At 36.4% G+C, this 115,343-nt stretch carries 107 protein-coding genes, 3 tRNA genes, 1 rRNA gene and 1 riboswitch (1 of these 112 running past the window's edge); of the genes, 81 read left to right on the forward strand and 30 right to left on the reverse strand.

All coding sequences use genetic code 11. The annotated features are described in order from the left end of the window. The first annotated feature begins 69 nt into the window (after positions 1–69). From rrf to EJN67_RS04000, 3 genes are all read left to right on the forward strand, one after another. Positions 70–186, forward strand: a 5S ribosomal RNA gene (gene rrf / locus EJN67_RS03990). A gap of 9 nt (positions 187–195) precedes the next feature. Then, positions 196–270: transfer RNA gene (locus EJN67_RS03995), tRNA-Asn, on the forward strand. 163 nt (positions 271–433) lie between these two features. Continuing rightward, positions 434–724 carry a hypothetical protein gene (locus EJN67_RS04000; RefSeq protein WP_129722752.1) on the forward strand — a complete coding sequence of 97 codons (291 nt, stop codon included), beginning with the start codon at positions 434–436 and terminating at the stop codon, positions 722–724. A 30-nt stretch (positions 725–754) separates the two neighbouring features. Here the strand turns inward: EJN67_RS04000 and EJN67_RS04005 are convergent, their stop codons facing one another. After that, on the reverse strand, positions 755–1,966 hold the full coding sequence (locus EJN67_RS04005; protein WP_129722755.1) for an isocitrate/isopropylmalate family dehydrogenase: 1,212 nt from the start codon (positions 1,964–1,966) through the stop codon (positions 755–757). Positions 1,967–2,124: 158 nt separating this feature from the next. Here EJN67_RS04005 and EJN67_RS04010 point away from each other — a divergent pair, with 158 nt between their 5' ends. Further along, a complete protein-coding gene (locus tag EJN67_RS04010) occupies positions 2,125–2,886 on the forward strand; it encodes a sugar phosphate isomerase/epimerase family protein (RefSeq protein WP_129722758.1) in 762 nt (253 codons plus the stop codon). Continuing rightward, positions 2,883–3,512 (forward strand): YigZ family protein, encoded by a 630-nt coding sequence (locus EJN67_RS04015; protein ID WP_207207961.1) that lies wholly within the window; start codon positions 2,883–2,885, stop codon positions 3,510–3,512. The genes EJN67_RS04010 and EJN67_RS04015 overlap by 4 nt, the downstream gene beginning before the upstream one ends. 10 nt (positions 3,513–3,522) lie before the next feature. On the opposite strand, the gene EJN67_RS04020 is transcribed toward EJN67_RS04015, so the two are convergent. Continuing rightward, positions 3,523–4,236, reverse strand: coding sequence for a M15 family metallopeptidase (locus tag EJN67_RS04020; protein WP_129722764.1), 714 nt, complete (start codon positions 4,234–4,236; stop codon positions 3,523–3,525). A gap of 225 nt (positions 4,237–4,461) precedes the next feature. On the opposite strand from EJN67_RS04020, the gene EJN67_RS04025 reads away from it, so the two are divergent. From EJN67_RS04025 to EJN67_RS04045, 5 genes are read left to right on the forward strand one after another with little or no spacing between them, the layout of a single operon-like run. Next, positions 4,462–5,136 carry a P-loop NTPase family protein gene (locus EJN67_RS04025; protein ID WP_129722767.1) on the forward strand — a complete coding sequence of 225 codons (675 nt, stop codon included), beginning with the start codon at positions 4,462–4,464 and terminating at the stop codon, positions 5,134–5,136. Between the two features lie 39 nt (positions 5,137–5,175). Further along, positions 5,176–5,382: a 4Fe-4S binding protein gene (locus EJN67_RS04030; RefSeq protein ID WP_129722769.1), complete on the forward strand. Its 207-nt coding sequence runs from the start codon at positions 5,176–5,178 to the stop codon at positions 5,380–5,382. A gap of 18 nt (positions 5,383–5,400) precedes the next feature. Beyond that, on the forward strand, positions 5,401–6,465 hold the full coding sequence (locus EJN67_RS04035; protein ID WP_129722772.1) for a 3-methyl-2-oxobutanoate dehydrogenase subunit VorB: 1,065 nt from the start codon (positions 5,401–5,403) through the stop codon (positions 6,463–6,465). Further along, positions 6,466–7,200: a thiamine pyrophosphate-dependent enzyme gene (locus tag EJN67_RS04040; protein WP_129722775.1), complete on the forward strand. Its 735-nt coding sequence runs from the start codon at positions 6,466–6,468 to the stop codon at positions 7,198–7,200. Positions 7,201–7,203: 3 nt separating this feature from the next. Continuing rightward, positions 7,204–7,749 carry a 2-oxoacid:acceptor oxidoreductase family protein gene (locus EJN67_RS04045; RefSeq protein WP_129722778.1) on the forward strand — a complete coding sequence of 182 codons (546 nt, stop codon included), beginning with the start codon at positions 7,204–7,206 and terminating at the stop codon, positions 7,747–7,749. A 45-nt stretch (positions 7,750–7,794) separates the two neighbouring features. On the opposite strand, the gene EJN67_RS04050 is transcribed toward EJN67_RS04045, so the two are convergent. Then, positions 7,795–9,537, reverse strand: coding sequence for a C39 family peptidase (locus EJN67_RS04050; RefSeq protein WP_129722781.1), 1,743 nt, complete (start codon positions 9,535–9,537; stop codon positions 7,795–7,797). Between the two features lie 286 nt (positions 9,538–9,823). On the opposite strand from EJN67_RS04050, the gene EJN67_RS04055 reads away from it, so the two are divergent. From EJN67_RS04055 to EJN67_RS04090, 8 genes are all read left to right on the forward strand, one after another. Continuing rightward, positions 9,824–10,591: an alpha/beta hydrolase gene (locus tag EJN67_RS04055; protein WP_129722784.1), complete on the forward strand. Its 768-nt coding sequence runs from the start codon at positions 9,824–9,826 to the stop codon at positions 10,589–10,591. Positions 10,592–10,647: 56 nt separating this feature from the next. Beyond that, on the forward strand, positions 10,648–12,006 hold the full coding sequence (locus tag EJN67_RS04060; RefSeq protein WP_129722787.1) for a Mur ligase family protein: 1,359 nt from the start codon (positions 10,648–10,650) through the stop codon (positions 12,004–12,006). A gap of 79 nt (positions 12,007–12,085) precedes the next feature. After that, complete coding sequence (locus EJN67_RS04065) at positions 12,086–13,138, forward strand: M42 family metallopeptidase (protein ID WP_129722790.1); 1,053 nt, start codon at positions 12,086–12,088, stop codon at positions 13,136–13,138. Beyond that, the gene (locus tag EJN67_RS04070; RefSeq protein WP_129722793.1) at positions 13,123–14,139 is read left to right on the forward strand and encodes a M42 family metallopeptidase; all 1,017 of its coding nucleotides are present in this window, start codon (positions 13,123–13,125) and stop codon (positions 14,137–14,139) included. The genes EJN67_RS04065 and EJN67_RS04070 overlap by 16 nt, the downstream gene beginning before the upstream one ends. A 1-nt stretch (position 14,140) precedes the next feature. Next, positions 14,141–15,133 carry a M42 family metallopeptidase gene (locus EJN67_RS04075; RefSeq protein WP_129722796.1) on the forward strand — a complete coding sequence of 331 codons (993 nt, stop codon included), beginning with the start codon at positions 14,141–14,143 and terminating at the stop codon, positions 15,131–15,133. Between the two features lie 128 nt (positions 15,134–15,261). Next, complete coding sequence (locus EJN67_RS04080) at positions 15,262–15,519, forward strand: phasin family protein (protein WP_129722799.1); 258 nt, start codon at positions 15,262–15,264, stop codon at positions 15,517–15,519. Positions 15,520–15,559: 40 nt separating this feature from the next. Continuing rightward, positions 15,560–17,128 (forward strand): ABC1 kinase family protein, encoded by a 1,569-nt coding sequence (locus EJN67_RS04085; protein WP_129722802.1) that lies wholly within the window; start codon positions 15,560–15,562, stop codon positions 17,126–17,128. A gap of 37 nt (positions 17,129–17,165) precedes the next feature. Then, entirely contained in the window at positions 17,166–17,675 is a 510-nt protein-coding gene (locus EJN67_RS04090) for an ECF transporter S component (protein WP_129722805.1), read from the forward strand. Between the two features lie 53 nt (positions 17,676–17,728). On the opposite strand, the gene EJN67_RS04095 is transcribed toward EJN67_RS04090, so the two are convergent. Further along, on the reverse strand, positions 17,729–18,598 hold the full coding sequence (locus tag EJN67_RS04095) for a cation diffusion facilitator family transporter (RefSeq protein ID WP_129722808.1): 870 nt from the start codon (positions 18,596–18,598) through the stop codon (positions 17,729–17,731). A 145-nt stretch (positions 18,599–18,743) separates the two neighbouring features. Between EJN67_RS04095 and EJN67_RS04100 the strand changes: the two genes are divergently transcribed. Then, positions 18,744–19,391, forward strand: coding sequence for a peroxiredoxin (locus EJN67_RS04100; protein WP_129722811.1), 648 nt, complete (start codon positions 18,744–18,746; stop codon positions 19,389–19,391). A 24-nt stretch (positions 19,392–19,415) separates the two neighbouring features. On the opposite strand, the gene EJN67_RS04105 is transcribed toward EJN67_RS04100, so the two are convergent. Together EJN67_RS04105 and EJN67_RS04110 are read right to left on the reverse strand one after the other, a co-directional pair. Next, positions 19,416–21,017 (reverse strand): response regulator transcription factor, encoded by a 1,602-nt coding sequence (locus EJN67_RS04105; protein WP_129722814.1) that lies wholly within the window; start codon positions 21,015–21,017, stop codon positions 19,416–19,418. Beyond that, on the reverse strand, positions 21,010–22,713 hold the full coding sequence (locus tag EJN67_RS04110; RefSeq protein ID WP_165000719.1) for a sensor histidine kinase: 1,704 nt from the start codon (positions 22,711–22,713) through the stop codon (positions 21,010–21,012). Before EJN67_RS04110 ends, EJN67_RS04105 begins: the two co-directional genes overlap by 8 nt. Positions 22,714–23,086: 373 nt before the next feature. Between EJN67_RS04110 and EJN67_RS04115 the strand changes: the two genes are divergently transcribed. The 11 genes from EJN67_RS04115 to EJN67_RS04165 all read left to right on the forward strand — a co-directional run bounded on the left by EJN67_RS04115 (position 23,087) and on the right by EJN67_RS04165 (position 32,881). After that, positions 23,087–23,431: a family 4 glycosyl hydrolase gene (locus EJN67_RS04115; RefSeq protein ID WP_165000720.1), complete on the forward strand. Its 345-nt coding sequence runs from the start codon at positions 23,087–23,089 to the stop codon at positions 23,429–23,431. 87 nt (positions 23,432–23,518) lie between these two features. Then, on the forward strand, positions 23,519–23,941 hold the full coding sequence (locus EJN67_RS04120) for a carbohydrate kinase family protein (RefSeq protein ID WP_129722819.1): 423 nt from the start codon (positions 23,519–23,521) through the stop codon (positions 23,939–23,941). Between the two features lie 75 nt (positions 23,942–24,016). Further along, positions 24,017–24,946 (forward strand): ABC transporter permease, encoded by a 930-nt coding sequence (locus EJN67_RS04125; protein WP_129722822.1) that lies wholly within the window; start codon positions 24,017–24,019, stop codon positions 24,944–24,946. Between the two features lie 117 nt (positions 24,947–25,063). Further along, positions 25,064–25,531 carry a type 2 periplasmic-binding domain-containing protein gene (locus tag EJN67_RS04130; RefSeq protein ID WP_129722825.1) on the forward strand — a complete coding sequence of 156 codons (468 nt, stop codon included), beginning with the start codon at positions 25,064–25,066 and terminating at the stop codon, positions 25,529–25,531. 23 nt (positions 25,532–25,554) lie between these two features. Next, positions 25,555–26,802, forward strand: a complete 1,248-nt coding sequence (locus tag EJN67_RS04135; RefSeq protein WP_129722828.1) for an extracellular solute-binding protein — start codon at positions 25,555–25,557, stop codon at positions 26,800–26,802. Between the two features lie 70 nt (positions 26,803–26,872). Further along, positions 26,873–27,790 carry a carbohydrate ABC transporter permease gene (locus tag EJN67_RS04140; protein WP_129722832.1) on the forward strand — a complete coding sequence of 306 codons (918 nt, stop codon included), beginning with the start codon at positions 26,873–26,875 and terminating at the stop codon, positions 27,788–27,790. Positions 27,791–27,841: 51 nt separating this feature from the next. Then, the gene (locus tag EJN67_RS04145; protein ID WP_165000722.1) at positions 27,842–28,774 is read left to right on the forward strand and encodes a metallophosphoesterase family protein; all 933 of its coding nucleotides are present in this window, start codon (positions 27,842–27,844) and stop codon (positions 28,772–28,774) included. A gap of 33 nt (positions 28,775–28,807) precedes the next feature. Next, positions 28,808–30,064: an MFS transporter gene (locus EJN67_RS04150; RefSeq protein WP_165000723.1), complete on the forward strand. Its 1,257-nt coding sequence runs from the start codon at positions 28,808–28,810 to the stop codon at positions 30,062–30,064. A gap of 17 nt (positions 30,065–30,081) precedes the next feature. Beyond that, positions 30,082–31,380 carry a PHP domain-containing protein gene (locus EJN67_RS04155; protein WP_129722841.1) on the forward strand — a complete coding sequence of 433 codons (1,299 nt, stop codon included), beginning with the start codon at positions 30,082–30,084 and terminating at the stop codon, positions 31,378–31,380. 27 nt (positions 31,381–31,407) lie between these two features. Continuing rightward, positions 31,408–31,884 carry a hypothetical protein gene (locus tag EJN67_RS04160; RefSeq protein WP_129722844.1) on the forward strand — a complete coding sequence of 159 codons (477 nt, stop codon included), beginning with the start codon at positions 31,408–31,410 and terminating at the stop codon, positions 31,882–31,884. After that, positions 31,877–32,881, forward strand: coding sequence for a CehA/McbA family metallohydrolase (locus EJN67_RS04165; protein ID WP_165000724.1), 1,005 nt, complete (start codon positions 31,877–31,879; stop codon positions 32,879–32,881). The genes EJN67_RS04160 and EJN67_RS04165 overlap by 8 nt, the downstream gene beginning before the upstream one ends. Positions 32,882–32,960: 79 nt before the next feature. Here the strand turns inward: EJN67_RS04165 and EJN67_RS04170 are convergent, their stop codons facing one another. Beyond that, positions 32,961–34,562, reverse strand: coding sequence for a L,D-transpeptidase (locus EJN67_RS04170; RefSeq protein ID WP_129722849.1), 1,602 nt, complete (start codon positions 34,560–34,562; stop codon positions 32,961–32,963). A gap of 204 nt (positions 34,563–34,766) precedes the next feature. Here EJN67_RS04170 and EJN67_RS04175 point away from each other — a divergent pair, with 204 nt between their 5' ends. From EJN67_RS04175 to EJN67_RS04240, 14 genes are all read left to right on the forward strand, one after another. Further along, positions 34,767–37,217 (forward strand): hypothetical protein, encoded by a 2,451-nt coding sequence (locus tag EJN67_RS04175; RefSeq protein WP_129722852.1) that lies wholly within the window; start codon positions 34,767–34,769, stop codon positions 37,215–37,217. Then, positions 37,217–38,149 (forward strand): ABC transporter ATP-binding protein, encoded by a 933-nt coding sequence (locus tag EJN67_RS04180; protein WP_129722855.1) that lies wholly within the window; start codon positions 37,217–37,219, stop codon positions 38,147–38,149. The genes EJN67_RS04175 and EJN67_RS04180 overlap by 1 nt, the downstream gene beginning before the upstream one ends. Continuing rightward, positions 38,130–39,074 (forward strand): ABC transporter permease, encoded by a 945-nt coding sequence (locus EJN67_RS04185; protein ID WP_129722858.1) that lies wholly within the window; start codon positions 38,130–38,132, stop codon positions 39,072–39,074. The genes EJN67_RS04180 and EJN67_RS04185 overlap by 20 nt, the downstream gene beginning before the upstream one ends. Beyond that, positions 39,071–40,609 carry a hypothetical protein gene (locus EJN67_RS04190; protein WP_129722861.1) on the forward strand — a complete coding sequence of 513 codons (1,539 nt, stop codon included), beginning with the start codon at positions 39,071–39,073 and terminating at the stop codon, positions 40,607–40,609. Before EJN67_RS04185 ends, EJN67_RS04190 begins: the two co-directional genes overlap by 4 nt. 11 nt (positions 40,610–40,620) lie before the next feature. Further along, complete coding sequence (locus tag EJN67_RS04195) at positions 40,621–41,592, forward strand: AAA family ATPase (RefSeq protein WP_129722864.1); 972 nt, start codon at positions 40,621–40,623, stop codon at positions 41,590–41,592. 9 nt (positions 41,593–41,601) lie between these two features. Further along, on the forward strand, positions 41,602–42,474 hold the full coding sequence (locus EJN67_RS04200; RefSeq protein ID WP_129722867.1) for a DUF58 domain-containing protein: 873 nt from the start codon (positions 41,602–41,604) through the stop codon (positions 42,472–42,474). 13 nt (positions 42,475–42,487) lie between these two features. Continuing rightward, a complete protein-coding gene (locus EJN67_RS04205; protein WP_129722870.1) occupies positions 42,488–44,299 on the forward strand; it encodes a vWA domain-containing protein in 1,812 nt (603 codons plus the stop codon). Further along, positions 44,289–46,823 carry a VWA domain-containing protein gene (locus EJN67_RS04210; RefSeq protein ID WP_129722874.1) on the forward strand — a complete coding sequence of 845 codons (2,535 nt, stop codon included), beginning with the start codon at positions 44,289–44,291 and terminating at the stop codon, positions 46,821–46,823. Before EJN67_RS04205 ends, EJN67_RS04210 begins: the two co-directional genes overlap by 11 nt. A 237-nt stretch (positions 46,824–47,060) precedes the next feature. Beyond that, positions 47,061–48,008 carry a glycosyltransferase family 2 protein gene (locus tag EJN67_RS04215; RefSeq protein ID WP_129722877.1) on the forward strand — a complete coding sequence of 316 codons (948 nt, stop codon included), beginning with the start codon at positions 47,061–47,063 and terminating at the stop codon, positions 48,006–48,008. Then, complete coding sequence (locus EJN67_RS04220) at positions 47,995–48,858, forward strand: ABC transporter transmembrane domain-containing protein (protein ID WP_165000725.1); 864 nt, start codon at positions 47,995–47,997, stop codon at positions 48,856–48,858. Before EJN67_RS04215 ends, EJN67_RS04220 begins: the two co-directional genes overlap by 14 nt. 7 nt (positions 48,859–48,865) lie before the next feature. Beyond that, positions 48,866–49,603 (forward strand): ABC transporter ATP-binding protein, encoded by a 738-nt coding sequence (locus tag EJN67_RS04225; RefSeq protein ID WP_129722883.1) that lies wholly within the window; start codon positions 48,866–48,868, stop codon positions 49,601–49,603. Between the two features lie 16 nt (positions 49,604–49,619). Beyond that, on the forward strand, positions 49,620–51,368 hold the full coding sequence (locus EJN67_RS04230; protein ID WP_129722885.1) for an ABC transporter ATP-binding protein: 1,749 nt from the start codon (positions 49,620–49,622) through the stop codon (positions 51,366–51,368). 408 nt (positions 51,369–51,776) lie between these two features. Beyond that, positions 51,777–53,687: a GTP-binding protein gene (locus tag EJN67_RS04235; RefSeq protein ID WP_129722888.1), complete on the forward strand. Its 1,911-nt coding sequence runs from the start codon at positions 51,777–51,779 to the stop codon at positions 53,685–53,687. 76 nt (positions 53,688–53,763) lie between these two features. Then, complete coding sequence (locus EJN67_RS04240) at positions 53,764–55,956, forward strand: DNA topoisomerase III (RefSeq protein ID WP_129722891.1); 2,193 nt, start codon at positions 53,764–53,766, stop codon at positions 55,954–55,956. A 60-nt stretch (positions 55,957–56,016) separates the two neighbouring features. Here EJN67_RS04240 and mscL read toward each other — a convergent pair whose 3' ends face one another. The 3 genes from mscL to EJN67_RS04255 form a co-directional block, all read right to left on the reverse strand. Continuing rightward, positions 56,017–56,406, reverse strand: a complete 390-nt coding sequence (gene mscL / locus EJN67_RS04245) for a large conductance mechanosensitive channel protein MscL (protein ID WP_129723039.1) — start codon at positions 56,404–56,406, stop codon at positions 56,017–56,019. A gap of 96 nt (positions 56,407–56,502) precedes the next feature. Further along, complete coding sequence (locus EJN67_RS04250) at positions 56,503–57,174, reverse strand: hypothetical protein (protein WP_129722894.1); 672 nt, start codon at positions 57,172–57,174, stop codon at positions 56,503–56,505. Positions 57,175–57,176: 2 nt separating this feature from the next. Then, on the reverse strand, positions 57,177–57,614 hold the full coding sequence (locus tag EJN67_RS04255) for a MarR family winged helix-turn-helix transcriptional regulator (protein WP_129722897.1): 438 nt from the start codon (positions 57,612–57,614) through the stop codon (positions 57,177–57,179). Between the two features lie 227 nt (positions 57,615–57,841). On the opposite strand from EJN67_RS04255, the gene EJN67_RS04260 reads away from it, so the two are divergent. The 6 genes from EJN67_RS04260 (at position 57,842) to EJN67_RS04285 (ending at position 62,277) form a co-directional block, all read left to right on the forward strand. Further along, positions 57,842–59,221 carry an MFS transporter gene (locus EJN67_RS04260; RefSeq protein ID WP_129722900.1) on the forward strand — a complete coding sequence of 460 codons (1,380 nt, stop codon included), beginning with the start codon at positions 57,842–57,844 and terminating at the stop codon, positions 59,219–59,221. A 154-nt stretch (positions 59,222–59,375) separates the two neighbouring features. Beyond that, on the forward strand, positions 59,376–60,752 hold the full coding sequence (locus EJN67_RS04265) for a radical SAM protein (RefSeq protein WP_129722902.1): 1,377 nt from the start codon (positions 59,376–59,378) through the stop codon (positions 60,750–60,752). Positions 60,753–60,837: 85 nt separating this feature from the next. Further along, complete coding sequence (locus EJN67_RS04270) at positions 60,838–61,431, forward strand: TetR/AcrR family transcriptional regulator (protein WP_165000726.1); 594 nt, start codon at positions 60,838–60,840, stop codon at positions 61,429–61,431. 123 nt (positions 61,432–61,554) lie between these two features. Next, positions 61,555–61,631: transfer RNA gene (locus tag EJN67_RS04275), tRNA-Arg, on the forward strand. A gap of 47 nt (positions 61,632–61,678) precedes the next feature. After that, entirely contained in the window at positions 61,679–62,137 is a 459-nt protein-coding gene (gene tadA, locus EJN67_RS04280; RefSeq protein ID WP_129722906.1) for a tRNA adenosine(34) deaminase TadA, read from the forward strand. A gap of 49 nt (positions 62,138–62,186) precedes the next feature. Further along, positions 62,187–62,277 (forward strand) — tRNA-Ser (locus EJN67_RS04285). Between the two features lie 35 nt (positions 62,278–62,312). On the opposite strand, the gene EJN67_RS04290 is transcribed toward EJN67_RS04285, so the two are convergent. Beyond that, positions 62,313–63,047 carry a DUF3298 and DUF4163 domain-containing protein gene (locus EJN67_RS04290; protein WP_165000727.1) on the reverse strand — a complete coding sequence of 245 codons (735 nt, stop codon included), beginning with the start codon at positions 63,045–63,047 and terminating at the stop codon, positions 62,313–62,315. 185 nt (positions 63,048–63,232) lie between these two features. On the opposite strand from EJN67_RS04290, the gene EJN67_RS04295 reads away from it, so the two are divergent. After that, complete coding sequence (locus EJN67_RS04295) at positions 63,233–63,559, forward strand: hypothetical protein (RefSeq protein ID WP_129722910.1); 327 nt, start codon at positions 63,233–63,235, stop codon at positions 63,557–63,559. A 52-nt stretch (positions 63,560–63,611) separates the two neighbouring features. Here EJN67_RS04295 and EJN67_RS04300 read toward each other — a convergent pair whose 3' ends face one another. After that, entirely contained in the window at positions 63,612–64,787 is a 1,176-nt protein-coding gene (locus tag EJN67_RS04300) for a cation diffusion facilitator family transporter (RefSeq protein WP_129722911.1), read from the reverse strand. 259 nt (positions 64,788–65,046) lie between these two features. Here EJN67_RS04300 and nagZ point away from each other — a divergent pair, with 259 nt between their 5' ends. Beyond that, positions 65,047–66,306, forward strand: coding sequence for a beta-N-acetylhexosaminidase (gene nagZ / locus EJN67_RS04305; protein WP_129722913.1), 1,260 nt, complete (start codon positions 65,047–65,049; stop codon positions 66,304–66,306). A 131-nt stretch (positions 66,307–66,437) separates the two neighbouring features. On the opposite strand, the gene EJN67_RS04310 is transcribed toward nagZ, so the two are convergent. From EJN67_RS04310 to aroF, 4 genes are read right to left on the reverse strand one after another with little or no spacing between them, the layout of a single operon-like run. Beyond that, the gene (locus EJN67_RS04310) at positions 66,438–67,295 is read right to left on the reverse strand and encodes a prephenate dehydratase (protein WP_165000728.1); all 858 of its coding nucleotides are present in this window, start codon (positions 67,293–67,295) and stop codon (positions 66,438–66,440) included. Then, complete coding sequence (gene aroA, locus EJN67_RS04315) at positions 67,288–68,559, reverse strand: 3-phosphoshikimate 1-carboxyvinyltransferase (RefSeq protein ID WP_129722917.1); 1,272 nt, start codon at positions 68,557–68,559, stop codon at positions 67,288–67,290. Before aroA ends, EJN67_RS04310 begins: the two co-directional genes overlap by 8 nt. 28 nt (positions 68,560–68,587) lie before the next feature. Continuing rightward, positions 68,588–69,655, reverse strand: a complete 1,068-nt coding sequence (gene aroB / locus EJN67_RS04320; protein ID WP_129722919.1) for a 3-dehydroquinate synthase — start codon at positions 69,653–69,655, stop codon at positions 68,588–68,590. A gap of 26 nt (positions 69,656–69,681) precedes the next feature. Further along, positions 69,682–70,695, reverse strand: a complete 1,014-nt coding sequence (aroF, locus tag EJN67_RS04325; protein WP_129722921.1) for a 3-deoxy-7-phosphoheptulonate synthase — start codon at positions 70,693–70,695, stop codon at positions 69,682–69,684. Positions 70,696–71,744: 1,049 nt separating this feature from the next. On the opposite strand from aroF, the gene EJN67_RS04330 reads away from it, so the two are divergent. After that, a complete protein-coding gene (locus EJN67_RS04330; RefSeq protein WP_129722923.1) occupies positions 71,745–72,203 on the forward strand; it encodes a hypothetical protein in 459 nt (152 codons plus the stop codon). A gap of 196 nt (positions 72,204–72,399) precedes the next feature. Here the strand turns inward: EJN67_RS04330 and EJN67_RS04335 are convergent, their stop codons facing one another. From EJN67_RS04335 to argC, 6 genes are all read right to left on the reverse strand, one after another. After that, positions 72,400–72,744, reverse strand: coding sequence for a HEAT repeat domain-containing protein (locus EJN67_RS04335; RefSeq protein ID WP_129722925.1), 345 nt, complete (start codon positions 72,742–72,744; stop codon positions 72,400–72,402). A 56-nt stretch (positions 72,745–72,800) separates the two neighbouring features. Continuing rightward, the gene (locus EJN67_RS04340; RefSeq protein WP_129722927.1) at positions 72,801–73,235 is read right to left on the reverse strand and encodes a MarR family winged helix-turn-helix transcriptional regulator; all 435 of its coding nucleotides are present in this window, start codon (positions 73,233–73,235) and stop codon (positions 72,801–72,803) included. A gap of 120 nt (positions 73,236–73,355) precedes the next feature. Then, a complete protein-coding gene (locus EJN67_RS04345; RefSeq protein WP_129722929.1) occupies positions 73,356–73,955 on the reverse strand; it encodes a 50S ribosomal protein L25 in 600 nt (199 codons plus the stop codon). Positions 73,956–74,102: 147 nt separating this feature from the next. Further along, positions 74,103–74,750, reverse strand: a complete 648-nt coding sequence (locus EJN67_RS04350; protein WP_129722931.1) for an endonuclease III domain-containing protein — start codon at positions 74,748–74,750, stop codon at positions 74,103–74,105. Between the two features lie 77 nt (positions 74,751–74,827). Next, a complete protein-coding gene (gene argB / locus EJN67_RS04355; RefSeq protein ID WP_129722933.1) occupies positions 74,828–75,691 on the reverse strand; it encodes an acetylglutamate kinase in 864 nt (287 codons plus the stop codon). Between the two features lie 14 nt (positions 75,692–75,705). Next, positions 75,706–76,746 (reverse strand): N-acetyl-gamma-glutamyl-phosphate reductase, encoded by a 1,041-nt coding sequence (gene argC / locus EJN67_RS04360; protein ID WP_129722935.1) that lies wholly within the window; start codon positions 76,744–76,746, stop codon positions 75,706–75,708. Between the two features lie 191 nt (positions 76,747–76,937). Between argC and EJN67_RS04365 the strand changes: the two genes are divergently transcribed. Both EJN67_RS04365 and EJN67_RS04370 read left to right on the forward strand, forming a co-directional pair. Beyond that, positions 76,938–77,630: a DUF1538 domain-containing protein gene (locus EJN67_RS04365; RefSeq protein WP_243641228.1), complete on the forward strand. Its 693-nt coding sequence runs from the start codon at positions 76,938–76,940 to the stop codon at positions 77,628–77,630. Between the two features lie 15 nt (positions 77,631–77,645). Continuing rightward, on the forward strand, positions 77,646–77,957 hold the full coding sequence (locus tag EJN67_RS04370) for a P-II family nitrogen regulator (protein ID WP_129722939.1): 312 nt from the start codon (positions 77,646–77,648) through the stop codon (positions 77,955–77,957). Positions 77,958–77,989: 32 nt separating this feature from the next. On the opposite strand, the gene feoB is transcribed toward EJN67_RS04370, so the two are convergent. Both feoB and EJN67_RS04380 read right to left on the reverse strand, forming a co-directional pair. Further along, complete coding sequence (feoB, locus tag EJN67_RS04375; RefSeq protein WP_129722941.1) at positions 77,990–80,146, reverse strand: ferrous iron transport protein B; 2,157 nt, start codon at positions 80,144–80,146, stop codon at positions 77,990–77,992. A 12-nt stretch (positions 80,147–80,158) separates the two neighbouring features. Continuing rightward, a complete protein-coding gene (locus EJN67_RS04380) occupies positions 80,159–80,404 on the reverse strand; it encodes a FeoA family protein (protein ID WP_129722943.1) in 246 nt (81 codons plus the stop codon). 142 nt (positions 80,405–80,546) lie between these two features. On the opposite strand from EJN67_RS04380, the gene EJN67_RS04385 reads away from it, so the two are divergent. From EJN67_RS04385 to EJN67_RS04395, 3 genes are all read left to right on the forward strand, one after another. After that, a complete protein-coding gene (locus EJN67_RS04385) occupies positions 80,547–81,053 on the forward strand; it encodes a metal-dependent transcriptional regulator (protein ID WP_207207963.1) in 507 nt (168 codons plus the stop codon). Positions 81,054–81,177: 124 nt separating this feature from the next. Further along, positions 81,178–81,678: a hypothetical protein gene (locus tag EJN67_RS04390; RefSeq protein ID WP_129722945.1), complete on the forward strand. Its 501-nt coding sequence runs from the start codon at positions 81,178–81,180 to the stop codon at positions 81,676–81,678. A gap of 662 nt (positions 81,679–82,340) precedes the next feature. Further along, positions 82,341–82,706: a DUF5362 family protein gene (locus EJN67_RS04395; protein WP_129722947.1), complete on the forward strand. Its 366-nt coding sequence runs from the start codon at positions 82,341–82,343 to the stop codon at positions 82,704–82,706. Between the two features lie 45 nt (positions 82,707–82,751). Here the strand turns inward: EJN67_RS04395 and EJN67_RS04400 are convergent, their stop codons facing one another. Then, the gene (locus tag EJN67_RS04400; protein ID WP_129723043.1) at positions 82,752–83,126 is read right to left on the reverse strand and encodes a class II SORL domain-containing protein; all 375 of its coding nucleotides are present in this window, start codon (positions 83,124–83,126) and stop codon (positions 82,752–82,754) included. A 132-nt stretch (positions 83,127–83,258) separates the two neighbouring features. Between EJN67_RS04400 and EJN67_RS04405 the strand changes: the two genes are divergently transcribed. The 10 genes from EJN67_RS04405 (at position 83,259) to EJN67_RS04450 (ending at position 96,865) form a co-directional block, all read left to right on the forward strand. Then, a complete protein-coding gene (locus tag EJN67_RS04405) occupies positions 83,259–84,425 on the forward strand; it encodes an amidohydrolase (protein ID WP_129722949.1) in 1,167 nt (388 codons plus the stop codon). A 180-nt stretch (positions 84,426–84,605) separates the two neighbouring features. Next, positions 84,606–85,832 (forward strand): tyrosine--tRNA ligase, encoded by a 1,227-nt coding sequence (tyrS, locus tag EJN67_RS04410; protein ID WP_129722951.1) that lies wholly within the window; start codon positions 84,606–84,608, stop codon positions 85,830–85,832. 9 nt (positions 85,833–85,841) lie between these two features. Further along, positions 85,842–86,987, forward strand: a complete 1,146-nt coding sequence (locus EJN67_RS04415) for a glycerate kinase family protein (protein ID WP_129722953.1) — start codon at positions 85,842–85,844, stop codon at positions 86,985–86,987. A 158-nt stretch (positions 86,988–87,145) separates the two neighbouring features. Beyond that, positions 87,146–87,418, forward strand: coding sequence for an NAD(P)H-dependent oxidoreductase subunit E (locus EJN67_RS04420; RefSeq protein WP_129722955.1), 273 nt, complete (start codon positions 87,146–87,148; stop codon positions 87,416–87,418). Beyond that, positions 87,415–89,145 (forward strand): [Fe-Fe] hydrogenase large subunit C-terminal domain-containing protein, encoded by a 1,731-nt coding sequence (locus tag EJN67_RS04425; RefSeq protein ID WP_129722957.1) that lies wholly within the window; start codon positions 87,415–87,417, stop codon positions 89,143–89,145. The genes EJN67_RS04420 and EJN67_RS04425 overlap by 4 nt, the downstream gene beginning before the upstream one ends. Continuing rightward, positions 89,145–90,317, forward strand: coding sequence for a SpoIIE family protein phosphatase (locus EJN67_RS04430; protein ID WP_129722959.1), 1,173 nt, complete (start codon positions 89,145–89,147; stop codon positions 90,315–90,317). The genes EJN67_RS04425 and EJN67_RS04430 overlap by 1 nt, the downstream gene beginning before the upstream one ends. A gap of 9 nt (positions 90,318–90,326) precedes the next feature. Next, positions 90,327–91,796 carry a 4Fe-4S dicluster domain-containing protein gene (locus EJN67_RS04435; RefSeq protein ID WP_394347507.1) on the forward strand — a complete coding sequence of 490 codons (1,470 nt, stop codon included), beginning with the start codon at positions 90,327–90,329 and terminating at the stop codon, positions 91,794–91,796. A gap of 290 nt (positions 91,797–92,086) precedes the next feature. Beyond that, positions 92,087–94,687: a bifunctional acetaldehyde-CoA/alcohol dehydrogenase gene (adhE, locus tag EJN67_RS04440; protein WP_129722963.1), complete on the forward strand. Its 2,601-nt coding sequence runs from the start codon at positions 92,087–92,089 to the stop codon at positions 94,685–94,687. Positions 94,688–94,958: 271 nt separating this feature from the next. Continuing rightward, entirely contained in the window at positions 94,959–95,684 is a 726-nt protein-coding gene (locus EJN67_RS04445) for an ABC transporter ATP-binding protein (RefSeq protein ID WP_129722965.1), read from the forward strand. Beyond that, on the forward strand, positions 95,681–96,865 hold the full coding sequence (locus EJN67_RS04450) for an ABC transporter permease (RefSeq protein WP_243641225.1): 1,185 nt from the start codon (positions 95,681–95,683) through the stop codon (positions 96,863–96,865). The genes EJN67_RS04445 and EJN67_RS04450 overlap by 4 nt, the downstream gene beginning before the upstream one ends. A gap of 55 nt (positions 96,866–96,920) precedes the next feature. On the opposite strand, the gene EJN67_RS04455 is transcribed toward EJN67_RS04450, so the two are convergent. Next, positions 96,921–97,625, reverse strand: coding sequence for a zinc metallopeptidase (locus tag EJN67_RS04455; RefSeq protein WP_129722967.1), 705 nt, complete (start codon positions 97,623–97,625; stop codon positions 96,921–96,923). A gap of 262 nt (positions 97,626–97,887) precedes the next feature. On the opposite strand from EJN67_RS04455, the gene EJN67_RS04460 reads away from it, so the two are divergent. Then, positions 97,888–99,702, forward strand: a complete 1,815-nt coding sequence (locus EJN67_RS04460; RefSeq protein ID WP_129722969.1) for a COG1361 family protein — start codon at positions 97,888–97,890, stop codon at positions 99,700–99,702. On the opposite strand, the gene EJN67_RS04465 is transcribed toward EJN67_RS04460, so the two are convergent. Genes EJN67_RS04465 through EJN67_RS04475 form a run of 3 tightly spaced genes read right to left on the reverse strand, consistent with a single transcriptional unit; the run spans position 99,699 to position 102,173 of the window. Then, positions 99,699–100,259 (reverse strand): YkoP family protein, encoded by a 561-nt coding sequence (locus tag EJN67_RS04465; RefSeq protein ID WP_129722971.1) that lies wholly within the window; start codon positions 100,257–100,259, stop codon positions 99,699–99,701. The two genes, EJN67_RS04460 and EJN67_RS04465, sit on opposite strands and share 4 nt — an antisense overlap. Continuing rightward, positions 100,231–100,977 carry a polysaccharide deacetylase family protein gene (locus EJN67_RS04470; RefSeq protein WP_165000729.1) on the reverse strand — a complete coding sequence of 249 codons (747 nt, stop codon included), beginning with the start codon at positions 100,975–100,977 and terminating at the stop codon, positions 100,231–100,233. The genes EJN67_RS04465 and EJN67_RS04470 overlap by 29 nt, the downstream gene beginning before the upstream one ends. 35 nt (positions 100,978–101,012) lie before the next feature. Continuing rightward, positions 101,013–102,173, reverse strand: coding sequence for an MGDG synthase family glycosyltransferase (locus tag EJN67_RS04475; protein WP_129722975.1), 1,161 nt, complete (start codon positions 102,171–102,173; stop codon positions 101,013–101,015). 195 nt (positions 102,174–102,368) lie between these two features. Between EJN67_RS04475 and EJN67_RS04480 the strand changes: the two genes are divergently transcribed. From EJN67_RS04480 to EJN67_RS04490, 3 genes are all read left to right on the forward strand, one after another. Next, complete coding sequence (locus EJN67_RS04480; RefSeq protein WP_129722977.1) at positions 102,369–103,556, forward strand: DNA double-strand break repair nuclease NurA; 1,188 nt, start codon at positions 102,369–102,371, stop codon at positions 103,554–103,556. Positions 103,557–103,560: 4 nt separating this feature from the next. After that, entirely contained in the window at positions 103,561–104,490 is a 930-nt protein-coding gene (locus EJN67_RS04485; protein WP_129722979.1) for a TIGR01212 family radical SAM protein, read from the forward strand. 80 nt (positions 104,491–104,570) lie between these two features. Continuing rightward, positions 104,571–104,717, forward strand: a complete 147-nt coding sequence (locus EJN67_RS04490) for a polynucleotide phosphorylase (RefSeq protein WP_129722981.1) — start codon at positions 104,571–104,573, stop codon at positions 104,715–104,717. Between the two features lie 63 nt (positions 104,718–104,780). On the opposite strand, the gene EJN67_RS04495 is transcribed toward EJN67_RS04490, so the two are convergent. Then, a complete protein-coding gene (locus EJN67_RS04495) occupies positions 104,781–105,038 on the reverse strand; it encodes a YkuS family protein (protein WP_129722983.1) in 258 nt (85 codons plus the stop codon). Between the two features lie 147 nt (positions 105,039–105,185). Between EJN67_RS04495 and EJN67_RS04500 the strand changes: the two genes are divergently transcribed. The 9 genes from EJN67_RS04500 to EJN67_RS04540 form a co-directional block, all read left to right on the forward strand. Continuing rightward, positions 105,186–105,755, forward strand: a complete 570-nt coding sequence (locus EJN67_RS04500; RefSeq protein WP_165000730.1) for an HAS-barrel domain-containing protein — start codon at positions 105,186–105,188, stop codon at positions 105,753–105,755. Further along, positions 105,752–107,449: an ATP-binding protein gene (locus tag EJN67_RS04505; RefSeq protein ID WP_129722987.1), complete on the forward strand. Its 1,698-nt coding sequence runs from the start codon at positions 105,752–105,754 to the stop codon at positions 107,447–107,449. The genes EJN67_RS04500 and EJN67_RS04505 overlap by 4 nt, the downstream gene beginning before the upstream one ends. After that, the gene (locus EJN67_RS04510) at positions 107,446–108,672 is read left to right on the forward strand and encodes a metallophosphoesterase family protein (RefSeq protein WP_129722989.1); all 1,227 of its coding nucleotides are present in this window, start codon (positions 107,446–107,448) and stop codon (positions 108,670–108,672) included. Before EJN67_RS04505 ends, EJN67_RS04510 begins: the two co-directional genes overlap by 4 nt. Beyond that, positions 108,669–111,233, forward strand: a complete 2,565-nt coding sequence (locus EJN67_RS04515; RefSeq protein ID WP_129722991.1) for an AAA family ATPase — start codon at positions 108,669–108,671, stop codon at positions 111,231–111,233. Before EJN67_RS04510 ends, EJN67_RS04515 begins: the two co-directional genes overlap by 4 nt. A gap of 381 nt (positions 111,234–111,614) precedes the next feature. Continuing rightward, positions 111,615–112,166, forward strand: a complete 552-nt coding sequence (locus EJN67_RS04520) for an RNA polymerase sigma factor (RefSeq protein ID WP_129722993.1) — start codon at positions 111,615–111,617, stop codon at positions 112,164–112,166. 15 nt (positions 112,167–112,181) lie between these two features. Next, positions 112,182–113,018 (forward strand): anti-sigma factor family protein, encoded by an 837-nt coding sequence (locus EJN67_RS04525; protein WP_129722995.1) that lies wholly within the window; start codon positions 112,182–112,184, stop codon positions 113,016–113,018. Between the two features lie 27 nt (positions 113,019–113,045). Then, positions 113,046–113,450, forward strand: coding sequence for a hypothetical protein (locus EJN67_RS04530; RefSeq protein ID WP_129722997.1), 405 nt, complete (start codon positions 113,046–113,048; stop codon positions 113,448–113,450). A gap of 135 nt (positions 113,451–113,585) precedes the next feature. Next, entirely contained in the window at positions 113,586–114,458 is an 873-nt protein-coding gene (locus tag EJN67_RS04535) for a hypothetical protein (protein ID WP_129722999.1), read from the forward strand. A 54-nt stretch (positions 114,459–114,512) separates the two neighbouring features. Beyond that, a riboswitch (cobalamin riboswitch) is annotated at positions 114,513–114,699 on the forward strand. Positions 114,700–114,802: 103 nt separating this feature from the next. Continuing rightward, on the forward strand, positions 114,803–115,343 hold the 5' portion of the coding sequence (locus tag EJN67_RS04540; RefSeq protein WP_165000731.1) for an ABC transporter substrate-binding protein. The gene runs 434 nt beyond the window's last position; only the first 541 of its 975 coding nucleotides appear in the window; its start codon is at positions 114,803–114,805; its stop codon lies beyond the right edge, outside the window.

Genomic DNA, 115,343 nt, shown 5'->3' on the forward strand with positions numbered 1-115,343 from the left:
CAAGGAAAAAGGAAAAGGCATTGTGTAGTTTTGAGGGTGTAAGAACCTGAGTAAAAAAGTTAATAAATTTTCGGTGGCGATGGCGAAGGGGAAACACCTGTACCCATTCCGAACACAGCAGTTAAGCCCTTCAGCGCCGATGGTACTTGGGAGGAGACTCCCTGGGAGAGTAGGACGCTGCCGGATTCTATATATTCCTCAGTAGCTCAACGGTGGAGCACTCGGCTGTTAACCGAGGGGTTGTTGGTTCGAATCCAACCTGAGGAGCCATTTATTTTTGGTAAAAGTCATGCATATTTATATATGTATGACTTTTTATTTTTGGGAATTTGTATAACAACTGATAATGGAGCAGGATTTTGACCATATCTCTAGAATATAAAAGTGGCTAGTACTATATAATAAAATAAGTACCATAAAAGGGGGAAACTTTATGAAATCAAATAGTAGGTATGTACTCTTTATATTGATGTTATTAACTGTTTCTATTATACTTTCTGGATGTATTCCTGGAGATGGACATAATACTAAGGAGAAACCTGCAGGCTTTTTTTGGGGGATATGGCATGGTTGGCTTGCACCATTATCCCTTATAATAGGGATATTTGATAAAAATATTCGTATCTATGAGATATTCAATAATGGCTGGTGGTATGATTTTGGATTCTATATAGCTATTATAAGTGGGTTTGGTGGTATATCCCTTTTTCGTAAAAAGAGATAAAAACATCCCCCAAATAGTTGGGGGATGTTTTTATCTACAGCATTTTTTCACATATGAATTCCATTTACTTTCTAGATTAGGATCATTTAAGGTATCCATTATATAGTCTGCAAATTCTTCACTAGTAGCACCGGTATTACGACCTGTTATCACCAGTTTCTTTTCATATTGTCCACATATATCGAGGGCCATTTGGAGTCTTTTTGCTTCGCCCATATATCCTATATGCTCGAGTAGCATGGCGGCTCCTTTTATAATACTGCTAGGATCTGCATATTGTGCCCTGTTTTCTTCTACCATACGAGGTGCAGAACCATGTATGGCTTCAAACATTGCATATCTTTTGCCAATATTTGCGCTGCCTGCAGTACCTACTCCACCTTGAAATTCAGCAGCTTCATCTGTTAAGATATCACCATAAAGATTGGGTAGTACCATAACTTTGAATTGGGTTCTTCGATTTGGATCAATAAGTTTTGCTGTCATTATATCTATATACCAGTCATCCCATTCTACCTCAGGGTAGTCTTTGGCTACTTTTCTGGCTATATCCAAGAATTTACCATCAGTAGTCTTTACTACATTTGCCTTTGTAACCACTGTTACCTTATTCATACCGCTTTTTTTAGCATAATCAAATGCTGCCTTTATGATTCTATAGGATCCTTCATAGGTGGCAACGGTAAAGTCTACAGCGATATCATTATTTACATGTATGCCGTCACTGCCAAGCGCATATGCACCTTCAGTATTTTCCCTATAAAAAACCCAGTCAATGCCTTCTTCAGGTACTTTTACAGGTCGTACATTTGCAAATAGATCAAGTTCTTTTCGCATAGCCACATTTGCACTTTCAATGTTTGGCCATGGATCCCCCGCCCTTGGTGTAGTTGTAGGACCTTTCAGTATTACATGGCATTTTTTCAGTTCAGCCAGTACATCATCTGGAATGGGTTTCATTTGTTTTACCCGATTTTCTATAGTTAGACCATCTATCTCTTTGAACTGTATCTTGCCCTTCTCAAAATCGTCTTTCAATAAAAATTTAAGTATACGTTCGGCTTGTGCTGTTATGTAAGGACCTATGCCATCTCCGCCTACTATGCCTATTATTATAGTATCTAGCTTGCTATAGTCTAAAAATTCGGACTGCTTTTTCATCATCTCTACACGATCAAATTGCGCTTCCAAAAGCTTACCAAAATGCTCTTTTGCCTTCTCTATAGTCTCTTGTTTGGTCATTCTCCTTTGCCTCCTTCATATTGTATACATGTATTTTATTATATAGTATTTTTCATATTTATACAATACAGAGGATTTTCAAAACTCATCTTCTTGAAGAATTATGATATAATAGTTATATGTACTGATATTTGATATTTTAAAAAGGAGTGGATAATATGGCTGTTAAATTACCGGTTGCCTTGCAATTGTATACTGTACGTGAGGATACAAGCAAGGATTTTGTTGGTACATTAAAAGAGGTATCCAAAATTGGATATCATGGTGTAGAACTTGCAGGTTTAGGTACATATACGGCAAAAGAGCTGAGAAAAGTATTAGATGATCTAAATCTCAGGGCAATAAGTGCCCATGTACCGTTGGAGAATATGGAAAAGGATCTTCAAAAGGAAATAGATGATGCAAAAACTTTGGGCTTAGACTATATAGTTGTACCTTATTTGCAGGAAGATAGAAGAAAAGCTGCTGAAGACTATATAAAATTGGCTGAACAATTAGATATAATATCGGAAAAATGTACAGAGAATGATCTACAGTTATGTTATCATAATCATGACTTTGAATTTCAGAAGTTTAATGATAAATATGCACTGAATATATTATTTGAAAACATTCCGGAAGAAAAACTGAAATGGGAGATAGATACATTTTGGGTTAAATATGCAGGACTTAATCCTGTTGACTATTTAAGAAATTATGGTAGTAAAATTCCCATAGTACATCTAAAGGATATGATAAAGGATGAAAAACCGGTGTTTGCAGAAGTAGGGGAAGGCATTATGGATATGGAGAATATAATAGAGACGTCCAATGATATTGGTGCCAAGTGGCTTGTAGTAGAGCAAGATATATGTAAACGGCCGGCGCTTGAGAGTGCTCGTATAAGCTTCGAAAATATAAAAAAATGGGTGGTTGTTTGAAGGATAGATATTATACCATAAAGGAAGATGCTCAAATAGAGATAATTATAAACAAATCCCGATTTATTGGTACCGCTATTTTTGTAGAAAATGAAGAAAAAGCTATTGAGTCTCTGCAGACTATGCGGAATAAATACCCTGATGCTACTCATAACTGCTATGGATATGTGACGGGCTTGGATGTAGAGACAAAGCGCTTTAGCGATGATGGAGAACCTGGTGGTACTGCAGGTATGCCCATATTGCAGGTAATAGAGCAAAGGGATATTAAAAATGTATTAGTGGTGGTAACCAGGTATTTTGGTGGTATAAAGCTAGGTGCAGGGGGGTTAGTCAGGGCATATACAAGGGCTACAGCAGAAGCCTTGGATAAGGCGGGAGTAGTCTGCATGCAGCTTTGCCACAAAGGTATATTGTCTATGGATTATTCTAATTTGGGTATAATAGAATATTATCTCAATACCCATGGTATTCCAGTGCTTGATAAGGACTATAAGGAAAAAGTGAGCTTTACCGTAATAACTAATGATGCATGGGATGATTTTAAATCTACTATGACAGATCTATGCAGTGGTAATATTAAGTGCCATTACTTGGAAGATACATTTTATCCATGGGATCTATAATTGGGAGAATTTATTTAGCACCTGAGATGAATTCTTCCAATGTTATATCTTTTTTAAATATTTTAGTAGCTGATTTTACACCTACATATCTTATATGCCATGGTTCATAGTTATAGCCTGTAATATCTTCTTTGCCCTGTGGATATCGGATGATAAATCCATATTTATGGGCATTTTCTTTGAGCCATTGGTATTCTGGTGTTTTCCCAAACCCTTCTTTAAGTAGATTCTTGGCACCTTTTTCACTAGTTATATCCATGGCTAATCCTGTTTGGTGCTCACTTTGCCCAGGGAGGGCTACATATTTCATAGCTTCTGCTTCTCCTGTGGCTAGTGCTTTTTGGTCAAATATCTGTTTCTGCCTTTCATAGGGCCGGTAGCCCGACACACCATATAGTTTCATACCATTTTTTTTAGCTTCAGCAAATAATGCCTCAATTGCCTCTGCAGCTTCTTTCCTCATTTGTTTTTTAGGTAGATCTTCCTTAAAGGTAAATTGTATATTTGGTGTTACTAAATCTTTTGGCACATAACCATTGGGTAAATTATTATTCCTATTTACCAAAACTAATATACTATCTGGGCTTGTTACTATCTGATTTTGCTGTTTAGGTGAAAAATGATTATGTAAGAAAGGAAATGAGATAGCTAGAATCAACAATAGGCAAAAGATTTTAAACCTTCTTTTTATAATATAGCGCCGTCTAATCTTTTTTCTTTTCATATCAAAATATCCCTCCTGATTTTTGGTCATATGATAAGTTTACTCCATTATTCTTAAGAAAATATTAATTTATTATTATGATTTAATAGTTATATGCCTATATATGTTTTATATTATCATATTTCATATTGCAAATTGCAGGTTGTAAAATTAGTACGTGCACTATGCATAATTATGTGGTATAATCTTGGAAATATATTTATACGTAGGGCGAGGGGATCATGTATGAAAGATACAACCAGAGTAACACTGTTTACCGGGCACTTTGGCAGCGGTAAAACGGAGCTTGCCATAAATTACAGTATAAAATTATCAAAACAAGGTCATAAAGTCACATTGGTTGATTTGGATATTGTAAATCCATTTTTCCGTTCAAATGAAGCAAAAGATATTCTAAACGCCCATGGCATAAAGGTGTTAGCTCCTAATTTTGCTGATACTACTTTAGATATACCATCCCTTCCTCCAGATATATATGGAGTTTTTTGTGATGAATCATCCAAGGTAGTGTTTGATGTAGGAGGAGATGAAGTAGGCGCTACTGTTCTCGGGAGATTTTATCCTCAGTTTAGGGAAGAGCCCTATACCATGTTTTATGTTATAAATACACTAAGACCCCTATCTAGTAATAAGGACGATATAGTAGATATGTTAATGGCGGTACAAAAACATTCTAGGCTCAATGTGAGTTATCTTATAAATAATTCTAATCTATCATATGAAACAGATATCAATCATATATTAGATGGTCAATGCATAGTGGAAGATGTATCCAGAGAGACCAACATACCTATTGCATTTGTATCAGCAAGGAAGGACTTATTAGGCAAATTGCCGGATATGCATAGGACTGGTATATTTTCATTGGATAAATTGTACATGCAGCCTCCCTGGATATAATATATTAAAAATATTAAGTATGATTGGAGGTTCGGTTATATGGCGAAGGTACTATTTGATGAGGAGCGGTGTAAGGGTTGTGAATTATGTACCGTGGTATGCCCCAAAGGTATAATAACGCTTAACAAGGATCATATAAATTCCAAGGGTTATCATCCAGCCACGGTTGTTGACATGGACAAATGCATAGGCTGTGCTTTTTGTGCCCGTATATGTCCAGATGTAGCAATAACAGTAGAAAAGTAGATAAGGAGGGTTTGACGTATGGCAAAGGTTTTGATGAAAGGAAATGAGGCTATAGCCGAATCAGCTATACAGGCAGGATGTAGATATTTTTTTGGTTATCCCATAACACCTCAAAATGAGATACCTGAATATATGGCAAAGAGATTGCCCAAGGTGAATGGGTGCTTTATACAGGCTGAAAGTGAGGTATCAGCCATAAATATGGTATATGGTGCTGCCGGTGCTGGCGCCAGGGTTATGACATCGTCGTCCAGCCCAGGTATTAGTTTAAAGCAGGAAGGTATTTCATATATAGCAGGGGCAGAACTTCCATGTGTGATAGTAAACATGGTACGTGGAGGCCCGGGACTTGGAGGAATACAGCCTGCACAGTCCGATTATTTTCAATCTACAAAGGGCGGTGGCCATGGGGACTATCATTTAGTGGTATTTGCTCCATCTACTGTACAGGAGGCAGTAGACCTTGTGGCTGAAGGTTTTGATATAGCGGATCAATATAGAAATCCAGTTATGATATTAGGCGATGGTATGATAGGGCAGATGATGGAACCTGTGGAGTTTGAAGGGATTAAAAGGCGGGAACTACCTGAAAAGACGTGGGCTACTACTGGTTGGGATGGTAAAAGGGAGAGAAGTATTATAAATTCGTTATATATAGATCCTAAAGAATTGGAGGATCATGTGCTCCATATATATGATAAGTATGAAGCTATAAAGAGGAATGAAGCCAGGGTGGAGTGTTATAACTGTAAAGGGGCGGAAGTAATAGTAGCTGCATATGGAACTACAGCCAGGATTATAAAGAAGGTTATACAGCTTGCAAAGGCTCAAGGTATAAATATTGGACTTATAAGGCCCATTACCGTTTGGCCATTTCCATATGCTGCATTTAGTGACTGGGCAAATAAAGACCATGTAAAGGCATTTTTGACGGTAGAGATGAGTATGGGACAGATGATTGAGGATGTTCGTTTAGGAGTAAATGGTGAAAAGTCTGTATATTTTTATGGCAGAACCGGTGGCATGGTCCCAACCCCCGAAGCCATATTATCAGAGATAAACAAGATAAAGGAGGGGATGTAGATGTCAGTAGTATTTGAAAAGCCCCAGGCACTTACAGACAAGCCATTTCACTATTGCCCTGGATGTACCCATGGGATTGTCCATAGGCTGGTAGCGGAAGCAATAGATGAGTTGGGAGTACAGGAGCGGACGATAGGTGTGGCACCCGTTGGGTGTGCAGTATTTGCCTATGAATATTTTAATTGCGATATGCAGGAGGCTTCACACGGCAGGGCGCCGGCGGTAGCAACCGGAATAAAAAGGGTTCTTCCCGATAGGGTAGTTTTTACCTATCAAGGAGATGGAGATTTGGCTTCTATAGGTACTGCTGAGATAGTACATGCTGCTGCCAGGGGTGAGAAGATCACCACTATATTTATAAATAATGCTATTTATGGTATGACTGGAGGGCAGATGGCACCTACTACCCTTATAGGTCAGGTAACGACCACATCGCCATATGGCAGGGAGGTAGAGAGGGCAGGTTATCCAGTGCGCATGAGTGAGATGCTCTCTACTTTGGATGGGTCTGCCTATATAGCCAGGGTATCAGTTCACGATGTAAAACATATAATAGAGGCTAAAAAGGCTATAAAAAAGGCATTTGAGATGCAACTATCTGGCAAGGGTTTTGCACTTGTTGAGGTACTGTCTACTTGTCCTACAAATTGGGGTATGACGCCTATTGAAGCCCTTAAATGGGTACAAGATAGTATGATCCCATATTACCCTTTAGGGGTTTATAAGGAGGTTTAGGGAATGACGCAAGAAATAATAATATCAGGGTTTGGCGGTCAAGGAGTTATGTTAATGGGTCAGCTCCTTGCATATAGTGGTATGTTAGAGGAAAAACATGTATCCTGGTTACCATCTTATGGTCCGGAAATGAGGGGCGGTACGGCCAATTGTAATGTCATAGTATCTGATGATCCTGTTGCATCTCCGATAGTAAATAGGGCGAACTGCGTAATAGCTATGAATGCTCCATCACTTGATAAGTTTGAGGGAGCAGTGCTCCCAGGTGGAATGCTTTTTATAAATAGTTCATTGATAGATAAAAAGTCATCAAGGGAGGATATAGATATATACTATATTCCTGCAAATGAAATTGCGGATCAGCTCGGTAACAGCAGGGTAGCAAATATGGTAATGGTAGGTTCATATATAAAGAAGACGGGGATTGTATCTCCAGAATCGGTTTTAGAATCATTGAGAAAAGTATTGGGACCTTCTAAGGAACGTTTTATCCCCATAAATAAAAAGGCGTTAAGGATGGGTGCAGATTGTATAGAAAGAAACAAATAATAAAAAGGCTTTCTCTTAGTTAATAAGGGAAGGCTTTTTTATTATTTAGGCTGTTGCAGGTGGTATTACTATGTACCAGGAAGAATGGCGTTCCATCTCCCATAGAAGCTCTTTGGCTTCCATCTCCCGCCCTATGCCGTCGGGACGTCCGTATTTGCCAACGGGTTCAAATGTAGACGGATCATTGCAAATTACCCATACTCCGGCAGGTATCTTGCGGTAACCTTTAACTACCACGGCATGCCCACTAAAATCAACACCATCATTGTACATAACTATTAGTATATTTCCTGAATCCAGATGGGACAGCATTGTTTCTAATGAAAAATCCCATTCCAATGTATATGGCACCTTATGCCGTTCCAATTCGTTTATAAGTCCTGTATCATACCAGCCTCCGCCATCGCAGAGATATTCTTTTCGTAGCTGTTCTGTAGTTATTGTATTATCTGGATCACGCCATTTTAGCACCATCTCCATAGATGCGGGCATGCAGTTTACTTGGCCATATTCCCCAGTCTCATATTGGTTTACATACCAATCATATGGACGCTCATTTACTACTACTTTTTCTTCATACGGTTTAGGCTGTGCAAGTTGATAAAATACCATGGTTATTATATTAATAATTTCTTTGTATGATAATGGTTTTTCCATTTCATTTTCATCTACTAGTACATATGACCTGTTTATTATATTTAATAATGGAGGATATACCTCCCGAAATTGGACCATCTTTTGGGGATAAAACGTATTATTATTATTATACCGCATTAGAATTCCAGTAATATCGGCCTTGTTTGCGTATGGATCATCTGTATCGACCATGTCTACCCAACCCTGATATTTATAAATTATTTCTTCATCAAGGCGCATCTCCTCTATAGTTACAAGCACTTTTGCAAGATCTAAGCGAGTTAATGGTTGGCTTGCGTCTAGCAATCCATCTATTTGTTCCTTGACTTTTTCATTGGCAAAATCCATGTTGGTTATTTTGCTAAATATGGATAATAAATTCCATGTATCATCTAAAGTAGCTTGTTGGGAAGCTAGGCCATATATATCCCGTTCTATTCTTTCATGCCATTTAAGGATGCGCTCTATGGAATTTTCCAGAGTTGCTTGCACACTGAGTATGGAGTTTTCATTGTCGGTTATATTGCTGACGTTTAAAAGATCGATTGCAAGGGCTTTACGTTGTACTAACGTACCTACGTTTATTATGTCTTTAGTATCTATCTCATGTCCAGCTATGGCTTCATATGCATTGGTTAGCAATTCTGCTAAAGAGCCTATAGTAACAGTTTGCTTATAGGAATCAAGGGGGATGTTGATTCCCTTCATGTTAAGATATAATGCATTATATATGAATGCACTATCTTTTAGTGTATCTTCAATTTTAGGTTGTTCGAGTTTTACATCTCCCGTATCTACATTGATTGAAAAAATAAGTTCTTCTATTGAATGTCCATCTGGTCTACTGATGTCTACCTCAAGGGAAAATGAAGGTTTATCTCCTGTTAATGTATAGGATAAGATCGGAGCGTCTATATTATTTTTCTCTAGATTTGAGATGGCGGTATAAAGATGTTTTAAAAATTCTGACAAATTCTTATTAGCATTATCTATATTATCTCCAGGTCCGGTAAGGAGTGGGGTTGGAGGATAGGTTTCTTGTATAACAAGTTCTACCTTGTGCAAAAAAGGTAGTTTTATACTTTGACAGGCTACTGTTGAAAAAATTAGTATTATTGCTATTATACCGATTGTAATACGCGATCTTTTCATTTTTTCACTCCTAGCATATTTGTATATAAGTTTTACAAAAGGCGCTCGATTATTTTCTATTGCATGTTTTATAGATAATAATTATAGATGTTAAAGTTTAATATTACAAGTACAATAAATAATCTATTCAATTTGTAATATGGATTGTATTGGTATAAAACTTATATCCGCTATATTGCACTATTTTAAAATTACGAATTGAAGAATGGCGTTATAGTTGTTAATCAAAGTTTATTATGTTAAAATTAAAATAACAAAGATGATAGTATTATGGGAGGGAACGGATTTGCAAAAAGCGGTTGAAATTGAACGAAATGGTATGACTCTAAGGGGCATGCTCCATGTGCCGGATAATAAAAAGGGTAAGTTGCCTTTGACTATTATGTTTCATGGTTTTACTGGTAATAAGTTAGAATCCCATTTTATATTTGTAAAGCAGTCACGCGCCCTTGAAAAAGCAGGGATAGCAAGCTTGAGGTTTGATTTTCTAGGTAGTGGTGAAAGCGATGGGGATTTTGAGAATATGACATTATCAGGAGAACTTGAGGATGCTGAGGCTATTTTAGAATATGCTAAATCCCTGGATTTTGTTGACCAAGAAAAGATTTTTGTTTTAGGACTTAGCATGGGTGGCGCAGTAGCTAGCATGTTGGCAGGGCTTCACAATGACGATATAGCAGCCCTATGCCTTTGGGCACCTGCTGGTAATATGCCTGATATAATAAGGCAGAGACTTTGTGAGCTAAAGTTTTCAGTTGAGGATATTGATATAGAATATTATGACTTGGATGGATTCCTTTTAGGCAGAGGATTTATAGAGGATATATGCAAAATAGATATATATGCCAAAGCCTCGGGATATAAGAAAGATGTATTTATTTTGCATGGAAACAAGGATATGACTGTATCTTTATCTGCATCCCATAGATATTTAGATGTATATGGGGATAGGGGCAGACTGCATGTAGTGGACGGTGCAGATCATACCTTTAATAAGAAGGAGTGGGAAGAAGAAGTTATTAGTAAAACCACTCTATATTTAACAAGCTATTAGAATTTAAGATAGAAGATTGTGTTATTTTATATACTGAAGATTAGAAGGGTGAAGAGATGATTCTAAAAGAGTTATTGGGCAGTACTCCCGTATATGAGATATACGGTCGAACAAAAAAGAATATAGAAGGACTTTGTATACGTACAGAGGATGTACGTCCCAACTATTTATATATATATATTGATGATGGTGATTATAAGACATCTGTATATGAAGCGGTGGAACGGGGTGCTGCTGCCATATGCATAGGCAAGGATAAAGAGGTATTGCCTTGTGATGCGACATTTGTAAGAAGCTATAATATAAAAAGATTTTTATCAGCAATTGCGAAAAATTTTTATAACAATCCTTCCCAATATATAAATTTAGTAGGTATTACCGGTACACATGGCAAGTCTACTATAGCTTGGATGGTTAGGTCTATACTCCAATCAGCGGGTATCAGTACTCTTATAGTAGGGGATTCATACTATAATGTAGATGACGAACAGGCTGTATCCGGTGGTGATATATTTAATCCCCTTACTTTTACCTCGATTTTGCGTGAAGCTGTTGATGATCGGATAAAAAATGGTGTGGTAGAGTGTTCATATACTACAATTGTTCAGGAACGATTTAGGCATATATGGTTTGACAGTCTCATTTATACGGATCTTTACACATACTTTAAAAATCAGGATATGGATTGCCATTATATCGAGATGCGCAAGACCTTAATAGATCATCTAAAACTTTCCCACAGCCCTATAATTGTGAATATGGATGATTACCATGCCCAACAATTAGAAGGGAATAATATAATAAAGTATGGTTTATATGGTGATTTTGATATAGGTGGAAGTGATATAGAGCTAAATAGTGAAGGAAGTAGGTTTATTTTAAAAACGCCAAAGGGGGATGTACCCATAGAGCTTAAATGTACCGGTATACACAATATATACAATGCAATGGCTGCAGCTGCTTGGGGAATGGCGCATGATATAGCTTTTGAGCACATACAAAAAGGTATTCAAGGCTTTTGCGCTGCTAGGGAGATAGATGGTCATTTAGATATAAAGGATAATATAAAATTTTGCATAAAGGATTTACATTTTATAGATAGAGTTAATGATATATGTGATGAGTTGGCTGTTAGCGAAGAGGGTAAGGTAGTTACTGTATTTTGTGCAGGGGCACATAGGGATTTTGATTCTACTAATAGCATATTAAAAAAGATAAAGGACTTTAGCCATTGCCTTATATTAACTTCCGATTATTCTGACAGGCATACTTTTTTGAAGGCTGCTTCTCAAATAAAAGATGGTATGGGAAATATTGAAACATATTGTGAAATTGATAACTATAAAGCATTACGAAAGGCTGTATCCTTAACAGAGGCGGGAGATACCATATTGATTTTATCAAATAATGCGTAAAAATATATAAAGACTATCGGGTGTACCGCCATTTGAGTACACCCGATAATTATGATTTTAATGAAAGGAGTGTACATATATGGATAGTAAGGATTTTTTAGCTGAAGTAATCCAGATACCAGGGATCTCAGGCTATGAAGATGCTGTAGCCGATAGGGTGTCTGGCATATTTAAAGACTACTGTGACGATGTAAAAATAGACCGTTTTTTCAATGTATACGGCAAAAAGAGCAGTGGAACAGGGGAGAATAGACCTAAGATAATGCTGGCTGCACACATGGATGAGATAGGTCTTATGGTAAAGGATATAGATGATGATGGTTTTATTACATTTACCAATATAGGGGGTGTAGATCAGCGTATATTGCTGTCTCAAGAGGTTATCGTTCATGGCAAAGAAACGCTTTTAGGGGTAATAGGCGCAAAACCACCACATCTTCAACAGGGTGGCGAAGCAGATGATGCTGTGAAGATGAAGGATATGGCAATAGATGTGGCTATGCCCGCCGAAAAGGTAAAAGAATTGGTTACCATAGGCGATGTTATAACATTTAAAAGCCCCCTTGTTAGTATGCAGGGGTCGTTTGTAAATGGCAAGTCACTAGATGACAGGGCGGGAGTTGCTGTTATGCTAGAGACTATGAAAGAACTTGATAGGCTTAATTTTTGTGCTGATGTATATTTTGTAGCTACTGTCCAGGAGGAAGTAGGTACAAAAGGTGCAATAATAAGCGCATATAATATTACTCCGGATGTAGGGATAGCAATAGATGTTACGCATGGAGATACTCCGGATGCCTCAAAGGATGATACAGTGTCTATGACCAAGGGACCTGCAATTGCTATGGGGCCTAATATGCACCAAAGGCTTACCAATAGGATGATAGAAATAGCAAAGGAATATAATATAGATTATCAGGTTGAGGTAGAGCCTGGTCCGACCGGTACTGATGCCAGATCCATACAGATATCAAAAAGCGGTGTACCAACTCTCCTTATGGAAATACCTCTAAGATATATGCATACCACAGTTGAGACATTGAATATGGATACTGTAAAAGATGCTGCCAGGATATTGGCACTTTTTATAGCTTCTCTAAAGGAGGGATGGCAAGAATGGTTGACTTATTAAAAAAACTTACCGAGGCAAATGGCGTATCAGGCGATGAGGGTCAGGTACGGGATATAATAAAGAAAGAGATTTTGCCATACGTGGATAAGGTTTATATAGATGGTATAGGCAACCTTATTGCATATAAAAAGGGTACTAGCGATAATGCAAAGAAATTGATGCTATGTGCCCATATGGATGAAGTAGGATTTATAATAAGTGGTTTTAGCGATGATGGTATGTTGAAGTTTAAGACAGTAGGGGGTATAGATCCTAGGGTGATGGTGTCAAAAAGGGTAGTTATAGGTGAGGACAGACACCCTGGAGTATTGGGCATAAAAGCTATACATCTTCAGGAAGCGGGGGAGAGGAACAAGGCAGTTAAGGTTAAACAGATGTACATAGATGTAGGTGCAACATCTGTAGAAGAGGCAAAAAAGATAGTGAAATTAGGGGATTATGCCACATTTGATACTACGTTTTCTCCTATAGGTGAAAACAGGGTAAAGGCAAAGGCTTTAGATGATAGAGTAGGTTGCGCAGTACTTATGGAAATACTTAAGGAGACATATGCGTGTGATATATATGCTTGTTTTACTGTTCAGGAAGAGGTCGGCCTTCGTGGGGCAGGTGTAGCTGCTTATCATGTGGCCCCAGATATGGCATTGGTGATAGAAGGCACAACATGCTCAGATGTGTCAGGAGTGGATGGGCATATGTATTCTACTATAATGGGTGAGGGACCGGCCATATCAATGATGGACGGAACATCAATAATAAAAAGTGATATGGTAAACAGACTTATTGAGTTGGCCAAAGACAATAATATATCGTTTCAGATTAAAAAGGGTGCAACTGGTGGGAATGACGCGGGCAGGATACATTTATCAAGGGAAGGTGTAAAAACGGCAGTAATCTCAGTGCCATGTAGGTATATCCATTCACCTGTATCTGTGCTTGATTTGGATGACCTTAATAATACCGTTAGATTAGTAAAACAATTTGCAAAGGGGTGTGAATAATATGAAGGAATTGCTTAAAAAACTTGTTACTACATATGGACCTTCAGGTAATGAGGATAAAATAAGAACTGTTATAGCAGATGAAATAAGGGATTATGTAGATAAGATAACAGTTGATGTGATGGGCAATCTTATAGCCCATAAAAAAGGTAATGGACCTAGGATAATGCTAGCTGCCCATATGGATCAAATAGGACTTATGGTTACCTATATAGATGAAAATGGGTTTTTACGTTTTTCCAGTGTAGGTGGAGTATCGGTTGTCAATACCATACATAGCAAGGTAATATTTAAAAATGGATTAGTTGGTGTAGTAAGCTATGAAAATGAAATAAGCGATATAAAAAAGGTGAATTTGAACAAGATGTATATAGATATAGGTGCTTCAAATAGGGAAGAAGCAGAATCCATGGTTGCAATTGGTGATATGGCGGTATACTACACACCTTTTGCTGAAGCAGGAAATAATTTTACCTGTGGTGCCATGGATAATAGATCCGGCTGTGCAGTACTTATAGAGACTATAAAACATCTCAAAAATTGTGCTAATGATGCATACTTTGTATTTACTGTGCAGGAAGAAGTGGGGCTCCGTGGTGCGAGAACCTCTGCTTTTGCTATAGAACCAGATATTGCCATAGCTGTAGATGTAACAGGTACAGGGGATACACCAAAGAGCATGCCTATGGCGGTAAAACTAGGATCAGGTCCTGCTATAAAGGTAAAGGACGGTTCGGTTATTGTTCATCCTAAGGTAAAAACGCTCATGGTCGACACGGCAAAAGGGATGAATATGCCATATCAAATGGAGATATTAGAATATGGTGGTACTGATTCGGGAGCTATTAGCTTGAGCAGAGAGGGCGTGCCATCAGGAGTATTGTCCATACCCTGCAGATATGTCCATAGTGCAAGTGAAATGGTATCCAAATCGGATATGGAAAATGGCATAAAGTTACTGACTGCCATATTGGAAAAACAAATAGAACTATAAAAAGGAAGGCTATTGGCCTTCCTTTGATGTATTTATGATTTTATGCTATTTATAGGCAGGGCGTTGTGATATATATAACACTTTGTGGTATAATATAGATATAAAATAACCTTTAAGGAGATGAGATCATGGATACTTTAAAGACTATTATGTTAGCTGGTTTGGGAGCCATGTCATACACCTATGAAAAAGCGGTAGCCATGTTAGATGATCTTGTAAAACGGGGCGATATTACAGTAAATCAGGCAAAGGAAATAAATGAAGAACTGAAAAAGATGAATGAAAAGCAAAAGAATGCTGGTGACAATCCAGCGGAACAGGTAGATGAATTAAAGCAAGAGATTGAACAGTTAAAACAGCGTATTAATGAATTGGAAAATAAATAACATGGATTGTTTTTTAATATGTTTTTTTGGATGAGATGCTATGGGTAGAAGCAAGGAACGAAAGAGAATAAAAAAGATAGTAGCCACTTTTTTGAAACATGGATTTAATGATCCGGCAGAAGTGAGGGGGGCGCTGGAAGAACTTGGTCCTACGTTTGTTAAGATAGGGCAAATTCTATCGACGCGCCCTGATATCATTCCTGAATCATATATTTTGGAGTTTCAAAAGCTTCAGGATGATGTAAAGCCGGAACCTTTCGATGCTATAAAAGGCATTATAGAGCATGAATTAAACGGGTCTATAGATGAATTGTTTTTGGAATTTGATGATAAACCTATGGCCAGTGCTTCTATTGCACAGGTACATACTGCCATGCTCAAAGGCGGGAGTCATGTAGTGGTAAAAGTACAAAGACCTTTTGTTAAACAAACTATGATGGAAGATCTTGTACTACTTAAAAAGGCCAGCCGTATACTAAAATTTAGATCCCAGATGTCTGTAATAGATCCAGTTCAGGTAGTGGAAGAACTTGAATATACATTTAAAGAAGAGATGGATTTTTTAAATGAAGCTAATAATATAAAAGAATTCTACGAAAACAACAAGGATATAAAATATATAACATGTCCCCAAGTTTTTGATCAATATACCACATCCAATCTACTAGTTATGGAATATATAGATGGTATAAAGATAGATAGGGTAGATGAACTTGTAGATGAAGGTTATGATATAGATGATATAGCTACAAAGCTTACCCAAAATTATTTAAAACAGATTTTTGAAGATGGCTTTTTTCACGGGGATCCCCATCCAGGAAATATACTCATAAGTGATAAAAAAATTGCCTATATAGATTTTGGCATGATGGGGGAGTTAAGTAGGACAAATCGGGATAAATTCAATGAGTTTTTATATGGTGTAGCTACAAGAAATATGAATCTTATAACGCAATCAGTTCTAAAGATTGGCATAAAGAAAGGCAGGGTAGATACTAGAAAATTTTATTCGGATATAGAGCAGATATACAACAACTATATAGATATGTCTTTGTATAGTATAAATATACCTGAAATGCTTGATGAAGTGATGAAGGCATGCAGAAATAATAATATAGCTCTTCCGCGGGATATAACCATGATGGTAAAGGGAATATTGACCATCGAAGGTGTCATTTCAAAACTGTCACCAGATACGGACGTAATGAGTATTATAGCTCCATATATAAAGACTCAAATGTCAAAGGATAAGGATTACAGACAGGAAATATTAGATTATTTTGAAGCACTTTATAATTTCAATAAAAGTGGTCTTAAGATGCCTAAAAAGCTTTTGGAACTCATAAATGGCATCTTGGCAGGAAAATTAAAGATTCAGATGGAACATGTAAATTTAGAGAAAAATATAAATGATCTTAATAAGATGGCCAATAGGGTGGTGTTTGGCATGATCGTTTCTTCCCTTGTGATAGGTTCATCTATTGTTATAAATGCCAATGCCGGGCCTAAAATATATGGCATGCCTGCTATTGGACTTATAGGATATCTAGGTGCTGCTGTAATGGGCATATGGCTGCTTATATCCATCATTCGATCGGGAAGAATGTAAAAAAAGGATCCAACATTGTTGGGAGGGTACGGGCAAAATGAAGTCATTTACTACTAAAAAATTGATATTAACAGGTATCCTAGCAGGATTGGTCTTTGCCATTACTAGTTTTACTAGGATACCTTCACCCTTCGTAAAAGGAGGGTATTATCATGGTGGGGATGGAATAATTTATTTATCAGCATTTTTACTAGGACCTGGTGTAGGAGCCCTTGTATCGGGAATAGGCTCATTTTTAGCGGATTTATATTTAGGTGCTCCCGCCTATATGTTTGCTACTTTTATAATCAAAGGCATAATGGGATACATAGCCGGTAAGTTTCTGTATAAAAAAGATGGGGAACCATCTAAGGGAAGAAAGGTATTGGGCCTAATTATTGCAGGCTTGTGGATGGTACTTGGATATTACATATATGAGATTACTTTTTTACAAATAGAGTGGCGTACCGGTCTTATAGATGCAGCTGCCAACATAGGTCAGGCAGTGGTAGGGGCTGTTATTTTTATACCCCTTTCATATTCGGTGGCTAGGATAAAGAAAATGTAAGTAAAAATGGACTATAGGCAAATGCTTATGGTCCATTTTTACTCAGTTATTGTTCATTCTCCTTTATAAGGATCAACATGTACCATGCAATGTTTTATGTCTTTTATTTCCATTTCTATATTATCATGTACTCTTTGTGCTATATCATGTCCTTTTTTTACCGATAGATCTCCATCTACCGATATCTCTATATCAACATAGAGTTTATTCCCAAATATTCGGGTTTTTAGATCATTTATCTCATGTACTCCATTAATGGAGAGGGTTATTTCACGTATTTTATCTATTACTTCATCATCAGCAGAATAATCAACTAGTTCTTTGCTTGATTTTAGCCAAAAATCAATGCCTACTTTTATTATAAATATGCTGACTACTATCCCGGCTATTGGATCTAATGCCTTTATGCCCATTCGGGCACCTAATATACCTGCAAAGGTGCCAATTGATGAAAATGCATCTGATCTATGATGCCAGGCATCAGCTTCCATAGATATGCTTTTTAATTTTTTTGCTATTTTGATGGTATACCAATACATGCCCTCCTTTATTATTATTGAAACAAATGCAGCTATAAGGGCTATTTGTCCTGGAGTATGCATATCTTTTTTTATTAAAGCTTTTGCACCCTCATAACCAATAAAAAATCCAGTTAAGATAAGTATCACGCTTATTATTTTTGCGAATATAGGTTCATATTTTTCATGGCCATAAGGATGGTCGTGATCAGCATCTTTAGAAGATACTTTGAGTCCTATTATTACTATAACAGTAGCTAGTACATCTGATAGGGTATGAACTCCATCGGCTAACATGGCGCTACTTTTCCCTATTATACCTGCTAGTATTTTAAAAATGCATAAGAGTACATTAACTATTATGGTGTTACGTGCTGTAAAAACCCCCAGATTGTTATTATCCATCTCATATTACCTCCAAAATAAATTCGGTGTTTATAGCCATTATATGTGTATAACAGGTATTAGGTTATATATAATATTAACAATGGCAATATCATTTTCATATACTATATAGTGATAAAAAAATGTAGTATATGAGGTGAAAGAGATGGATAATAATACATGCGGTGTGCGCATTGGCATGCAGGCACCAGATTTTCAAGCAATTACTACCTTTGGACCACTAAAATTATCCAATTGGAAGGGCAGCTGGATAGTGTTCTTTTCACATCCTGGAGATTTTACACCGGTTTGTACTACTGAATTTATTGAGTTTGCAAAGGCATATCCTGCTTTTGTAAAACGAAATACAAAGCTATTAGGGCTTAGTATAGACAGTAACCCTTCCCATTTGGCATGGGTGCATAATATATATATGAACACCGGTATTGCCATACCGTTTCCAATAGTAGCAGATAGGGATATGAGCATTGCGAAAAAATATGGCATGATATCGCCTGAAGCAAGTTCTACTGAAACGGTAAGAAGTGTATTCATAATAGATGACAGGCAGATTATAAGGGCTATTCTGTCTTATCCCCTTACAAATGGCAGATGTATACCGGAGATAATAAGGCTATTGGATGCCCTTCAGACATCTGATAGAGAAAAAGTAGTAACTCCCGCCAATTGGTGTCCAGGGCAACCGGTAATGGTACCACCCCCTAAGACATATGAAGAGCTGTTGGAGCGAGAAGGAGATCCTGAGGGACTAAGGTGTATAGACTGGTATTGGTGCTATAGAGATAAGGTATGAAGAACCATACAACAGTATGGTTCTTCATATCTTATCAAAATGCTTCTCCCTATATTCCAACGGGGTCATACCAATATTTTTTTTGAATACTCTGAAGAAATATTGTGGATCGTTATATCCTATGCTTTTTGAAATATCTGTTACCCTAGCTTTAGTTTTTGACAATAGCATACATGCATTTTTCATGCGTGTAGCAGTTATATAATCTATCACAGTTTTGCCTGTTTCCTCCTTAAAAATTGTAGATAGATAATTTGGATTTATGGCAAAGGAATAGGCTATGTCATTTACGCTCAAATCGTCTTGAAAGTGATTTTCAATATATTCTTGGATAAGTATTATTCGATCTTTACAGTTTGTATCTAATGGTTTTTGTATATCCATTATATCTGCTATAGTTGTATATAAATAGCTTATGATTTCGTCTATATTATCAAATTTATCCAGTATTTCTCTGCTCATGAGTGAAATATCGATGTTTTTATTAATGGTATTTATGGAATCAGGGAATACTTTTATAATCATATTAATAATTTCCACCCATAAAAAATATATAAACTCTGCACTTTTCCCTTGTATATTTTCTTTGGAAAAAATTTGTTTTAATAATGGCAAGGTGTTGTCTATATCAAAATTTCCTATGCAGTTTTTCAGGAGATTTAATTGGTTATAAGGTAGGGAAATGTTTTCCATTGTCGGTATACTGCCATATTGATATATCTTATCATTTCCGTATATTATTCTCATATCCAATGCTTGCTTTGCTTGAGTGTATAGATTATTAGATACAGACTCAGAAGGTTGGCTAATTCCGATAGTAATACTTATCTCGAGATAACATTTCAAAACATGATGAATTTTTGATAATAGATTATTTATTTCAGCATTTGATACATCTTTTGCAGGGTATATTATTAGCATAAATAGTTGGTTTTTATTTTTGTTATTATTTGCTATTATCTTTTTATACTGATCCATATATTCATCTAATATATTAATTATAGCAAATTTCATAAGTTCAGTATCCCGTTCATTGAACAGAGATGTTGTATAGCTTGCATGGTCAATATGGATAATGGAGAGAAAACAGTCAAATCCTTTAGGGATAGCTATTATCTTTTCATCAGGTATACTGCTTTTTGTTACTTTTATTTGATGAAAGATCTGATTGAGTTTTTGTTCATATTCTATAGTTTGACAGTATTTTTTAAGTTTACTGTTTCGGCTACTTATCTCCAATAGATTATTTTCTTTATCCAGCTGGTATATGGCTTTGTTTAACATGTCTACCAGTTCATTATCTCCTATGGGTTTCAAAATATATCCTATAGCCCCCATGTTTATAGCCTGTTTAGCATATTCAAACTCTGCATACCCACTTATAATAATAAATTTGATTTCAGGTTTTATCGTTTTAGCTAGTTTAATCATCTCGAGTCCATTTAATCCAGGCATTCTTATATCTGCTATAATTATATCTATATGGTTATTTTTGATTTTTCCCACTGCATCTATCCCATCATGGGATTGTAATATTTCATCAAATGAGAATTTATGATATTTTATTTTAGATATAATGCCATTTCTTATAAGTTTTTCATCATCTACTACCAGTATTTTATACATAGGTATTGGCCTCCTTGATCCTTTGCGCAGGCAATGTTATAGTTACCTGGGTACCCATATCTATCTGACTTTTTATGGTAAGCCCATACTCTTTTCCGAATGCCAGCTTTATGCGCATATTGACATTACGTATGCCTATACTCTTTTCATATCCTTTGAGAATATTACTATCCTTGTTTATATATTTAACCAGTTGTTCTAACTGATTCCTATCCATGCCTTTCCCATCATCTTTTATTGTTATAATTAGATTTTCCTCTTTTAAATTAGCCGATAGTTCAATACATCCTGGTAGATTGCTATCTTCAAACCCATGGATTACAGAATTTTCTATTATAGGCTGAAGCATAAATTTTAGTACTTTGTAATTAAAAATATCATCGTTAATACTGTGGAAAACTTCAAATCTGCCGCCAAATCGTACATTCTGTATATACATATAGTTTTCTATATGATCTATCTCATTTTTTAAAGTGGTAAATTCATGATAATTTTCATCTATACTATACCTAAACATTTTTCCTAATCTATCAGTTATCTCACATATATCGTGGCAGTTATTTATGGCTGCTATGGAATTTATGGATTCCAATGTATTGTATAAAAAGTGGGGATTGATTTGTAGCTGCAGTGCGTTTAGCTCTGCATCTCTTTTTTCAAGCTGTTGAACATAATTCGTATTTATAAGCTGATTGAGTTTATCAACCATTTTATTAAAGTAACTATCTAGTATGCCTATTTCATCATTTCCTTCTATGGTGGAGGTTATTTTCATGTCCCCCATCTCGATTTTTTTCATTTTATCTATTAGAACACCTATTCTTTTTGAAAAGGCCTTGGAAAATAAAGCAGATACAAGGCAAAGTGTCAAAGTTGCCACTAGGGTAAAATACAGTATCATTTTTCTTATTGCCTTCACTTTTCTGTCTATGTCTCCATAATTAAATACAAAAAGCGCCTTCCAATTGTAATTATTTATATCCTTATATATAAGAGCGGCTTTTTCTCCATCTATTTCTACATGCGTTGTTCCATAGGGTTGTTCTAAAATTGTTTTCATATTTGAACTTGTAATATTGGGAAGTGACATGTTGTCTATATTAAATAACATATTTCCATTAGAATCCAGTATATACATGTAGGCATTGGGGTTGTTACTAAGATTACGTTTAAAGGAAAAAAATGCAGCGGCATCTATATCAAATTTGACTATTCCTAACCTTTCGCCATATTTTTCCACCGTTGTATCGATTATAGGTTTTACAAATGAAAGCTTTATTGTGTTTTGAGTTTTGTTTTCAAAGAAGTATCCTTTTTTGAAAGTGTCAGTATCTAGCAATTGAAACCATGATTCCATCTGTGCCTGTTTTATATTGCTTATCTTAAATCCATATATAGGGTTATTAGGGTTATATGAATAGATCATCATATTTTTAAGCTCGCTTATATTTTGTGCGCCTAATAATTGATTTATATCCTTTGATATTTTTCTTGTCATATCATATCCTCTGTCAGGATCTGTACATTCCTGGTTTACCAAAAGGTCATGTATATTATTATTTGAACAAATATTTTGCATGAGAGTACTATATACGTCTATTTTATAGTTTATACTAGCTACATATTGATTTACTGTTTGTTCATATGACGCAGCTAATTCATCCTTTATAATATTTCCCATATTATGATTAAGCACTATTCCCACAAGCAAAAGAGGAATTGTACTTATAAATATTATAAAAAATGTAAGCTTAAAAAATATTCTAGAATTAAGTATCATAAATTTTATTTTTGAGAAAAGTTTTTTAAGCATATTGATACACAAAGTGCTCCTTTTATAGACAAATTATTTACATTGATATTATAACATAGCTTAAATATATATATCAATGTCTTAAATTTATCTACTAATATTCAAAGTTTAATCCATTGATAAAATCGGATCAAAAAAATATAATCGTAAACAAGACAATGCTGTAAGTATCATGATATTGGCTATTTATGTATTTTTAAGGAGGTTTTATATATGAAGCTGACAGTTTTGGGCGGGGGTGGAGTAAGATCCCCAGTTGCTGGCAAAATCCATATTGAACAGGGCTAAAAGGTTAAGTATAGATAATGTAGTGTTTATGGACAATGATGCAGAAAAGCTTAGAATATACGGGGGATTAGCGCAGGAAATTGCCCATTTAATTGATAATGGTGTAAATTTTGAACTGACTACAGATGCTGTTTATGCATTAAAGGATGCAGACTTTATAATTACAACCCTTAGGGTAGGTGAGGATAGGGGAAGAACTCTTGATGAAGTAATAGCATTGAATCATGGAGTATTGGGGCAGGAAACAACTGGTGCAGGTAGTTTTGACATGGCTATGAGATCTATTGAAGTCCCCAAAAAATTATGCCAATAATAAATATAGCCAAAGAGTATGGATATACCTTATCAGTGGATACTGCATGGGATGAAAGTATAAAATTAGATGCTATAAAAAAATATAATGGAAAATTGCGATATATTTATGAGCAATGAATTGGAATCCTGCAGTATAACGGGCGTGAGTACTCCAGAGCAGGCACTGGGCATTATAAGCCAATACACAGATACTGCGGTAGTTAAGCTTGGTGGAAACGGCAGTATAGCAAAAAGAGACAATAATATTGTCAAGGTTGGGGTGCCTAAAGGAGTAAATGTACTTGATACTACTGGGGCGAGAGATCTTTATGGTGCTGGGTTTATATACGGATATTTAAAAGGATGGAGCATGGAGAAAACATTAAAGTTCGCCAGTGCCTCCGGTAGTCTGGCAGTTACTTTTTATGGTGGTATGGACGAAAGCTATAGCTTAGACAAGGTGATGGAATATTACCGCATGTATGACAGCACAAATACCTTTTGTGATAAAAGTCCACTGATGAAATGAGAATAGTCTATTGTTTGAATAAAATATAAGACCTATAATTTAAGTGTAAAATATAAAAACGGAAGGTTTAATGATATGAGTAATAAAATAAAACAACAAAATCCTACTTTAAAAAATATTAAAAAGAATTGGCAACTTTATACGATGCTTTTGCCATGTATTGCGTTTTTTATAATATTCTCGTATATTCCTATGGGCGGTCTGATGCTGGCTTTCAAGGAATATAAATTTAATAAGGGTATTTTAGGCAGTCCATGGGTAGGGTTTCAATATTTTAAAACGTTTTTTTCTAACTATCAAGCGCCTCAGTTGATACGGAATACATTGATTATTGGTTTTTTAAAAACCATGGTAGAATTTCCGTTTCCTATTATTTTAGCATTACTTTTAAATGAAATACAGAATGAAAAGTTCAAAAAGACAGTACAAACCATTTCCTATCTTCCATATTTTTTATCATGGGTAATAGTGATAACTATGATGCAAAGAATTTTTGCACCTCAAACAGGGCTTGTAAATGAGGTTAAAGCCATGTTAGGAAAAGATCCTAGTACATATTATATGATGGAAGAGAAGAGTTTTTATCCAATGGTGTTTTTCAGTGATTTATGGAAGAATATTGGATGGAATTCTATTATTTATTTAGCAGCAATAACAGGTGTAGACCCACAGCTATACGAGGCGGCAAGAATAGATGGCTCAAATAAGTGGCAGGAAATATGGCATGTAACATTACCTTGTATAAGAACTACCATAGGCATCCTCTTTATAATGGGTGTGGGAAGTATATTTTCATCAGGTTTTGACCAAATATATCTTTTGAGGACACCGGGAAATATGAGCTTGGCAGATACGCTTGATGTATATGTGGTGAGAATGGGTCTGGTGGGAGGACAATATGGATATGCTACTGCTGTAGGGTTGATCCAAAGTATAGTAGGCTTGGTTATGGTGTTAATATCTAATAAGCTATCTGACTATTATACAGAAGTAGCCATATGGTAACGTCGAATCCCTTAGATTTGCTAGTTAATATATGGTCATTTATATCATGGTATAAATGACCATATTTCAGAACTAGGTATATAAAATATATAAAAAGGAAATTGGAGGTAAGGTTTTATGAAAAAACGTTTATCAAATGTTTTAGCCGTTTTACTTATTGTTGCCTTGATGTTTAGCATAGTAGCGTGCGGGGATAAAAAAGACGATGCTAGAAATAATGAAAACAATGAGAAAGTTGCCAGTAGTGACAATAAAGATAAACCGGATACATGGATTGCTGATCGTCATATAGTAGGCAGAGCATTTATTGACGATTTAGGTGTATCATTACCAGAAGATCAACTTAATAATGAAGTTGCAAAGGAGTTAAAGAAACGCACAGGTATTTCTCTTGAGTGGCAATATACTTCTGGGACCAGTGATCTTGAGGTGATGACTACTGCACTGGCAGCTGGAGATTTACCAGATATTATTTGTTACTATTTAAACGATTCTTCACGTCCAGAGTTTCCTGTTTTATTAAAGGCCGCTAGGGAAGAGATGTTTACCGACTTAGCACCTATTATGAAAGACACGAAAGTATAAAAAAATATTTTGAAGATGGTTTCTTGCCTAATGATAGTAAGAATAATATAATGTTCAGACCAGAATTTGATGGGGCTTGTTACTTTGTTCATATGAATATACCAAGAAGTGAAGGGTCTAATGATTACCCATATAGGGGTGGTATGTATATTCAAAAGGCTATTGCCGATCAGATCGGGATCGACCCTAAGACCGTTGAAACACAGGATGATTTTTATGAGATGCTAAAAAAAATAAAGGAAGGCGGTTTTAAAGATATAAATGGGAATCCTGTTTATCCATTAGGACCACGGTATTGGGGTGGTAGTCTTGCTTCTACTGATCAATATGTAGTAGCAAATTATAAATTTGGTCTTAGTGCCGATTTTAATGTGGATGAAAATGGTAAAGTAAAACATGAAGCGGAGACGGATTATATATTCAAACAAATTGATTTCTTTAAGAAACTATTAGCAGAGGATCTCATTCATCCAGAGTATTTTACTATTGATTCAACTAGGGCCGAAGAACTTAGCCGTAATAATTCATCGGCTGTAATCGCAGATATACACAACTACATTGATCTGTTTAAAACGAATGAATATCTACCTGTTGGCCCATTAAAGAACTATAAAGGTGAAGTAGTTAATTTGAAAAAATCAAAAGCGGGTTATGCTGGATGGGCTATTCCAAGTACCACTAAGAATCCTGAAGAGGTAGTTAAATTTTGTGATTATCTTGCTACTGAAGAAGGCAAACTGTTATGGATGTATGGTATAGAAGGTAAGCACTATAAGATGGTAGATGGTAAACCTATAGTAGAACAGTCAATGCTAGATCTCATGGAAGAGGATCATAAGGCTGCGGTAGATACGGGTATATTTATGGATGGTGCAGGTTCATATTGGCTTACATTTATAGGTTCTACCGATGTAGATAATGTAGAAGACTTTGGTGAGATGTCCTATGGTGAAAATACTGATCCACATCAATATGATTTTGCTAAAAAATTATATGAGTATAAAGATATACCGATAAAATATATTGATGGATTTGGAGCATTTGCATATTTGCAGGATAATCCTGAATTAGAGCCGCAACTTAAGCCCTTGCTAGAGCAACAAAATTATGATGACATTCGAGTAAAGGCGATATTTGCAAAATCTGATGAGGAAAGTAGAAAGATTATTGAAAATTATAGGGAACAATTAAAAAAAGCTGATATAGAGAAATTTGAAGAATTCTTAGAAAAAAAATATAAGGAAGATCCAGAGAGTATAAATTTCTATTAATACTAAAATATTAGCATTGTCAGGTGGGTAGTTATCTACCCACCATGACCAATAGAATAAGGTGGTAAGCATGAAAAAAGGTGTAACTAATAATAAAATACAACAGAGAACGCCCTTGGAAAAGTTTTTCCATGTTTTGAATGTCATAATATTACTAGGCATATCACTTACTATAATACTTCCATTTTTAAACATAATAGCTCTTTCATTTAATGGTGGGCGTGATGCTGCTTCAGGTGGAGTATATTTTTGGCCTAGGGCATTTACTTGGAACAATTATAAAGAGGTATTTACCGACAATAGGATATTAAATGGTTACAAGATAACCATATCCAGAACCATAATAGGGGTTATACTAGGAGTTTTATGCAATTCAATGGCAGCCTTTGCTTTGAAGAAAAAGGATTTGCCGGGTAGGACTGCTTTTACATTTATAATATTTTTTACTATGTTATTTGGTGGTGGTGTAGTACCTTATTATATGCTTCTTAAAGCCTTGAATCTAAGAAATTCATATTGGGTATATATAATTCCAAACCTCTATAGTGCCTGGAATATCATAATGATACGTACATTCTTTGAATCTATAAGTATAAGCTTAGAAGAATCGGCCAAGCTTGACGGCTGCAGTGATTTTAGGGTATTCTTTCAAATAATAATGCCACTTAGTAAACCCGTTATTGCAGTAATTGCACTATTTACTGGTGTGGCTCATTGGAATGATTGGTTTACTGGTGCTTTTTATGTGAACAACAAAGATCTTTATCCTGTGCAGACTATATTGCAAGAGATGCTTACAAATCAGCAAAAGCTTAAAAATATAATTAGTAACTCCCACTACTCTGCTAATTTGGCAAAGAACCTAGTTACGGGAGATTCTCTCAAAATGGCTACTGTTATGGTGTCGACGGTACCCATAATGTGTGTATATCCTTTTATCCAAAAATATTTTACTAAGGGTGTAATGATAGGTGCCGTAAAGGGTTAATTTATGCTACTATGGAATAGGTATATATATTGTGAGAAAGGGGATATTGCTATGGAGGATAAATTAAAGTGTAGGCCAGATGGAAGTTTTAATATATTACAGTTTACAGATATACATTTTGTAGATGGTATAAGTAAGGAAGATATAAAGACCTGCAATGTTATAAAAAATGTAATGCAAAATGAAGATCCAGATCTTATTGTATTGACTGGCGATACAGTATATGGTGAAAAAAACAAGGAAATGCTTGAAAAAGTAATTAGACTTATGGACTCTTTTGATATTCCATGGACATTTGTATTTGGAAATCATGATACTGAATGGGGCAGTTCAAAGGGTGAATTATTTGAAGCAGTTCAGAAAAGTAAAAATTGCCTATTCCAAAAAGGTGAACCCGATATATGGGGTATGGGAAATTATTATCTAAATGTACATGGGTCAAATGGCGATAAACCTGTATGGAATCTTTTCTTTTTTGATTCGGGATGTTTAAATGCTGATAATAATGTAGAAGGATATGACTTTATAAAGAGGGATCAGATCAATTGGTATATAAAAGAATCTGAAGATATTAAATCTCATTATGGTATTTTACCTGCGCTGGCATTTTTCCACATACCTTTACAGGAGTATCTATATGTATGGTACAAAGGTGATTGTTATGGGGAGAAAAACGAAGAGGTATGCTGTGCAAATCAGAATTCTGGACTTTTTTCAGCCATGCTAGAGATGGAAAATGTAAAGGGTGTATTTGTAGGACATGACCACATAAATGACTATTATGGCGATATGTTTGGGATAAAGCTTTGCTATGGAAGGGCCACAGGCTACAATACCTATGGAGATGAGAACTTTAAAAAAGGTGCACGGATGATAAGATTAGTGCAAAATAAGGATTCATTTGATACATGGATAAGGTTAGAAGATGGACAGAAGATTATACAGAATAAGAAAACTAACAGTCATAATTTAGAAATTATATAAGGCGTATGCTTTTGTGAATAGAGGAATATGACTATGGACAAGAGACAAAAAAAGATTTTTATGTTGTGCTGGTGTGCGTATGCCAGCGCATATTTATGCAGGACTAATTTATCTATTGCAATGCCTAAGATGATTAGTGATTTTGGATGGGATAAGACAAGCGGCGGTCTTGTAGGCAGCGTGTTTTTTTGGGCCTATGCAATAGGCCAACTTATAAATGGATATATAGGTGACAAGGTAAAGAGTCGTCCATTTATATTTATAGCCTTGGCTGCTGCTTCTATAATAAATATAATGGTAGGTTTTTTATCTAGTAAGGCACTTCTTATAACGCTATGGGGTATAAACGGATTCTTGTTATCTATGTTATGGGGGCCTATAGTAAAAATCCTGTCCCGCTGGTTTCCACCAGAGAAGAATAATGATGTAGCGGTAGGCATATCTACTTCTATGATTGGTGGATATCTCATATCATGGGGACTTGTAGGACAGATAATGAATCTTACTACCTGGCAATGGGCATTTTGGATACCGGGTATTATAGTGCTCATATTTTCATTTGTATGGCTGATCGGGATGTCAGATGATACAGAAAAAGCACAGTTATCTGTTTTGAGTAAAGATGATTATAAAAGTAATCCAATGAATACACAAGAGAATGTACAATTTAGCGAGACTATGTCTTTAAAAGACATAATATTTGGATCTAAGTTATGGCTTATAGCCCTTGCCTGTATTGCCCAAGGGGTTATAAAGGATGGCATAACCCTATGGGGACCTACTTTTTTGGGAGAGATAAAGACCTTAAATCCTCAGATGGTGGCTGCTTTTTCTTTATTTATACCTATTATGAGCCTATTTGGTATATTCTTTGCAGGATGGCTAAATAAAAAAATGCAGTTTCAAGAAAAAAAGGCCATAATATTGCTACTTGCAGGGACGGCTATAAGCTGTTTTGCTCTTTATTTTTCTTTAAAAATGAACATATATATATCTACGTTATTTTTAAGCATAGCGTCGGCTCTGGCATATGGGGCGAACACACTTCTTTTGACAATAATACCACTCAATTTTGCAAAATATAATAAGGCTTCAGCTGTGGCAGGTTTTTTGGATTTTTGTTCTTATATGGGGGCTGCCTTGGCGGGGGTGCTTACAGGTTATATAGCTGACAATCTTGGATGGGGTATGGTTGTAGTTATGTGGGTGATACTAGCGCTAGTTGGTGCTGTTGGTTTATTCATAACAGGGTCTAGAAACAATGCTGAGAAACATCAGAAAGTGGTATAAAAAGGAGGAATATCTATATGGCAAAATCGGATAATGGGTTTAAAGTTTATCCTAAGATAGTACCTGCTGACAAAGAAACGGTCATACATATAGTTCCATTATATGATCATTCTAGGTTTTATGATGATGTAGAGTATAGGGCAGTTTGCTATCCAGTTGATTATTCTACAAAGGTATATGATAAATCTCAAAGACCCTTTGTGCAGCATATAAAGTCTAAAGATGGTTCATTCTGTATAAGGCAGTATTTTGAAGGCGAGCAGGAACATATTATATACATATATGCAGGAGAAGAGATTATACACACGTTTAATGTCTATTCCTTATATGAAGATCTCTATAAACTCAGACCCTACAAAGGAGATATTCATATGCACAGCTATCGTTCCGATGGACGGGAATGTCCTGCTTACGTAGCTGCCAGTTGTAGAAAAGTAGGGCTAGATTTTATGGCTGTTACCGATCATGAAAAATATTATCCTTCTATAGAAGCCCAGGAGGCCTTTGAAGGGTTGGATATAGATCTTAAAATTTTTAGGGGAGAGGAAATTCATCCACCGAACAACTGGGTACATATGGTAAACTTTGGCGGCAAGTTTAGTATAAATGAGATGTTCACTACACATAAGGAGCAGTACCAAAAAGAAGTGGCAGAGATAGAGAAGGATATAGAATCATATGTGTCTCAGGCATTTGAACGACATTTCCTGGCTTCTTGTATGTGGTGTTTTGATAGGATAAGGGAGGCGGGAGGACTGGGGGTTTTTTGTCATCCCTATTGGAGAAATAGAACTGGCTATGATACATCTACCCTTCTTACAAAATATATGCTAGATAAGCAGCCGTTTGATACATTAGAGGTTATAAGTGGGTTTACCTATGAGGAATTGGAATCCAACAGTTTGCAGGTAGAGTTTTATCATGAGCAACAGGCTAAAGGCAAACGTATACCCATAGTAGGGGTTACCGATGCTCATGGTTGTGATACTGGAGAACTGTTTGGATGGTATTATACGATTGTATTTTCTTCTGATGATACTTTGGAAGGTCTTATATCAAGTATAAAGGGGCTTCGAAGTGTAGCTGTAGAAGCGGTACCCGGTGAACATGAGCATGTATATGGTTCATTTAGGCTAGTAAAATACGCCCACTTTTTGATACGAGAGGTATTTCCTCTTCATGATGAATTGTGCTACGATGAGGGTAACATGATGCTTAGATATATTACAGGGGATCAAGGTGCAAAAGATTTATTATCTTGGGTAAAAGGGCAAACAGATACATTTTATAATTATATATTTTATGAGGATATATAGGAGTATTGAATTTCGCTGTTAAGGGAAGTGATTAAAATAGGGGGTATAATAAGAGCCCAGGGTATACTATACCCTTGTTGTTCTAAGACTCATGTAATATATAGATTTAATATAGATCATCCGTTAGAGCAGCTAAATATAGCTTTTAGCTATTATCCCAAGGTATGTGAAGATAAGGAAAAAGCAAAAGATATGATAATAGATGCTTTATATAAATTTACAGAAGAAGGGGATAGGCGGGAGATAGTAGAGAAATGGGAAGAATATATGCCCATCAAAAACCTATTAACCATATCTATAGATGATCCAAAAGGATTTAGGGGGTGTGCTCACCGTCATTTATCAGAGCAGCATCTATTTTTATCAGAACATTCTGCATCTCCTGGTTTTACACTAGGGCCTATTTTCAAAGGTGAGTGGCAGATCACAATAAGTGTTCATGCGGTGGTAACTGATGAGTGCTATTATACCCTTTATGTATGGGAGGGAGAAGATTATGAATGATAAATGGATAGCATGTGAGCTACATACCCATACCATACATAGTGATGGCCAGCTTACTTTGACGGAGTTGGCTAAAAAGGCGAAGGTATTCGGGCTTCGTTGCATAGCATTGACCGATCACAACACCATATCTGGCCATAGTGAGATACAAAAGGCTCAGGAAATTTCAGGTATAGATATAGTACATGGTCTTGAGTGGACTACCTTTTATGGTCATATGGTAGCTATGGGAATTACTGAATATGTAGACTGGAGGGATAAGGGGCCAGGAGATATACATAAGGGTATAGAGGAAGTGCATGGAAAAGGTGGTTTGGTGGGAATAGCGCATCCATACAGGTTTGGAAGTCCTATGTGTACAGGATGTCATTGGCAGTTTGATATACAAGATTGGGAAGATGTGGATTATATTGAAGTATGGTCTGAATATTTTCCACCTATAGATCCGGTAAATAAGCGGGCATTTAAATTATGGACTGATCTTTTGAATGCAGGATATAAAATTACAGCAGTAAGCGGTAGGGATTGGCATGGGGATGATGGAGGAAAAGTAGCTGTAACCTATTTATATAATTCATATAGCTCACATGATTTCTTTGATAACAGAGTAGTAGATGCTCTATCTCATCATAGGGCGAGTGTAACCATGGGTCCATTTCTAGACATTAAAGCCGGTATGGCTGGATCTTCTTTTATGATTGGTGACACTATATCCATATATAATGATACATTATCCATATATATAGATATGGACTTTAGTGTCCGTCAAGGTAAATGGGCACTGGATAAGCGCCCGATTACTATAACTTTAAATAGTAATATGGGAGTATTATATAGCTATAGTTTTGATAAAACCGAGCAATGTATGAAGATTGAAGCCCATATTGCCACCAAGGGTGTAAAGTGGGTAAGGGGAGAGTTGTATGGTAGCATGTATGATATGCATACCATGTTAGCTTTTACTAATCCACTGTTTTTTGACCTTAAGAGTAATTAGCAAAGTGGGAGTTTAGCATATCTGAGCCAAATATGGATAAAAAACTAGACTGCAATTTTGCAGCCTAGTTTTTTATCCTTTATTCTGTTTTATCTTCAACATTATTTTCTTCAGGTGGAGTTTGTTCCTGGGGTTTAACGGTTATAGTTATGCTATTACTACTCTTTACTCCATTATATATTACAGATAGTTGTACTTGACCTTCTTTTTTAGCCTCTATCTCTGTATTACTTACCCCTATTATTTCAACATTGTCAGATTCAAGGCTAAATCCAGATTCAACGCTTTCTTCAGTATTGTTATCATATACTGCCGTTATCTTTATACTAGGTGTATATTTTTTCCCTATTATCATCTCTATGGATTTTGGGGATGATATTTTTATTTCCTTTAACTTCGGTGGTTGGGGTTTGGCTTTTATATTTACGGTAGCCTTGGCGGTTAGACCATTAAATGTTGCAGATATTTCGGTGGTCCCTGCATTAAGTCCCTTAATTGTGCCATTAGCTTTATCTATTGAGACGATATCGGGATTACTATTCCAGCTTGCCTTATTAGCTACGTTTTGTTGCGCACCATCATTATATATAAGCTGAAGTTTGGCAGATTGTCCTTCTTCAATGGATATATTCGCCAATGTCAAAGTAGGTGCAGGTTTGGCAGGTTTTATGCTGACAGGAGCGCTGGCTGCTACTTCCCCAAATGTGGCTATTACTTTTGTGCTCCCGCCTGCCAGCCCTTTTATATTGCCATTGTTTATTTTGGCTATTTTATCGTTTTCTACTGACCATTTCACAGTAGATGGTGCGCTTCTCGTAGTACCATCATCATATATTGCTTTTACTGATAGTGGTGCCTCTTGCCCTGCTTCTAATTCTATTGGTCCTTGAAATACCAACTTAGTAACCTTATTGCCAGGTACTTGTGCCTTTAATCTCTGTGTAAGTTCAGTATTCTTTTTACCCTTTATAACCTCTACTTCAGTACCTTTTTGGCAGTGCTCATATACAAATTTTGCGTCGGGTACGGTAAGGCGTATACAGCCATGAGATACTGGTCTTCCTAAGTTTCTTACTGAGGTATGGGATAGGGTGGATTCATCTGTAGTTTTAAATAGTACTGAGTGAAAAAGGATACCGCCTTTTATTCGAACCCAGTATTGGGCATATACATCAAATTTTTGAAAGTATCCCCAACGGCCTTTTTGTCCAGGTATTACAAATGTACCAAGGGGGGTCGGAGTACCAGGTGCACCAGTAGAAGCTATCATCTGCCTAAGTACCTTATCGTATTTTCCCGATTTGCTTCTTCCAAATACTGTTACTACTTGGTTTGTAACATCGATTTGGATTTTATAGGGCAGGGGTTTTTTCTCCGCTGCTTTTGCCTTTTTTTCCTCTTCTTTTTTCTCCTGTTCAGTTATTTTATTGTTATCTTCTAGTATTTCCACGTCTTTTGATGGCCCTTCTTCGGGTTTGTTTTTATCGATTAGTTCACAAGATATGTTATCCTCTAGTTCATCTTCATCTGTTTTTGCTTGTTCATCTAAGTCTATTATATCGGTGCTGTTGGTACCATCGTTCTCAGCTTGTTGATTTTTTCCCGCTTTTGAGCAGCCTGATACCGATAATACAAATATACAAGCAAGCATAATTATAAATATTCTTTTACCAGCCTTCATACCAATTAGCCTCCTATTTTAAATGAATATGTAGTGCTAAATCAATGATAGCTTTAAAAAAAGGCAGTGTCAATTAAAATACCCACAAATTAATATTTGTAACATTAATTTAATGTATGCAGAAAAAGTGTAAAGATTACCTTATAGAAATGCAGTAGTAAAACCTATATAATAGAGTAAAGTAGAAGAAAGAGAGGCAAATACATGGGAAAAAAATTCAAATCTTTTATGTGTGTTTTCATAATTCTTTATCTATTGGTTCCATTGACGGTTCATGCTAAGAATGAAGATGTTTCCATAAAGGCTTCAATTGGGTTTGAAGGTTATTTTAAGATGGGGGAATGGGTACCTATAAACATTGAGGTGCAAAACAAAGGTGAGGATATAAAGGGCAGTATAGAGATCTCGGCAAATCAGGATGAGGCCTCTGCAATATTGTATACTACTCCCGCCATAGTGCCTAAAGGTGCTACAAAGCAATTTACAATGTATATAAAGACCAATATACTTCAAAGACGGTTTAATGTAAACCTTATGCAAGGTGGAGAATTGGTACAAAGCTTTAGAATAGACGATGCAAAGCCAATATCCAACAATAACTATTTAATGGGAATCCTGACTGAAGATAAAAATGCCATGAGCTATTGGTGGCAGGGATTAGGTGGCAATAATAGCCTTTTTTCAAACTATCAAGCGGTGGCACTGTCTTTGGGCGATATTCCGGATAAAAATCAGGTTATGGATAATTTTCATATAATCATACTGAACGATATGGATACTAGTGAATTGTCCGATGGGCAGTTAGATACCCTTAAAAGCTGGGTAGATAGGGGTGGCATATTAATAATAGGAACTGGAGCAAGGGGAGAGAAGACATTAAAGGGAATTAAAGAGTTTTTGCCACCATTTGAAATATTGGGTAGCAAGCTTGTATCAGGGTTATCGGAGTTTGAGAATATTTCAAATACCAAGTTTGACAGCGCTGCTTCTGTGGAGATAATGCAAATTAGAGGTCTTTCTGATAATACTATATTAAATCAAGGCGAAGACGAAATAGTCTATAGAGTGAAGAGTGGAGAAGGGGATATATTTATATCGTCCTTTGATTTAGGACTGAAGCCTATGACAGATTGGCAGGGTAGCAAGGCATTTTGGAATGGACTTTTTATAAAACATTTAGATACAGTCAAACAGGAACAGCTACAAATGCCAAATATCAGGAATAACTATAAATATGATCTTATCCGAGGGATAAAAGTAGCTCTAGGTGGCATAGAGGCCATGGATCTGCCGTCAATAGGCAAGATATCCATAATACTTGTTATCTATCTCTTGATAGTAGGCCCCATTCATTATCTAGTGTTAAAGAAACTTGATAAGAGGGAATGGGCTTGGGGAAGCATACCTGTCCTTGTGCTCATATTTTCCCTTATCATATATCAAATGGCCTACAATACAAAGGGCAATGAGCGTATAATAAACAATGTCTCATTGATAGATATGAAATCAGGCGATGTCTCAATTGCCGATAGGTATATAGGTGTATTCATACCTAAAAGGGGTAGGTATGAGGTAACTTTAGATAAAAATGTATTATTATCTACTGACATAGGTGATACAGATCCAAGGGATAATGAAATAAAAAGGGAGAACGTTGTAGCAAGGGTGATGGAAGGCAATCCATCGGGGGTAGAGATATTAAATGCCAATGTATGGACCATGCAAACTATAAATGTTAAGGAGACAAGCAACAAATTAGGTGGCATGGTTGCTGAACTATACTACCAGGATGGAAGGATAAATGGCACGATAACAAACAACACGCCATTTCCATTGGAGGACGGAGTATTAATATCATATTATGGATATGAAAAACTGGGCAATATAGCGGCAGGTGAAACAAAGGATGTAGATATGAGCATTATGTCAAATGTTCAAGGGGATATGATATATAATATGATAAATACACTTTATCCCGATCAATCCAATCAAAACTTTAAGACGTTTCGTGCATTAAGTGATGATGAGAGAAAGTATTTTATAAAGCGGAGAATGTTGGAAGGTATCCTTAGAAAAGATAGTTCCATGAAACACGAAGGGGGACACATGAGTAAAGCACTATATTTTATTGGATTTAGTGATCAAAAGGTATGGGACGATCCAATGGTAAATGGTAAAGCTTCTGATGAGTCATACTATTTTAATGCGATAACATCTGAGATTGAATTTAAAAAAGAGCATGATGATAATGTAGGTATTCCCCCAGGGGTTTTAAATGGTATATTGGATACCAAGGCATCGCAGGGACTGCATGCAGAGGGGAAGACTATATATATACCAAGCAATACGGAGGCTAGAATAGCCTTTGATATGAGAGATTTTAAGGATGTGGATATATCCAAGTTTGATATATACTTGAGGACTTTTTCAGGACAGGGGAATGTAAAGATATATAATAACGAAAAGAATGAATTTGAAGTATTAGATAAGGGTACCTTGGGTCAAGATATGTTAAATGTTATAAATTTAAACGCAAAAACGATACAGAAATTTGTAGACGATGATTATAATATACGGATAAGTATATCTTCCAGTTCTATGGAGGATCTGATTATTGAAATGCCCACTTTTGCATTGGAAGGGAGGCAGAGTTAATGCTAAAAGTAGATGGATTGGTAAAGAAGTATGGAAAGTTTTTGGCAGTTGATCATTTGAATATGGAGATAGAAAATGGCCAGATATATGGCTTTGTAGGGCCAAATGGTGCCGGTAAGACCACAACCATGAGGATAATTGCTACTTTATTGCCTGCTACTGCCGGAAAGGTGGAGGTAGGGGGTATAGATGCCTTTAGACAGCCGTTGGAGGTTAGGGGGCATATAGGATACATGCCCGATTTCTTTGGAGTGTATGACAATTTAAAGGTGATGGAATATTTGGACTTTTACGGAAATTTGTATCATATACCCTATGACAAGCGTATGAAGACTGCTAATGAGCTTTTGGAGCTGGTTGAGCTTGAGAATAAAAGGGAGAGTTATGTAGATGAATTATCAAGGGGTATGAAGCAACGATTGTGCCTTGCTCGCAGTTTGATACATGACCCTGATCTCCTCATATTGGATGAACCGGCCTCGGGTATGGATCCTAGGGCCCGCATAGAGATGAAAAGGATACTTCACAAGCTTAAGGATTTGGGGAAAACCATACTTATAAGTTCGCATATACTTCCAGAGCTAGCGGAAATGTGTGATATAGTGGGCATAATAGAGGGTGGACGTATGGTGGCTGAAGGTAGTGTGGACGATATAATGTCCAAGATATCAGGCAGCACCATAATAAATATAAGGATGATGAGGGATGCAGACAAGGCAATAAAAATCTTGAAGGAACATCCCCTTGTATCTGGAGTAACTAGGGAAGGAAATGAACTGGAGGTTTCGTATATAGGCAAGGATGATGAAATATGGCAGGTTATAAAGGCATTAATAGATAATAGATTACCCATATTATCATTTGGTGCTGCAGGTGGAAATCTGGAGAAAATATTTATGGAGGTGACCAAGGGTGAAGAATTCACTAAATAATCCTGTACTTTCAAGTGAACTAAAGATAAAGATGAGAAACTGGAAGACGTTTGCAGCCATAAGTAGTTATGTAGGCGTGATGCTCCTTATAGCATTTATATTTTTTAAGGCATTTATAGAAAGACAGATGAATTTTGATGCGATAATAAATGCTAATACTTCTATAGGCCTTCAATTATATATGCTTTTGGCCATAGTGCAGTTTATATTGATAGTATTAATAGTTCCAGCGCACACATCAGGTGCCATAAGCATGGAGCGTGAGAGGCAAACCCTTGATCTTCTATTATGTACCAAGATAGCCCCTTTAAAGATAGTACTCGGCAAACTTTTTTCATCCATGAGCTTTGTACTGCTCCTTATAATATCGTCTATTCCCCTTTTTAGTCTAGTATTTTTATTTGGTGGTGTGGCGCCTAAGGATGTGTTTTTCCTATTTCTATTCTATATAATAACTGCCATAGCTATAGGCAGTATGGGAATTTTCTATTCAACCATCCTAAAAAAGACGATAACGGCTACTGTAGCTTGCTATGTAACGGTATTTATACTATGGGTGTTATCTGCGCTTATAGGAGGTTATACCATTTCAACTAGATATGAAAATGTTAATGCTTTAAAGAAGGTATATACTCCATTTATATTTTATTTCAATTCGCCTATGGGATTAGGGGATATGTTGAGCAGTCAGGCTACGGGCAATATAGGTGGTATAAACTCTCTTTTTGGTATTAATCACGGTTTTGTCCCCTCTGTATCTCCAAAGGGCATAACAGTTATCATGGATAAATGGGAGATGCTAAGTTTTTGGATAAAGAACTCCATAGTCATGGGCATAGTGTCTATTATTTTGCTTTTGATAAGCGCAAATAGAATAAATCCTTTGAATACTAGATTTGGGATCAAGAGGCAGGATAAAAAATGAAAAGTAATATAGATGCTGAAATTACAAAGGCATTATGGCCTATACGGAAAAGACTGATCATAGGGCAATTTATAAAATCCATAATCTTTGCTATTATGATATCTTCGTTAGTTGCCTTAGGTTTTATGATAGTATCATTCTTTGTACCATTAGAGCATCTTTGGTTCTATATATGTATAAGTGGATCTATCATATTATTTATTTGTATAATGGGGTCTTTGTTTTCCATGCCTTCATATATGGATGCTGCTCGAGCAGGCGACAGGTTGGGACTTAAAGAGCGGCTTGTAACTGCCTTGGAGTTAGGGGAGAGCAGCGAAGTTTTTGCTGTTTTGCAAAGGAGGGATGCTATAGAGCATCTAAAGGGTATTGATTTTAAGAAGATTCCTTTATCTATTTCAAAAGAGTGGTGGTATGTGACTCTTTTGTGCATATCAATCCTTCTTTTGCTCACCTTTATTCCAAATTCTCAGCATCAAGTGATAAGGCAGAGGCAGGCGGTTATGCAAGAGGCACAAAGATTGGTGGATTATATAGAGAAAGATGCTGAAGAAAAATTAAAAATGGATAATCGTCTTACAAAAGAGGAGCGACAGGAGATTTTAAAGGAGCTTAGAAGGCTCTCCTCCCGCCTTGAAGGGACAAAGGACTATACTGAGGGTATAAAGGAAATTTCAAAGGCCCAGGATGATATAAAAAAGATATTAGATAAACAAAATATGTCTAGATTAAATAACGTAAAAAATGTCCTAAATGCCCATTCTACTACGTCAGAGCTAGGTAAGGCGCTAGAGGAAAAGGATTATGATAAGCTAGGGTCGGAAAGTAAAAAGTTAATGGAAAAAATGGCCCAGGGTGGATTGGATGGGGATACTAAATTAGCTTTAAAGGATGCCCTAAAGCAAATACCGGAAGGTCATAATATAGATATTTCTGTTCCTTCCGGCATAGGAGATTTTGAGGATGCACTGGTAAAACTTATGTCAAATGATATACAAAATCCTGGGGATATTGAATATATGCTGCAGACTGCAAAAAGCTCCATAGCCCAGGCAGCGGGAGAAAATATTCCAAATCCTATGGCAGAAAACAACAAAGCTATGCAGAAGGCGGGAGATGAAAAAAAATGGAGTTCTAAAGATCAAAATGCCCAAGATGGGCAGACCGGTCAAGGTAATCAAAGCGTTCAAGGTAGCCAGGGTAGTCAATGCAATCAAGGTAATCAAGGTGGTCAGGGAACAGGTATGGACGGAAAGGGAGCAGGACAAGGACATACAGGATACGAAAAGATATATGCGCCAACTAGATTGGGTGATGGTGGCGAGATAAGTAATGTCAAGGGACAATTAACAGAAGGGGGCCCGAGTGAGCATTTTAAAGCTGAGGCGGGAGGGGAGGCCTATGGAGGCTTTATTCCCTATAATGAAGTGCTTGGAACATATAAAAGTCAGGCAATGGAAACCCTTGGCAGGCGGGAGATCCCATCTGGTATGGAGGAATATATAAAGAAATATTTTACTTCATTGGAGGATTAGGAGGACAAAAAATGGGATTAGGTGAAAAGGATATAGATAACTTTGCCGTTAAGATAGAAGATATACAAAGGGAGATACAAAAGGGCATAATAGGCCAAACAGAGGTAATAAGGCAGGTTTTATTAGCAGTGCTTTGTGGTGGCAATGTGCTTTTGGAAGGGGTGCCAGGCCTTGGCAAGACCAGACTTGTAAAAACCCTTGGTCATGTACTGGATTTACAGTTTAGTCGTATACAGTTTACACCGGATCTTATGCCTGCCGACATAACGGGGACCAATATAATCGTTGATAAAGGTGGGTTTAAATTTCAGCAAGGTCCCATATTCAGCAATATAGTGTTAGCAGATGAGATCAATAGGGCTACTCCAAAGACTCAGAGTGCCCTTTTAGAGGCCATGCAGGAGCATACGGTAACAGTAGCAGGGACAACATATGAATTGCCAAAGCCATATTTTGTACTGGCTACCCAAAACCCCTTAGAGCAGGAGGGTACCTACCCATTACCTGAAGCCCAATTGGATCGGTTTCTATTTAAGATAACGGTGGATTTTCCAAAGCTTGATGAGCTCCACGATATAATAAACTTAACTACAACAGGGGATGAGGTATATATAAATAAAATGGCAGATGGCAATTCAATACTTCATATGAAGGGGATAGGCGAATGCGTACCAGTAGCATTTTCGGTGCAAGACTATGCCTTAAAACTGGTTCTGGCTACCCATCCTGAATACGAAGGCGCACCTGAAGTTACAAAGGAATACGTGCGGTATGGATCAAGCCCTAGAGGGGCCCAGGCCATAGTATCTGCAGCCAGGATAAATGCCCTCATGGAAGGCAGATTGAATGTATCATTTGATGATATACGCTATGTAGCTTACCCGGCTTTGAGGCACAGGATATTTTTAAACTTTGACGGTTTAGCAAAAGGGCGCACGTCAGATGATATATTGGATGAAATAATACAAGGCTTGGATGAGTAGGGGATTAACATGCTTTTAGATGATCAATTTATAAAAAAGCTGGATGGGCTTTATATATGCACGGAAAGTTTTATAAGGGGACAGGGTGGCGGATCTCGAAGATCAAGGGAAAAGGGCAGTTCTATAGAATTTTCCGATTTCCGGGAATATGTGCCTGGAGATGATTTTCGCCATATTGATTGGAATGCATATGCAAGGCTTGGGAGGCTATATATAAAACTCTTTATGGAGGAAGAGAAGGCACCCTTTACCATGTTTTTAGATTGTAGCAAATCCATGGACTATGGGATTAATAACAAGGGGTATTTTGCAAAGAGGTTGTGTGCAGCATTGACATATATGGCTTTAAAAAACCTTGATACGGTGTCAATAGTAGGACTTAATGGGGATATTAATACTAATCTTAATAATCTATCCGGGAAACAATCCTTTTTAAGGAGTTCAGACTTTATAGAAGGTTTGTCATTTTACGGGGATACAAGACTATATGCCTCCATATCTTCATATCCGTACATAAAATCAGGAGGTGGTGTATCCATTCTTTTTACAGATCTTTTTTCTCAAGATGATTATAGTCAGGCCCTTAAATATCTTAAATATAAAAAACAACAGGTAATACTCATCCATATACTATCCCCTGAAGAGATATCCCCTCCGTGGCAGGGTGCTATAACTCTAGTAGATGCTGAAGACGGGGATGCAAAGGATATAACCATTACTCCTAGGATTTTAGATAGGTATAAAAAAGTACTTGATGATTTTATAAATACTGCCCATAGGTTTTGTTCCGGCATGGGTATATATTATATACCAGTTACAAGCGATACAAATCTTCAGAATATAATCTTTAACAATTTGATGGATAAGGGCTTAGTGAGGTAGGGGGTATGGAATTTTGCATTTTTTGAATCCATGGGGCTTTTTATTTGCCCTTTTTATACCTGGCATAATAATACTCTATCTTTTAAAACAAAAGCGACAGAGGATAGATGTATCAAGTGTACAGCTATGGAGCCAGGCAATAGATGATATGACTGCTACGAGACCGTGGCAGAAGTTTAAAAACAATATACTTATGTACCTTGAGATAGGGATAATAATTTGCTTGACTTTGGCTTTGACCCGTCCTTTTATAGCGAACTCCGATTCATATGGGCACTATATAGTTGTTTTGGATTCATCAGCCAGTATGCAGGCGGATGATGTAAAGCCTACAAGGTTTGAAAAGGCAAAGGATGATATTCAAAGTATAATAGATACTCTGCTCCCTTCTCAGTATATGACCATTATAGAGATGGGACCTTCTTCATATATTGCGGCTGACAGGATATCAGATAAAGGACTTTTATCCCGTATTCTTAAAGATATGATGCCTACAAATGGTGAAGGGGATATAAAAGGGGCAATGGATCTTGCAGAGTCTATGCTATCCTCTGAAGATCAAGATATAGTATGTATATTTACGGATCAAAATATCAATATAGAGGATAGTTTATTTAAGGTAAAACTATATAATGGTGATGGACAAAATAGGGCTATAACTCATATGTCATATTCAGAGTATGGTGATGGATGGGGTGTATTGGCCAAAATTATGAATTTTGGGGATAGCTCTAATATTACGTTAAAATGCAGTGCCGATGATCAGCTTGTGGATATAAAGGAGATAAGTCTTCCAAAAGGGGATAAAAAGGATGTATATTTTACTTCTATACCCCGAGATACCAACATAGTAAAGGTGGAAATTGTGGATAAAGACAATCTTTTAATTGACAATGTATCCTGGATACCCATAAAGGAGAGGGCGGAAAACAAGGGACTTTTGGTGACTCAGGGCAATATATTTTTGGAAAAGGTGTTGAATTTCTATGGAGGGCTGCTTATGGAGAAAGGGGCATATGAGGCATCTGAGGGGTTACTTGGCTATCAGCTTTATGTATATGATGGATATGTGCCAAAGGATGTACCGGAAGATGGAAATATAATAATATTTAATCCACAGGGTGATCAAAATTTATTTAAAGTTGTGGATAACTTTATGCCCAAAGGGATGATAAAAAATATATCGTCAAGATATAATCGTCTGCTTGAGCATGTGGATATTGATGATATAAATATTAGAAAAGCCAGCAAGATAGAATTCCCAAATTGGGGTGAAGAGGTTGTAGGGGATGGAGATAATACCCTCATATGGGCAGGAGAGATGAAAAGTCAAAAGTTTATAGTGTTTGCTTTTGATATACATGAGAGTGATCTTCCACTTAAGATGGATTTTCCTATATTGATGGGCAACATATTAAATTGGATATTACCGGGAGTAAAGACTAATACATTGAATTGTTATGCAGGCGAAGAAGTGGCTATAGATGCTATTCCAGGTTCCAGCAGCATAGATATAGTCTTACCTGATGGCAGTGAAAAAAGGGTTGCACCTCCTTATCCAATAGTACCTTTTGACGATACTACCCAGTTAGGGGTATATACCATAAAACAGGGGATGGGTTCGAGTACAATTGAGGACAGATTTACAGTGTCTGTACCTACCCATGGGGAGTCTGATCTAGCATTAAAAAATAGATCGTATGATATACAAAATACACAAAAGGAACGGACAGTGGAAGGCAGGCGGGAGCTTTGGCCGTATTTTGCACTGGTTGCACTGGCTTTTATGTTGATAGAATGGTGGGTGTATAGACGTGGGTATTAGTTTTTCAAATCCATGGTGGCTTTTAGCCCTTATCCCCGTGTTGGGGTTTGTGATATGGACGGCCATCTATATGGGTGGTATAAGAGGAAAAAAGGCAAAAGTAGGGCTTGGACTTCGTATAGCCTCCCTTACCATTGTCGTATTAGCTCTGTGTGGTATGGGAATAGACACCCTAAATGATAAAACATCTTTAGTATTTGTAGCTGATATATCAAACAGTACTAAAAATGTTAAGGGGCAAATAGATGAATTTATCTCTACTGCTATTTCTAAAAGATCGGATAAATTTGAAGTGGGTATAGTATCCTTCGGGAAGGATGCTATGGTAGAGCATCCCGTATCTTCAGATGTTATCTTTAGTGGATTGGAGACTACGCCAAATCCCAATTTTACTAATATAGATGATGCTATCAAAAAGGCAGTATCCATAATGCCTGCTGATGGTCGAAAAAAGATAGTGCTTTTGACAGATGGCAGCCAAAACGTTGGGGATGGTATAGAACGGGCTAATATGCTCTATAAGCAGGGGATAAGGTTGGATGGTGTATTCTTAGATAATGCTATTCATAAAGATGCCCAGATAAGTGACATAGAACTTCCTAGTCATGTATATGAGGGAGAGGATTATACAATACGGATAAGGGTGGACAGCAGCATTGTAACCACTGCTATACTGCGTATCTATATGGATAGAGAGCTCATAGGCAAGGAGGATGTAACACTACAAAAGGGACAAAATATATTTGTATTTAATAAGAAGGCCGACGAAGGTGGTATAAAGGCCATTGAAGCCAGTTTGGAGGTAGAAGACGATGATATACTTCAAAATAATACCTTGTCCAGCCATATAAATATATCTGGTCGTCCCAATATAGCGGTGGTAGAAGGGATGGATGGGGCATCCCGTGAGGTATCAAAGGTATTACAATCTGGAGGAATAGATTTTAATCTATATACACCCAATACCCTTCCTTCTGATATGGGCGAGCTGGGTAAATACCATGCCATGATACTTTGCAATGTATCCGCTGATGATTTGGATGAATCCAGGCTCTCTATGATAAAGTCATATGTGGAACAATTAGGAAGGGGACTTCTTGTGGTAGGAGGGGATAACAGTTATGCCTTAGGAGGCTATCAGGATACTCCACTTGGAGATATATTGCCGGTGGATAGTTCTATTGAACAGAAAGGCGAGATCCCGTCTTTAGCCCTTGCGTTGGTTATAGATAAGTCGAGCAGTATGGCTGCTGGAGAATACGGCGTATCTAGACTTGACCTTGCCAAGGAAGCTGCTATCCGTTCATTAGGCGTGCTTAGAGAGCAGGATAAGATAGGCATAGTAGCATTTGATAGTGCGCCTTTTTGGGTAGTCAATATGCAAAAGCCAGAAGATATAGAATCTATAGAGGATGCCATTGGCATTATAAAGTCGGGAGGCGGAACTAACATGTATCCTGCCCTTAAAATGGCGGTAGATGCCCTGAAAGAGGAAAATGCAAAACTAAAGCATATCATTGCCCTTACGGATGGTCAATCTATGCCAGGTGATTTTGAAGGTATTATTGACGAAACACAGGATTTAGGCATTACTCTATCTACAGTAGCGGTTGGGCAGGATGCCGATAAGGCTTTTCTCGAGAAGTTGTCAGAAGGCGGTAATGGTAGATATTATTATACAGATGAGTTTTCCAATCTTCCAAAGATCTTTGCCAAGGAGACATTTATGGCAGCCCAAACCTATATACAGAATGATAAATTTCATCCCATTATTTCAGGGGATTCCCCTATAATGACAGGACTGAATAGTGGTGTACCCGCCCTTTATGGATATATTGCAACTACTATAAAACCGGGGGCATCTATGGTGCTGTCAAGTCCCAAAGAGCATCCAATATTAGCCGAGTGGCAGTATGGTATGGGTAGAGTAGTGGCTTGGACAAGTGATTTTACAGGTACATGGTCTGGAGACTGGATAAGCTGGGGAGATGTATCTAAATTTTGGATGAATACCATATCAAGTATATTGCCTGTAAAACAGGGTGGAACAGGGGATATAAATGTAGAGCGGACTGGTGATAAGGGAGAGATTGTATTTAAAACACAGGATGATATGACGGGAGATGTAGCGCACAAGGCAGTGGTCATATATCCAGAGGGATCTAAAAAGGAGATAGACCTTGATGCTGAAAAGCCGGGAGAGTTTAAAGGGCGTTTTTATATAGAGGATCCGGGGGTATATGCCATAAAGATCATAGGATATAAGAATGGAAAGGTGCAAAATAGTCTGGATACTGCCCTGTCTGTAAGCTATTCGCCAGAGTATGATATGAGAAATGCGCCTTCCCGTGAGTTTGTAGAGAGGTTGGTACAGTCTACCGGCGGGAGGATGTTGACTAGTCCTGATGAGGTTTTTGTAGATGATATGAAGCCTGTATGGTCCCATATTGATATATCTAGGTACCTGCTTATCATAGCATTACTGCTTTTTGCAGCAGATATAGGTATAAGACGGTTAGTGTAAAGGCGGGAGGTTTTTCAGTCTATTTAGCAAATATTGTTATGTATGAAAATATTGATCCTTGTGTGTTATATTACCAGATGATATCATTTAATCACAAGGTATAGACATATATTATAAGTAAATATACATTTAAAGTTTTACATGCCGCAAACAACAATAAATTATACTGTATTCCAATAAGCTCAATTAAAACCTTATTTGGCACGTTGACTAATAAATATAAGGGTGGTGTCAATTATGACGATTCAACAACCTGACATTTCTGTAATTATTCCAATGTATAACAGAGAGAAATATATAAAGGAGGCTATAGAGAGCATTCTAGAACAAACTTTTCAGAATTTCGAAATAATAGTCCTAGATGATTTTTCTTCTGACCATTCGTGTGAAGTATTAAAATCCATAGAGGATCCTCGTATAATTCTCTACACTGCAGATGAAAAGAGTGGCATTGCAAAATTACGTAATATTGGAAATGATATGGCTAGAGGCAAATATATTGCTGTAATGGATTCTGACGATATCATGCCTTCCTATCGTCTAAAGGAGCAATTCGACTTTTTAGAGAATAATCCGGATGTAGGCGTAGTTGGCGGTCACTGTAAGATGTTCGGAGATTACGAGGGGATGTTATTGAATAATTGGGATAGCGATACTATCAATTGTGGACATCTATATCGAACATTGGTATTTCATGGAACATCAATGATCAGGAAATCTGTGCTCAAGGAGTTCAATCTAAAATATAATGAGGATTATTTTGTAGGTGAGGACTGGGCTCTTTGGGTTGACATGATAAATAAGGTAAAGCTGGTCAATCTAGATCGCTGTTTTTTATACTATAGGATTCATGATCAGAGCATTAGTAAGCTCTCACAAGATAACAGAGAGTTAAAGGCGAGGCGTAGGTCTACGCTAGATAAAATACGTATGACAGCTTTCAATAATTTAGGATTTAAATTAGAAGAAGAGGAACTTGTATTATTTAAGAGGTTCTTTGGAGAGGTTGACAAGGATCTACCAAAATTTACGCAGGGCGAATATGAGAAAGTAAAAATAATTATATCAAAACTAAAGTGTCAGGCAGAGGATTTGGAATTTAATGCCGAGGCGTTTTCGAAATTTACGGATATGTGGTCAAAAAAAATGGCAAAAAGGCACGGAATCTTCTATGAAGAAGACTAAAAATTCACTATCCCGTTTTTTTGTAGATAACAAGAGATATGCCGGCTATTTTATGTTACTATTTTTAAGCGCCATCGCCATGGGATTTTTTCAGACATCCATTGCAAAGATTATGGGTGAGATAGTAGATTATGGTCTATCACTAGATAATGAGGCAATGCTGAGGCGAATTCCCCTTCTAGGTGTATTATTGCTTGCTGAATTTGTACGCAACCTATCAAATTATTTTATTTCAGCCCATTCTATAGAAAGTATTTTTTTAGATACACGTAATAAAATATTTAGGGTTATTACTGAAATACCTATTAGTATACTGGAAAAAAATTTAGATTCTGGTGATATAATTTCCAGAGTTAACAGTGATATGATGAGTCTTTGTGCAACATTAGACAATTATACCTGGTTTCTCAATGTCTATGTTGTAGGTGTAATTGCGTTGATAATGTGTTTACGTTTAAGCCCAATTTTAACTTTTGTCTACATTGCAGGTTTTCCGATTTCCATTTTTATATTAAAAAGAGTTAGTTCCCCATTAGGTGAATTACAATCTGAAAAGCTAAAAAATATGGGATTAGCAACTAATTTGGCAACAGATACGATTCGTGGATTAAGCGTTGTAAAATCTTATTCTTTAGAAAATATAATGCTAGAGCGTTATGGCAAATTGGTTGATAAGGGTACAGAATCAGATATAGCAAGTGAAAAGATAGGTTTGAAGATGAACTTTGTTAAAAACTTTTTTAATATTGTTCCGCTGTTTAGTGTTCTTATGCTCAGCGTTTATCTAGTTTTTAAAAAAATGATTTCACCGGGCGAGATAATAGCTTTTTTATCTATAAGCCGGCTCTAAATTTATCATGCAAGGCGAAGATACGGCAGTATGTTTCAAAAATATAAACTTTTCATATAATGGTCAAGAAAATCTTTTTACTAATTTATGTTTCGATATAAAAAAAGGTGAAAGAGTAGCTATAGTTGGACATAGTGGAAGTGGTAAAAGCACTATTATCAAACTATTATGCAAATTTTATCAGGTAGATGAAGGGGAAATCTATGTCTTCGGGAATAAAATTTCAAATTTAAATGCACATTCATTGTGGAAAAATGTAACTCTCGTAGACCAAAATGCTTTTCTTTTTGATGATAGCATATACAATAATATTATTTATGGTAGAAAAGATGCTGATATAGAAGAAGTAGAACAAGTTCTCAAAGAAGCTTATTGTTGGGATTTTGTCTCTGATTTGCCTAAAGGGATTCATACTAAAATCGGGGAAGATGGAATTAATCTTTCAGGTGGACAAAGACAGAGATTAGCTATTGCACGGGCTCTAATAAAAGACGTACCGTTGGTGCTTTTAGATGAGCCGACATCGGCGTTGGATGTGGAGGCAGAAGCAGTTGTACAAAAGGCAATAGATAACCTGGTAAAGGGTAACACCTCCCTTATAATTGCCCACAGAATTTCGACCATAAAGAATGCAGATAGGATAATTGTAATTGATGATGGCAAAATAGTAGAGCAGGGGGACTATGATACTTTAATAGACCAAAAGGGCTATTTTTATAGATTAGCTGCTAAGCAAATTCAATGATGTGTGGTAAAGATGATTGAAAATAATAAAAAAATACTATGTTAACTTTAGTCGCCTATTTTCATTAATGGGCTCTGAAAAGAAGAAATACATAATTGGTAGTATTATGAATACAGCCAATATAGCCGTTTCATTTGTAATACCATTTATATTGAGTGAATTTGTGCTCATTGTCCAGAGTGAATTTGCAAGCGCTCAGATACATAAAATAGTTATGCTTTGCGTCATACTCTTGTTTGCCATTCCCATCGCATCTATCGGCAATTATCTCAAACAAGCTGCAGCGATATATGGAACTGCCAAGATCAGAAAAAATCTATTATACCACATTGAAAATTCAAGCATAAGGCAGGTACATGACCTTACTTTAGAAAACTGTATAACCTATATCACAAGCGATGTAGAAAATATCTGTAGAATGCTAAAGGGATTTGGGATGGCAAATCTTTTCCGATTTTTTATATTGTATATCCCGGCTTTTTTAGTTTTGTTGTTTAAAGATTGGAGAATGGCACTGCTTGGTGTTATACTAAATATAATTACAGTCATAGCTTCAACTTTTCTAAACCCTAGAGTTCGATTTCATGAAAGAGCTGCTCAGGAGAGTTTGGCAGATTCTGCAGGTGTGCTTATGGAGGCTGTGAGGGGAGCTAGTCTAGTTAGAATATTTTCGATGGAAGATACCCTTAAAGACAAGTACAATGACAGGTGTAAAGGAATCTACAAAAACAGATCAAAGTTTATAAGATTTAATGGGCTAGTGAGCTCGATTACTTTTGTATTTTTAAATTCATCCAAGTTGCTGGGATTTTTATTTGGTCTTTATTTGGTGTTTTCAGGTAGGATGGAGTTGGCAAATGTCGTATTGACTTCCGGACTGATAGGTATCATGGCTGATGGTTTAAACAGTTTGACAAACTTTATAAAGTTTATTCAGAATGGACTCGTGTCTTCCGATAGAGTTTTTGAAGTTTTAGATATGCCTTTGGAGGAAGAAAAAGTGACTGAAGAATTGCCAGATCTAAACTACTCTAAGGCGATAAGATTTAAGGACGTCAAGTTTTCCTATAATTCCAATAATAAGGTTTTAAATTCTCTATCGTTAAAAATAGATAGGGGTGATGTAGTCGCAATAGTAGGTTCTTCTGGCGGAGGTAAGAGCACTATTATTAGATTGCTACAAGCCCTTTATGAAACTGACAGTGGTGAGATATTCTTATTTGATAAGCCCTATAGCAAACTAAAAAATAGGGACATAAGGAATATGTTTGCCTATGTACCACAAGAAAATATACTATTTCAAGGGACAATAAGAGAAAATATCTCCTTTGGCAATACGGATAGCAGTCTTGACCAAATAATAGAGGCCTGCAAGAGAGCTAATATACATGACTTTATCATGTCGCTGCCAGATGGATATGATTCTATGATAGGTGAAGATTCAAAAAATATCTCAGGTGGAGAAAGACAGAGAATGGCACTTGCAAGGGCATTTTTAAAAGATGCCCCTATCTTGCTTTTGGATGAACCTACATCATCCATTGATGCAAAGTCGGAAGAACTAGTGTTGGAATCTATTTCTTCTTTATCAGAGGATAAAACCGTTTTAATTATAACCCATAGACTGAGTGCTATTAAAATAGCGGACAGTATACTCATAATAGAGGATGGAAAATTGGTGGAGGAGGGAACTCATTTAGAACTATTAGATAGAAACGGAAGGTATAGAGAACTATATCAAACTGGTATACCCTTGGTAAATTAAATAGCTATAAGTTTGGGAAACAGTAAATTAATGCACAGGAGCGCCTACATAATGGATTATAGATTAAAAAGACTATCATCATATGCTGACCATCGAATGTCTTTACTGGACCTGGTGTCCGATGAAACAATATCCAGCATATCTAATTATAAACTTATCATTGGAAGACTCATATATTATTATAGATGATAAACATTACAAAAGGACGTTACGTAATTGTTATGATTTAAAGTTATAGGGGGAAGTTGGTATGCTAGTGCTATAGCATGCCTTGCTTTTTTTATTCATGACATTTTACAGTAGTAAGCAAAAAAACTATCCTTTATAAATTTACTCAGTAATATATAATAAGAACATATAAAATATATATGAAGTAATAGATTCACGAGTTATGAAAGGATAATACAAATGGGAGATGAATTGAGCATAAGGAATATAGGGATATTGGCCCATGTTGATGCAGGAAAGACCACATTGACGGAGCAGATGCTCTACAAAAGCGGAATTATAAAGAGTCTTGGAAGCGTGGACAAAGGAACGGCACATACCGATGGGTTGGAGGTAGAAAAACAGAGAGGTATATCTGTAAAGACAGCAGAGGCAAATCTTGTTTGGAAGGATGAAGAGATAAATATAATAGACACACCGGGACATATGGACTTTTCTGCAGAGGTGGAGAGATCCCTCGGCGTGTTAGACGGTGCAGTTTTGGTGATCTCTGCAGCTGAAGGGGTACAGCCTCAGACCGAGGTGTATTTTAAAGCATTAAAGACCATGAAGGTACCTACTATAATATTTATAAATAAGATAGACAGGATAGGGGCTGATGTAAAAAGAGTATTAGGTGAGATAAAGAGACTACTTACAGATGCTACCTTTTTGCTAGATGTGATGGAAGATAAGGATGCATTTATAGAAGCGTTAGCCGATAGGGATGATATGATACTTGAAAAGTATCTGGAAGGGGAGAAGATTGATTACCCCACTCTAAAGGAAAGATTAGCTGATTTGACGGGGGAATGCAATATCTATCCAGTGCTATATGGATCTGCTCTAAAAGATAAAGGTGTTTCAAAGCTTTTGGATCTATTGGTGGAACTTATCCCTTCTGCATCTAGGGGTAAGACAGATGAGCTTTCAGGTATAGTTTTCAGAATAGACAGGGATAGGGCTTCTGGTAAATGGACCTATGTACGTCTCTATGGAGGTAGGATCGGGACTAGAGACCTTGTACATAACCATACTAAAAACATGGATGAAAAGGTGACTAGGATAAAAAAGCTGAAGGGTAGAAAGCAGATTGATGCAGATGAGATAGTTGCAGGCGAGATTGGATGTATATCGGGATTATCTAGTGCAGTTGTAGGGGATATAATAGGAAGTCCTTTAGAGATACCCAAAGTTCCTAATATAGCAAAACCTCTTCTGACTGTTAAGGTATTTGCGAAGAGAAAAGAGGATTATATAAGGATGGTGGAGGCTTTTCAGGAATTGGAAGAAGAGGATCCATTTCTTAACATGCAGTGGATAAGGGAGAAAAATGAACTTAATATTCAGATAATGGGTATGATTCAGCTGGAAATACTGGAGAGTATATTAAAGAGTAGGTTTGATATAGATATAGAATTTGGCAAACCTTCTATTATATATAAGGAAACTCCCGCCAAAAAAGGTATGGGCTTTGAAGCATATACCATGCCAAAACCCTGTTGGGCTATAGTAAGATTTGAGATTGAACCTATGCCTAGGGGTTCAGGCCTAAGCTATGAGTCTAGGGTAAGGACGGAGGATATAAAGCTGAGATATCAGCGGGAGGTGGAGAAACAGCTTCCCATAACCCTTAAACAAGGGCTATATGGCTGGGAGGTCACTGATCTAAAAGTTACTTTAGTAGAGGGGGAGGACCATGTAATGCATAGTAATCCCGGTGATTTTCTTATAGCAACGGCCATGGGTATAATGAATGGACTTAGTAATACCGGTACAGTTCTCTTAGAGCCTATAATAAGCTTTAGAATATCAGTACCTGAGGATATGGGAGGAAAGGTATTAAATGACATAGCACAGATGAGGGGTAGTTTTGACTCCCCCATAATTTCAAAGGGTATGTTTATTGTAGAAGGGGAGATGCCATTATCTACCTCCATAGATTATCCTATAAAATTAGGTATTATATCAGGAGGTAAGGGGGTAATAACTACAAAGTTTTCCCATTATAGCGAAGTAGCATTAGATAGGGGTGCTATAAGGGAGAGAGTGGGGGTAAATCCCCTTGATCGGGCAAAATATATACTGTATGCGAGAAATGCCATAAAGTAAAGTTGAAATGCATCTGTAAAAGCTTTATTATTATATACAGACATAATGGAATAAACTAGTTGAGAGGATTGTTAAGATGAAGAAAACATTGGTATTAGCCGAAAAACCTTCGGTAGGTAGAGATATAGCTAGGGTTTTAAAATGTAATAAAAAGGCAAATGGATATTTAGAAGGAACTGATTATATAGTTACATGGGCTCTGGGACACCTAGTTACGCTGGCAGAGCCTGAGTATTATGATAAGAAATATAAGACGTGGAGCATGGAGGATTTGCCCATGCTGCCTGAGGAGCTTAAACTCATAGTTATAAGGCAGAGTAGTAGGCAGTATAATACGGTAAAACAGCAGATGTATAGGAAAGATGTAGGCGATATTGTAATAGCAACTGATGCAGGACGGGAAGGGGAACTAGTTGCCCGTTGGATTATAGATAAGGCGGGAGTTAGAAAGCCATTAAAACGGCTTTGGATATCTTCTGTTACCGATAAGGCCATAAGGGATGGATTTAAAAATTTAAGGGATGGGCGGGAGTATGAAAACTTGTATGCATCAGCGGAAGCACGGGCTGCTGCCGATTGGTATGTGGGCATAAATGGGACTAGAACCCTTACATGTAAATATAATGCACAGCTGTCCTGTGGCAGAGTACAAACTCCTACCCTTGCTATTATTAGAGTCAGGGAGGAAGAGATAAGGGATTTTAAACCACAAACATTCTATGGTATAACTGCAATAGCAGATAATTTAAAGCTGGTATGGCAGGATAGTAAGACTAATAACACTAGGATCTTTGATAAGGATAAATGTGATAGGATTCTTTCAAAATTGAATGGTCAGGATGCAAAGGTTATAGAGGTAAATAGAAAAAGAAAAAAATCTTATGCGCCTAGGCTCTATGATCTTACAGAACTTCAAAGGGATGCCAATAAAATATTTGGATATTCGGCAAAAGAAACATTATCCATAATGCAAAGGTTATATGAACATCACAAGATACTTACGTATCCAAGGACTGATTCTAGATATATATCATCGGACGTGGTAGATACATTGAAGGATAGGTTAAAGGCTTGCAGTGTTGGACCCTATTCAAGGTTGTCTGCAAATATTTTAAGGGGACAGATCAGGGCGAATAAATCATTTGTAGATAATAGCAAGGTATCGGATCACCATGCTATTATTCCTACGGAACAAAGGGTCACATTGAGCTCTTTAAACGATAGGGAGAGAAAAATATATGATCTAGTTGTAAAACGCTTTTTAGCAGTTTTGTATCCCCCATTTGAGTATGAACAGACTACCATAAAGGCCAAGATTGGTAGTGAAATATTTATCGCTAAGGGCAAAATAGTCTTATATCCTGGTTGGAAGGAAGTATATGATAATAATTTTGAAGATGAAGAAGGGGAAGATGATATATTAGATCAAACTCTTCCTAATATAGATAAGGGTGATGCTTTAAAGGTATTAGATATATCGCAGACTAGTGGAGAAACAAAACCTCCCGCCCCGTTTACAGAGGCAACACTATTATCTGCTATGGAGAACCCTATGAAGTATATGCAGGGAGAAAAGAAGACCCTTATAAAGATTATTGAGGAAACGGGAGGGCTTGGGACTGTAGCTACTAGGGCGGATATTATAGAAAAACTGTTTAATTCATTCCTTATAGAAAAACGGGGGAAGAGCATATATACTACTTCCAAAGGTAGACAACTCTTAGAACTGGTACCGGATGATCTAAAATCTCCAGTACTAACAGCTGAATGGGAGCAAAAGCTATCTCTTATATCAAAGGGTTTACTTAATAAGGATGATTTTATAGCTGAGATGAAGGACTATACCAAGGCTATTGTAAGGGAAATAAAAAATAGCGATAGCAAATTTAGACACGATAATATTACGGGAAATAAATGTCCAGAGTGTGGTAAATATATGTTGGAGGTTAATACCAAGAAAGGGAAAATGCTAATCTGTCAAGATAGGGAGTGTGGATATAGAAAAAGCATTTCAAGGATAACCAATGCAAGATGTCCAAATTGCCATAAGAGGATGGAACTTCGTGGTGAGGGCGATGGGCAGATTTTTGTATGCAGTTGTGGATTTAGGGAAAAGTTGTCTGTATTCAATGAAAGGCGGAAGGAAGCAAAGGATGTAGCTTCAAAGAGGGAAGTAGCAAGATATATGAAAGAACAGCGAAAAGAAGATAATGAACCTATAAATACTGCCCTTGCAGATGCACTGGCAAAACTTAAGCTTGGAAAGTAATGAGTAATAAAATCACCCTATTTTATAGATATAAAATAGGGTGATTTCTAGTATATAGAATTAAGCCTTTTCTTTTAATAGATCTCGGATTTCCATAAGTAATTTTTCTTCATTGGAAATAGCGGGAGGGGCGGGAGTAGCTTCTGCTTCCTGGTGTAGGTGCTCTTCCTTTACCCTGTTAATGGTTTTTGTTATTATGAATATTGTTAATGAAATTATTAAAAAGTCTATTATGCTTTGAATAAAGGCCCCATATTTTATAGCTGTTTCCCCAAAGTCTACCTGTAAACTAGTAAAATCTATGCCTCCAAGGAGTAATCCTAGAAGGGGCATCAGTATATCATTTACTAGAGAACTTACGATCTTGCCAAATGCACCTCCTATAATAACTCCTATTGCCAAATCCATGGCATTGCCCTTAACTGCAAATTCCTTAAACTCCCTCCACAATTTCTTCATCCTATGATATACCTTCCTTTCAATTTAAACTTTAGCAAATAATTATATAAACACTATATCATAGAATGTAACTATAAAAATTATATTTTATACATTATATAGTCCTTTATATCCTATAAAAGCGGCAGCCAGATAAGCTATAGTCTTTGGAATCATCAAAAAGCCTATTGCAGGTATATTTCTTGCAAAAAGTATTACTGGTATATAGAATGCATAGGATATAAGAATCGTGATGCCTATCCATTGGAATGTCTTATCATTTGCCTTCTTAGCGTCATGTATCAAAAGAAATGCCATACATAACCCCACTATCATGAGGGGAATATTTCTTAGTATTTCCCATGTAAAAGGGGGCTCTGCACTAGTCCATTCGTTGCCTGGTAAAAGCATTATGACTATTCTTATTGCTGATAGGCCAAATAATGCATAAATCAAACTATTATTTGGTTTATTGTATCGCCTTCGCCACATTTCTACTACGCAAGCATAAAAAATGGTTACTGTTATGGATGTTGCCAGTTTTCCATATCCAAGGAGGGCAGAATTTTGTTCCAAACCTCCATTTATATAGGCTAACACCCTAAATCCCACATGTCCTGTATCTCCTATTGCCAAAAACAAAAATGCAAGGGCAAATATACTGGCAACCTCTTTGTTGGAATTGCTCACCTTTGACTTATTAGTATACATTTTGATAACTAAGTACCATATTATTATAAGATATAAAATATTGAATGTTGTTTCCATTATAGATTTCATATTTATTGTCCTCCTTGTTTATTTATTATATCTTTTAGCAATGATAGGTTAGTGATTATATTTTCCATATCCTCAATGGTGCAATCTGCAAATAAAGAAGTAAAGTAATTGTTTATAAGTACTTTAAAACTTTCTGCTAATTCATTGCCATGCTCTGTAAGCTCTATATAAACCACTCTTTTATCTTTTTCGCCCCTTGTTCTTGTTATCATATGTTGTTTTTCCAGTCGGTCAAGAATACCAGAAACTGTAGCATTGGTAAGGTTTACTTCTGAGCTTATCTCGTTTACCTTGAGTTTTTTATGTCTATATAATAAATCCATTACGAAAACTTGGGGAACAGTAAGTTCAAGTTTACTAAACTCTTTCCCAATATTATTGTACAATGTCGTGTATATTTCTCTTATCATAAATGCAATATTTATACTTTGATCTAACATGGGATCTATACACACCTCCAATATATTAATTTTAAATATCCATAATTATTTAGCATACTAAACATTAGTGTACTAAATAATTATATCGCAATGATTTTAATTGTCAATAAGTTGTTTTATAAAATAATATTAAAAGGCTAATAGGACGTAGAATGATATATTTAGTCATTTAGATATGTATAGAGCAGCTATTATGCTTTATCAGGTATAAAGGAACTATAGAAGGGATGAAAAGCCTTTATTGTTTATGTTATAATGATTTGACGATAATATTATATTTAGGGAATGGGGGGATTTTTACGATTAAAAGACCTGTTTTATTTAGTTCATGCAGTGGTCCATATAGAAAAAGTCAAATATACTTTATATTAGATGGTATTTTGATAAACGCTGCTATAATTTTGACAACGGGTGTATTCATGTCAGGCTATATGATACATCTAGGTGCGTCTGATTTTTTAATAGGTATTATCAATAATGCACCGTCTTGGGCTCTTATTATATCGGTATTTTCTTCAGTTATCTATGAAAGAATGGAATATAGGAAAAATCTTCTCATTACTTTAGATGTAATGTCTAGAATCTTTATTTGCTCTATTGTATTTTTACCGCTTATTTTTAAAAATACAAAAATAGCAGTCATGCTTGCTGCTAGCATGGTAATTATAGGGAATATACTTTGGGGTATATATAGTACCGGGGTAACTGTGTGGATGTTTAGTTTGGTGCCTGCTAAAAAAAGGGCCAACTATATATATGCTCGTATGTTCTATTTGCGAATATCATTTACCATAACTACAATTTTGATGGGAACTTTGCTTGATAGATTTAATAAAAACTATGTAGGTTTTTTGACGGTTTTTATGGTGAGCTTGATTCTATCATTAATAGATGCCATATTATTATCCAGGACAGAGGAACCTCCGAATAGAGTAAATAAGGAGCATACTATAAAGTTTTCTCAATTTTTGTCACCATTAAAGGATGCTGAGTATAGTAAATTTTTGTTGTTTGTATTTTTATTTTTTTTAAGTCTCACAATATCCAGTTCTTTTACATCCCTATACCATATAAGATATCTTAAGCTTAGCTATAGTTTTATATCCTTTGTAAATGTACTAAACTATATAGCTATGATTGCATGCACCAAGTTTTGGGGAAGAGTGGAAGAAAAAAAAGGAATACAATTTGTATTAGGCATTACGGGTATTATTGTTTTATTTGAATTTTTTATATATAATTTTCTAACTACAAAAACTTATTTTTTATTGTTTCTATCATCTGTTATTGCGGGTATTGGCAATAGTGGATTTAATATATCAATAGTAACCTATAGATATGATTTAATTCCAGAATCTAACAAAACGCTATATGAAGGTTGGTATGGCGCAGCGCATGGTATAAGTACCATATTAGGTCCTATAATAGGTAATAAAATAATGAATAGCCTTCCTAGGATACAAAATGCAGTCTACGAGTACAGCAATTTCCAATTATTGTATCTAATATCCTTTATAATGGGCATAACAGTATTTGTATTTATGTTTTATATTCCTAAAAAGATAAATTATACATGGAATTACACCAAAAATTATAAAAAAGATTGACAAGGCTATACCATATGCTATAATAATATTGACATCATTGTCGACATAGATTTTTGTTTTAATCTTATTTCGACGCTGGTGTCAGAATAAGTGCATAATTTTTTTATTTTTACTACATAATACATATTACCTAAATTTTTGAGGGGGTTTCATAATGAAAACAGGAAAACAGTTTTTTGGCAATATGGCCATTAATGAGGGTCTTAAATATATGGAAAAAGACCCAATGAAGAATTTTCCCAAATTAGTAGATTGGGCAGGAAAGTTAGTTATACAGGAAAACCATAAACGTTCAGTAGAGGCATTTAGAGAAATCGCTGCAGATCCGGAGAATAACTGGAACAAGCTGACTCAGAGGATATTCACAGAGATTGATCCTAATGTAAGAAAGAAGTTCCTGGTTAACTATATTGTTAACTCTGGTATTATTGGTTTACCTTATGCAGCAAAGATGAAAGAAAAATATGATTGCAATGTGCCATGGGCTATTTTGATGGATCCTACTACTGCATGTAACTTAAAGTGTACAGGTTGCTGGGCTGCTGAATATGATAAAGGTGCATCAATGGACAATGATACCCTTGACAGCATAATAACACAGGGCAAAGATCTAGGTATATATATGTATATATTCTCAGGCGGTGAGCCCTTAGTACGTAAAAAGGATCTTATAAAATTGGCCGAGAAACATGACGATTGTATGTTCTTGGCATTTACCAATGCTACTTTGGTAGATGAAGAATTTGCAAAAGAATTAGCAAGGGTAGGTAACTTCTTGCTTGCCATAAGTGTAGAAGGCTTTGAGAAAGAAAATGACTTAAGACGTGGAGACGGCTGCTATCAAAAAGTTATGAAGGCTATGGATATTCTAAAGGAACATGGCTGTGGATTTGGATTTTCAGCTTGCTATCACAGCAAGAACATAGACTCAGTTGGTTCTGAAGAATACGTAGATTTTATGATTGAAAAGGGCTGTCTGTTTGGATGGTACTTTACCTATATGCCACTTGGTAAAGATGCTGTTCCTGAGTTACTTGCAAGACCAGAGCAGAGAGAATTTATGTATCATCAAATACGTAAAATGAGGAAGACAAAACCCATATTCTTAATGGATTTCTGGAATGATGGTGAGTATGTAAATGGATGTATTGCAGGCGGGCGTAACTACTTGCATATAAATTCAAATGGTGATGTTGAACCTTGTGCATTTATCCATTATTCAAATGTCAATATCAAAGAGGGAACTTTAATTGAGGCTTTACAGTCTCCTCTATTCCAACAGTATAAGGAGAGACAGCCATTTAACCAAAACCATTTGAGACCTTGTCCATTGCTTGACAATCCAAATGAGCTAAAGGAAATGGTAATAAAGTCAGGTGCTAAGTCTACCCAGTTCCTAGATGAAGAGGATGTAGTTGATTTAACCGATAAATGCCAGGATATATCAAAAGAATGGGCAGAGACAGCTGATAGATTATGGGAAGAAAGCCAAAAAGCAAAGGCTGAAAAGGAAGCACAGACTGCTAGATAAGTAAGTTTTATATGGGTGTAAGGCGTTGCTTTGCACCCATTATATATGTTATATAATATATTTTTTATTAATGGGGGGGTGCCTATTGCCTAAGATTGTAGATTATGATTTAATGAGGGAGCAAATAATAGATCAGGCTATGGTAGTGTTTGGCCAAAAAGGTTACCATTATACTAGTCTGTCAGATGTTGCATCTCAATGCGGCATGGCTAGAACGAGCTTATATCAATATTTTAAAAACAAGGATGAGATATTTGCTGAAGTAGTCAAAAAGGTTTTAGACGATATAGAAGATGAATGCAGACCTATCCTCAATCAATCGGATTTGACGGCAGTGGATAAGATAAAGACCATATTTGGGCATTTTGTCACCCAATATCAAGATGAAAAATATAAAATACGTATACTTCTGGATATTAGGGTGATCATGAAGATGAAGAAGCAAAATCGCCTAAATGGAATAGCTGATAGAATAGAAAGCTTCAGACAGCTATTTTTGCCACTTTTGAATGAGGGAATGCAAAAAAAGGAGATAAAGGATGTGGATGCAGAGAGCATGTCTTCTACATTGTATAATCTTCTTGAATCATTATGGTCAAAGGTTTCATTCTATAAAGACTCGAATTTTCAGCTATATTTAAGGAGTCTGCATATTTTAATTGATGGATTAAAAGCTTAAGATGAAAACAATCACCGTTGTTAGAGAGTTAACTCTCTAACAACGGTATTATAATAAAAAATACATTTGACAAATCTGTAATTTTAGCTTATAATAAAAAAGCTGTCTAAAGTATTTATCTGTGCACCCGTAGCTCAGTAGGATAGAGCACTGGTTTCCTAAACCAGGTGTCAGGGGTTCGAATCCCTTCGGGTGCACCATTTTATGCTTAAATTTAAATTATTTTAATTGAGGTTGTGAGAATATAGTGCTACATGAAGATTTCATGAGGCAGGCTATCTATGAAGCTCAGAAGGCTTATTCACGAGATGAGGTACCAATAGGTGCTGTGGTAGTAAAGGATGGACTGGTAATAGGTAGAGGCTATAATCTGCGAGAGAGTCATCAGGATCCTACTTTACACGCTGAAATAATTGCCATACGTGAGGCTTCTAAGAATCTTAAAAGCTGGCGACTTACTGGATGTTCTTTGTATGTTACCATTGAGCCATGTGCTATGTGTGCTGGTGCTATGATACAATCAAGGTTAGAAAATTTAATCTTTGGAGCATGGGATCCAAAAGGTGGCTGTGTTGGTAGCTTATATGATCTAGTAACGGATAATAGATTTAATCATAGGGTAGAAGTAATACAAGGTATACTTGAAGACGAATGCAGAGAGCTTATGCAAAATTTTTTTAGACAAAAGCGTTTAAGAAGAGGCTGAATTTGTTTGTTGCTAAAAAAATTGTCATATACTATAATGAGTACTATATGGAGAGTTGTCCGAGTGGTTGAAGGTGCGAAACTCGAAATTTCGTGTCGGTGATGAGCCGACCCAGGGTTCGAATCCCTGACTCTCCGCCAAATTTACAGTGAATGGAGAAAGCTTTTTAAAGACATTATACTGCCAGGTATTCTGGCAGTATAATGTCTTTCAGGAGTCTTAAGGGGATCTTAAATTCTGGTATTCCGGATGAATAGGGAGCAATATCATATAGTTCAAAATATATTATGATGCTATCATCTTTAAAATAAAAGGCTTGATCATAGTGTATACCTGTAAAACCATCTTCTCCAGTAAAAAAGCTTGTGTCCTTGCATTGAGAGATTTGCTTTTCTATTTCGTTATTTATTATTTCCTTATAGCCAATTCCATCTATAAATATACTCTTTAGTGTTATCTCTTCTCCCGTATTTAAATCAAAGTTATAGGCTGCTTTTTTGGAAACACCGTGATTTCCACCCGTATATTCATAGAATAATATTGTAATACTTATTATATTATCACTTTGAAAAGGTACTTCATAAGAAGTTACTGCTTCATAATGAATATTACTGTATATATCTTTATTTGCCTTATCCTCTATTTCTTTTTTAAAGTGCAATATATCCTTCCTTATTTTTCTGTTTAAGTTTTGTTCAATTTTTTTATTTTTTAATCCTCGTACTACGGGTATTTTTATATCTAATTCTAGATTATTGGTTTCATAGTCTATGGATTTTTCAAATATCGATGCATCGCTATTTATAATTTCGGAAGTATTGGTATAAATATGATGTATATTGTTTGCATTATATACCAATCCTGTGGATAATAAAAGTCCAACTAAAAACATAATTATATTTTTTGGCATAATACACATCTCCCTATATAATATATTTTTAGTATGCTATTTTTAGCTGTTCATATACTGTTTATATATGAGAAAAGTGGATTTTAAATAAGATTTGTTGTTTATATACATTATACTAAAAATAATATATACTAAACGTATGAATTTATTATCTAACTATTAACAATTAGTGGGGGAGGCTTTAGATGGATAAAATTGGGAAAATGTTACCTTATCTATTAATTTGCGCAATGGCTTTTTATATGTTGCCTCTGCTAGGTAAGGATACAGGGAGCTTTATGCTAATATTATTAATAGCTATACCTATTATCTGTTTTATAGTATCATTGTTTTATGGCATAAAAAATGGTTTAAATTTGATTTTTGTACTGATTGTAGGAGTTATCTTTATACCAACTATTTTTATATATTATAATAGTAGTGCTTGGATTTATACAATAGAATATGCTATTGTAGCATTGGCTGGTAATATGATTGGCGGATTTATTGTGAAACGGTCAAAAGAGAGTTAATATAAAAACAGGAGTAATTTAATCACTCCTGTTTTTATATTAGTCACATATTCTAAAATTCTTTATCTATTGTTATAATACAATTGTAGTGGGGATTGACCTTTTTTACAGCTTGACAAATATCAGTTTTAAGTTGTTCTTCCATGGCGGGAGTATTCAATTTATATGCATCTACAACAATATCAAAGATAAGATTCTTTTTGTCTCCCTTGCCAACTATTCTAAAATCATGTATGGAATTTATTAATTCATTATCTTTAATTATTTTTTCAATTTCATTTTTTGTTTCTATAATCTCTTTTGTTTCTATAGAAACGGGATCCATATGAATAACTAAATGTAATCCTAGATTTTCGCTGAGCTCCCTTTCAGCCTTATCTATTATTTCATGAATTTCAACCACATCTATATTTGCAGGGAATTCTGCATGGATAGAAGCCATGGTCCTTCCAGGACCATAATTATGAACAATTAAATCATGTACACCAGTTATATATTCATATGATAGTACACCTTCCTTAATGGATTTTATGAGTTCTTCATCTGGTGCCTCCCCAATTAATGGACTTATGGTTTCTTTTACTAGATTAAATCCTGCGTATATGATAAAAATGGCTACAAAGCCCCCGATATATCCATCAATAGGGAAATCTGTAAATGTTGATACAAATAGTGATATAGCCACTACTGAAGTAGTAAATACATCGCCTAGTGCATCGATAGCAGTAGCTTTAAGCGCAGAAGAAGAAATTATATTTCCTAATTTCTTATTGAATAGGCTGAGCCATATTTTTAAGAATATAGAAACTAGCAATAGTACAAAGGGGAGCCATTCAAAAGCCACAGGTTTAGGATTTTTAATGCGCTCGAAAGAAGTTTTTATAAATTGAAATCCTACTAGCATAACCATGAATGCAACTATTAAGGCGGAAAGATATTCTATTCTACCATGTCCATAGGGGTGCTCTTTGTCTGGCGGTCTATTTGAAAGCTTGAAGCCAACAATTGTAATAATGGAAGAGGCAGCATCGGATAGATTGTTAAATGCATCTGCCAAAACAGCTATTGAGGAAACTATGATTCCTACAGCTAATTTAACAATAAATAAAATTAAATTGATTATTATTCCAACCAGACCGGCCATATATCCTACTTTTCCCCTTGTTTCCCTATCGCTAAAATCACTATTATTCTTTGTAGACAATTTCAATATATAATCTACAAGCATACATCTAACCTCCAATATCTATATAAAAAATATATTTATCAGCATTGCCTTAAGTTTTTTTAAAGTAATGTACCACAATTATATCATGTTTTACTAATTTTTATATAGCTAAATAACTTATGGGATATAAAAATATATTGAAACGCTATAGTGCAGAAATTATGTTTATTGACAAAGCAGTATTATACATATAGCATATAAATATATAAAAATTTACAGATTATAATTACATGCAGATATATGCATTGGAGGATATAAAATGAATAAGAAGATTTCAATTTTATTATTGCTTGTTTTAATACTCTTCAATATGGTAGGTTGTATTAAAAAACAAGTAGAGGGTGAAATACAATTACAGATACCAAATGAAGAAAAACAGGAAAGTGATATGGTAGAACCAAATGTAGAGGAACGATATAAAGATAATATAAAGGAAAAAGTTGATGAAATGACCCTTGATGAGAAAATTGGTCAAATGGTTTTAGTAGGATTTGAAGGATATACAGTAAATGATGCTACTAGGCGTTTGATAGAGGACTATCATGTAGGAGGTTTTATTTTATTTGAACGGAATATAAGGGATGTAGAGCAATTGGTAGATTTATTAAATGAATTAAAAAATATCAATACTGTAAATAAGATGCCTCTATTTATATCAACCGATGAAGAGGGGGGAAGGGTAAGCAGAATGCCTAAAGAATTTAAAAAGCTCCCGCCTAACAAAACCATAGGCGATATAAATAATGGGGATTTTTCGTTTGAAATAGGCAGCATAATAGGGGAGGAACTTAAGGGATTAGGTTTAAATATGGATTTTGCGCCGGTTTTAGATATAAACAGCAATCCTAATAATCCTGTAATTGGTTCTAGGTCGTTTGGTGACAATATAGAAATAGTGACTAAATTGGGTATAAGGACCATGGAAGGGATAGCATCTGAAGGTATAATACCGGTCATAAAACATTTTCCAGGACATGGAGATACTTCAGTAGATTCCCATTTGGATCTGCCTTGTATAAATAATGATTTGGAGCGATTACAAGATCTTGAGTTTGTGCCATTTAAAGAGGCGATAGATAATGGGGCAGATGTTGTAATGGTAGCCCATATTCTATTTTCACAACTTGATGGGGAAAATCCTGCCTCTTTATCTAAAACTATAATTACAGATATCCTAAGAGATCATATGGAATTTGACGGTGTTGTTATTACTGATGATATGACTATGGGGGCTATAGTGGATAATTATGGTATGGGAGAAGCAGCTGTAAAATCCATAGTGGCAGGTACTGACATAGTATTGATTTGTCATCAGTATGAAAACCAGATATCTGCAATTAATGCTATAAAAACTGCTGTTAAAGATGGTACTATTTCTGAAGAGAGGATAGATGAAAGCGTATATAGAATATTATCTCTAAAGGATCAGTACAAACTTGATGATGGGCCTGTACAATCAATAGATGTGAAAAAAATCAACGAAAGGATAGATAATACGTTGAATAAATATATAAAATAATGCAAAAGATATGTTCATAAAATGTTTACAAACTATTCATAGGCTAGTCTAAGAATGTTGTTATTATAAACATTAGAGATAATATTTATATGAAATCTCCTCCATAATATATAGAAAAAAATGAAACCGCTCTACTTCGCTGGCGGTTTCATTTTATTTTGGCAGGTTTTATCTTCATCATAAATACCAAGTAGTCTAAAATTTGTACAATGATTTTTTATGTATTCTAAAACTTGCTGCGTTTTTTCAATAGGCATATCCGTTTTAAGATCCATATAGAACATATATGTAAATGGATAATCTACGATTGGTCTTGTACATAGCTTTATTATTCTGATATTATACCTATCTAGTATATTCATAATGTTATAGAGGGCGTTACTATCATTTGAAGGAGTTAAGATTATACTTATTTTGTCGTAATTATCTATTGGGTTAAGATCACTACTCAATACTAAAAATCTAGTAAAATTTAAAGAGTTATCATGTATATCTCTTTTTAATATTTTTAAATTATATAGTTTTGCTGCTTCCATACTACCGATGGCTGATAGTGAAGGATTATTTTGCTCCATTATAAATTTTGCACTTTTTGCGGTGTCATAATAGGGTATAATACGCCATTTGGGGTAGCATTTTAAAAATCTTTTACATTGTTTTATTGCCTGGGGATGCGAATAAACTTCTTCTATCATATCTATAGAGCTATCTTTGAGACCTAGCAAATGATGTTCTACCTGGATGTATGTTTCACCTATTATATGCAAATTATATTTATAAAGAAGATCATAAACTTCTGAGATAGGGCCGGTAGAGGAATTATCTATAGGCAATACCCCATACTGGGCTTTGCCATTTGAAATAGCGTAAAATGCATCTCCAAAAGTATCTTCAGGTAAAAGAATGACTTTGCTATGGAACACTTTATTTACAGCTTGATGGCTAAAGGAGCCTTCTATGCCTTGGAATGTGACAGTATATCTATTCATATGCATGGACAATTCCTCCTAAACTAATAAAATCATCGAAAAAATGGGGGTATGACTTTTTGACTGCTTGGCTGTTTCTTATTGTAATAGGTTGTTTACATCGTGTAGAAGCGATAGATAGTGCCATTGCAATACGGTGGTCGTTCCAACTGTCCACTTCTCCACCATCTAGATACGGACGCCCGTTTATCAACAATCCATCATCGGTTTCTTTGATGTATGCACCTATCTTTGAGAGCTCACTGCTTATTGCCTTTAACCTATTACTTTCTTTATATCTAAGTCTTTGGGCATTATAGATACGTGTCATGCCATTGCTTAATGATCCTAATACTGCAAGTATTGGTACAAGATCAGGACAATTTTTAACGTCTATATCAAGACCATTTAACATTGAAGGGGATACCGATATATATTCTTTACTATTGCTTATACTACATCCCGCTTTTTGAAGGATATCTAAAATCACCCTATCGCCTTGGGTTGATTTGATATTTAATCCGCGGCAGATTATATTATTACCTAAAGCTCCCGCCACTAGAAAAAAAGCAGCCTGAGAGAAATCCGATTCAACTATGTATTTAATAGGCTTATATGCTTGATTGCCAGGAATATAAAACCTTTTATATCCATCGTTAATAATATCTATTGAAAATGCCTTTAAAACATCTATGGTAAGATCTATATATCCCTTTGATTCTAATTCACCCGTTATATCTATGGTCGAATCTTCCCTAAGCAGTGGTAGGGCAAACATTAGTCCTGTTATGAATTGAGAGCTTATATCGCCTCTTACTTCAAAACTTCCAGGAAGTAGCTTACCCTTGATATAGAGGGGAAGATTATCTTCATCCATGTGGTATATAATATTTTGCCTATTAAATATCTCCACATATGGCTCTAGGGGTCGCTTGCTAAGTCTTCCTTTACCTGTTACCACGGCTTTTTCACCAGTAAGGAGTACAGGAGGAATTATAAATCGCATGGTTGAGCCAGATTCATTACAATCTATGATGGGATTGGTAAGGATGGGGTATCCTTTGCCTGTTATGGACAATGTATTTTCTACGGAAGTTATGGAGGCACCTAGACTTTCTATGGCATTTAGTGTGGCTAATATATCATCTGATGGTACTATGGGCTTAATATGGCTGGTACCATTAGATAGTGCAGCAGCTATAATGGCCCTATGGCATATGCTTTTTGAAGGTGGTGTATCTATAGATCCTCCTAATTTAGATGGTTTGATTTCTATATTGGACATCTTTGACTCCTTCCTTTAATATTATATGTTAAGGTAGCAGATATTTTCCTGCTTGATCGGGAGTGATAGGGTGTATAAAGGCCTTTCCCAGGCTCGATAATATTACCAGATTTAATTTTCCATCTCTATTTTTTTTATCCCTGTATACTCCGTCGAGTATTTTATCAGGAGATATAGAAGGGAGGTCTACTGGAAGATTGTATGCTTTTAATATGTTTTCTAAAGCATCGGCGGTACCTTTTTGGGTAAGCCCCATATCCTCTGTTTTTCGTGTAATGACATGCATACCAATGGATATAGCTTCACCATGGGTATAGGTATTATAATTAGTGGCATATTCTATAGCATGCCCTAGTGTATGACCGAAATTTAGTATCATTCTAAGCCCATTGTCTTTTTCATCTGCTTCTACTATTTTCTTTTTATGCAGACAGCATATATATATCCAATTATCCATATAGGATAGTTGATTATCCAAAGGGCTAGCATTTAAAATATCATATAATAGATCTTTATCGCAGATGGCTCCATATTTTATCATTTCAGACATGCCATCCTTAATAAAACGCCCATCGAGGGTTTTTAGTGTATCAGGATCTATTAAAACCAATTTGGGATGATAAAAGCTTCCTACAAGATTTTTTCCCTTGGGAAGGTTTATTGCTACTTTACCCCCTATACTGCTATCTATTTGTGCCAGCAGAGAAGTGGGAATTTGTACATATGGGATCCCTCTCATATATGTGGAAGCAGCAAAACCACCTACATCACCTACTACACCTCCTCCCATGGTTAGGAGTATATTAGATGGGGTTATGCCATAATCAAGGAGGCTGTTATATATGAATTCAAGAGTTTTTAGGGATTTACTCTGTTCACCAGGAGAAATTATTATGGGAAATACTTTAAATCCTGCATATTCCAATGATCTAGTAAGGATACCCCCATATATGTGCCAAACGTTTTTATCGGATAATACGGAAACTTCTCTGCCATTGTATATTGATTTTATATGTTTCCCAATATCCTCCATAAGGCCACGTTTAATTAATATTCTAACATCCTGGTGTTCCAAATTTTCTTCTAATGTTTTCATGAAATTTTCCTCCCCATATGAAATCATTATATTATTTTACCTTTGAGTCTTGCTAAATCCTTAAGTTCATGTACTATATTTTCAAAGCGCTCAGGTTTTAATGATTCCTCACCGTCACTTTTAGCATTTTCAGGATCATTGTGTACTTCTATCATAAGCCCATCTGCTCCCGCCGCTATTGCTGCCATTGCAAGGGGATACACCAAATCCCAACGTCCGGCTGCATGGCTGGGATCGACTATTATGGGCAGATGACTGAGTTTTTTTATTATTGGTATGGCACTTATATCAAGGGTGTTTCGGGTATACGTTTCGAATGTTCTTATACCCCTTTCGCATAGTATTACCTGTTCATTGCCTTCGGACATTATATATTCTGCTGACATAAGAAATTCGTGTATAGTGGCTGACAAGCCCCTCTTTAAAAGTACGGGCTTTTGTATTTTGCCTACTTCTTTAAGCAGTTCGTAGTTCTGCATATTTCGTGCACCTATCTGGAGTATATCAGCATATTTGGCTACCATATCCACCTGTTCCGTAGACATTACTTCAGTTACTATGGGAAGTCCCGTTTCATCTTTTGCGGTCTTTAAAAGTTTTAATCCATCTTCTCTGAGACCTTGAAATGAATATGGGGAGGTACGGGGTTTAAATGCGCCGCCGCGGAGAAAATGGGCACCAGAAGCCTTGACTGATCTTGCAATTGAGACTACCTGTTCTTCACTTTCTACAGAGCATGGACCTGCCATTAAAGTCAAATGACCTTCCCCAATATAGCGACCATCTACTTCGATTATTGTATCCTCAGGATGAAACAATTTATTAGCTAGTTTAAAGGGTTCTTGTACCCGCATAACCTTTTCCACACTTTCGTTTGCAGCTATTTGATCAATGTTTATGGCGCTGGTATCACCAATTAGTCCTAGAATGGAATAGTTTACACCCTGTACCCTGTGCACTGTGCATCCTAGTGATTCCAGCCTGTGGATCATACTGTCTATTTGTTTGCTTGTTGCTGTAGGTTTCATAACGACTACCATATATATTCCTCCCTTTCAGAATTATCATTAAATATTAAAAAAAGGACTCTTATGAGTCCTTTTGATATACCATTTATTATTTTGTTTCTATATAGGTATTTATATTAAACTCATCATGCTTTAAACAGGAATATTTTTTTGTATGACAAAGAGCCGGCGCTAAAATAAAAGCCCTGGAAGCTAAAAAAGTATACAAAATAAAAGCAAACTGCTAACAATATCCTGTTTTGCATGATATTTATTACCCTTCTTCAAAAATAACATTTATTATTATTTATTATATGGCCTTTTGGCCAAAAGTCAACATTAAAAATAGAAATATATTCATGCTTTTGCCGTGTATAAAAAATTTTATACCATTGACATGAGAATAAATTCAGCTTACAATTAAAGTGTCAAAAGGAGCTTTCCTATAAACATATTGCTATCTATACCTCGGGAGTTTTACGCAAGCTATTTATTATGCTAAGGTATGAACTTTAAATCCGATGGGGGTTGATTTCTTTCATACATACCTAACAGGGTTTCAACTTTGAATACGATTAATAACTTTGTTTTAAGATCTTTTCTTGTCAGCACCTTGTCAACACGAAAATTCCTTCTTAATATTGAGGGGGGTGATTCCAGATCATTGCGATCCTTTACCAAACCTAACGATTCTAATGTTTTTGCTTAATGGAGCTGATTTACTCCTAATACGCTTTTAGATGATAATACCTTACAGCAAAGTCCTCTTCTTTTATCATTAGAAAATGCTGTCAACAGGGCTTTTGCCTAGGATTCGTCAAAATTTATTCTCTCTTTCAGTTAGAGATAAAGTGTTGTCACCAATGATTTCCTAGTACAATTATATTTGGGGAAAGGCACCATAGATTGTTTTGAGATTCTTTTTATGTATGGATATTGGAAACATGGCGATGTTTAGTGGGTGTGGGCAAGGTTCCAAACAGGGAGTGTAATAAATTCCGTCCAGTGGCAAATACTTTTGCCGCGGGACTTTTTGAGGAGGTGCTAATATTAACTTCATATCAAAGAAAAGAAAGTTCTTTATGTTGTCCATAATAGTATTGCTACTGCTTTGTTATATTCTTATATTTTTTTTTATGCCCCATATTCAGGCATTCATGTTCAAAAGAAAATATGGTTCGCTAGAGCAATGGCATGGGAATTTGGAAAGAGAAGACTCTCTACCTACAAATAGTCTCCTACATGCTAACAATGATTTTTGGGGTAATACGTCCGCTACAAACTATAAACATAAGATAGCGACCGATGACATTGTTTTTACATCAAACGATGTAATAAAAATTGATAATAATTTATACATTATTGGCTGTTATGGTGTTACAGATTGGTGCATGATTTTAGGCTTATACAGCCGAGGTGGACGATTTCAAAAACATACGACAATCTTTCAAGATGAAGTTTATAATTGGAATTTTTTTATTCATGCCTTAGATGCAGAGGAAACTGATTACATTTTTTCAAATAGATACCAAGCAAGGTAGAGCTTACTATATACTAATTTTAGACTTAATGATTTGTACATTCTATAAATATTACTTGCTGGTAAAGGGGAAAAGTTGATTGCAGTAATGATTCTGATAGTATGAATATATAAGGGTTTGCTGCCCCCTGATGTTAGAGAAATACCAAAGATCTAATTAATTTTTTCATCGTATGTTACATATAATCCCAAATATTTTATAGAGCTTCTTCATTGACTTCGTCAATTTTTTTAATAGCCTCAATAGCCTTTTCTTTAACCTTTTTATCTGGGTCATTCTTGGCTATATATTTAAGATGCTCTTCAGCAATAACTTTTCTAAGTTCGCCTAATGATTCACAGGCGGTTCCCCTGATTTCCGGGTCCTCATCTCTCAATATAAATACCAGGGAGTTGAAACTTTTTTCATGATCTACTTTTCCCAACCCCCTTATAGCTGCAAGACGTATGTCTTTATCTGAATCGGATGCGGCCTTTATAAGTCTTTCTACCTTGCCTTTTTTAGTCCATTTATCAATCTTTTCTACAGAAACTCCAAACATGCTTATAACCCCTTTCTCTCTATTATAAATAGAGGGCAGCAAAAATTTATAAAATATTATCTTTTCTTTAATTCAATTATTAACTTTTCCAGTATATCAGCTAGAGTGTGGATCTCATCTTGCTCAAGGCAGGATAAAATCTCTTTTAATATGTCTATACGAACATTTATATTATCATTCATAACGCTAAATCCTGCTTTGGTAAGCCTCAGCATATGTATCCTTCTATCCTTTGCAGAATTTATACGCTCTATATATCCCATTTTTTCTATTTGATCTATGAATTTTGATGAAGCGGCGGGAGATATGGAGAGTCTTGTTGCAATATCACTTGTTGTATTTACCCCGCGGTTTATTTCCCTCATGACTAATAATTGAGAAAAAGTTATTCCACCTATCATTTTGTCCGATAATGCAATGGATAATTGTTTATAAAAAAGGGGAAAAAGTTGCTCAATCTGTTGCACAAAACAATCAGCAGTCATATCCATATTATAAAATCCATCTCCCTTAAAAATATTTAACTAAGTTTAATATAAACCAGGTTAACAATTTTGTCAATATATAAGAGGGTAGCGATATTCTTCTACCCTCTTACAATATATTGTAATCTATTCTTCTATTGGTTCTGATTCTACTGATTCTTCATTTGAATCATCTGCTTCTTCTTCCATATTGCCATATGTTATGACAGCTATTGGTTCTCCAGTTTCCTTTAGTATTTCAACACCTTCTGGTAGCTTAAGATCACCTATTGTAATGGTATCTCCCGCCTCTTTGTCAGCAACATCGATTTCTATCTTATCTGGTATTTGTGATGGTGTGCCGGATACTTCTATCTGGTCCATATTGATCTGCAATATGAGTTTTTTGCTATCAAGATTTTCGGTGTTATTGAAAGCTACAGGAATTTCCCAATTGATTTTTTGATCCGCTTTTACAAGCTGGATATCCATGTGGACAATACTCCCTTTCGTGGGATGCCTATCTACTGCTTTTAATACTCCTAAGCTTTCTTCATTGCCCATATGTACTTTTACCTTGGCCCGTTCTCCATGCTGATGGATGACCTTTTTAATGGGCCCTTCTTCAAATTTTACAGGCGTAGGTTTTATATCCTTTCCATAAATTATTGCTGGGATAAAACCTTCAGCTCTTGCCTTCTTAGCTTTTTCATCCCTTGGGAGTGCATTAATTGACGCTATTGCCATATAAGAAACCCTCCTTAAATTTGGTTTATATATTCCATACGCCTACAAGCTAAAAAATATGGTATATATATTTATATATATATATTATACCACATTTTTTATATATTCATAGGGTGATTAAGTAAATTTATCCAGAATGGTAAAAAATCATCGTAAAATATAAAAGTTGCATATGCTGTTAAGAAAGCACTCATCGCATAGTGGTTTAACCTTGCAGAAATCTTTTGAATGCTTGACTATAAGGGCATGATATTCATTAAAAACGTAAACATCTTTGTTTATGTTTTTTTGAAATAGGTCCTGTATATGGTCGTATTCTTTCGGCAAGCTTAGCCCCAAGCGGTTAAACATCCTTCTGGTATATGCATCAATAACAAATATAGGTTTTTCTATAGCATATAGTATTATGGAATCTGCAGTCTCCCTCCCTATACCATTTATTAGTAGCAGTTCTTGTCTGAGTCTTTGTATATCCATCTTTTTAAGTTCTTCTATGGAAAAGTTTTTATGTTTAAACCATTCTAAAAAGTTTTTTATCCTCTTTGTTTTTACATTATAGAAACCGCTGGGTTTTATAAGTTCAGCTAACTGTGCATCCTGCATATCATATATCTTTTCAGGTTCGAGGTATAGTCTTAAATTATCTATCGCCCGTTCTACATTTTGCCAGGATGTGTTTTGCGTAAGAATTGCACCTAGCATTATCTCGAATGGAGTATCACCTGGCCACCAGCTTTGGGGTCCATAGTAATTCAACAATTGATGGTATATCTGTTCTATTAAATTGTTGTCCATTATAATATCCTCCAAGCATCAATATATTAAAAACTATATATATTGTATCAAAAGGGGAAGGGCTTGGCTATTATAGGTTAGGCTGTCACCATGGTACCAATGCCCACATCGGTAAATATCTCAAGTAGCAATGGATGGGGTATGGTACCATTTAAAATATGGGTTCTGTTTATGCCTTCTTGTATTCCTTTTATACATGCCTCCACCTTTGGAATCATACCATCCTTTATAATACCTTTTTGTATAAGGTTATGGATCTGTTCTACGGATATGCTAGATATCAAAGAATCTGGCTTATCAGGATATAATCTTATACCGTCTATATCGGTTAAGAAGATAAGCTTTTCAGCCTTTAATGCAGATGCAATTGCTCCTGCTACTGTATCTGCATTTATATTATAACTTTGACCATCAGGATCAACTCCTATAGGCGCTACTACAGGTATGTACTTATCATGTGCTAAAAAATCCAGGATAGCAGTATTTATCTTTGTTATTTCACCTACATATCCTAAATCAACTCCATCTACGGTAGGAAGTTTTTTAGCTTGTATGAGATTGGCATCCTTACCGCATAGGCCTATAGCCTGGGCACCTAGTGCATTTATTTTAGAGACTATATCCTTGTTTATTTTACCTGCTAATACCATTTGTACCACATCCATTGTATCCTTATCGGTTATCCGAAGTCCTTTATAAAAATTTGATTTTATTTTTAGGATATCAAGGGTTCTATTTATTTCAGGTCCTCCTCCATGGACTATTATGGGGTTTACCCCTACATATTTTAAAAGGATTATATCTTGCATTATGGTATGGGTTATATTATTATTTTCCATGGCATTGCCACCATATTTTATAACCATAGTTTTGCCACTAAGTTTTTGTATATAGGGAAGGGCTTCTGTAAGTACATTTGCCCTCTGTATGATATCATTCATAGAATGCTCCTTTCTTATAGATACCATCCTGGGGTTAGGAGACCAGTGGTTTCATCCATGTCAAATATAATGTTCATATTCTGTATGGCTTGCCCCCCGGCACCTTTTATAAGGTTGTCAATGGCTGATAATACAACTATTCTACCTAGGCGTTTATCGATTACAAATCCTATATGGCACATGTTAGATCCTGTTACAAACTTTATCTCTGGGAGGTTTGTGCCTTTATGGATGATTATAAAGGGTTGTTTGTGATAAAAACTATCATATGCACTACTAATTTGTTCAGAGGATATATCCTTTATTAAATTGGCATACATTGTACAAAGTATACCGCGCTTTAGGGGTAGAATGTGGGGGGTAAAGGAGAGTTTTATGTCTGTTTTTGCAATTAGAGATAGTTCCATCTCTATTTCCGATGTATGACGGTGATTTCCTATATTGTATGCCATTATATTTTCATCCATCTCACAGAAGTGCATATGATTAGAAGAACTTCTTCCTGCACCGCTGGCGCCAGATTTTGCATCTATTATTATCGATGGGGGGTCAATAATATTTTCAAAAAGTAGAGGTGCAAGGCCGAGTATTGAGCAGGTAGTATAGCACCCTGGATTCCCTATAATAGGTGCATTTTTTATATCCTTTTTGTGAATTTCAGGGAGACCATAGACCGCCTGCTCTAAAAGTTCAGGGCAGGGGTGTTTTATGCCGTACCATTTTTCATAAACTGTTTTGTCCCTGTATCTAAAGTCTCCACTTAGATCTATTATTCTGGTACCGGAAGAGTATATATCTTTTACCACTTTGCCGGAAATGCCATGGGGGAGGGCTGTAAAAACTATGTCGCTGTCTTTTGCTATCTGATCTATGTCCATATTTTCGAGGATCTGAGTATTTATACCACAAAAATTTGGGTATATATTATTCAACTGTTTACCCTCGAAATTACTGGAAACCATATGGACTATTTCTACATGTGGATGGTTGCATAAAAGACGAATAAGTTCTGCCCCTGCATAACCTGTGGCTCCAATAATGCTTGCTTTAATCATGGAATATGCCTCCTAATATTATATTGATTTTAATAATTATACATCTACATGAATAAAAATACAAGAAGAACTATAAAAGAGTTTGACACAAATGGGAGCATATAGTAATATAAAATGTATACGCTTTATTTAGAAAATTCAGAAAATAATAATTACTCAAGAGGATATAAAGGGGGATTAAGTTGAAATTTATGGAGGTTTTAAAAGGTGTATGGATGACTGCAAGGGATATATTGCCCATATCCATTTCACTTTTAATATTTCAGATATTTGTGTTAAAGTCACCTATTGATGATTTAAGAAGTGTTATTTTAGGGATAATGCTCAGTTTTTTTGGATTATATATATTTGTACAGGGCTTGAAATTAGGGCTTATACCCCTTGGCAATGCTGTAGGTGCAGGGCTTCCTGCCCTTGATAATGTCTATCTTATAGTAGCATTTAATTTTTTACTTAGCTATGCTTCTACCATAGCAGAGCCGGCAGTGACCGCACTTGCCATGGAAGTAGAGGAGGTATCGGTAGGTGCCATACCGAACAAGGTGCTTAAGCATACCATTGCCATAGGGGCGGGAGTAGGCATGGGTCTTGGTACTGTAAAGATACTCTTTAGTATTCCCAATTCAAAGGTGATACTCCCTGTAGTAGCTGTTATAATGGTTTTAGGATACTTTGCACCAGAGAGCATAACGGGAGTGGCATTTGATGCAGCGGGGGTAACTACAGGTCCTGTAAATGTCCCTCTTAATATGGCAATAGGGCTTGGCTTATCATCAGCTATAGAAAACAGTGATCCCCTTATCGATGGGTTTGGCATGATTGCTTTGGCCATATTATGTACTATAATAGCAGTGCTTGTAGTTGGCATAATAGCAGATATATAGTTAAAGGAGGAAAATATGCTTGATATAGAAGGCATAGTAGCCATTGTAGAGCGAGGTAAGGCAGATCATATAGTAAATTTGGCAAAAAAGGCAGGGGCAAAAGGGGCTACCATAGTTTATGGTAGGGGTACTGGTGAAGCAGAGGCAAAGAAGTTTTTAAATCTCCACATAGAGTCCTCAAAAGAGATAATAATAATATTGGTAGAATCAGATAATGTGGATTGTATATTGAATACAGTAGTTGAGGCCGGCAGATTAAATGAGCCAGGGACGGGCATAGCCTTTACCTTTCCTGTAGATCGTATAATAGGTTTGCATATTAGATAAAAAAGTGTGAAAGATAAATCTTTCACACTTTTTTAAGCAATTCCAAGCAGTCTGAAAAGTTGTGCTACGACTATACATATTGCCATGCCTGTAACAGTAGGTACCAGAAATGATACAAAGGTCCATTTACGACTGCCAGTTTCTTTTTTTATAGTCCAAAGGGTTGTGCCACACGGAAAGTGCATAAGTGAGAAGAGCATTACACATACGGCAGTAAGCCAGGTCCAACCGTTTGCCACTAACAAGTTTCTAAGGGCATCCAAAGACTCAAGTTCCATCATATATCCGCTTGACATATAGCTCATTATAATGATGGGTATTACTATTTCATTTGCCGGGAGCCCAAGTATAAATGCCATAAGTATATAGCCATCCATGCCCATCAAATGGCCGAGTGGATTTAAAAAGTTTGCGCAATGATCTAAAATATTGGCATTTCCTATATTTACATTGGCCATTATCCATATTATAATCCCTGCAGGGGCAGCTACTGCTACTGCACGCCCTAGCACAAAAAGAGTTCTATCCAATATGGAACGCACTAATATCCTGCCTATTTGAGGTTTACGATATGGCGGGAGTTCCAACGTAAATGAAGAGGGTAATCCCTTCAATATGGTCTTTGATAGTATCTTTGATATCAAGAGTGTAATGATTACTCCAAGTATTATTATGCACATTATTGTAATGGTTGCGATTAAAGAACTCATTGCCCGTGAAGCTGCCATGCCACCTATAAATATGCTGGACATGGCAATCAATATGGGAAATCGGCCATTACATGGTACAAAATTATTGGTTATTGTGGCTATAAGCCGCTCCCTAGGTGAGTCTATAATACGACATGCCACTATGCCTGCTGCATTGCATCCAAATCCCATGCACATAGTAAGGGCCTGCTTACCGTGGGCACATGCCTTTTTGAAGAAATTATCTAGGTTAAATGCTATTCTAGGAAGGTACCCAAGGTCTTCTAGGAATGTGAACAAAGGAAAGAATATGGCCATGGGCGGGAGCATTACCGATATCACCCATGCCAATGTACGATACATTCCAAGTACTATAATATCATGCAGCCATTTGGGGGAGCCTATGTTTATAAAAAAAGTTGACAACTTATCTTCGATGCCGAATAATAGTTTTGCAAGCATTTCAGAAGGATAATTTGCTCCTTCTATAGTAATCCAAAATATAATTGCCAGCATTCCTATCATTATTGGTATACCAAATTTTTTGGAAGTTAATATGTCATCTATCTTTTTATCTATATCCTTGTACCCCTCATCCTTTATACTTACTACTTGATTTGCTGTTTCTTCTGCTACCATGACTATGCTGCCCACTATTTCATCCCTTATATTGTTAGGGGTTAGATTAAACTTTGCTAGGTCATCCCATACCATTTCTACCTTTTCTTCTATAATTTTCACTTCGTCTTTAGATATATCCATATACTGCATGAAATGGGGCATGAAATTATGGAAATCCTCTATTAGCCTAAGGGCGAACCATCGTGCATTTATTTTGTCTGTTATGCTAGTTGATATTGACGATTCAATCAATGAGATGGCATCTTCTATTTCTTTAGGATAGTCTATTCTATAAGGTCTTGGTCTTATACTGCCATTTGATACCTTTTGAACCTTATCCATAAGCTTATCAAGGCCTATGCCATCTCTGGCGCTGGTGCCCACCACAGGTATACCTAGGATATTAGATAACATTTCTATGTCAATGTCTATTTTCTTACGTCTGGCCTCATCCATTAGGTTTACACATAATATTACGTTATTGGTGATTTCCGTTATTTGGAGTACAAGGTTTAGATTTCGTTCTAAACATGTGGCATCTGCTACTACTATTGTAGCCTTTGGATTTTCAAAGCATATAAAATCTCTAGCTACTTCTTCCTCCACCGAATTTGCAGATAGGGAATATGTGCCTGGCAGATCTACCAGTAAAAATTTTTCTCCATTGTATTCATATTCTCCCTTTGCATTGCTTACAGTCTTGCCGGGCCAGTTACCCGTATGTTGTTTGAGACCTGTTAGGCTATTAAATACAGTGCTTTTACCCGTATTAGGATTACCGGCTAGAGCTACTATAGTTCCCTCCCATGTAGTAAAATCATTTTTATTGGTCTCATCTATTAAGAGTCCGATACCGGTAGATTTATTAGTCAATCCCATGTTGCTTCCTCCTTAAATAATTTGCATATTTTCTACAAATATTTTAGAAGCTTCATCCGATCTTAAGGCAATTACGGCACCCCTTATATTGTAGGCTGTAGGATCACCTGAGGGACTTTGTCTTAAAGCTTCTACTTTTGTACCTTGTATAAGTCCTAGATCCAGCATGCGCCGTCTGGTCTTTCCATCTGATAAAAGCATCTTTACCCTTCCTGTAGTGCCAATGGGCAACATATTTAAAGGTATTAAGTTATTCATAATCTATTTACCTCCATATTAAAATATTTCGATTTAGCCGTGGGAAAGATTGTTTCCTATGGCTAATATATGAGATATGTATTTGAGTTGTTACATATATTTATATAAGTAGGGAAATAAAATATAAAGGTTGGGTTTGATAATGGTGAATAACGATGAATTTTATACAGTTAGGGGTTATGAGATATTAAAACAGGAAAAAGAAGTATTGACATCTAGCATGGAAGACTACCTTGAGATGATATATAGATATTATGAAAAGGAAGGATATATAAGAATAAACATTTTGGCAGATCTTTTAAATGTTCAGGCATCATCTGCAACGAAGGTAGTACAAAAATTGTCATCTGTAGGTTTAGTGGATTATCAAAAATATGGTGCGGTGAAATTGACTGAACGGGGTGAAGAGATAGGATCCTTTCTTCTTAAAAGACACAAGGCAATAGAGATTTTTCTAAAAAATCTGGGGGTAGAAGAGAACATACTTATGGATACGGAAATGATAGAGCATGGTATAAGTGTGGAAACCCTAAACAGTATCTTATTATTTAATCAATTTTTCGATCAGCATCCGGAAATAGTTGATCTATATTATGAGTTTAGAAAAAAGAATAATATTCCTCTATCTGGAGATGCTTTTATTTTATAGAAAAGTATAATTCATGTGTCCCTTTATTGTTTATTTTATTATATTTTGTCTTGTGGAATAATAATATATAAGTACAGGAACAATAAATTAAAGTAGCTTAAAAGAATGATATGAGGTGAATGGCATGGAGGATATTAGTAATATGATCCAGCGTTTAAACTATACAGAGGAAGAAAAGTGCAAGGCATATGAACGTTTGGAATATATTATAGGGCAGGCTATAGAGGAGATACTTAATATATTATATGATCTGTATCCCTCTTTAAAAAAGGATGATATGACCGTTCGAAATTATAAGGGGGATGTATTCAGTGTAGAACAGGGTATTATGGTGTATCATAAAGGTATAGAGGAGAAGATTGTGCTAAATCAGGATAAAAAGCTTATATACTATAATGCTACAAACAGTGAACTTATAACACATGAAATGACCTCTGAAGAGCTTTTAAATGAAGTGGGTTTTGAGAAGGTATATATCAATATAAAACAGCTGGTAAGGGATAGGATACGTATGAACAATGAAGAAATTTTAAACTATCGCAATCAAGCCAGCAAGACCGAGTTGTATGTAGGAGAACTCAAACGGGATTGTAAATATGTGGCTCAAATGCAAAATGGTATTTAATAGGAATAGGGGAAGCAAATATTTGCTTCCCCTATTCCTGTTATGATTCTTGCCTACTTTTGTCCCAAAAGATATAAAATATTAGAGCTATATATATTGTTAAAGTAATAGATATTAATTTGATATTACTTAATACTATTGTAGTTAGATAAGGAAATACAAATGCAAGTATTATAAGTAATATATTAATTATAATACCTAATATTAATGCCTTTTTGATAAAATCATTTTTCTTATTAGATAGGACAGTATACATTAGTGAAAAAAGACATATTCCGTATATTAAACTAATTAAGATATCTATAATAAATTGCTGGCTATAATTAATAGTTTCGTTATAAGGAAATATGGAAGGTAGCAAAAATATTAATATTAGAGGGATAAATATCATTATTAGGATGGAAATTAGCACTTTTTGATTATCTTTCATATTTATTCTCCCCTTTTTAAAAATTTAATTTGGGGTTTTCCTAATTATCTATATAATAGCATATTTTAGAATTACGTCAATAGTATATATAATAATTTTAACTATTTATACAAATAAAAGTATAATAGTCATAAAAGTAATATATATATATCTTATTTCTATAAAATATATTATAATTTTAATATACTATTATATAAATAGAATAAGGCAGAATTGTAAAGGGGGTGTACATATGGTAGATAAGGAACGATTGAATGCTTTGAGTAAGTGGGGTGGCTTTGTAGGTGTTATGACCATAATAAGCGGTATAATATCTGCCCTTATAGGTGTTTTTGCATTTGTAGTAGGTGCAATACCCGGTATCATAACTATTATTCTTGGTGTAAAACTGATAAATGCCAGGGCCCAGGCAGATGCCCTGATTTCTGCAAATATTGAGGGGGAGCAAAATTTAAATGTTTTGTTTGATCATCTAAATGGTTATTTCAAGATACAAGGTATCCTTATAATCGTATCCCTTGTGTTATTGGTTATAAGCATTATAGTCGCTTTTGCAACTGGATTTAATTTTTTTGATTCTTTGACTACTCCGCTTTAAATAAAAAGGCATGGACTTAAAGTCCATGCTTTTTTATTTAAAGCCTTATTCTATTGTTATTTTAACGCTGTTTCCCCATAGTCCATGTATATTGCAATAACTAAGGGCATATAGCGTACCTGATTTTTCTAATTTAATATTTGCAAGTCCAGCGGGCTCGGTAAATGCATTGCCCTCGCCGTGGGCTCTAAAATCAAAAGTGGCCATGTGTACAGGAAACTTTCCGTCCTCAGGCAAATAAAACAATTTAATCCATTCTATATGGTGTTCAAATGTATTTGGGTGGGGTACTGCATCTCCAATAGATACTTTAACATCAAATGCTTCTCCCGCCTTTACCGTTTCAGGTGCATGAATTACAGGTACATGTTTTTCACCTTTCCAATCACCTATCTGTATAAACTGTCCAAATGAATCCATTTTATATAATCCTCCTTCATAATTTACTTTCCTTTCCATTGTTATATATACCCCTATAAAAGGAGTATAATCAATAATTTTTGTTTTGAAGGGGATAAATATAGGTACAAATAAAATTTAGAAGGGGATATGATGAATAGAATAATAATTAAAGGTGGAGAGATCTATCCCATAATATCAGATAAGTTCTGCGGTGATATATATGTGGAGGATGGCCGTATAACAGGCATATATGCAAGAGGACAGGAAATACCTGATTTTGATGGTGCGATTACATATGATGTTTCGGGATGCTGTGTAGTACCAGGATTGATAGATGCTCATACCCATTTGGGCATATTTGAAGAGTGTACGGGGAAAATTGGGCAGGATAACAATGAAACATCATATCCGGTAACACCTGAGGTAAGGGGGTTAGATGGCATAAATCCCAATGATATAGGTTTTACAGATGCACTCAGGGCGGGAGTTACTACGGTTATGAGCGGTCCTGGAAGTAATAATGCTGTAGGCGGGCTCAATATAGCTATGAAAACGTATGGCAGTATAATAGATAAGATGGTCATAAAAAGTCCTGCAGGGCTTAAAATTGCATTTGGGGAAAATCCCTTTACCATATATGGTGAAAGAAATATGGCACCTGTTACTCGCATGGGTGTAATGTCACTTATTCGGGCTATGTTCATGCGTACCCAGGATTATAAACGTTTAAAGGAGAAAGGACATATAAAATACCGGGATATGGGTATGGAACATGTATTGTTGGCTCTTGATGGGGATATTCCTGTAAGGGCCCATGCACATAGGGCCGACGATATGGTAAGTGCTATTAGGCTCAAAGATGAATTTAATTTTCAACTCATAATAGAGCATGGAACGGAGGCCCATCTTATAAAGGAATATCTAAGGGAGAAAAATGTAGCCGTGGCAATAGGGCCTATGCTGACGCCTAGAGTAAAGATGGAGTTAAAGAACAGAAGCTATGATACTGCAGTAGAACTTGCCAGGGCGGGAGTTAAGATTGCCATTATGACCGATCATCCATATAATTCAGTAGATCAGCTGCGTATTGTAGCTATACTTGCCTGTAGGCAGGGTTTGCCTCAGAATATAGCACTACAGGCTATTACCATAAATCCTGCCAGTATGCTTAGAATAGACGATAGGGTAGGGACATTGGAACTGGGAAAAGATGCCGATATAGTGGTTTTGGATGGTCCTCCCCTTGATATAAATTCCCATGTAAAAATTGTATTTGTGGAGGGTAAAATGGCATTTAATGGTGATAGTGATTTGTAATAAAAAAATATTGCTATAAAATTTATGCAATACTCCCATGTGTTCTCTAGGTTATATCAGTTATATTGTTATATTTATTTTAAATTGCAAATTGACGTAAAGCTCGAAAGCGTCTTGAAATAAACCGCTATACAAGGTAAAATGAAGGAATAAAGGGACAAACAAAAGGAGGAAAAACGGATGAGTAATGTATTTGATACCCTGAAGGAGAGGGGATTTATAGCTCAGACGACGCATGAAGACGAAATAAGAGAACTTTTAGAAAATGAAAATGTTACATTTTATACAGGTTTTGATCCTACGGCTGACAGTCTGCATGTAGGTCATTTTGTACAGGTAATGGCAATGTCCCATCTTCAAAAGGCAGGACATCGTCCAATAGTATTGGTAGGTGGAGGAACCGGTATGATAGGGGATCCCTCTGGTAGAACCGATATGCGCAAGATGATGAATCGTGAGATGGTAGATCACAATGTGCAGGCCTTTAAAAAACAACTGTCGAAATTTCTGGATTTTTCAGATGATAAGGCCATAATAGTAGATAATGCCGATTGGCTTTTAAATCTCAATTATATAGAGTTTTTAAGGGAAATTGGTGTCCATTTTTCAGTAAATCGTATGCTTACTGCTGAATGCTTTAAAAGCAGGCTGGAGAGAGGTTTATCATTTTTGGAATTTAACTATATGCTCATGCAGAGCTATGATTTTCTAGAGCTCTATAGGAGATATGGCTGCAGATTGGAACTAGGTGGAGATGACCAGTGGTCCAATATAATATCAGGTGCCGATTTAGTTAGAAGGGTAGAAGGAGCATCTGCCTATGGTATGACTTTTGCCCTATTAACCACAAGTGAAGGCAAGAAGATGGGCAAGACCATGGCGGGGGCTGTGTGGTTGGATCCTGAAAAAACATCGCCCTATGATTTTTATCAATATTGGAGAAATGTTGACGACGCTGATGTGGAAAAATGTTTGGCATTACTTACGTTTCTGCCTATGGATGAAGTAAAGAGGCTCGGTAACTTACCTGGTGAAAAGAAAAATGGGGCAAAACGGATACTTGCATTTGAGGTTACCAAAATGGTGCATGGGGAAGAAGAGGCACAAAAGGCACAGGATGCTGCAGATGCTTTGTTTAGCGGTGGAGGAGATGCTTCTGCAATTCCTAGTACTGAAGTGACAATCGAGGCTTTTAAGGATAATGCCAATATATTGGATCTTCTCATATTAGCTGGACTTGTATCTTCAAAAGGTGAAGGGCGTAGACTGGTAAATCAGGGTGGAGTATACTTAAATAATGAAAGAGTTGAGGATATAGGGTATATAGCTACTGAGGATGATGTGGAAGATGGCGCGATACTTTTAAGAAAGGGTAAAAAAACATATCACAAAATAATAATAAAATAAGGGATGGATATGAAGATAATATTGGCACCGGATTCGTTTAAAGGGAGTCTAACCTCCATGCAAGCTATATCCATAATAAAAAAGGCTGCAATAAAATATTTCCCTTATGCCAATATAGTAGAACTTCCAATAGCAGATGGTGGGGAAGGTACTGTAGAAGCATTAGTAGAGGCATTGCATGGAGAATATAGAGATGTTGTTACTATGGATCCCATAGGGCGAAAAATTAAAGTCGTATATGGTATAGTAAATGGGGATACGGCAGTTATAGAGACTGCAGCAGCTTCCGGATTGCCCCTTTTATCTAGCGAAGAGCGAAATCCACTCTATACTTCGACCTATGGTACAGGTGAGATTATAAAAGCGGTACTTGATGATGGTCTAAGAAAATTCATAATAGGCATAGGTGGAAGTGCTACAAATGATGGTGGCATGGGCGTAGCCACTGCTTTGGGTATTAACTTTCTAGACAAAAATGGAAATAAGCTAAAGCCCATTGGGGAAAATCTTCAAAGTGTCCGGGATATAGATTTTGATGGATTGGATCCACGCATATCAGATAGCGATATAGTGGTTATGTGTGATGTGCAAAATCCGCTTACAGGATCTAATGGAGCTACTTATGTCTATGGTAGGCAGAAGGGTGCTGACGATATAGCCCTTGATATACTCGAGCGAGGTATGGTTAATTATGCTGATGTTGTATATAAAAAACTTTGCATGGATAATAGAAATAAGGAAGGGGCGGGAGCTGCAGGTGGGCTAGGATTTGCCCTTTCAGTATTTTTTGATGCTAAGCTAAAACCTGGTATAGAGGCCGTGCTAGATGCAGTGGATTTTGATAATTTGTTAAAGGACGCAGATTTAGTGATTACCGGAGAAGGAAGCATGGATGGACAGTCCATATTTGGCAAGGTACCAGTCGGTATTGCGAAGAGATGCAAAAGATATGGTGTACCGGTTTCAGCAATAGCAGGTGGCATGGGAAGGGATGCTGAAAAGCTTTACGATGTAGGTATAGGCAGTATAATTACTACTATAAACGGGAGTATGATGATAGACGAAGCTATGGAGCGGGCAGAAGAGCTTATGTATTCTGCCGCAGATAGGATGCTAAGATTTATAAGAATGGGAATGAATATAAGAGGGATATGATGCTGCATCATATCCCTCTTATATCTGTAACTTATTCCTTTTTTAGTGCATCATACATCCTATATAATACAATATGGGATATTGGTGTTGACAATAGTATGTTAAAGATGTATGTTTTTAGTGTTTTATAGAGGCAAACATTTGTTAATAAATTAACGATGGTTAGCAAGGGGGATTTTAGGATGGTCATTATGGTATGCGTTGGTAGCTCTTGCCACTTAAAGGGTTCGTACGATATAATAAAGCGGCTGGAAAAACTTATAAAAGAGAATAATTTGGAGGATCAGGTAGAGCTTAAAGCCTCATTCTGCCTAGGACATTGTACAGAGGGTGTATCTACTGTGGTGGACGGGGGAATTGTTAATTCTTTAACAATAGACGGTGTAGAAGAATTCTTTAAAGAGAAGATTCTAGGGAGGTTGACCACATGAATGTAATAAATTTCAAAGGTTCCAACTGTAAAAATTGTTATAAATGTGTAAGGGTATGCCCAGTTAAATCCATACGGGTAAAGGACGAGCAGGCTGAAATAATAAAGGAACAATGTGTGCTATGTGGAGCCTGTTTGTCTGCTTGTCATCAAAATGCCAAAAGCGTAAGAAATGATGTGCCAAAGGTAAAAAGACTTTTAAAAGATGGAAAGAAGACTGTGGTCAGCCTAGCGCCTTCTTTTATTGCTGCGTTTGAATATGACCATCCAGGGCAGGTAGTGTCTGCCCTTAAGCGCTTGGGATTTGACGAGGTGCAGGAAACTGCCATAGGAGCCCATTTAGTATCTAAAGAATACAAGCGCCTCATGGATAAAGGACGCATGAAGAATATAATAACCAGTGCATGTCCCACTATAAATTTTTTAATAGAACAGTATTATCCAGACCTTATTCCATACTTGGCACCAGTTTTATCACCTATGTTAGCCCATGGAAAGCTTATAAAGCATAACTATGGATGGGATGATACCCATGTAGTATTTATAGGTCCTTGTATATCGAAAAAGGCAGAGGCTGATGATCACCAAACGGAAGATGTAATAGATGGGGCACTTACATTTAAGGAATTGCTGGAATGGATGGATGAAGAGGGGATAAGCATAAAAGATGAAAAAGTAGAACCATTTAAATCTATGGATGGATTGGATACCAGATGCTATCCCATACCAAGGGGGATATTGATGACTTTAAATGGTTCGGACAATGACATGAATGGATTCCACAAAGCCAGTATAGATGGAATAGATCAATGTATGTATATGCTAGATGCCCTCAGAGAAGGACAGGTAAATGGGTATTTTATAGAGATGAATGCCTGCCTTGGAGGTTGCTTGAAGGGACCAGCCATGCCGAAATCTAATGGACAGTATTTTAGAATGAGACAGCAGCTTATAGAATATGCGGGGACAAATACAAAATATGGAGAATTTAGCATACCGGATTTTGACTGTGATATAAACTTGAGCAAGGTCTTTGTAGATAAGAGTATACATGAGGATATGCCCGATGAAGAGACCATTTCAAAAATACTTGCAAAGATAGGCAAAGTGACAAAGGATCAGGAACTAAATTGTGGTGCATGTGGCTATCCATCCTGTAGAGATAAGGCCATAGCTGTCTATCAAGGAAAGGCAGAGCTTTATATGTGCCTTCCATATATGAGGGAGAGGGCAGAATCTATGTCAAACGTCATAATAGGTTCTACACCAAACGTGATAATAGCAGTAGATGGCAATATGGAGATACAGGAGTTTAATGCTGCTGCTGAGAAGATGTTTGCAATGCCGAGGCAGATAGCAATGGGGAAAAAGATATATGAGTTAATAGATGGCAGTGATTTTGAATATGTATACAGAACCCATCATCCCATAATAGACAAAAAGGTGGAATATACGGAATACGGCGTAATTACAGAGCAGAGCATAGTATATGTAGAGGATCAGGCATTGCTGGTTGCCATTTTTAAGGATATAACAAAGGAGCAAAAACAGGCTGAACAAATATACAAGATGCGTATGGATACGGCGGAGATGGCTCAGGATGTTATAGAAAAACAAATGATGGTGGCACAGGAGATTGCAAGTCTCCTAGGTGAAACCACGGCGCAGACTAAGGTGACTTTAAGCAAGCTGAAGGATCTTATACTTTATGATGGGGAGGATGGCTAATGAGCTATTTTGTAGATGTCCATTATGAAAGTATAAATAAATACGGTGAAGAATTGTGCGGGGATAAGGTAGAGATAGTGCGTACTCCCGATTCTGTAATAGTGGTACTAGCAGATGGATTGGGAAGTGGTGTAAAAGCTAATATACTGGCTACACTTACCAGCAAGATAATAGGTACTATGTTAAAGGAGGGCGCTACGGTAGAACAGTCTGTAGAAACTATAGCCCATACACTCCCCATATGCAATGTGCGAAAACTTGCATATTCTACATTTACCATATTACAGATATTTCGTAATGGGGAGGCATATCTGGTTGAATTTGATAATCCCTCAGTTATATTTATAAGAAATGATAAGGTGCTTGAAATACCTTTTGAGTTTCGAAATATAAATGGAAAGGATGTGAGGGAGAGCCATTTAAGTATAGGCATAGATGATACTATTACTATTATAAGCGATGGTGTTGTTCATGCAGGAGTAGGTATAAGCCTCAATTTAGGCTGGCGATGGAATAATGTAGCTGAATATATGCAGCGCATAGCATCAAAGGGGGAAAATGCCAGGGATATGTCAAAGGAACTCATGGAAGCATGTAAATGTCTCTATATGGATAGACCTGGCGATGATGCAACAGTAGTAGTAGTAAAGATATCGCCGCATATAGAGGTAGATCTGATGTCCGGACCTCCCGTATCTCCAACAGATGACAGGAATATGGTAGAACAATTCATGGCATCTAGTGGGAAAAAGGTGGTATGCGGTGGTACAACGGCACAGATAGTAGGGCGGGAGCTAAAACGTCCTGTTGAGACCTCCACTGAATATATGGACCCGTCTATACCGCCAATCGCTTATATAGAAGGTATAGATTTAGTTACAGAAGGTGTTTTGACCCTTACAAAGACGGTAGAAATACTTAGACAGTTTAGTACCGAAGATTGTGGAGAAATGAATAAAGATATGCTAAGCGGCAAGGATGGAGCAACTAGGCTGGCTAAGATTTTAATAGATGAATGCACCCATCTTAGATTATTTATAGGTAGGGCTATAAATCCAGCACATCAAAATCCAAATCTTCCCATAGATTTGAGCATAAAGTTAAAACTCTTGGAGGAATTAATTGTATATATGAAAAAGATGGGAAAAACAGTTGAAAAGCATTATTATTAAGGAGGATAAGTGTTGAAAAAGGATATACCTGTGGTACAACAGATAAAACATGAAGTATTGAAGGAAGTAGCTGCTTTGGCTTTTGATGGTGAGCTTGAGCAGGGTAAGGATGATATACCTTATAAAATAATACCTGGCAGCAAGGCAAGATTTCGCTGCTGTGTTCATAAAGAACGTGAAATCATAAGACAAAGGGTAAGGCTTGCTAGGGGCAAGTCACCTAGAAACAGCAGGGGTGAATTAAAAGAACGAAATGATAACCAAATAGTGTATGTTATAGAAGAGGCTTGTGAGGGTTGTCCCATACATCGATTTCAGGTGACGGAAAACTGTCAGGGATGTATGGCAAAAAAATGTTTAGAGGCCTGTCCGTTCGGGGCTATTACAATAGCTGGCAAAAGGGCACACATAGATCAGGATAAATGCAGGGAATGCGGTAGATGCAGCAAAGCATGTCCATATAATGCAATAGCTGATCTTATGAGACCTTGCAAGAGGAGTTGTCCCGTTGGAGCTATATCTATGGACGATGAAAAAAAGGCAGTTATAGATGAAACGAAATGCATAAACTGTGGCGCATGTACAACCGAATGTCCTTTTGGTGCCATGGAAGATATATCTTGTATAGTAAATGTTATAGAGGATATGAAAAACGATAGAGAGGTATATGCAGTCTTTGCACCGTCTATAGCAGGGCAGTTTGGCAAGGATGTCACTACAGGGGCTATCAAGAATGCCCTTATAAGGCTAGGATTTGATGGCACCTATGAGGTGGCACTAGGAGCCGATTGGGTGGCAGTACATGAGGCGAAGGAAGTAGCTGAAAATATTGATGAAATGGGTTTTATGACTACATCATGTTGTCCGGCTTTTGTTGCTATGGTTGAGAAACATTTTCCTAAGCTGCTTCCACATGTGTCTAATACAGTTTCTCCCATGGTGGCCATAGGTAGATATATAAAGGCAGAGCACCCAAAGAGCAAAGTAGTATTTATAGGGCCATGTATGGCTAAAAAAGCCGAATCTAAAAAGGAATGGGCTAGGGATGCAATAGATTATGTTATTACATTTGAAGAATTGGCTGCCATGATGGATGCAAAAAATATCGAGATACATGAGAAAAAGGAAAAGGATGATGCATCCGGCTATGGTAGAGGATTTGCAAAGAGTGGTGGCGTATATGATGCAGTATGCAATGCAGCCAAAGAAAATAACATAACATTAAATGTTATACCTCAAAAATGTAATGGTGCTGAAGAGTGCCGTAAAGCCCTTATGATGGCAAATACTGGACGTCTTAATGAAAATTTTATAGAGGGCATGGTATGTCAGGATGGGTGTATAGGTGGTCCAGGAACATTATTATCAGTGGTCAAGACAAAAAGAGAGCTGGACAAAAATGCAAAGGAATCCAGCATAAAAAATATAAATGATAGCCTAAATAGGCTTAAAGGCAAAGAAGTGGATCTAAAACGGTAACAATGTCAATATTTTAGCAGAAAAAGACTATTGACAAAAAAATATCAGTTTAATATAATAATATCAGGATTTGTTAAAACATTAACAATCATAATACGATTTTAGCGTTAATGTATATAGAAACATCCAAAAAGCTACATTAATATTTTTTTACGAAGGATAGTTTTCATAAAATTCATAATATAAGAAATATCTGTATTATAATGTAGTTAAAAATTTAACAAGTGTAAACTACAGGCAATGCCTGCATATATAAAGTTTAAAATTTTTTTAGAAAGAAGGGTGACTCGATGGGTAAAGAAAAAGATATAAAAGAGGTTATTGATGTACCAGCCATGATAGATGGTCTAGTGGCAAACGCCCATAAAGCACTAGAAGGTTTCATGAAGCTTAATCAAGAGCAAGTAGATGCAATTGTAAAGGCAATGACACTTGCTGGTCTTGATAATCACATGTCACTTGCAAAGATGGCTATAGAGGAGACTAACCGAGGAGTATATGAAGACAAGATAACTAAAAACTTATTTGCTACCGAGTATATATACCACAGCATAAAAAATGAAAAGACTGTAGGTGTAGTAGACGAAAATGAGTATGAGGATTATGAGGAAGTAGCAGAGCCAGTAGGTGTAATAGCTGGTGTAACTCCGGTTACAAATCCCACATCTACTACCATGTTTAAATGCTTAATCTCCATGAAAACCAGAAATCCCATCATATTTGCGTTCCATCCGTCAGGACAAAAATGCAGCAGCGAGGCAGCTAGGATAATGAGGGATGCTGCTATAGAGGCGGGAGCACCAAAGGATTGTATTCAATGGATAGAATGTCCATCTTTAGAAGCTACAAAAACCCTTATGAATCATAAGGGTGTATCACTTGTATTGGCAACAGGCGGTTCAGGTATGGTACAGTCAGCCTATAGTACAGGTAAACCTGCATTAGGTGTAGGACCGGGAAATGTAGCATGCTATATTGAAAAGACTGCTAATTTAAAAAGATCGTTAACCGATCTTATACTGTCAAAAACATTTGACAATGGTATGATATGCGCTTCAGAGCAAGCAGTTATACTGGATGAGGAGATTGCTGATGAGGCAATAAGATATATGAAGGAAAACAAATGTTATTTCCTATCGCCTGAAGAAATAAAGAAATTAGAGCCAGTTGCCATAAATCTGGAAAAGGGTGGCGTAAATCCTGCTATAGTAGGACAGCCTGCTGCTAAGATAGCCGCTTTGGCAGGTATTAATGTGCCTGAGGATACTAAAATTTTGATTGCTCAGTTGGATGGTGTAGGTCCTAAATATCCCTTATCTAGAGAAAAATTAAGCCCTATTTTAGCCATGTATATAGTAAAGGACTACAAAGAGGGTATAAAAAGGGCAGATCAGGTAGTTTCATTTGGAGGGCTGGGGCACTCGGCCGTTATACATTCACAGGATGAAAAGGTTATAGATCTATTCTCAAAGACCATGAAGGTCGGCAGAATAATAGTGAATTCTCCTTCAAGTCATGGTGCTATTGGTGATATATACAATACCAATATGCCATCTTTGACATTGGGATGTGGTTCATTTGGGCGAAATGCTACTACTTCCAATGTTTCGGCTGTAAATCTAATAAACAAGAAACGTGTAGCGAAAAGGAGAGTAAATATGCAGTGGTTTAAGATTCCGCCCAAGGTATATTTTGAAGCAGGTTCGATACAATATCTTGAGAAGATGCCTGATATAAACAAGGCATTTATAGTAACAGACCCATATATGGTTAAATTAGGTTTTGTAGAGAGGGTGCTGTACTTCTTAAGAAAGCGTCCGGATTATGTACATTGCGAGATATTCTCCGAAGTAGAGCCAGATCCGTCTGTAGATACCATAAGACGTGGAGTAGAGGCTATGAATAAATTCCAGCCAGATGTAATAATTGCCTTAGGCGGGGGTTCTGCCATGGACGCAGCTAAGGGTATGTGGCTTTTCTATGAATATCCTGAAAGTGATTTTAGTGCACTGAGACTCAAGTTCATGGATATAAGAAAGAGGGCATTTAAGTTCCCCAAATTGGGCCAAAAAACTCAGATGGTAGCTATACCTACCACATCAGGTACCGGATCGGAGGTAACTTCGTTTGCAGTTATAACTGATAAGAAGAAGAATATAAAATACCCATTGGCCGATTATGAATTGACACCAAATGTGGCCATAGTAGATCCCGATTTTGTTATGACCGTACCCCAGCAGATAACTGCAGATACTGGTATGGATGTGCTTACCCATGCGTTAGAAGCCTATGTATCTACAATGGCATCTGATTATACTGATGCAATGGCCATAAAGGCTGCTCAGTTGGTATTTGAGTATTTACCTAGGGCATACAAGGATGGCAATGACAAGATGGCTAGGGAAAAGATGCACAATGCCTCCTGTATGGCAGGTATGGCGTTTAGTAATGCATTCTTAGGGGTGAACCATAGTATGGCCCATAAATTAGGTGGGGAATTTCATATACCCCATGGTCGTGCTAATGCCGTATTACTACCCTATATTATAGAATATAATGCTACCAAGCCTACCAAGTTTGCTTCATGGCCAAAGTATGAATACTATGTAGCAGATAAGAAGTATGCTGAGATCGCCAGGTATGTAGGACTTCCTGCAGCTACTACCGAAGAAGGTGTAAAAAATCTCATAAAAGCTATAAGAGATCTTATGAAATCAATGAATATGCCCATGACCATAGCGGAGTGCGGTATAGATAAGGATACATTCGAGAGCAAGGTTGCAGAGCTATCTGACAAAGCATTTGAAGATCAATGTACTCCCGCCAACCCAAGACTCCCATTGGTAAGTGAGATAGAAGGGTTATATAGGAAAGCATACTATGGTAAGTAATTTATAATATAAAAGAAGGATGTCTCGAAAAGAGGCATCCTTTCATATTTTTGGTTTATATCCGATTATAATCCATACTATGAATTGCAGATTTTTAAAATTGACATGTACAGAACACCTAGGCTATAATAATCTAGAACAGTTGTTTGAAAGTAAATAATTTTATACCTAGTAGCGATGTATGACCATGACTAAGCCAAAAAAAGGAGGTGTAAAACCGATTTTTAAGCTATGTGGTTTTTATCATAGCATTAAAAATTAGGGAAAAATTGTGATTAGGACAGAGAATTTAAGCAAGGCATTCAAAGATATTAAGGCGGTAAATGATGTCAGTTTCAGTGTAGAAAATGGAGAAATAGTAGGTCTTTTGGGGGAAAATGGAGCAGGTAAAACTACTACTTTAAGGATGCTTGCTACTATGCTAAAGCCTACTGGAGGTACGGCTTATGTAAACGGATACGATATAATAAAGCAGCCAGAGAAGGTTAGGCGGGAGATAGGTATATTGTTTGGCGGTGAGGTAGGTCTATATGATAGGCTTACTGCAAGGGAAAATATTGAGTATTTTGCCCAATTGAATGGTATGAGCAAGGCAGAGATGGATGAGAGCGTAATGCACCTTATAAAGGAATTTCAAATGGAAGAGTACATAGATAAAAGGGTAGGTACTTTTTCAAGGGGTATGAAACAGAGGGTGGCCATTTCTCGATCTATAGTGCATAAACCAACGGTTATGCTGTTTGATGAACCTACCATAGGCCTTGATGTTACAGCTGCAAAGATAGTCCATGATTTTATAATGGGATGCAAACAAGAGGGCAGAGCGATAATATTTTCCAGTCATAGCATGCAGGAAGTGGAAAAATTATGTGATAGAATTATTATAATCCATAAGGGATCCATCATAGATCAAGGGACTATAGAATATTTTAAAGAAAAATATAAAAAAGATGATATGGAAGATATATTTATAGGATTGGTAGGTGATAACAGGTGAGCATAACATCTATCGTTTACAAAAAAGAATTAAAGGATATGTTCAGGGATAAAAAGACGCTGGTAGCTGCCATATTAATTCCATTCTTGCTGTATCCCATAATATTTGGACTCATGGGTAAAGGAATAAAGGATAATATGGATTATGTAGATAAGGGCATAGAGATTGCACTAGTAGATGAAGGAAACAGTAAACTTGGTGAATTTATAAAATCTCAGGACAATGTAAAGATAAAAGAGTCCAAGAATATCCTTGAAGATGTAAAGGAAGGAAAGCTTATATTGGGCTTGGAGATACCTGAAGATTTTGATAAGAATATAAGTGGTGAGAAAAAGGCAGATATAATAATAACATACGACAATACCAGCCAAAAATCTAGTATGGCAATGTCATATATAAATGGCATTATAGAAGAGTATTCTAAGGGCATAGTTGCCCAAAGACTTCAAAGCAAAAATATCGACACATCTATTCTGACTCCCATTGATACAATTACCAAATCACCTGAGAAAGAAGAGAGTGGTTTTGGGAAGATGATGCTATCCCTTATGCTTCCCATGATGCTGGTGATATTTGCTGCATCTGGACCTATAGCTTCAGCTACTGATTTGGGGGCGGGAGAGAAGGAGAGAGGAACCTTAGAGCCACTCCTTACTACACAAGCCAATAGAATGTCACTTTTGTGGGGAAAATTCTTGGCTATAACGACTATGGGGGTGGTTACATCCTTGGCGTTTGTCGGTGGATTGGGATTATCTATGAAAATGTCACCTGAGGCTTTCAATTATGGGATGGAGGAAGCAAGTTTTGCATTAGAACCTAAGGCACTGGTTATTATGGTCATACTAACTATACTCCTTACCATGGTATTTGGGGCACTAGCACTAGCTATAAGTATGTATGCCAGATCATTTAAAGAGGCTCAAACCTATTTGACACCTTTAAGTTTTGTAGGTATGCTAGGATTTACTTCATATTTTATAGAGCCTAAGACTATGTCCATGGGACTTTTGCATATTCCTATAATAAACGTAGTGGTAGTCATAAAAGAGCTTACTTTAGGCATATTTAATTTTGCCCATTTAGGTATAGTGCTTTTGTGGATGCTGATATACATTGGTATATCAATAAGTTTTGCAAGGTATATGTTTAGTAAAGAAGAGGTTATATTTAGAACTTGACAAAGAAAAGAGCTATCAGAGATATTTATTGTATCACTGATAGCTCTTTATTTACTTAATCATCTCTTCTTCTTCCGAACATACCTGAAATAAGCATAAGCCTTATTAATTGTAGAGCTGCCATCAGAGTGGCTGCTACATAGGTAAGGGCAGCTGCCCTTAATACGTTTCGTGTCGGTCCTACTTCATCAGGTCCTATATATCCACCAGTTTCAAGGGCAGAAACTGCTCTGCGACTGGCATTGAATTCTACAGGAAGGGTAACCAGCTGAAAAAGTACAGCGAGGCCAAATGCATATACACCAATATTCACCAGGAGTTCATTTCTTAAAAGCAGCCCTATAAAAAGAAAAGGCATGGATAATCGGGATCCAATATTGGCAAGTGGTACTATTGCCATCCTGAAATTAAATGGTGCATATCTAATTTGATCTTGAACAGCATGACCTACCTCATGAGCGGCTACACCTATTGAAGCTATGGAAGTAGAGTGGTATACATCGGGGGACAATCTAAGTACCTTTGTCCTGGGATCATAATGGTCTGTCAATGTACCTTTTGTTATTTCTATGGGTACATTATATAATTGATTCCTATCTAGAATTGCCCTTGCTACCTCAGCTCCCGTCATACCCCGGTGGGATCGTACCTTTGAATATCGGCTATATGTGGCTTGTACTTTTACCTGGGCATAGGTAGCCAATATTATAGCTGGCAAAAGTATCATTAGTGTAGGATCAAAGTAATATGGGAAAAACATTTTTGCCCAGCTCCTTTCTGTCCATCTCCTCTATATTATGCAATTTTAATATAGCATATACTTTTTTAAAAGTCAATAAAGGTCAAACAAAAAATTGGCATTCACATATGCATTAATATAGTGTACAATTATATAAAGGTATAATGTTCCTAATATAAATTTATAATAGAACGTGTTATTAAAAGACATAATTAGGCAATGATAAAAGTAGACTGTGGTGCATATATAATAATGTGCTATTCTGAAAGGAGTGTAGTCTGGAATGAGATGCCGCTTTATATCAATACTTTTGTCCATTATGCTATTGAGTTGTACCTTGGTAAACGGTATAGCCATAGCTGAAGGTAATGTGGAGGTAAACGGAAAATTAGAAGGTAATGGTATATCTTATACCATAAAAAACAATTTGGAAGAGGATATAACAGGGATAGAGATAGAGGAAATTCTAATAGATAAGGATGGCAATAAGCAGCAAAGTTTTATACAGGGCGACTCAATAGCTCCGGGTCAAACCAAAAATTTGAGAGGCAATGATTATAGTGGCACAAAGGGTCCTTTGACCATCAAATATATAGTAAGGTATACTACATCAAGTAATGGAGAGATGCGAGTAGCAGGCGAGGGTGAGAAAAAACTTAATATTGGGGAGGTAAGGCTAAATGTAACATACCAGGCCAATCCTTCTAGTGGAATAAAAAAAGGGGACAAGATAACATACACTGCCACTATCGAATCCAAATCAGATATGGTGGTAAATAATATAATGGTTCAGGATAGTTCATTGGGAGATATGGGTACTATACCATCTCTAGCTCCTAATGAATCTAAAACTATATCGAAAGAATTTGTTGTAAATGATGATATGGAAAGTTATATAATACTTGGGTTTGTTGACCCGTTTAGCGGCAAACAGGTTACACGGGAAATGAAAAAAACCAAGGTAAAGGTAAAAGTACAAAAAGAAGAGGTAAAAAATCTGAATCCCAAGATAAGTATCTCTGGGAAGGCTGATAAAGCGTCCATAAAGGATGCTCAAGAGGTAACTTTCACCTTTACAATATCAAATACTGGGGATGATGTGTTAAAAAATATAAAGTGTATAGACTGGGATGGAGAAACTTTCTTTAATGCTGAAAGATTGGATGTTGGACAGCAAATAAGTGCGAAATTAAAAAAACAGGTACAACCTGGTGTATCTTATTCAATAAGATGTGCCGGTACAGCCGAACAGGATGGACGTACTGTAGAGGCTGCCTATAGCACTAAGTTTTCATCTGCTGTTGCCCAGGTTGAGATAGACAGAAAGATAACACCTGACCAGGTAAATATTGGAGATACTGTGCGGATAGAGTATATTATAAGGAATACAGGTACAGTATCACTTTTAAATATTAAATTGAATGAGAATGTATGGGGAGAAGTTGGTGGATTAACAAAGCTGCAGCCTGGAGAAGAGAAGGTCATTGTTACAGAGAAAAAACTTGAAAAGAATTTTATCAGCAGTCCTGTATTGACGGCTACAAATGGGAATACAGGCGATGAATATGAATATACAGCGGCAGATATGATCATACCGGTGGAAGGCTCTGAGGTAAATGAAGCCCATATATCCATAAGTGTTTTGGCAAAACCTGAAACATTAGAAAAACCTGGTACTGTAGAATTGGAATGTACCATAAGAAATGAGAATGATATACCGATAAAAAATGTGGAGATAATATTAAAGGAACGGGATCTGGTATTGGGAAGCTTTGTAGAGATCGGTGCTGGAGAGCAGCAGATAGTAAAAAGTCCTCCTATTGAAGTAGATCAGACAGAGAAATTTACCGTTATTTTAAAGGCAAAGGATACAATGGGAGGGGCAATTGAAGTCTCCGCAAAACCCATTAACATTACAATAGGGAAGGATTCTAACAAGCTAGATGAAAAGGATCCTTATGGTAAAGCTGTTCTATTAAAAAATATATTAATAGTGATAATATTGCTTACCATATTTGCAGTAGGTATGCTCATATATGTGCTAAAAATGCCACATTCTAAATTTAATAAAAATAAAAGAAGGCGTCGGAGATATTAATAGCCATACTTTTTTATGAGCTCGTCCATGGACATAAAGAATTCACAAGGATTTCGTTTGGTTTTTGATTTGCCATGGGGATGATATACAGGTACTGAAAAAACCCAACCTAAAAAACCCATCCATGTTTTAAGACGCCATGCTTTAAAATTATTATCAAGTGGTTTTATGGAAAAACCCAAACGTCTTACCCCAGGGCTAAATAGAGTAATACCCCATATGGCTTTTACTCTAGGATCTATTTTGCCTTGTGATGCTAAATGGCCTAATAGTTTCATCTCTTCCCTAAACATGGGCAAAAGCTGCAGTTCAGAGGTTATAGTAATATCTCCTATCTGATCTTTTGAGATCACAAGATTTGATATGTGAAGCTCGGCTACATAATCGCCGGGCTTTATCTGATTTCCATCTGGCAGTTCTAGTGTTTCCTTGCAGTTATATGGATGTATATTAAATCTTAATAATCTATATTTGGAGCCATCAATATGATGTATATTTTCCTTCCATGCAAAGAATTTTTCCCACCAGCTAATTATAGTTTGTGCTATTGACTTCATATAGAAACGCTTCCTTCCTTTCGGCAATAAGTTCATCCAGTGTTACAAATTCAAAACCATCCTTTTTTAATGCATCTATTATAACAGGGAGCGCTTTTAGCGTATTTTCTGGTGCACCAGGATCGCCTCCATTATCATGTAATACCACTATGCTTCCTGGAGCAGCCTTATCTATAACAGTGCTATAGATATGTTCTACAGTACTTCTATTATCCCAATCTTGGGCTTCTATGCACCAATATGCTGGTTTTAGATTCAGGCGACGGGCAGCATTTAGGCTAACTAGGTTAAATGTGCCCCAAGGTGGTCTATACCAATGGGGTTGTTCACCTGTTATATCACTTAGTGTATTAAATGTAGTAAGCATATCACTATATGTTTCATGTGGTAACATAAGCCATGCATGTTTATGTGTATTTGAGTGACAACCTATTACATGCCCCCTTTCTTTTATATCGCTTACAATATCTTTATTAGCAGCTGCCCTTTTCCCTACAAGGAAGAATGTAGCTTTTATATTCGAATCGTCCAGTAGATCGAGTAATTTTGGAGTATATTTGGGACTAGGTCCATCGTCGAAGGTTAAAGCTATTTGCTTTTTATCATTATTGCCTTGTCTTAAAACGGTATTTGATATATTTCTTGCCCAAATACTGGGTAAAAAGCAGTATATTAGAAATAAAATACTTAAGAATATTAATGTATATATATATTTCATATTATATCCCCATTTCATCAATAAGTTGTAGTTTTCTATTTAGAAGAGCCTTTATGTTCTTCTATAAGTTTTAATATTATATCAACTGCATGTTGTGTAGCTAATGGTTTTGCTATACTTTCCATGGCCGATTTCATATTATCAAGGCATTTTGGATATTTCATGAGCTCTTCTATATATTTTATTACATCATTTTCGTCCTTGGCAACTATGGCAGCTTTTTTTCTTAATAGAAATTTTGTATTACTCATCTCATGCCCAGGGAGGGGATTATAGATTATCATGGGTAACGATTTTGCCATTGCTTCAAATATGGTTATGCCTCCCGCCTTGCCTATTAAAACATCCGATATTTCCATAAGTTGTGCTGTATCATAAACATAACCTAATACATGTATGGGATTTTTACACTTTTCTTTTAATCTTTTAAGTTTTTTGGCCAAGGCTTTGTTTGTACCGGTTATGGCTATTACTTGAAATGGCATATCTATGCTGTTTAGTCTTTTGCATAGTTCATCTATGCCGGTCATAAGACCATTGCCTCCCCCCATTAAGAGTATTGTAAAGATATTCTTATGAAGGTTATAGCGTGTCCATATTGAAGGATCGTTTATGGTCTTTTCAAACTCTTGACGCAGAGGTATACCTGTTACATGTATATTATCATTTGAAATACCATTTCTTTTTAAATTTCTGGCCACTATGCTTGCCCCTACTATATATGCATCTACATATTTGTGAACCCATTGATTATGCGTAGTAATATCTGTTATTATTGTCACAAGGGGTATATCTATTTCATTATCTTGCTTAAGGGTAGATACTACACCTGCAGGGGTTGGAAAGGTGCAGACTATGACATCAGGTGATGTATTTTTTATAACCTTTAAAAGCTTTTTTTCTCCCATTTTATTTATAAATCTCTGCCATTTAGAATTGGGAACTATATATTTAGTTGCAGTATAATACCATTCCCAGCCCTTTGAAAAATGTTTAAGCATTTGAATATAGCTAAACTGGAAAAACTTTTTTAAAGTGGGATCTAAAAAGCTAAAGTAATCATATATCTTTATTCTACAATCAGGACATCTACTTTTAAGGCCTTGCTTAAGTGCATTTGAAACCTGTATATGTCCTGCACCATAGGTGGCAGAAACTATCAATACATCACATTTAGCGCCATGTGAATATGACAAATAAATCTACTCCTTTCTAAAACTATCGGTAACATTATAACAGATATTTAGTAAAATGCATATGTACGTTGACGGCAATTTATAATATGGTTTTTTTTAGTATAAACCTTTAATTGTTATTATGGTAGAATATAAGTAATAAGAATAGAGAAGTGTCGATAAATAGTAATTTGCTATGTGAGGAGGGATGGTAATATGCTTGATTTAAGTAAACTTACATATGATATTAATGCTATGGCGGGAGAGTATAAGCAGCAAATAACAAAATACCAAAGACAGATCAATAAGGCCATGGAGTCTTTAGAGGGGTATGATAAGGATGCTGCCCCTTGGCTTGATAAGATAAATTCCAGCTCTAGACATTTTTTTGTGGCCTTTCCTCAGGGGAAAATGGCAAATGTGTATAGATTGCCTGATGTAAAGCCATTATATACGGTAATAGCGGTAGATGGTTCCCAAATAGATGTGGATACCCACGAGATAGCACTATGCTATGTACTAAATGCAGGCAGGGTTGTCATACATTATGGACTGGATAAATCGCCAATTTTAGATAGCCTTCCCAAGTTATATTTTAGGGACGATGATCTATATCGTCAGCAGGATAGTGGGGATATAGAACTTATTCAAGGTGACAAATTGGCTGAGCTTCGTAGCCAGATGGAGGCAGAAGAGCTTTTTAAGCTAGTAAAGGATAATTACATACAAGACAGGCCTATACTCGCCTTCACTGACGGAAGGTTAGTATCATGGGAAAAAAAGGCGTCGGCTAAAAAAGATTTAAATGGATTTACGGCACCATTGTTTAAAGATCTATTTAAATTTGGAGAGGGTAAAAAGATACTGACTGCAGGGTATGTGTCAGGTTCTAGGATGTCACTGGTAGCAAATACCCTCAGGGCATCAGATTGTCAGCAGCCTATTATGGATTGTAATGTATGTAAATATCGAATGGAGAAGGATGCACCATGCCATGAAATAGAAGGGCTTAGGGATATTACCTTGTTCAAGCATATATTATCTGAAGGTGAGCGTTCTGAGGTGTTTTATGCTGGTATCAATATGCTGCCTAGGAGCGAATGGCCTAAATATAGAATAGGTTTTTTCTATATCCATGGTGGGGATGAGATAGCGAGGGTAGAGGCCCCTGATTATATACTAGAGGATAATAATCTTTTAGACATGCTCCATAGTATGGTATATGACCAAATACAAAAGGGTATGGGATATCCCATATCCCTTCAGGAAGCCCACCATTTGGCTGTTATAAAAGGGGAGGAGCGGGAGGCATTTTTTCATCTGGTAGGCCGGAATTTTTCCAGGGCGGGAGTGCCCATAAAAGTGACGGATAAAAAACTTTATAAAGGAGCAAGGATATTTTAATAATATGATGTGGGGAGATAAAAGGTATCATTCTTTAAATTATGAGTTAAAGAAAACATTTGGGCAAAAGATTATGAAACTATCATTAGATGGGGGATTTACCTGTCCAAATAGGGATGGAACAGTTGGGACAAGGGGTTGTATATTTTGCGGTGAGGCGGGGGCAGGGGAATTTACAGCCTCTAGGACATTTAGTATAGCCAAGCAAATGGATATCCAAAGGAGTCTTTTGTCATCTAAGTGGTCTAATGGCAAATGTATAGCCTATTTTCAGAATTTCACAAATACATATTCAGCCTTCGATGATCTAAATAAAAAATATAATGAAGCCCTATCTGGTAAAGATATAGTAGGCTTAGCCATAGCAACTAGACCTGATTGTTTGCCAGAATATGTACTTGATCTTCTGGAAGAGATAAATAGCAAAACTTTTTTATGGGTGGAGTTAGGGCTTCAGACAATACACGATAAAACAGCTAGATTTATAAGAAGGGGCTATGAGTTGGAATGTTATCAAAAGAGTATATACGAGCTAAGAAAAAGAAATATCAGGGTTGTTACACACTTAATCTTTGGCTTGCCAGGTGAATCCTATGAAGATATATTAAATTCAGTAAAATTTATAGCTAATACAGATACCTGGGGAGTAAAATTTCATCTATTATACCTTCAAAAAAATACGGATATTCATAGGTATTATATTGAACATCCTTTTCATATATTGACGCAGGAAGAATATATATCACTTGTAGCTGATAGTATTGAGCATATACCCCCTGAAATGGTAATACATCGTCTTACAGGAGATGGTAAAAGGAGTCTTTTGGTGGCCCCAAGATGGAGTTTGGATAAGCTAAGGGTATTATCTGATATAGATATGGAACTAAAAAAGCGTGATAGTTATCAAGGTATTAAATACCTATGCAAGGAGTAGCACATATTATAAAAAATTATGCAAAAATACAAATTAAATATTAGAGTTATGGGTACTTTATGGTTATGGAGGTGAAGTGTTTGGATCAGAAGTATCTAAATTCTCTAAAAGATATGGAATATGTCTCCTTAACCGATAATCAAGAAGGTCGGCTAAAGGAGTTAGAGCAAAAATTTAATGATGAGTTTGGTTTAGATTGCTATTTCTTGGTAATGAAACGGAAGTAATACAAATAAGACCTTAATATCAATTCAGATTGATATTAAGGTCTTATTTGTATAGTCATTTTCTTATTGTATGCGTTTTTCAATAGTTTCCTTTATTTCTTCAGGAGTCATGCCCCTAGCCTCTATAAAAGGTACATTGTTTATGGTATCCTGTATACCTAACAAATTATCGTCCATGCCCGTCATCACTACTGCATCAAACCCGTCTAAAAAATCTTTGTCATCTTTTTGTCTTGAATCAAATTCAAATACTTTGTATCCGGCATGTGACAGGTATTCGGATACGGGTTTTAATCCACGCTGAACAGCGATGTTTTTCATCTAAAAACCTCCTTTTTTCTATTATCTCTCATATAAAAGGGAGATATGCAAACACATTTTGTATGATTTTGTTTTTGCTAACTCCATTCAAAAATGTTAAAATATTTATATATAATTTATCGGAAAGAATCTAAAGGAGGCATAGGATTGATAGGTGAAGTAATAGAGAGCAAGACATCTGAGTTTGTAGTAGAAGCTAGGCAATATGATATGGTGCCATGCTATGGGTCATTTGTAAAGGTAATAGATGGGGATAGAATAGTATATGGCATAGTATCTGGTGCATATACCGGTAGTATAGACAATAATACCCGGGCCAAGGCCTTCTTTAAAAGTATAGAAGAGCTAAAAAGGGAACAGCCACAGATATTTTCCCTTCTTAGGACGGAATTTAATTGTGTAGTAGCAGGCTATAGTCAAAAAGGTATATTCAATCCCTATTATCCTCCCGCCCATCCCAGATTGCATCTATCTGTAGAAAAAGCGTCAGATGATGAGATAATAAAGGCCACTGAAGGTTTTGGATATCTATCAAAAACCATAAACTATCAAGCTGGTGACAGCGATGAACTTACGGCGGCAGCCTTGAGAAATGCTGCCTTTTTACGGGATAAGCCGAGGGAGTATGTAGTTAGCGCAGGGCGGGAGCTGCTTAAAATGTTGTCCTATGATACTGGACGCCTTAAAAATATCATAGATAGGGTGGGAATGAGATGAAGGGTAGTATATTAAGAGGTTCATTATCAGGGGGTTGTGATGTACGCTTAGATGTTGGACAAAGTATAGAGGATATAAAGGTGGGCACATTTTGCGTAATAGAGGGTAGACGTTATGATTTTTTCTCCATGGTAGTCGACGAAAGCATAGAAGCGGTAAATCCAAAGGCCCTTTATGAAACGGCGGATAATAGTCCCATTTTAAGTGATATAGTCCATGGTACCGGTATAATAGAGGAGATAAAGCTCCAACCCATGGTGCTCATAGATAAAGAGGATGATGAGCCTATTACTAATTTAAATAGATCGGAAAAAATACGGCCGGTAAAGAGCATACCCTCTCATCTATCATTAGTGAGGGAGGCTTATAAAGAGGATGTGTACAATATATTCGGTGAACCTGATGATACACATTTTTATGTGGGAACTCCCCTTGATATGGATGATATAGAGGTATGTATAGATCTTAAGAAGTTTATAGAGCGTTCAAATGGTATATTCGGAAAATCAGGTACTGGTAAGACCTTTTATACCAGGCTAATGCTTTGCGGTATGATAAGGAGTAAGCTCTGCAATGTATTGGTGTTTGATATGCACTCAGAATATGGCTGGGCAGGTATTGATGAGGACAAGAACAGGGGAGAAGCCAAGGGATTAAAGCAACTGTTTGGTTCAGAGGTAGCCATATTTACTTTAGATCCAGATTCTTCAAGGAATAGGGGTGTAAGGCCGGATTTTGTGGTTGAGATTCCCTACAGTTCTATAGAGCCTGAAGATATTGCCCTTGTAGGCGATGAACTAAACTTGAATGCTACTGCGCTAGAATCCATATACATACTGCAAAAACATTTGGGACGGGATTGGCTTGTAAGCTTTTTAAATATGGATGCTCCTGGGATAGAACAGTTCGCAGAGTCTACAGGTGCACATGTAGGAGCTATGCAGGCCCTACAGCGGAAGCTTTTTCAACTGCAAAAACTGCCATTTATAAAGGAAAATCCAGCGGATGATGCAGTAAAGCGTATAATGGAATATATAGATAATGGTATGAATGTAGTATTGGAGTTTGGGCATCAAAAGAGTATGCTGGCATATATGTTGGTAGCTAATATCCTAACACGCCGTATACATGCATTGTATGTTGAGCGTAGTGAAAAGGCATTGGGTAAAAAGGAGGCTGAAAATACCCCACTTGTTATAGTTATAGAGGAGGCACACAAGTTTTTAAATCCAGAGGCCTCCCGCCAGACCATATTCGGTATGATAGCCAGGGAGATGAGAAAAAATAACGTAACCTTGCTGGTTGTGGATCAGCGCCCATCAGGTATAGATGCGGAAATACACTCTCAGTTTGGTACCAAGATAACTGCACTTTTGACCGAGGAAAAGGATATAGAATCGGTACTCTGCGGAACCAATAATGCTAAGATGCTCAGAAATGTATTAGCTAGTCTTGATACTAAGCAGCAGGCGTTGATACTTGGACATGCGGTGCCCATGCCTGTGGTTATACGCACCCGTACCTATGATGAAAACTTTTATAAAGATATAACTAGTGGTAATAGGCCTAAAAGGGGTGCCTTATCAAAAATGAAGGGCAGCTTTGCATCTGGCCAAGGTGAAGAATACGGGAGTGAATTGCCACCTCCAGGTAAGGACTTTGAGGATCTTATGAAGGAGTTGTACGGAGAATGAGTGATGTTATAAAGATCATCCATACTGCCGATTTGCACATAGGTGTGCAAAACTATGGCAGGCTAGATAGTAAAATAGGTATGCATACTAGGATAGCAGATTTTTTAAAAAGCCTTGATAAGGTGGTAGACTATGCGATAGAAACGGGACAGCATGCTTTTCTTATATCGGGGGATATATTTAAAAATCGTGAGCCAGATGTTACTCAACAGCGGGAGTTCGCAAAGCGGATAAAAAAGCTATCAGATGCAGGCATAAAGGTATATATGATAATAGGAAATCATGATCTTCATAATTCTGTTTTTAAAGCGACATCTGTGGAAATATACGATGTGTTGGACATGCCGGGGGTATATGTACGAAGAAGGGCGGATATAGACGTTATAGATACGTCTGCAGGGCCATTCCAGGTAGTAGCTCTTCCATATATGTCACCTAGTAATTTGGTAGAGGAAGGGGAAGGCATAGGGGATACGGCACAGTATATAAGAAATAGTATAGATACACTTATAGATATGCTGGTTAAGCGCATGGATAAGACTTTACCTACCATTTTTATGTCCCATTTTTCTATAATAGGTGCTGTGCCAGGGTCGGAGAAGGCTATAATGTTAGGCAGGGAAGTAACGCTTCCCGTATCTACCTTTGCCCGTCCTGAGTTTGATTATGTGGCAATGGGTCATATACACAAGCATCAGGCCCTTTATGATCATCCAGCAGTTGTATACTCCGGGAGTATAGATCGGGTGGATTTTAGTGAGGAAAAGGAGCAAAAGGGTTTTGTAGAGGTGGAACTCTTCAAAGGGGATACATTCTGGAGGTTCATCCCTTTGGATACTCGCCCCTTTAGGACAATATATGTAGATGGAAGCAAGGACGATCCGTATGACAAGGCAATGGAAAAGATAGAGCATGAAGATCTGGAGGGGGCAATAGTAAAACTCAAGGTAAAGCTTCCTTCCCATAAATTATCTGCCCTTAAAGAGCCTGAACTTTATAAAGAGTTGAGAAGAAGGGCTTTTTATGTGGCAGGCATAGAAAAGGAGATAACTTCAGATCTGTCCCATTTGCGCCATCCAGGTATTACTGAACGGATGGATGTTAGGGAGGCAGTTGGGGAGTATATATCAAAAAAAGGTGAATATGAAGATATAAAGGAAGATCTTTTAAAGGTAAATGATGAACTTATGCAAGAGCTAAAGGAAGGGGAGGCTATATTATGACACCCTATACTCTATATATAAGAAATTTTAAATCCTATGGAGAGAATACCCCTGTTTTGGATTTTAACAAATTTGATATAGCGCTTTTAACTGGGGAAAATGGCAATGGAAAATCATCCCTTGCAGATGCTATCGCATGGTGTATATGGGGGCAATGCAAGGGTATGTCAGGTAGAGGTGGTATGGATGACCTGGTGCATACAGGTGCTTTGGATATGGATGTTGCATTTACCTTCGAGGAAGATGGAAATATATATAAGGTAATACGCAAAAGGGATAAAAAAAGGGGCCAATCGGCACTGGAGTTTTATATAAAGCAGGGAGCTGAATTTATATCCATAAGCGGAAATGGTATAGGTGAAACCCAACAAAAGATATTGGAGATAATAAAGCTTGACTATGATACATATCTCTGTACCGCATATTTGAGTCAGGGCAAGGCCGATCTATTTGCTACAAAAAAACCAAATGAGCGTAAGGAGGTTCTAGGTGAGATATTAAATCTTTCGACCTATGATAAGCTGGAGGGATTGGCAGCTGAAAAAAGGCGGGAGGTTGTAAGTGAACTTACCCTTTTGGAAAGGCAGATAGAAGGTTTTAAGGAAAATGTCCTAGATGAAAAGGAAATCTCAAAAGGGCTTCTAGATGTAGAGGAAAATTTAAAAGCATGGTATCTAAAACGGGATATACTGAGGGATAAATTATCGGTTCTTAACAGGAAAAAAACGGAGCTCGATGGACTAAAACAACAGGCAAAGGACTATAAAGCACAGCTTGTAAGATCAAAGCATGATCTTGTAAAGCTAAAAAAAGAGTCGGAAACTTTAGCTAAGCGTATACAGGAATATAGGGATATATTAAAAAAACAGGATGCTATAAAAAGGGATTATGATGTTTTAAATATGCTAGTGGAGCAGGATAAAAAGATGGGCGAAGCTCTACAAAGGATTACTGAGTTAAAGAGCAAGAAACAGTCTATAGAATCTCAGATAAAAGCGCTAGAGCAGGAACTAAACCATAGAATAGCCCTTATAGATCAGAAGATACTTCAGGAGAAGAACAAAGTAGATGCTTCTCAAGGAATAGATGCAAGGCTTAAAGATATTAGGAAGACTCTGTTAAAATTAAAAGAGGATGAAGATAAGCTCTCTATTCTCCAACAGAAGAAATTGGAGATTGCCCAAAGCATGGTGCAGATCAAAACGGATAAAAAGGCACTTTTATCACAGATGGATGAGCTTAGGGAACATTATTATGTGCTAAAGGATGTGGAAGCAGATTGTCCAGTATGCAAAAGACCCCTTGATGGGCATACAAAGACGCAGATAATGGATGAAGCCATAAAAAAGGGCAGAGAAATACAAAAGCATATAAAGGATATGGATGGGGAGATAATTAAGCTAAAGACCCAAGATCATGATATAGATGTGGAAATAGCTAGACTAAAGGAAGGGCTAAAAGAACGGTCAAGGCTAGAAGGACAGTTGGTGCTTATGGAAAAATCCATAAATGAAGGTGATGAGGCAAAAAAAGCAATAGAAACCTTAAAGGCACAGCTTATGCCCATAAAATCATCTTTGAAGACAGGATCATATAGGGAAAAATTTAATGATGTATATGAAGATATATGTAAACAATTGGATTCAATAGAGTATGATAGGGATGGACATGTATCCATAAAGAATAGGATAAAAGAGCTCAAAGACATACCTGAGCTTTTTGAAGAGATCAAGGTGGCAAAGGTAAAGCTATCAGCCGATGGGGAAAGTAGAACAAGGATATTGGGTCTTATCGAAGATAGGGAGAATGATATAAGGGCTAGAGAGGATATAATAGACACACTGGAAAAGGCAGCAGCCGAATTGCCGGAGATTTCAAAGGATATTAAAAATTTTGACGGAGAGGTACAAAAACTAGAGGAACTGATATTGCAGGGTGAATCTAAAAAAGGTGCTCTAAATGAGAGACTTCTTCAGATACAGAGGGCAAAGGAAGAGCTTAAAGAAAAGAAAAGAATACAGGATAAATTATTGTATGATTTGGAAGTGTATAAGGCGCTCGTAAACATATATGGTAAAAAAGGCATACAGGCAGCTATAATAGAAAATGCCATACCAGAGTTGCAGGATGAAACCAATCGTATACTCTCAAAGATTACCGATGGTCGATTTACGGTGGAGTTTATAACACAGCGTGATACTTCAACAGGGAATATTCTAGAGACGCTGGATATAAAGATATCAGATGGCATGGAGACACGGAAGTATGAAACATATTCTGGTGGGGAGGAGTTCCGCATAAACTTTGCTATTCGCATAGCTCTAGCAAAGATGCTGGCTAGGCGGGCGGGGGCAAACCTGCGTATGCTCATATTGGATGAAGGCTTTGGCGTGCTAGATGAGGCAGGGCGGGAGCGGCTTGCCCAGGTTATAAATAGCATAAGCGATGAATTTGAAAAGATAATGGTAATAACCCATATACAGGATTTAAAGGATTACTTTCCTACACAGATAGAAGTATATATGACATCAGAGGGGTCAATGTTTAAAATAGTAGGATAGAATTAATGTAGTTTTAAACTGGGAAGGACAATTGTCTTTCCCATAAGTTTAACGTGGTTTTAAAAAATTTTTTGGATTCTTGTCCTCAAAGTAACAATTGAGACATTTATTATTATAGAGCTTTAGGCAATCGGGGCACACCGTAGAACTGCAATTGTTGCATATGGATATACCATTGGATTCAAAACTTTTGTTACATACTGAACAGACGTCTAACATATTTATCTTCCTTTCATTAATTTAAAATTAGGTGCGCTGATAGTAGTTTTACCTTTTATGCTATAAAAATGCGCATAAAAGACTATATATTTTATGCACAATAGTGTGTAAGTTTATGGTATAATGATCTAAATGTAAAAACTTTTAGTAAGGGGGGCGGACATGGCTACAGAAGTGCAACTCATACAGGAAGCCCAAAACGGTGACATATCTGCATTTGAAGAACTGGTTAATTTATACCAGAAAAAAATATATAACTATTGTTACCGTATGGCTAACAATGAACATGATGCAGAGGATCTTACACAAGAAGTCTTTATGAAGGTATATAGAAGTCTTAGAACATTTAAGGGTAATAGTCACTTTTCAACATGGATTTATAGAATAGCACATAATACATGTATAGATAAATACAGATCTTTAAAAGCCTATAATGTAGTTACACTGGATGGGGAAGACGATCGGGTGAGGGGTATATCTTCTAGTGATCCGCTACCTGATGAACAGGTGGTAAACAAGGAGCATATGGAGATGCTGGAAGAGTGTATTGCCCATTTAAAACCGGATTATAGATCTGTAATCATACTGAGGGATGTACAAAACTACAGTTATCAGGATATAGCTGTTATATTAAATATGCCTTTAGGGACGGTTAAATCTCTTATAAGCCGTGCCAGGCAAGCCCTTAGACAAGAACTTAAGGCTAGGCTGTGAAAGGGGTGATTGTGTATGCAATGTAAAGAAGCAAGGATGCTTATAAGTCCATATATAGATGGCATGTTAAGGAAGGGAGAACAGGAGCTCTTTGAAAAGCATATAGAGACCTGTGGGGCGTGCAGAAAAGAGTTAGAGGATATAAAAGATGTAGTAGCAGAGATAGGAGAATTGCCAGAGCGAGAGTTACCCCAAGGTTTTGAGGATGTATTGCATGACCGGATTTTAAGGGAGGCTGAGATACAAAAAGCCTTCGATGAATGGGATAATCTGGAGGGATCTTTGCAGCCAGAAGGAGAAGATCACAGCAGAAGAAATATACGGGATATTATAAAATGGATAGGATATGCAGCTGCTGTAGTAGCCGTAGCTTTTTCCATAAAGGCCTTTAGCGGTTCATTAAATAATACTAAGAAGAACATGGTTGCTAGAGATGAAACAGCTCAGCAGGAGAATAAGGATATGTTTGCTGCAGAATCGTCTAAGGCAGATAGGGGAACTGACGATGCCGTTAGTAATGATGTCGCTGATGGAAAACTAAAAGCTGATGATAATGGGTTTGTTAAAGAAGATGCAATGGAGAATGAAGAAAAGGCCGAAGATAAATATATAAGAACAGATAAGGTCAACTTGAAGGTAGAAGATGTATGTGTCACCCCTAATTCCCTTGAAATAGCTGTGGCGAAGTATGATATAGATGTAGTGGAGACGTATAATAATGGAATAAAGGTAAAGGTATCAGATAAAAAGGACAGGGAAAACTTGTACCAGGCCATTAATATGCAGGGTATAATAGAGGATATGGGAGAAGATACGGATTCTCAATATGTAACAATTATTATAAAAAAATGAGATGTTTTTGACAGGAGTTAATTTTATATGCGTAAAAAAATAGTAATTATTTCTTTAGCCATAGTTTTGGTTGTAGCAGGATGGGCAGTATATGAGCTACTTGCAGACCATTCTGATATGTGGAATACACAAAAGATACTGGTAACGGTAAAAAATACTGGGCAGGTAAAGGAAATAGATGATAAGGAAACTATAAAAAAAATAGTCCGTGTGGTACTTGACAGGGAACAGCCGGGAGATATGGATATGCTAGATGAATTGGTAGATAGACCATATACCTATTCATTGGAGTTTTTTACTCAGAATGAGGGTTATGGCCCCCTTTTATGTTATAAGGATATAAAAATATGTCAATTTGAGGAGGATACACTGGGCTATTATATAGAGGTTTCAGATGATTTTTTTAAATTGATAGAAGATTATATGAAATAGATACAAAAAATGCATCGCCATGGTATACGATATGGTGATGCATTTTTTTATATATTAATTTTTCAAACTTATGGTATAAGTGGTAAAAGTATAGTGAATAATATATGTATAGTTTATAAGATGGGAGGAATATACATGGCAAGCAAACAGCTTATAGAGCTTATGAAACAGGAAGTTGATAGTGTCAGGGAGTCTAGATTACCAATGGTAAAGGCATTTGAAAGCATAGCAAAAAAGACTGGATTGAAACCTAATACCGTTCGTAACTATTATTACAGATATATATATGATAAACAGGATAAAAATATAGGCATACCTGCAGGAAGGAGTTTTACTCCACAAGAAGTGGATGATCTAATGATAAGTATGCTGGTGGCTCAAGGGCATGGTCAATCGGTGCGTGGATGTGCCAATCAGTTAAGTGGAGGTGATCCAAAGCTTCTCATACGCCTTCAAAACAAATATAGAAATGTTATTGCTAGTAAAAGGGAATATGTAAATGAACTTATGGCTAAGATGCAGGCTGAAGGTATGACATTTTATAATCCGTATACAAAGCAGTATATAAATGGTAATAGTTCTTTGGAGCAATGGGATAGTGATGATATATTGGACAGCATCAGTAGATTTGTATCCAATATACAGAAGATAAACAATTCATCTTTGTATAGTCTGATTAATGGATTAAAAAATTTAAGCCAGATGGCATTGGATGGTATGGATTATGGGCGTGAGCAATACCAAAAACGTCTTTCTGTGCTAGAACAGGATATAAAAGAAAGGGATAAAAAAATATATGAGATTAACAACCAAATATTAATCTATAAAACTCAACTAGATGAACAAAGACATAAAACAAATAGGCTAATATCCATGTTTAGACAGCTTATTGCCATAAATAGGAGGTTTTTGGATCTATCAAGTACTGGTAAAATTTCAGAGTTAAATGAATATATATCTGAATTGGGAGATTATATAGAAAGCTATAAACTAGCAGAAGAAGAATAAAAATAGGAAAATGTGCATTGATTGGGCATACCCTAGATGGTATAATGTACCTATATATAGCAAAGATCATAAGGTTTCAAGCATTGCTTGAATTAAAAGGGAAAGCGGTGAAAATCCGCTACAGCCCCCGCTACTGTGAATGGTGATGTATAGACATGTACCACTGGCCATATAAGGCTGGGAAGGTGTCGGTTACAGATGAACCATAAGTCAGGAGACCTGCCTATGGTTATGTTATTATTCCTTCGGAGGGAAGGATTGGATACATATATGGGTAAAAGCACTCCAGTCCTTTTGGGTTGGAGTTTTTTTATTGTATAAATTTTATAAAGGAGCCTATGAGTATGTTAAGAAAGATTAACCTAAGGTATATTATACCTATTTTAGCTATTACCTTTATTATGTTTAGTATAGTTGCTTGCAGTAGTGGAGATGCTAATATATCTAAAAAGGATGATAATGTTAGGATAGGGGAAGAAGCTAATGGGCAAAAAGTATCATATCCATTTGAATATACCGATGTGGTGGATAGAAAAGTGACTATAGAAAAGCAACCAGAAAGGATAGTATCCTTATCCCCTAGCAACACGGAGATATTGTGTGCATTAGGTCTTGGGGATAAGCTAGTGGGGGTTACAGACTATTGTGATTATCCAGCGGAGGTCCTATCAAAAGAAAAGGTAGGAGATTATAGTCAGCCTAATATAGAAAAAATAGTAGCATTACAGCCTGATATGGTATTTGCAAATAATGGCATGCAACATGAAATAATATACAAACTGGAGGAGGCCAACATACAGGTTGTTGTATTTGGTGGGGATACCTTTGAGGGGGTATATAGATCTATACTGGATGCAGGTAAGATTACAAACACACAAAAAACGG

This window comes from Xylanivirga thermophila (genome assembly GCF_004138105.1).
In the GTDB taxonomy this organism is placed as follows: Bacteria; Bacillota; Clostridia; order Caldicoprobacterales; family Xylanivirgaceae; genus Xylanivirga; species Xylanivirga thermophila.

Excerpts from the sequence above, each read along its gene's own strand:
- EJN67_RS04000 (WP_129722752.1), top strand. The coding sequence starts at position 434 with ATGAAATCAAATAGTAGGTATGTACTCTTTATATTGATGTTATTAACT.
- EJN67_RS04005 (WP_129722755.1), bottom strand. The coding sequence starts at position 1,966 with ATGACCAAACAAGAGACTATAGAGAAGGCAAAAGAGCATTTTGGTAAG.
- EJN67_RS04010 (WP_129722758.1), top strand. The coding sequence starts at position 2,125 with ATGGCTGTTAAATTACCGGTTGCCTTGCAATTGTATACTGTACGTGAG.
- EJN67_RS04020 (WP_129722764.1), bottom strand. The coding sequence starts at position 4,236 with ATGAAAAGAAAAAAGATTAGACGGCGCTATATTATAAAAAGAAGGTTT.
- EJN67_RS04025 (WP_129722767.1), top strand. The coding sequence starts at position 4,462 with ATGAAAGATACAACCAGAGTAACACTGTTTACCGGGCACTTTGGCAGC.
- EJN67_RS04030 (WP_129722769.1), top strand. The coding sequence starts at position 5,176 with ATGGCGAAGGTACTATTTGATGAGGAGCGGTGTAAGGGTTGTGAATTA.
- EJN67_RS04035 (WP_129722772.1), top strand. The coding sequence starts at position 5,401 with ATGGCAAAGGTTTTGATGAAAGGAAATGAGGCTATAGCCGAATCAGCT.
- EJN67_RS04040 (WP_129722775.1), top strand. The coding sequence starts at position 6,466 with ATGTCAGTAGTATTTGAAAAGCCCCAGGCACTTACAGACAAGCCATTT.
- EJN67_RS04045 (WP_129722778.1), top strand. The coding sequence starts at position 7,204 with ATGACGCAAGAAATAATAATATCAGGGTTTGGCGGTCAAGGAGTTATG.
- EJN67_RS04050 (WP_129722781.1), bottom strand. The coding sequence starts at position 9,537 with ATGAAAAGATCGCGTATTACAATCGGTATAATAGCAATAATACTAATT.
- EJN67_RS04060 (WP_129722787.1), top strand. The coding sequence starts at position 10,648 with ATGATTCTAAAAGAGTTATTGGGCAGTACTCCCGTATATGAGATATAC.
- EJN67_RS04065 (WP_129722790.1), top strand. The coding sequence starts at position 12,086 with ATGGATAGTAAGGATTTTTTAGCTGAAGTAATCCAGATACCAGGGATC.
- EJN67_RS04070 (WP_129722793.1), top strand. The coding sequence starts at position 13,123 with ATGGTTGACTTATTAAAAAAACTTACCGAGGCAAATGGCGTATCAGGC.
- EJN67_RS04075 (WP_129722796.1), top strand. The coding sequence starts at position 14,141 with ATGAAGGAATTGCTTAAAAAACTTGTTACTACATATGGACCTTCAGGT.
- EJN67_RS04080 (WP_129722799.1), top strand. The coding sequence starts at position 15,262 with ATGGATACTTTAAAGACTATTATGTTAGCTGGTTTGGGAGCCATGTCA.
- EJN67_RS04085 (WP_129722802.1), top strand. The coding sequence starts at position 15,560 with ATGGGTAGAAGCAAGGAACGAAAGAGAATAAAAAAGATAGTAGCCACT.
- EJN67_RS04090 (WP_129722805.1), top strand. The coding sequence starts at position 17,166 with ATGAAGTCATTTACTACTAAAAAATTGATATTAACAGGTATCCTAGCA.
- EJN67_RS04095 (WP_129722808.1), bottom strand. The coding sequence starts at position 18,598 with ATGGATAATAACAATCTGGGGGTTTTTACAGCACGTAACACCATAATA.
- EJN67_RS04100 (WP_129722811.1), top strand. The coding sequence starts at position 18,744 with ATGGATAATAATACATGCGGTGTGCGCATTGGCATGCAGGCACCAGAT.
- EJN67_RS04105 (WP_129722814.1), bottom strand. The coding sequence starts at position 21,017 with ATGTATAAAATACTGGTAGTAGATGATGAAAAACTTATAAGAAATGGC.
- EJN67_RS04120 (WP_129722819.1), top strand. The coding sequence starts at position 23,519 with ATGGAAAATTGCGATATATTTATGAGCAATGAATTGGAATCCTGCAGT.
- EJN67_RS04125 (WP_129722822.1), top strand. The coding sequence starts at position 24,017 with ATGAGTAATAAAATAAAACAACAAAATCCTACTTTAAAAAATATTAAA.
- EJN67_RS04130 (WP_129722825.1), top strand. The coding sequence starts at position 25,064 with ATGAAAAAACGTTTATCAAATGTTTTAGCCGTTTTACTTATTGTTGCC.
- EJN67_RS04140 (WP_129722832.1), top strand. The coding sequence starts at position 26,873 with ATGAAAAAAGGTGTAACTAATAATAAAATACAACAGAGAACGCCCTTG.
- EJN67_RS04145 (WP_165000722.1), top strand. The coding sequence starts at position 27,842 with ATGGAGGATAAATTAAAGTGTAGGCCAGATGGAAGTTTTAATATATTA.
- EJN67_RS04150 (WP_165000723.1), top strand. The coding sequence starts at position 28,808 with ATGGACAAGAGACAAAAAAAGATTTTTATGTTGTGCTGGTGTGCGTAT.
- EJN67_RS04155 (WP_129722841.1), top strand. The coding sequence starts at position 30,082 with ATGGCAAAATCGGATAATGGGTTTAAAGTTTATCCTAAGATAGTACCT.
- EJN67_RS04165 (WP_165000724.1), top strand. The coding sequence starts at position 31,877 with ATGAATGATAAATGGATAGCATGTGAGCTACATACCCATACCATACAT.
- EJN67_RS04170 (WP_129722849.1), bottom strand. The coding sequence starts at position 34,562 with ATGAAGGCTGGTAAAAGAATATTTATAATTATGCTTGCTTGTATATTT.
- EJN67_RS04175 (WP_129722852.1), top strand. The coding sequence starts at position 34,767 with ATGGGAAAAAAATTCAAATCTTTTATGTGTGTTTTCATAATTCTTTAT.
- EJN67_RS04180 (WP_129722855.1), top strand. The coding sequence starts at position 37,217 with ATGCTAAAAGTAGATGGATTGGTAAAGAAGTATGGAAAGTTTTTGGCA.
- EJN67_RS04190 (WP_129722861.1), top strand. The coding sequence starts at position 39,071 with ATGAAAAGTAATATAGATGCTGAAATTACAAAGGCATTATGGCCTATA.
- EJN67_RS04195 (WP_129722864.1), top strand. The coding sequence starts at position 40,621 with ATGGGATTAGGTGAAAAGGATATAGATAACTTTGCCGTTAAGATAGAA.
- EJN67_RS04200 (WP_129722867.1), top strand. The coding sequence starts at position 41,602 with ATGCTTTTAGATGATCAATTTATAAAAAAGCTGGATGGGCTTTATATA.
- EJN67_RS04215 (WP_129722877.1), top strand. The coding sequence starts at position 47,061 with ATGACGATTCAACAACCTGACATTTCTGTAATTATTCCAATGTATAAC.
- EJN67_RS04220 (WP_165000725.1), top strand. The coding sequence starts at position 47,995 with ATGAAGAAGACTAAAAATTCACTATCCCGTTTTTTTGTAGATAACAAG.
- EJN67_RS04225 (WP_129722883.1), top strand. The coding sequence starts at position 48,866 with ATGCAAGGCGAAGATACGGCAGTATGTTTCAAAAATATAAACTTTTCA.
- EJN67_RS04235 (WP_129722888.1), top strand. The coding sequence starts at position 51,777 with ATGGGAGATGAATTGAGCATAAGGAATATAGGGATATTGGCCCATGTT.
- EJN67_RS04240 (WP_129722891.1), top strand. The coding sequence starts at position 53,764 with ATGAAGAAAACATTGGTATTAGCCGAAAAACCTTCGGTAGGTAGAGAT.
- EJN67_RS04250 (WP_129722894.1), bottom strand. The coding sequence starts at position 57,174 with ATGAAATCTATAATGGAAACAACATTCAATATTTTATATCTTATAATA.
- EJN67_RS04255 (WP_129722897.1), bottom strand. The coding sequence starts at position 57,614 with ATGTTAGATCAAAGTATAAATATTGCATTTATGATAAGAGAAATATAC.
- EJN67_RS04260 (WP_129722900.1), top strand. The coding sequence starts at position 57,842 with ATGAAAAGCCTTTATTGTTTATGTTATAATGATTTGACGATAATATTA.
- EJN67_RS04265 (WP_129722902.1), top strand. The coding sequence starts at position 59,376 with ATGAAAACAGGAAAACAGTTTTTTGGCAATATGGCCATTAATGAGGGT.
- EJN67_RS04290 (WP_165000727.1), bottom strand. The coding sequence starts at position 63,047 with ATGCCAAAAAATATAATTATGTTTTTAGTTGGACTTTTATTATCCACA.
- EJN67_RS04295 (WP_129722910.1), top strand. The coding sequence starts at position 63,233 with ATGGATAAAATTGGGAAAATGTTACCTTATCTATTAATTTGCGCAATG.
- EJN67_RS04300 (WP_129722911.1), bottom strand. The coding sequence starts at position 64,787 with ATGCTTGTAGATTATATATTGAAATTGTCTACAAAGAATAATAGTGAT.
- nagZ (WP_129722913.1), top strand. The coding sequence starts at position 65,047 with ATGAATAAGAAGATTTCAATTTTATTATTGCTTGTTTTAATACTCTTC.
- EJN67_RS04310 (WP_165000728.1), bottom strand. The coding sequence starts at position 67,295 with ATGAATAGATATACTGTCACATTCCAAGGCATAGAAGGCTCCTTTAGC.
- aroA (WP_129722917.1), bottom strand. The coding sequence starts at position 68,559 with ATGTCCAATATAGAAATCAAACCATCTAAATTAGGAGGATCTATAGAT.
- aroB (WP_129722919.1), bottom strand. The coding sequence starts at position 69,655 with ATGAAAACATTAGAAGAAAATTTGGAACACCAGGATGTTAGAATATTA.
- aroF (WP_129722921.1), bottom strand. The coding sequence starts at position 70,695 with ATGGTAGTCGTTATGAAACCTACAGCAACAAGCAAACAAATAGACAGT.
- EJN67_RS04330 (WP_129722923.1), top strand. The coding sequence starts at position 71,745 with ATGTTGTCCATAATAGTATTGCTACTGCTTTGTTATATTCTTATATTT.
- EJN67_RS04335 (WP_129722925.1), bottom strand. The coding sequence starts at position 72,744 with ATGTTTGGAGTTTCTGTAGAAAAGATTGATAAATGGACTAAAAAAGGC.
- EJN67_RS04340 (WP_129722927.1), bottom strand. The coding sequence starts at position 73,235 with ATGGATATGACTGCTGATTGTTTTGTGCAACAGATTGAGCAACTTTTT.
- EJN67_RS04345 (WP_129722929.1), bottom strand. The coding sequence starts at position 73,955 with ATGGCAATAGCGTCAATTAATGCACTCCCAAGGGATGAAAAAGCTAAG.
- EJN67_RS04350 (WP_129722931.1), bottom strand. The coding sequence starts at position 74,750 with ATGGACAACAATTTAATAGAACAGATATACCATCAATTGTTGAATTAC.
- argB (WP_129722933.1), bottom strand. The coding sequence starts at position 75,691 with ATGAATGATATCATACAGAGGGCAAATGTACTTACAGAAGCCCTTCCC.
- argC (WP_129722935.1), bottom strand. The coding sequence starts at position 76,746 with ATGATTAAAGCAAGCATTATTGGAGCCACAGGTTATGCAGGGGCAGAA.
- EJN67_RS04365 (WP_243641228.1), top strand. The coding sequence starts at position 76,938 with ATGGAGGTTTTAAAAGGTGTATGGATGACTGCAAGGGATATATTGCCC.
- EJN67_RS04370 (WP_129722939.1), top strand. The coding sequence starts at position 77,646 with ATGCTTGATATAGAAGGCATAGTAGCCATTGTAGAGCGAGGTAAGGCA.
- feoB (WP_129722941.1), bottom strand. The coding sequence starts at position 80,146 with ATGGGATTGACTAATAAATCTACCGGTATCGGACTCTTAATAGATGAG.
- EJN67_RS04380 (WP_129722943.1), bottom strand. The coding sequence starts at position 80,404 with ATGAATAACTTAATACCTTTAAATATGTTGCCCATTGGCACTACAGGA.
- EJN67_RS04385 (WP_207207963.1), top strand. The coding sequence starts at position 80,547 with ATGGTGAATAACGATGAATTTTATACAGTTAGGGGTTATGAGATATTA.
- EJN67_RS04390 (WP_129722945.1), top strand. The coding sequence starts at position 81,178 with ATGGAGGATATTAGTAATATGATCCAGCGTTTAAACTATACAGAGGAA.
- EJN67_RS04395 (WP_129722947.1), top strand. The coding sequence starts at position 82,341 with ATGGTAGATAAGGAACGATTGAATGCTTTGAGTAAGTGGGGTGGCTTT.
- EJN67_RS04400 (WP_129723043.1), bottom strand. The coding sequence starts at position 83,126 with ATGGATTCATTTGGACAGTTTATACAGATAGGTGATTGGAAAGGTGAA.
- EJN67_RS04405 (WP_129722949.1), top strand. The coding sequence starts at position 83,259 with ATGAATAGAATAATAATTAAAGGTGGAGAGATCTATCCCATAATATCA.
- tyrS (WP_129722951.1), top strand. The coding sequence starts at position 84,606 with ATGAGTAATGTATTTGATACCCTGAAGGAGAGGGGATTTATAGCTCAG.
- EJN67_RS04415 (WP_129722953.1), top strand. The coding sequence starts at position 85,842 with ATGAAGATAATATTGGCACCGGATTCGTTTAAAGGGAGTCTAACCTCC.
- EJN67_RS04420 (WP_129722955.1), top strand. The coding sequence starts at position 87,146 with ATGGTTAGCAAGGGGGATTTTAGGATGGTCATTATGGTATGCGTTGGT.
- EJN67_RS04425 (WP_129722957.1), top strand. The coding sequence starts at position 87,415 with ATGAATGTAATAAATTTCAAAGGTTCCAACTGTAAAAATTGTTATAAA.
- EJN67_RS04430 (WP_129722959.1), top strand. The coding sequence starts at position 89,145 with ATGAGCTATTTTGTAGATGTCCATTATGAAAGTATAAATAAATACGGT.
- adhE (WP_129722963.1), top strand. The coding sequence starts at position 92,087 with ATGGGTAAAGAAAAAGATATAAAAGAGGTTATTGATGTACCAGCCATG.
- EJN67_RS04455 (WP_129722967.1), bottom strand. The coding sequence starts at position 97,625 with ATGTTTTTCCCATATTACTTTGATCCTACACTAATGATACTTTTGCCA.
- EJN67_RS04460 (WP_129722969.1), top strand. The coding sequence starts at position 97,888 with ATGAGATGCCGCTTTATATCAATACTTTTGTCCATTATGCTATTGAGT.
- EJN67_RS04465 (WP_129722971.1), bottom strand. The coding sequence starts at position 100,259 with ATGAAGTCAATAGCACAAACTATAATTAGCTGGTGGGAAAAATTCTTT.
- EJN67_RS04470 (WP_165000729.1), bottom strand. The coding sequence starts at position 100,977 with ATGAAATATATATATACATTAATATTCTTAAGTATTTTATTTCTAATA.
- EJN67_RS04480 (WP_129722977.1), top strand. The coding sequence starts at position 102,369 with ATGCTTGATTTAAGTAAACTTACATATGATATTAATGCTATGGCGGGA.
- EJN67_RS04485 (WP_129722979.1), top strand. The coding sequence starts at position 103,561 with ATGATGTGGGGAGATAAAAGGTATCATTCTTTAAATTATGAGTTAAAG.
- EJN67_RS04495 (WP_129722983.1), bottom strand. The coding sequence starts at position 105,038 with ATGAAAAACATCGCTGTTCAGCGTGGATTAAAACCCGTATCCGAATAC.
- EJN67_RS04505 (WP_129722987.1), top strand. The coding sequence starts at position 105,752 with ATGAAGGGTAGTATATTAAGAGGTTCATTATCAGGGGGTTGTGATGTA.
- EJN67_RS04510 (WP_129722989.1), top strand. The coding sequence starts at position 107,446 with ATGAGTGATGTTATAAAGATCATCCATACTGCCGATTTGCACATAGGT.
- EJN67_RS04515 (WP_129722991.1), top strand. The coding sequence starts at position 108,669 with ATGACACCCTATACTCTATATATAAGAAATTTTAAATCCTATGGAGAG.
- EJN67_RS04520 (WP_129722993.1), top strand. The coding sequence starts at position 111,615 with ATGGCTACAGAAGTGCAACTCATACAGGAAGCCCAAAACGGTGACATA.
- EJN67_RS04525 (WP_129722995.1), top strand. The coding sequence starts at position 112,182 with ATGCAATGTAAAGAAGCAAGGATGCTTATAAGTCCATATATAGATGGC.
- EJN67_RS04530 (WP_129722997.1), top strand. The coding sequence starts at position 113,046 with ATGCGTAAAAAAATAGTAATTATTTCTTTAGCCATAGTTTTGGTTGTA.
- EJN67_RS04535 (WP_129722999.1), top strand. The coding sequence starts at position 113,586 with ATGGCAAGCAAACAGCTTATAGAGCTTATGAAACAGGAAGTTGATAGT.